The 95,661-nt window shown below is 28.7% G+C and carries 92 protein-coding genes and 3 tRNA genes; 64 read left to right on the plus strand and 31 right to left on the minus strand.

Going from position 1 to position 95,661, the window contains the following annotated elements:
* Nucleotides 1-59: 59 nt before the first annotated feature.
* The 4 genes from Q0617_RS07875 to Q0617_RS07890 form a co-directional block, all read right to left on the minus strand.
* The gene (locus Q0617_RS07875) at nucleotides 60-224 is read right to left on the minus strand and encodes a hypothetical protein (protein WP_298752203.1); all 165 of its coding nucleotides are present in this window, start codon (nucleotides 222-224) and stop codon (nucleotides 60-62) included.
* 134 nt (nucleotides 225-358) lie between these two features.
* Nucleotides 359-748 carry a biopolymer transporter ExbD gene (locus Q0617_RS07880; RefSeq protein ID WP_298752206.1) on the minus strand — a complete coding sequence of 130 codons (390 nt, stop codon included), beginning with the start codon at nucleotides 746-748 and terminating at the stop codon, nucleotides 359-361.
* Nucleotides 745-1,254 (minus strand): MotA/TolQ/ExbB proton channel family protein, encoded by a 510-nt coding sequence (locus tag Q0617_RS07885; protein WP_298752209.1) that lies wholly within the window; start codon nucleotides 1,252-1,254, stop codon nucleotides 745-747. Before Q0617_RS07885 ends, Q0617_RS07880 begins: the two co-directional genes overlap by 4 nt.
* Nucleotides 1,255-1,259: 5 nt before the next feature.
* Nucleotides 1,260-1,973 (minus strand): energy transducer TonB, encoded by a 714-nt coding sequence (locus Q0617_RS07890; protein WP_298752211.1) that lies wholly within the window; start codon nucleotides 1,971-1,973, stop codon nucleotides 1,260-1,262.
* A gap of 130 nt (nucleotides 1,974-2,103) precedes the next feature.
* Between Q0617_RS07890 and Q0617_RS07895 the strand changes: the two genes are divergently transcribed.
* Genes Q0617_RS07895 through Q0617_RS07905 form a run of 3 tightly spaced genes read left to right on the plus strand, consistent with a single transcriptional unit; the run spans nucleotide 2,104 to nucleotide 4,998 of the window.
* The gene (locus Q0617_RS07895; RefSeq protein WP_298752213.1) at nucleotides 2,104-2,238 is read left to right on the plus strand and encodes a hemin uptake protein HemP; all 135 of its coding nucleotides are present in this window, start codon (nucleotides 2,104-2,106) and stop codon (nucleotides 2,236-2,238) included.
* A 57-nt stretch (nucleotides 2,239-2,295) separates the two neighbouring features.
* Entirely contained in the window at nucleotides 2,296-4,389 is a 2,094-nt protein-coding gene (locus Q0617_RS07900; RefSeq protein ID WP_298752215.1) for a TonB-dependent siderophore receptor, read from the plus strand.
* A 3-nt stretch (nucleotides 4,390-4,392) separates the two neighbouring features.
* On the plus strand, nucleotides 4,393-4,998 hold the full coding sequence (locus Q0617_RS07905; RefSeq protein ID WP_298752217.1) for a PepSY-associated TM helix domain-containing protein: 606 nt from the start codon (nucleotides 4,393-4,395) through the stop codon (nucleotides 4,996-4,998).
* Between the two features lie 47 nt (nucleotides 4,999-5,045).
* Here Q0617_RS07905 and Q0617_RS07910 read toward each other — a convergent pair whose 3' ends face one another.
* Complete coding sequence (locus tag Q0617_RS07910) at nucleotides 5,046-6,878, minus strand: histidine kinase dimerization/phosphoacceptor domain -containing protein (protein WP_298752218.1); 1,833 nt, start codon at nucleotides 6,876-6,878, stop codon at nucleotides 5,046-5,048.
* A gap of 1 nt (nucleotide 6,879) precedes the next feature.
* Nucleotides 6,880-7,593 carry a DNA-binding response regulator gene (locus Q0617_RS07915; RefSeq protein ID WP_298752220.1) on the minus strand — a complete coding sequence of 238 codons (714 nt, stop codon included), beginning with the start codon at nucleotides 7,591-7,593 and terminating at the stop codon, nucleotides 6,880-6,882.
* A 74-nt stretch (nucleotides 7,594-7,667) separates the two neighbouring features.
* Here Q0617_RS07915 and Q0617_RS07920 point away from each other — a divergent pair, with 74 nt between their 5' ends.
* The 11 genes from Q0617_RS07920 to hemH all read left to right on the plus strand — a co-directional run bounded on the left by Q0617_RS07920 (nucleotide 7,668) and on the right by hemH (nucleotide 18,417).
* Nucleotides 7,668-9,659, plus strand: coding sequence for a TonB-dependent receptor (locus Q0617_RS07920; protein ID WP_298752221.1), 1,992 nt, complete (start codon nucleotides 7,668-7,670; stop codon nucleotides 9,657-9,659).
* A 9-nt stretch (nucleotides 9,660-9,668) separates the two neighbouring features.
* On the plus strand, nucleotides 9,669-9,971 hold the full coding sequence (locus Q0617_RS07925) for a hypothetical protein (RefSeq protein WP_298752222.1): 303 nt from the start codon (nucleotides 9,669-9,671) through the stop codon (nucleotides 9,969-9,971).
* Entirely contained in the window at nucleotides 9,971-11,524 is a 1,554-nt protein-coding gene (locus Q0617_RS07930) for a PepSY-associated TM helix domain-containing protein (protein WP_298752224.1), read from the plus strand. Before Q0617_RS07925 ends, Q0617_RS07930 begins: the two co-directional genes overlap by 1 nt.
* Nucleotides 11,518-11,964 (plus strand): hypothetical protein, encoded by a 447-nt coding sequence (locus Q0617_RS07935; RefSeq protein WP_298752226.1) that lies wholly within the window; start codon nucleotides 11,518-11,520, stop codon nucleotides 11,962-11,964. The genes Q0617_RS07930 and Q0617_RS07935 overlap by 7 nt, the downstream gene beginning before the upstream one ends.
* A 53-nt stretch (nucleotides 11,965-12,017) precedes the next feature.
* The gene (locus tag Q0617_RS07940) at nucleotides 12,018-13,349 is read left to right on the plus strand and encodes a deoxyribodipyrimidine photo-lyase (protein WP_298752228.1); all 1,332 of its coding nucleotides are present in this window, start codon (nucleotides 12,018-12,020) and stop codon (nucleotides 13,347-13,349) included.
* Nucleotides 13,336-14,754: an NAD(P)-binding protein gene (locus Q0617_RS07945; RefSeq protein WP_298752230.1), complete on the plus strand. Its 1,419-nt coding sequence runs from the start codon at nucleotides 13,336-13,338 to the stop codon at nucleotides 14,752-14,754. The genes Q0617_RS07940 and Q0617_RS07945 overlap by 14 nt, the downstream gene beginning before the upstream one ends.
* Nucleotides 14,741-15,730 carry a histidine kinase gene (locus tag Q0617_RS07950; protein WP_298752232.1) on the plus strand — a complete coding sequence of 330 codons (990 nt, stop codon included), beginning with the start codon at nucleotides 14,741-14,743 and terminating at the stop codon, nucleotides 15,728-15,730. Before Q0617_RS07945 ends, Q0617_RS07950 begins: the two co-directional genes overlap by 14 nt.
* Complete coding sequence (locus tag Q0617_RS07955) at nucleotides 15,727-16,437, plus strand: LytTR family DNA-binding domain-containing protein (RefSeq protein ID WP_298752235.1); 711 nt, start codon at nucleotides 15,727-15,729, stop codon at nucleotides 16,435-16,437. Before Q0617_RS07950 ends, Q0617_RS07955 begins: the two co-directional genes overlap by 4 nt.
* 65 nt (nucleotides 16,438-16,502) lie before the next feature.
* Nucleotides 16,503-17,036 carry a glutathione peroxidase gene (locus Q0617_RS07960; protein ID WP_298752237.1) on the plus strand — a complete coding sequence of 178 codons (534 nt, stop codon included), beginning with the start codon at nucleotides 16,503-16,505 and terminating at the stop codon, nucleotides 17,034-17,036.
* The gene (locus Q0617_RS07965) at nucleotides 17,033-17,488 is read left to right on the plus strand and encodes an SRPBCC family protein (protein WP_298752239.1); all 456 of its coding nucleotides are present in this window, start codon (nucleotides 17,033-17,035) and stop codon (nucleotides 17,486-17,488) included. Before Q0617_RS07960 ends, Q0617_RS07965 begins: the two co-directional genes overlap by 4 nt.
* Nucleotides 17,485-18,417 carry a ferrochelatase gene (hemH, locus tag Q0617_RS07970; RefSeq protein ID WP_298752240.1) on the plus strand — a complete coding sequence of 311 codons (933 nt, stop codon included), beginning with the start codon at nucleotides 17,485-17,487 and terminating at the stop codon, nucleotides 18,415-18,417. Before Q0617_RS07965 ends, hemH begins: the two co-directional genes overlap by 4 nt.
* A gap of 1 nt (nucleotide 18,418) precedes the next feature.
* Here hemH and Q0617_RS07975 read toward each other — a convergent pair whose 3' ends face one another.
* Nucleotides 18,419-19,954, minus strand: a complete 1,536-nt coding sequence (locus Q0617_RS07975; RefSeq protein WP_298752369.1) for an AarF/UbiB family protein — start codon at nucleotides 19,952-19,954, stop codon at nucleotides 18,419-18,421.
* Nucleotides 19,951-20,214, minus strand: coding sequence for a hypothetical protein (locus Q0617_RS07980; protein WP_298752242.1), 264 nt, complete (start codon nucleotides 20,212-20,214; stop codon nucleotides 19,951-19,953). Before Q0617_RS07980 ends, Q0617_RS07975 begins: the two co-directional genes overlap by 4 nt.
* Nucleotides 20,215-20,432: 218 nt before the next feature.
* Between Q0617_RS07980 and Q0617_RS07985 the strand changes: the two genes are divergently transcribed.
* Nucleotides 20,433-22,985, plus strand: a complete 2,553-nt coding sequence (locus Q0617_RS07985) for a cache domain-containing protein (protein WP_298752244.1) — start codon at nucleotides 20,433-20,435, stop codon at nucleotides 22,983-22,985.
* A gap of 34 nt (nucleotides 22,986-23,019) precedes the next feature.
* Here Q0617_RS07985 and Q0617_RS07990 read toward each other — a convergent pair whose 3' ends face one another.
* From Q0617_RS07990 to Q0617_RS08000, 3 genes are read right to left on the minus strand one after another with little or no spacing between them, the layout of a single operon-like run.
* On the minus strand, nucleotides 23,020-23,376 hold the full coding sequence (locus tag Q0617_RS07990) for a CbiX/SirB N-terminal domain-containing protein (protein WP_298752247.1): 357 nt from the start codon (nucleotides 23,374-23,376) through the stop codon (nucleotides 23,020-23,022).
* A 24-nt stretch (nucleotides 23,377-23,400) separates the two neighbouring features.
* Nucleotides 23,401-24,504 (minus strand): response regulator, encoded by a 1,104-nt coding sequence (locus tag Q0617_RS07995; protein ID WP_298752248.1) that lies wholly within the window; start codon nucleotides 24,502-24,504, stop codon nucleotides 23,401-23,403.
* Nucleotides 24,505-27,096 (minus strand): PAS domain-containing protein, encoded by a 2,592-nt coding sequence (locus tag Q0617_RS08000; RefSeq protein WP_298752250.1) that lies wholly within the window; start codon nucleotides 27,094-27,096, stop codon nucleotides 24,505-24,507.
* 106 nt (nucleotides 27,097-27,202) lie between these two features.
* Here Q0617_RS08000 and Q0617_RS08005 point away from each other — a divergent pair.
* A tRNA-Arg gene (locus Q0617_RS08005) sits at nucleotides 27,203-27,279 on the plus strand.
* A gap of 83 nt (nucleotides 27,280-27,362) precedes the next feature.
* On the opposite strand, the gene Q0617_RS08010 is transcribed toward Q0617_RS08005, so the two are convergent.
* The 4 genes from Q0617_RS08010 to Q0617_RS08025 all read right to left on the minus strand — a co-directional run bounded on the left by Q0617_RS08010 (nucleotide 27,363) and on the right by Q0617_RS08025 (nucleotide 29,194).
* Nucleotides 27,363-27,438: transfer RNA gene (locus Q0617_RS08010), tRNA-Phe, on the minus strand.
* Between the two features lie 5 nt (nucleotides 27,439-27,443).
* Nucleotides 27,444-27,528: transfer RNA gene (locus Q0617_RS08015), tRNA-Tyr, on the minus strand.
* Between the two features lie 65 nt (nucleotides 27,529-27,593).
* Nucleotides 27,594-28,226, minus strand: a complete 633-nt coding sequence (locus Q0617_RS08020; RefSeq protein ID WP_298752251.1) for a hypothetical protein — start codon at nucleotides 28,224-28,226, stop codon at nucleotides 27,594-27,596.
* 128 nt (nucleotides 28,227-28,354) lie between these two features.
* The gene (locus Q0617_RS08025) at nucleotides 28,355-29,194 is read right to left on the minus strand and encodes a flagellin (protein ID WP_298752253.1); all 840 of its coding nucleotides are present in this window, start codon (nucleotides 29,192-29,194) and stop codon (nucleotides 28,355-28,357) included.
* Nucleotides 29,195-29,470: 276 nt separating this feature from the next.
* Between Q0617_RS08025 and Q0617_RS08030 the strand changes: the two genes are divergently transcribed.
* Nucleotides 29,471-30,535, plus strand: a complete 1,065-nt coding sequence (locus tag Q0617_RS08030; RefSeq protein ID WP_298752254.1) for a tRNA pseudouridine(13) synthase TruD — start codon at nucleotides 29,471-29,473, stop codon at nucleotides 30,533-30,535.
* Here the strand turns inward: Q0617_RS08030 and Q0617_RS08035 are convergent.
* The 6 genes from Q0617_RS08035 to Q0617_RS08060 all read right to left on the minus strand — a co-directional run bounded on the left by Q0617_RS08035 (nucleotide 30,524) and on the right by Q0617_RS08060 (nucleotide 38,689).
* Nucleotides 30,524-32,623: an ATP-binding protein gene (locus Q0617_RS08035; RefSeq protein WP_298752255.1), complete on the minus strand. Its 2,100-nt coding sequence runs from the start codon at nucleotides 32,621-32,623 to the stop codon at nucleotides 30,524-30,526. The two genes, Q0617_RS08030 and Q0617_RS08035, sit on opposite strands and share 12 nt — an antisense overlap.
* 74 nt (nucleotides 32,624-32,697) lie before the next feature.
* Complete coding sequence (nirD, locus tag Q0617_RS08040; RefSeq protein ID WP_298752256.1) at nucleotides 32,698-33,006, minus strand: nitrite reductase small subunit NirD; 309 nt, start codon at nucleotides 33,004-33,006, stop codon at nucleotides 32,698-32,700.
* 1 nt (nucleotide 33,007) lies between these two features.
* Nucleotides 33,008-35,467 (minus strand): nitrite reductase large subunit NirB, encoded by a 2,460-nt coding sequence (nirB, locus tag Q0617_RS08045; RefSeq protein WP_298752257.1) that lies wholly within the window; start codon nucleotides 35,465-35,467, stop codon nucleotides 33,008-33,010.
* A 149-nt stretch (nucleotides 35,468-35,616) separates the two neighbouring features.
* A complete protein-coding gene (locus tag Q0617_RS08050; RefSeq protein ID WP_298752258.1) occupies nucleotides 35,617-37,338 on the minus strand; it encodes a bifunctional protein-serine/threonine kinase/phosphatase in 1,722 nt (573 codons plus the stop codon).
* A gap of 26 nt (nucleotides 37,339-37,364) precedes the next feature.
* Nucleotides 37,365-37,805: a cyanase gene (gene cynS, locus Q0617_RS08055; RefSeq protein ID WP_298752261.1), complete on the minus strand. Its 441-nt coding sequence runs from the start codon at nucleotides 37,803-37,805 to the stop codon at nucleotides 37,365-37,367.
* A 50-nt stretch (nucleotides 37,806-37,855) separates the two neighbouring features.
* Nucleotides 37,856-38,689 carry a formate/nitrite transporter family protein gene (locus Q0617_RS08060; RefSeq protein ID WP_298752264.1) on the minus strand — a complete coding sequence of 278 codons (834 nt, stop codon included), beginning with the start codon at nucleotides 38,687-38,689 and terminating at the stop codon, nucleotides 37,856-37,858.
* A gap of 195 nt (nucleotides 38,690-38,884) precedes the next feature.
* On the opposite strand from Q0617_RS08060, the gene Q0617_RS08065 reads away from it, so the two are divergent.
* Together Q0617_RS08065 and Q0617_RS08070 are read left to right on the plus strand one after the other, a co-directional pair.
* On the plus strand, nucleotides 38,885-40,372 hold the full coding sequence (locus Q0617_RS08065) for a DUF3365 domain-containing protein (RefSeq protein WP_298752265.1): 1,488 nt from the start codon (nucleotides 38,885-38,887) through the stop codon (nucleotides 40,370-40,372).
* Complete coding sequence (locus tag Q0617_RS08070; protein WP_298752267.1) at nucleotides 40,369-41,052, plus strand: response regulator transcription factor; 684 nt, start codon at nucleotides 40,369-40,371, stop codon at nucleotides 41,050-41,052. Before Q0617_RS08065 ends, Q0617_RS08070 begins: the two co-directional genes overlap by 4 nt.
* Nucleotides 41,053-41,066: 14 nt before the next feature.
* On the opposite strand, the gene Q0617_RS08075 is transcribed toward Q0617_RS08070, so the two are convergent.
* Nucleotides 41,067-43,061, minus strand: a complete 1,995-nt coding sequence (locus Q0617_RS08075) for a molybdopterin oxidoreductase family protein (RefSeq protein ID WP_298752269.1) — start codon at nucleotides 43,059-43,061, stop codon at nucleotides 41,067-41,069.
* Between the two features lie 161 nt (nucleotides 43,062-43,222).
* On the opposite strand from Q0617_RS08075, the gene Q0617_RS08080 reads away from it, so the two are divergent.
* The 3 genes from Q0617_RS08080 to Q0617_RS08090 all read left to right on the plus strand — a co-directional run bounded on the left by Q0617_RS08080 (nucleotide 43,223) and on the right by Q0617_RS08090 (nucleotide 46,324).
* Complete coding sequence (locus Q0617_RS08080) at nucleotides 43,223-44,602, plus strand: CmpA/NrtA family ABC transporter substrate-binding protein (protein ID WP_298752270.1); 1,380 nt, start codon at nucleotides 43,223-43,225, stop codon at nucleotides 44,600-44,602.
* A gap of 115 nt (nucleotides 44,603-44,717) precedes the next feature.
* Nucleotides 44,718-45,527, plus strand: coding sequence for a nitrate ABC transporter permease (gene ntrB / locus Q0617_RS08085; protein WP_298752271.1), 810 nt, complete (start codon nucleotides 44,718-44,720; stop codon nucleotides 45,525-45,527).
* Between the two features lie 2 nt (nucleotides 45,528-45,529).
* The gene (locus tag Q0617_RS08090; RefSeq protein ID WP_298752273.1) at nucleotides 45,530-46,324 is read left to right on the plus strand and encodes an ABC transporter ATP-binding protein; all 795 of its coding nucleotides are present in this window, start codon (nucleotides 45,530-45,532) and stop codon (nucleotides 46,322-46,324) included.
* Nucleotides 46,325-46,341: 17 nt separating this feature from the next.
* Here the strand turns inward: Q0617_RS08090 and Q0617_RS08095 are convergent, their stop codons facing one another.
* Nucleotides 46,342-47,313: a hypothetical protein gene (locus tag Q0617_RS08095; RefSeq protein WP_298752274.1), complete on the minus strand. Its 972-nt coding sequence runs from the start codon at nucleotides 47,311-47,313 to the stop codon at nucleotides 46,342-46,344.
* Nucleotides 47,314-47,322: 9 nt separating this feature from the next.
* Complete coding sequence (locus Q0617_RS08100; protein ID WP_298752276.1) at nucleotides 47,323-47,895, minus strand: hypothetical protein; 573 nt, start codon at nucleotides 47,893-47,895, stop codon at nucleotides 47,323-47,325.
* 108 nt (nucleotides 47,896-48,003) lie between these two features.
* Between Q0617_RS08100 and Q0617_RS08105 the strand changes: the two genes are divergently transcribed.
* The 9 genes from Q0617_RS08105 (at nucleotide 48,004) to argS (ending at nucleotide 55,541) form a co-directional block, all read left to right on the plus strand.
* Nucleotides 48,004-49,305: a S41 family peptidase gene (locus tag Q0617_RS08105; protein ID WP_298752278.1), complete on the plus strand. Its 1,302-nt coding sequence runs from the start codon at nucleotides 48,004-48,006 to the stop codon at nucleotides 49,303-49,305.
* A 51-nt stretch (nucleotides 49,306-49,356) separates the two neighbouring features.
* Nucleotides 49,357-50,310 carry a phosphoribosylaminoimidazolesuccinocarboxamide synthase gene (locus tag Q0617_RS08110; RefSeq protein WP_298752280.1) on the plus strand — a complete coding sequence of 318 codons (954 nt, stop codon included), beginning with the start codon at nucleotides 49,357-49,359 and terminating at the stop codon, nucleotides 50,308-50,310.
* Nucleotides 50,311-50,399: 89 nt separating this feature from the next.
* Complete coding sequence (purS, locus tag Q0617_RS08115; protein WP_298752282.1) at nucleotides 50,400-50,645, plus strand: phosphoribosylformylglycinamidine synthase subunit PurS; 246 nt, start codon at nucleotides 50,400-50,402, stop codon at nucleotides 50,643-50,645.
* 4 nt (nucleotides 50,646-50,649) lie between these two features.
* Nucleotides 50,650-51,321, plus strand: a complete 672-nt coding sequence (purQ, locus tag Q0617_RS08120; protein ID WP_298752284.1) for a phosphoribosylformylglycinamidine synthase I — start codon at nucleotides 50,650-50,652, stop codon at nucleotides 51,319-51,321.
* A 38-nt stretch (nucleotides 51,322-51,359) separates the two neighbouring features.
* Complete coding sequence (locus Q0617_RS08125; RefSeq protein ID WP_298752286.1) at nucleotides 51,360-52,565, plus strand: hypothetical protein; 1,206 nt, start codon at nucleotides 51,360-51,362, stop codon at nucleotides 52,563-52,565.
* Entirely contained in the window at nucleotides 52,546-53,235 is a 690-nt protein-coding gene (locus Q0617_RS08130) for a lysophospholipid acyltransferase family protein (protein WP_298752288.1), read from the plus strand. Before Q0617_RS08125 ends, Q0617_RS08130 begins: the two co-directional genes overlap by 20 nt.
* A complete protein-coding gene (gene crcB / locus Q0617_RS08135) occupies nucleotides 53,235-53,621 on the plus strand; it encodes a fluoride efflux transporter CrcB (protein WP_298752290.1) in 387 nt (128 codons plus the stop codon). Before Q0617_RS08130 ends, crcB begins: the two co-directional genes overlap by 1 nt.
* Nucleotides 53,622-53,698: 77 nt before the next feature.
* The gene (locus Q0617_RS08140) at nucleotides 53,699-53,938 is read left to right on the plus strand and encodes a twin-arginine translocase TatA/TatE family subunit (protein ID WP_298752292.1); all 240 of its coding nucleotides are present in this window, start codon (nucleotides 53,699-53,701) and stop codon (nucleotides 53,936-53,938) included.
* A 10-nt stretch (nucleotides 53,939-53,948) separates the two neighbouring features.
* Entirely contained in the window at nucleotides 53,949-55,541 is a 1,593-nt protein-coding gene (gene argS / locus Q0617_RS08145; RefSeq protein WP_298752294.1) for an arginine--tRNA ligase, read from the plus strand.
* Between the two features lie 117 nt (nucleotides 55,542-55,658).
* On the opposite strand, the gene rsfS is transcribed toward argS, so the two are convergent.
* Both rsfS and nadD read right to left on the minus strand, forming a co-directional pair.
* On the minus strand, nucleotides 55,659-55,988 hold the full coding sequence (rsfS, locus tag Q0617_RS08150) for a ribosome silencing factor (RefSeq protein WP_298752370.1): 330 nt from the start codon (nucleotides 55,986-55,988) through the stop codon (nucleotides 55,659-55,661).
* Between the two features lie 10 nt (nucleotides 55,989-55,998).
* A complete protein-coding gene (gene nadD, locus Q0617_RS08155) occupies nucleotides 55,999-56,535 on the minus strand; it encodes a nicotinate (nicotinamide) nucleotide adenylyltransferase (RefSeq protein ID WP_298752296.1) in 537 nt (178 codons plus the stop codon).
* Between the two features lie 88 nt (nucleotides 56,536-56,623).
* On the opposite strand from nadD, the gene gap reads away from it, so the two are divergent.
* The 10 genes from gap to Q0617_RS08205 all read left to right on the plus strand — a co-directional run bounded on the left by gap (nucleotide 56,624) and on the right by Q0617_RS08205 (nucleotide 67,377).
* Nucleotides 56,624-57,622 carry a type I glyceraldehyde-3-phosphate dehydrogenase gene (gene gap, locus Q0617_RS08160; RefSeq protein WP_298752298.1) on the plus strand — a complete coding sequence of 333 codons (999 nt, stop codon included), beginning with the start codon at nucleotides 56,624-56,626 and terminating at the stop codon, nucleotides 57,620-57,622.
* A gap of 8 nt (nucleotides 57,623-57,630) precedes the next feature.
* The gene (locus Q0617_RS08165) at nucleotides 57,631-58,827 is read left to right on the plus strand and encodes a phosphoglycerate kinase (RefSeq protein WP_298752300.1); all 1,197 of its coding nucleotides are present in this window, start codon (nucleotides 57,631-57,633) and stop codon (nucleotides 58,825-58,827) included.
* A 1-nt stretch (nucleotide 58,828) separates the two neighbouring features.
* Nucleotides 58,829-59,533 (plus strand): triose-phosphate isomerase, encoded by a 705-nt coding sequence (locus Q0617_RS08170; RefSeq protein WP_298752302.1) that lies wholly within the window; start codon nucleotides 58,829-58,831, stop codon nucleotides 59,531-59,533.
* Between the two features lies 1 nt (nucleotide 59,534).
* A complete protein-coding gene (gene fabI / locus Q0617_RS08175) occupies nucleotides 59,535-60,362 on the plus strand; it encodes an enoyl-ACP reductase FabI (RefSeq protein ID WP_298752304.1) in 828 nt (275 codons plus the stop codon).
* A 205-nt stretch (nucleotides 60,363-60,567) separates the two neighbouring features.
* Nucleotides 60,568-61,776 (plus strand): diaminopimelate decarboxylase, encoded by a 1,209-nt coding sequence (lysA, locus tag Q0617_RS08180; protein WP_298752306.1) that lies wholly within the window; start codon nucleotides 60,568-60,570, stop codon nucleotides 61,774-61,776.
* Nucleotides 61,777-62,556, plus strand: a complete 780-nt coding sequence (locus tag Q0617_RS08185; RefSeq protein ID WP_298752309.1) for an HAD-IIA family hydrolase — start codon at nucleotides 61,777-61,779, stop codon at nucleotides 62,554-62,556.
* Nucleotides 62,553-63,620, plus strand: coding sequence for a chorismate mutase (gene pheA / locus Q0617_RS08190; RefSeq protein WP_298752310.1), 1,068 nt, complete (start codon nucleotides 62,553-62,555; stop codon nucleotides 63,618-63,620). The genes Q0617_RS08185 and pheA overlap by 4 nt, the downstream gene beginning before the upstream one ends.
* A 14-nt stretch (nucleotides 63,621-63,634) precedes the next feature.
* Entirely contained in the window at nucleotides 63,635-64,741 is a 1,107-nt protein-coding gene (gene hisC / locus Q0617_RS08195; protein WP_298752312.1) for a histidinol-phosphate transaminase, read from the plus strand.
* A gap of 13 nt (nucleotides 64,742-64,754) precedes the next feature.
* On the plus strand, nucleotides 64,755-66,557 hold the full coding sequence (dxs, locus tag Q0617_RS08200) for a 1-deoxy-D-xylulose-5-phosphate synthase (RefSeq protein ID WP_298752315.1): 1,803 nt from the start codon (nucleotides 64,755-64,757) through the stop codon (nucleotides 66,555-66,557).
* A 166-nt stretch (nucleotides 66,558-66,723) separates the two neighbouring features.
* On the plus strand, nucleotides 66,724-67,377 hold the full coding sequence (locus Q0617_RS08205) for a hypothetical protein (protein ID WP_298752317.1): 654 nt from the start codon (nucleotides 66,724-66,726) through the stop codon (nucleotides 67,375-67,377).
* A 31-nt stretch (nucleotides 67,378-67,408) separates the two neighbouring features.
* Here the strand turns inward: Q0617_RS08205 and maf are convergent, their stop codons facing one another.
* Nucleotides 67,409-67,957 (minus strand): septum formation inhibitor Maf, encoded by a 549-nt coding sequence (gene maf / locus Q0617_RS08210; RefSeq protein ID WP_298752319.1) that lies wholly within the window; start codon nucleotides 67,955-67,957, stop codon nucleotides 67,409-67,411.
* Between the two features lie 39 nt (nucleotides 67,958-67,996).
* On the opposite strand from maf, the gene Q0617_RS08215 reads away from it, so the two are divergent.
* The 4 genes from Q0617_RS08215 (at nucleotide 67,997) to Q0617_RS08230 (ending at nucleotide 72,414) form a co-directional block, all read left to right on the plus strand.
* A complete protein-coding gene (locus tag Q0617_RS08215; protein WP_298752321.1) occupies nucleotides 67,997-69,169 on the plus strand; it encodes a multidrug effflux MFS transporter in 1,173 nt (390 codons plus the stop codon).
* A gap of 3 nt (nucleotides 69,170-69,172) precedes the next feature.
* A complete protein-coding gene (locus tag Q0617_RS08220) occupies nucleotides 69,173-70,069 on the plus strand; it encodes a DMT family transporter (RefSeq protein WP_298752323.1) in 897 nt (298 codons plus the stop codon).
* A complete protein-coding gene (locus Q0617_RS08225) occupies nucleotides 70,056-71,333 on the plus strand; it encodes a tellurium resistance protein TerC (RefSeq protein WP_298752325.1) in 1,278 nt (425 codons plus the stop codon). The genes Q0617_RS08220 and Q0617_RS08225 overlap by 14 nt, the downstream gene beginning before the upstream one ends.
* Before the next feature lie 151 nt (nucleotides 71,334-71,484).
* On the plus strand, nucleotides 71,485-72,414 hold the full coding sequence (locus tag Q0617_RS08230; protein ID WP_298752328.1) for an AEC family transporter: 930 nt from the start codon (nucleotides 71,485-71,487) through the stop codon (nucleotides 72,412-72,414).
* On the opposite strand, the gene Q0617_RS08235 is transcribed toward Q0617_RS08230, so the two are convergent.
* The 3 genes from Q0617_RS08235 to alaS are packed head-to-tail and all read right to left on the minus strand — an operon-like array spanning nucleotide 72,411 to nucleotide 76,014.
* Complete coding sequence (locus Q0617_RS08235) at nucleotides 72,411-72,914, minus strand: NlpC/P60 family protein (RefSeq protein ID WP_298752330.1); 504 nt, start codon at nucleotides 72,912-72,914, stop codon at nucleotides 72,411-72,413. The two genes, Q0617_RS08230 and Q0617_RS08235, sit on opposite strands and share 4 nt — an antisense overlap.
* A 58-nt stretch (nucleotides 72,915-72,972) precedes the next feature.
* Nucleotides 72,973-73,452, minus strand: a complete 480-nt coding sequence (locus Q0617_RS08240) for a hypothetical protein (RefSeq protein WP_298752332.1) — start codon at nucleotides 73,450-73,452, stop codon at nucleotides 72,973-72,975.
* A 9-nt stretch (nucleotides 73,453-73,461) separates the two neighbouring features.
* Nucleotides 73,462-76,014, minus strand: a complete 2,553-nt coding sequence (alaS, locus tag Q0617_RS08245; protein WP_298752335.1) for an alanine--tRNA ligase — start codon at nucleotides 76,012-76,014, stop codon at nucleotides 73,462-73,464.
* 139 nt (nucleotides 76,015-76,153) lie between these two features.
* On the opposite strand from alaS, the gene trxA (Q0617_RS08250) reads away from it, so the two are divergent.
* The 7 genes from trxA (Q0617_RS08250) to Q0617_RS08280 all read left to right on the plus strand — a co-directional run bounded on the left by trxA (Q0617_RS08250) (nucleotide 76,154) and on the right by Q0617_RS08280 (nucleotide 82,963).
* Entirely contained in the window at nucleotides 76,154-76,471 is a 318-nt protein-coding gene (gene trxA, locus Q0617_RS08250; protein ID WP_298752337.1) for a thioredoxin, read from the plus strand.
* A gap of 293 nt (nucleotides 76,472-76,764) precedes the next feature.
* Nucleotides 76,765-77,694, plus strand: coding sequence for a thioredoxin-disulfide reductase (gene trxB / locus Q0617_RS08255; protein ID WP_298752338.1), 930 nt, complete (start codon nucleotides 76,765-76,767; stop codon nucleotides 77,692-77,694).
* A gap of 11 nt (nucleotides 77,695-77,705) precedes the next feature.
* The gene (trxA, locus tag Q0617_RS08260; RefSeq protein WP_298752339.1) at nucleotides 77,706-78,023 is read left to right on the plus strand and encodes a thioredoxin; all 318 of its coding nucleotides are present in this window, start codon (nucleotides 77,706-77,708) and stop codon (nucleotides 78,021-78,023) included.
* A gap of 138 nt (nucleotides 78,024-78,161) precedes the next feature.
* Complete coding sequence (locus tag Q0617_RS08265) at nucleotides 78,162-79,568, plus strand: DASS family sodium-coupled anion symporter (RefSeq protein WP_298752342.1); 1,407 nt, start codon at nucleotides 78,162-78,164, stop codon at nucleotides 79,566-79,568.
* Nucleotides 79,569-79,854: 286 nt separating this feature from the next.
* Nucleotides 79,855-80,628 (plus strand): 4-hydroxy-tetrahydrodipicolinate reductase, encoded by a 774-nt coding sequence (dapB, locus tag Q0617_RS08270; RefSeq protein ID WP_298752344.1) that lies wholly within the window; start codon nucleotides 79,855-79,857, stop codon nucleotides 80,626-80,628.
* 9 nt (nucleotides 80,629-80,637) lie between these two features.
* Nucleotides 80,638-81,987 (plus strand): amidophosphoribosyltransferase, encoded by a 1,350-nt coding sequence (purF, locus tag Q0617_RS08275; RefSeq protein WP_298752346.1) that lies wholly within the window; start codon nucleotides 80,638-80,640, stop codon nucleotides 81,985-81,987.
* Nucleotides 81,965-82,963 (plus strand): TIGR01212 family radical SAM protein, encoded by a 999-nt coding sequence (locus tag Q0617_RS08280; RefSeq protein ID WP_298752348.1) that lies wholly within the window; start codon nucleotides 81,965-81,967, stop codon nucleotides 82,961-82,963. The genes purF and Q0617_RS08280 overlap by 23 nt, the downstream gene beginning before the upstream one ends.
* Before the next feature lie 22 nt (nucleotides 82,964-82,985).
* On the opposite strand, the gene Q0617_RS08285 is transcribed toward Q0617_RS08280, so the two are convergent.
* The gene (locus Q0617_RS08285; RefSeq protein WP_298752350.1) at nucleotides 82,986-83,885 is read right to left on the minus strand and encodes a LysR family transcriptional regulator; all 900 of its coding nucleotides are present in this window, start codon (nucleotides 83,883-83,885) and stop codon (nucleotides 82,986-82,988) included.
* Nucleotides 83,886-84,004: 119 nt separating this feature from the next.
* Between Q0617_RS08285 and Q0617_RS08290 the strand changes: the two genes are divergently transcribed.
* From Q0617_RS08290 to Q0617_RS08345, 12 genes are all read left to right on the plus strand, one after another.
* Nucleotides 84,005-86,059, plus strand: coding sequence for a UvrD-helicase domain-containing protein (locus tag Q0617_RS08290; RefSeq protein ID WP_298752352.1), 2,055 nt, complete (start codon nucleotides 84,005-84,007; stop codon nucleotides 86,057-86,059).
* A 7-nt stretch (nucleotides 86,060-86,066) separates the two neighbouring features.
* Nucleotides 86,067-86,915 carry a tRNA pseudouridine(55) synthase TruB gene (truB, locus tag Q0617_RS08295; protein WP_298752353.1) on the plus strand — a complete coding sequence of 283 codons (849 nt, stop codon included), beginning with the start codon at nucleotides 86,067-86,069 and terminating at the stop codon, nucleotides 86,913-86,915.
* The gene (locus tag Q0617_RS08300) at nucleotides 86,916-87,692 is read left to right on the plus strand and encodes a 4-(cytidine 5'-diphospho)-2-C-methyl-D-erythritol kinase (protein ID WP_298752355.1); all 777 of its coding nucleotides are present in this window, start codon (nucleotides 86,916-86,918) and stop codon (nucleotides 87,690-87,692) included. It begins immediately after the preceding gene.
* Complete coding sequence (gene smpB / locus Q0617_RS08305; RefSeq protein ID WP_298752357.1) at nucleotides 87,685-88,155, plus strand: SsrA-binding protein SmpB; 471 nt, start codon at nucleotides 87,685-87,687, stop codon at nucleotides 88,153-88,155. Before Q0617_RS08300 ends, smpB begins: the two co-directional genes overlap by 8 nt.
* A gap of 201 nt (nucleotides 88,156-88,356) precedes the next feature.
* On the plus strand, nucleotides 88,357-89,823 hold the full coding sequence (gene ccoN, locus Q0617_RS08310) for a cytochrome-c oxidase, cbb3-type subunit I (RefSeq protein WP_298752359.1): 1,467 nt from the start codon (nucleotides 88,357-88,359) through the stop codon (nucleotides 89,821-89,823).
* 15 nt (nucleotides 89,824-89,838) lie between these two features.
* Entirely contained in the window at nucleotides 89,839-90,522 is a 684-nt protein-coding gene (gene ccoO / locus Q0617_RS08315; protein WP_298752361.1) for a cytochrome-c oxidase, cbb3-type subunit II, read from the plus strand.
* Between the two features lie 10 nt (nucleotides 90,523-90,532).
* A complete protein-coding gene (locus Q0617_RS08320) occupies nucleotides 90,533-90,757 on the plus strand; it encodes a CcoQ/FixQ family Cbb3-type cytochrome c oxidase assembly chaperone (RefSeq protein WP_298752362.1) in 225 nt (74 codons plus the stop codon).
* A gap of 1 nt (nucleotide 90,758) precedes the next feature.
* A complete protein-coding gene (locus tag Q0617_RS08325) occupies nucleotides 90,759-91,652 on the plus strand; it encodes a cbb3-type cytochrome c oxidase N-terminal domain-containing protein (protein ID WP_298752363.1) in 894 nt (297 codons plus the stop codon).
* A gap of 1 nt (nucleotide 91,653) precedes the next feature.
* Nucleotides 91,654-91,893, plus strand: coding sequence for a DUF4006 family protein (locus Q0617_RS08330; RefSeq protein ID WP_298752364.1), 240 nt, complete (start codon nucleotides 91,654-91,656; stop codon nucleotides 91,891-91,893).
* A gap of 103 nt (nucleotides 91,894-91,996) precedes the next feature.
* Entirely contained in the window at nucleotides 91,997-92,632 is a 636-nt protein-coding gene (locus tag Q0617_RS08335; RefSeq protein WP_298752365.1) for a hypothetical protein, read from the plus strand.
* 7 nt (nucleotides 92,633-92,639) lie between these two features.
* Nucleotides 92,640-93,200 (plus strand): FixH family protein, encoded by a 561-nt coding sequence (locus Q0617_RS08340; protein WP_298752367.1) that lies wholly within the window; start codon nucleotides 92,640-92,642, stop codon nucleotides 93,198-93,200.
* Complete coding sequence (locus Q0617_RS08345) at nucleotides 93,184-95,544, plus strand: PD-(D/E)XK nuclease family protein (RefSeq protein ID WP_298752368.1); 2,361 nt, start codon at nucleotides 93,184-93,186, stop codon at nucleotides 95,542-95,544. Before Q0617_RS08340 ends, Q0617_RS08345 begins: the two co-directional genes overlap by 17 nt.
* The last annotated feature ends 117 nt before the right edge of the window (nucleotides 95,545-95,661 follow it).

Raw genomic sequence — 95,661 nt, forward strand, 5'->3', positions numbered from 1 at the left:
AATAGCAATAATGATGCTACCATACTTATTTTTTTCATTTATATTCTCCTAAATTTAGTTTACGCAAGTACTTCGCTTGCAATTTTATGTGCCTTGTTTGTATCTATATTTTTATGTTTCATGTTTAAAACTTTTAATATAGAACATACCATTTTTGAATTTTTCTCAAATCCAGACTCTCTAACCATTTTTCTAATTTCTCTTTTTAAAAGTAAATCAGACATAAATTAATCCTTTATGATAATAATTCTCAGAATCTTACAGGAAGAAAACTTAAATATTAATAAATATGATAATTATTATCATTAATATTGAAAAAATTAACTTATTTTTTTAATTTTAAAGGATATTAGATATTTTAATGCTCTTTTTTGTCTGTAACTAAAGAGATATTAAAAAGACTATTTTTTTGTAAAATATCTAAGATCTTTACTACTTTTTCATATTTTACATCTTTATCAATTCTAAAAATAATATTTCTTTTTTTATCAGTTACTTTACTTATCTCTTCTTCTAACTTCTCTAAAGTTGTCTCTTTCCCATATATTGCAAGTTTAGTATTATCTATTTCAATAATTATTTCTTTTTGTTTTAGCTCTATCTCTTTAGCACTAGATGTTGGCAGATTTAATGCTAAAGCTAATTCATCTTTTTTAAATACAGAAGATACAATGAAAAATATCAGAAGAATAAAAACAACATCAATAAGTGGTGTAATATCAGGAGTTAAAATCTCTCTTTTTTTCATATTCTTTTTAGAACCTCTTTTTGAATTTTCAGTTCAATATCATCTAAAATACCAACAATATAGTTGTATCCTATATAGTGTGGAATAGCTACAATAAGTCCAGCAACAGTTGTAATAAGAGCTATTGATATACCATTTGAAAAAATAGATGGGTCACCTAAACCACTTTTTGTAATAGAATCAAAAGAGTTTAATACCCCAATTACTGTTCCTAAAAGCCCTAAAAGTGGAGCAATGGAAGCTATTATTTTTACTGTATTTAATCCAAATTCTAGTTTTCGCACCTTTCTGTCAATTATATTTTGAACTGATTCTTTTTCAAATGTGTTATTTGTGGTTTTTACGAATGCCAATATATCCTGTACGACTTTTTCTTTTCCTGCTCTTGAAGAAAGAATAACAACCAATTTCCATAACATTATTGTAAATCCAATAACATTTAAAAAAATTAGAATATAAACTATAACTCCACCTCTGTTTATGTAACTCATTAAATCTATTTCCATCAACCTTAACTCCTTATAATTTGATATAAAATCGGAACCGTAATATTCCATGAATTTTTATGTAGTTCTTCTGGGATTGGTTCAAATTGTTTTATTTTATTTATAATTTCAACTGCTGCTTTATTTAGTCTTCTATATTTTGATTTTTCCATAATGATAATATTTTCTATGTAACCATTTTTTGCAATAGTAAAGTTTAAATATACTTTTCCTGTTTGATTTAGTTTTTTTGCACTATTAGGATAGACTTTATTTTTTTCAATTAATTTTTTCAATTTCAATAAATATTCATTTTCTATTGCTTCTAATTTAGTTAAGTCTATTTCTTTTGTTTTATTTTTTGTTTTTTGCTGAACTTTATGTTCAACAACTTTTTTCTCAAAAATTTTCTCAGGTTCTTTTTTATGAACTATTTTTTTTATGGTTTTTTCTTTTTTTATAAATTTCTTTTTCTTTGTGTGTTTAATAATATTTTTACTTTTGGTTTTATGAAGTTTTTTTCTTATAATCTCTTTTTTCTTAATTTCTTTCTTAACTTCAACTTTTTTGACTTCTTGTTTTTTTAGTATTACATTATTTAATTTTATTTGTATATTTGAATTTGTAGGTTTAGGGGCTATAATCCTTTTCTTCTCCTCAATATTTAGTTGTGCAAATAAGTAAATGTGAGTACAAATAACAAGTATAAAGATGATTAATAAACTTTTTTTCTTTTCCATAATGGAAGTTTAATAAAATATTTCTGATTATTAACTTAATATCAATACCGATTATCATTTTTATTTTAAATTAAGATTTTTTAAGTTAATATTCGACCGAAATTTAGTTAGAGATTAGAAGGTACAAATTATGAATGAAGAAGAGAATAATAAAATTGACTCAATAGTTCTTTTTAAAAATCAAAAAAGTATAAAAATTTTTCATAATGGACAGTTATATTATTTGAAAATAACAAAAGCGAATAAATTAATCCTAACAAAATAAATTAAATAAAGCCAGCAAAGTTTTTAACAAGTAGCCAGCGATAATTAAAGGAAACTTATGAAAATAAAGATTGCAAAATCTCTTGCACTTCTTTTGCTGGCAAATACACTTAATGCAGAAGAATTAAATACAGTAGTAGTACAAGGTGCTCAGGAATCATATTTTGAAGATACTTCATCTTCAAGTATGAAAGGTGAAACAAGTGATAAAAAAACACCATACACAGTTTCTGTTACAAAAGGGACATTAATTGAAGATTTACAAGCCCAAAGAATAGAAGATACTTTTGATTATACAACTGGAGTTACTAAAGTTGGTAAAAATGCAGATGCTATTATGATTCGTGGTTTTGAGCTAGATTTGGAAAATATCAAAGTAAATGGTATGTCTGGATTGATAAGTAGAATGGGCTCTCCTTCAACTGCAAATGTTGAAAGAATGGAAGTGGTAAAAGGTCCTACCTCTGTACTGTATGGGGTAATGGAGCCAGGAGGATTAGTAAATATTGTAACTAAACGTCCACAAGCCAAACAAAGAACAACTTTAGAAACCTCACTTCAAACATATATGTCTAATGGTGTTTCAGGATTTGGAGAAGATAATGGGATTACTACTACATTAGATACTACAGGACCAATTACAGAAAATCTATTTTATAGATTTATAGCAGTTGGTGAGAAGTTAAACTCATATAGAAAAAATGTAGATTTCGAAAATTTTTATATATATCCAAGCTTACTTTGGAATGCAAGTGATAATACATCTTTATTAGTTGCCATGGAATATGGTCATGAAGATGGTAGTGCTGATGATGGATTATTTGTTGCAAATCATGATATTTCTACAGTAGCTAGTCTCGATACTGTTTATCAAGAAGAGGGTGATTATGATAATGATGAGGGAACTGCATTTGATATTAATTTAGACCATTATATAAACGACAATCTTTCTTTAAATTTTGATTGGAGAAGTGTATTTCATACAGATGATAGAAAACTATTTGAAAGTAGAGGTGTTAATCAAGGGGCAAGCGTTTCAGATACAACACTTACAAGAAGAAATAGACATCAATATAATGAAAGAGATTGGCATAGCTTTGATACAAATCTAAACCTTGATACTATTATTGCAAATATGAAACATAGTTTGACATTTGGTTTGGCGGGGACTTACAGAAAAACTGATTTTGATAGAATTATTATGGGTGGCAATGTAACACCAAATATAAATATTTATAATCCAATTCATGGTGGAACTGCTGTTAGTACTCAATTAAATAGAAGAAAAACAGAGTATTTTAGTTCAGGAGTATATTTACAAGATAAGATAAGTATTACAGATAAACTTACATTTGTAGGTTCAACAAGAGTGGATAAAACAAAAATTGATTTTGAATGTTTGAGAGGTTCTTGTGTAGAAAATACAACAAAAAAATCAACAGACTTTGTTGGTTCACTTGGGGCAATTTATAATATAAATGATTTGGTTTCTATATATGGTAGTTTTGGGCAGAGTTATGACCCTAGTAGTGCTGAAAGAGTTGATGATTTAGGTAATCCTTTAGATACTGAAAAATCTAAACAATATGAAATAGGTACTAAAATTAATTTTAGTAAAGAGTTTAATACTGGATTGTCTTTTTATAAAATAAATAAAGAGAATGTAGCTGAAAGTACTAACTCAGGTAATTATGCACTTTCTGGAGAAGTTGAAAGTAAAGGTGTAGAATTAGAAGTTCAATGGCTACCTACAGCTAATTGGCAATTTAAATCAGGGTACGCCTATAACAAAGCAGAATATGTATCTGGGAAATCTGTGGGAAACACACAAGCTCTTACTCCTGAAGTTACTGCATATATTTTCACACGATATAATATTCCCCAAAAAATATATGATGGAAGATTTGGATTATCTACTGGATTAACATATAGAGATAAAATTTATACTAGCTCATCTAAATCAACTAGAGTAGAACTGCCATCATATGCAAGAGTTGATGTGGGTGCATATTATTCAATAAATGATTGGGATTTTTCATTGAATATCGAAAATATCACAGATAAAAAGTATTATGAATCTGGTACAAATGATTATAGAATTTATTCTGGTGAGCCTAGAAAATTTACTATTAATATAAAAAGAACATTTTAAAATATGTCAAAAAACAAATCCTTAAGTAATATATCAAGGTCTCTTCATAGAGATCTTGGTTATTTTTTTATAGGTATCACTCTTATATACGCAATTACAGGTTTTATATTATCTGCCCGTGGTTTGGGCTGGTTTAAATATGATTATAATTTTCAAACAAATATTTCAAAAAATATTTCAAGTGAACATTTTAAAGAAAATCTAATAAGTGAAGCAAAGAGTGGAAAACTTGATTATATTTACAAGCTTGGTACAAAAAGTGTTGTTGAGAAAAATATAAAAAGATTAACTTTTTCTAAAGAAGAAAATAACACTTTATATTTTGATTATAAATATATGCATGTAATTTACAATAAAAATTCAGGTGAAACAAATATAGATTATAAATCTTATCCTGCATTTTTACAGATATTTATTAGTTCTCACTTATCTACAAATAATAGAGCTTGGTACTATTTAGCTATGGTTTATAGTGTTGTTTTAGCTTTTTTTGCATTATCAGCTATGGTAATGATAAAAGGTAAGTATGGCTTTAAAAAAAGAGGGTTATCTATTATGTTAGCAGGAATTATTACTGTTATAATTTTCTTATTTTTCTCATTTTCTTAATATATTTTTTGATTGTATACTAGAAAAAATATTAAAACAAATTTTGATTATAAAGGAAACTTTATAATCAAATGGGTGCCTTTATTTTTTATAATTCCAAAATTTCCATTTAATTGAGTTTCTGAGATTGATTTAATTAAGTTTAATCCCAAACTTTCAGATTTATCTATATTAAAATCTTTTTTTAGACCTATCCCATTATCTATTATTTGTAATAGATATTCTTGATTGGTTTTTTTAAAATCAATTTTTAAATAATTCTCATCACTTTTTCCAATAAAAGCATATTTAAAAGCATTTACTATGGCTTCATTTATAATTAGTCCACAAGACATTGCTTGGTCTATATTTAAATAAATATTGTCAATATTTATAATTATAGAAACGTTAATATTTTCTTCAAATGTTGATTTTATATCTTCACTTAATTGGCTTGTATAAATTTTAAAATCAATAGAATCTAAATTTTTAGATTCATACATTTTTGTATGTAATAGTGCCATAGTATAGACTCTATTTTCTATACTTGTAAGTGCAGATTTTATCTTTTTATCATCAATTTTATATTTCTGAAGTTTTATAAAGTTTATTGTTAAAGAGAGATTATTTTTTACTCTATGGTGAATTTCTTTTAAAAGTAATTCTTTTATTTTCAAGGAATTGGTTAATTCTATGGTTCTATTTTCTACATCTTTATCTAAGGTTTTGATATTATTTTCAAGTTTATCTAGCATAGAATCAAATGCAACTCCAAGTATTCCAATATCATCATCTCCTTTTATGTAACTTCTAAAATTTAATTTTCCTGAACAAATTTGTCTAGCTGTAACTGAGAGCTTTTCAATATTATTAAACCATCTTCTAAACAAAAAATAACCAAATAATATTGACAAAATTAATGCAAAAATAGAGATATATAAAATCTTTATAATAGGATTATTTATATCATTTCTGAAATCACTTTCAAAAGCACTTAATACAAAAAGAAAGTTTGTGTCATCTTTTTCATATATTTTACTAACCCATGTGAGGGTGTTTTTTTCTTCTATTTTATGTTCAAATCTTTGTGTGCTTTTTACTTGTAGTAAGTCATGTATGGTAAGTTCACCAGTCTTTGGGAATCTATAGTTTGATATTTTACTTATACAATAGTTTTCATTGTTTCTATTTTCTATGGAATCTAGTGATTTAGAAAGATTTTTATCTTTTAATTTATTATTGAGCCATACAAGATAAATTTTACCTAAATGAATATTTTCACTTAATGTAAAACCTTTTTGAATAATCTCTTTTACATTACTTTCAAGATTATTATTAGTATTACTTTTTTTGAAATAGGAATTACAAGTAAGTTTTAGCTCATCATTTTTGATAAGTGTCTTATAAATTTGATAGTTTGGTTGTGGGCAAAAACTTTTTTTCTTAAATCTTTTTTCCCATTTATTATAGGAAATATATGAAAAATCAAATGTTTTATCTGTAAAGGTATTATTAAAAGAAAATGTATTATTTTGAGTTATAAATTCAACATTACAAATGTAGTTTTTCGTAATATTTCCTATATCATTGACTAAATCTTTATGGAGATAATTTTTATTTAGCTTAGATTTTAGTTTAATTTGTTCTATCATATTAACTATCTCAATTTTTGATTCATTCTGTTTTAAATTATTATATTCTTTAAAATAATCAACAACTAAATTTATTTGATATTTTGATAATAATACTTTTTTTTCAGTTTCAAGAAGAGCATTATCATACTGTTTTTTTTCAATTCTAGGTATTAATAATATAAAAAGTAATGATAATAAAATTAGTGCGAATAATAAAAAAAAGAATCCTAGTTTAAAACTAATAGGTATGTTTTTAATATTTGCCAAATTAATTCACTTTTAATTTATAGCCAGATTCAAAGACACTTTCAATTATATCAACACCAATTTTTAGTTTTAATCTATAAACTAATGTTCTTAATTTTCCTAAGTCATATATAGATTCTCTCCAAATATAATTACTTATTCTTTCAAAACTGACAGGTTCTTTTAAATAATCACTTAAGAGTTCAAGTAGCTTTGTTTCATTATTTGTAAGTTTTAATGGTTCATCATTTTTAAATAAAATTGATTTTCCTTTGTGGAATTTTAGGCTTTCTCCTAAGTCAATGTAATGTGTATTATCGTTTAACGCATCTTTATTTTTAAAAAAGTAGTTGTGTTTGTTGATAGCTGTTTGTATGGTCGTATGTAGCTCTTTATCTTTACAAGGTTTTATTAAATATCCATATGGTTCACAAGATAATGTTTTTTCAATTGTTTTTTCATCACAATACGAAGTTAAAAATATAATAGGTATTTTTTTTGTTTGCCATAAATATTTTGCAATAGTTATTCCATTATTTATTCCTTGAAGTTTTATATCAACAATTGCTAAAGTTGGGGTAAGGGTTGTTAAGTGTTTTATACTTCCCTCTAGGGTAGTTTCTATTCCAGAAATACTATATCCAAAACTTTTTAAAGTACTTTTCAATCCAAGCGATAATACAACTTCATCTTCAATAATTAATATAGAGATTTCATTTAAAGAATTTTTACACATTTCTAACCTTTGTGATTTAATTGTGATTTCAATTAGTTATGATACTCAATATCAATTTATAAAGAGGTTAAACAATGAATAAGAAAAAAATATTTTTAAGTGCAATAACAGCAATTGGCTTAATAAGTAGTAATTTAGTTGCGGAAGAAACTACTCAACTAGATAATGTAAATGTATGGGAAACAGAAGTTACAAGTTCTTCTCTTAATTTAGGTGAGAAAACAATTGAGACAAAACAAGCTGATCATTTAAGTGATTTATTAAGAGATTTACCGGGAGTTGATGTGGGAGGTACTCATTCAATTAATAATAGGATTAATATAAGAGGATTACAAGATGAAAATTTAGAAATTACCTTAGATGGTGCAAAAGTTCAAAATGCAAATATGTTTCATCATATAGGTAATTTACTCATAAATCCAGATATATTAAAAAAAGCAGATATTCAAGTTGGAACTAATTCAGTTGTGAATGGAAGTTTAGGAGGATCAGTCTCTTTTGAAACAAAAGATGGAAAAGATATGTTAGAAAAAGGAAAAGACTTTGGTGCAAGAATATCTACAACTTACAATTCTAATGATAGTATTGGTGGCTCAGTAGCTACATATGGAAAAATATTAGAGAATGCAGATTTTTTAATTTATCATAATTATTTAAATAAAAATAATTGGAAAGATGGAAATGGAGTTGAAACCTTTGGTTCTGATGGAAAAGTAAATAATACTTTGATAAAACTAGGTTATGATATTTCTGATTCACAAAAAATATCTCTATCTTATGATACTTTAAAAGATGAGGGAGACTATGCCCCTAGACCAGATTTCGGAAGAGCTTACAATGAAGCAAGAACAGGACTTTATACTTTTCCTACTGAATATACAAGGGAAACGATTACTTTAAAACATGAATTAGATTTAGGCGATAATTTATTATTAAATACATCAATTTATTCAAATGAAAATGAACTTGAAAGATATGAAAAACTAAATGGTGTTACAGCAGTAAGACCTGGCGGATTAACTCAAGGTTTATTAAATGGAAAAGTTACAACAGAAGGTATCAATAGTAAAGTACAAACAAATATTCAAACTGGGAATATTTTCCATACTTTTACTTATGGTGGATTGTATGATATTCAAACTAGTAAAGTAACTTGGGAAGGAGCAAAATATGGAGATGATGAAAAAGCCAAGTCATCTGCTTTATATATAGAAGATACGATAGATTTTGATAATGGTTTACTTTTAACACCTGGAATTAGATATAACAAATATGACTTAGATGGTTCATATGGGAAGATAAATGATAATAAATTTACATATGGTTTAGCAAGTGAATATTCTATAAATAAGAATCTTACATTGCTTGGAAGTGTAACTACTTTGTACAAAGGTGCTGAAATGGTTGATGTTTTGGCAACAAATAGAATCTATGCTCCGGATACTCCAAATCTAAAATCTGAGACAGGAATTAATAAAGAGATTGGATTTACATATAATCAAGAAAATGTACTAGGTGCTGATAATATTGGGTTTTCATTTAAATATTTTAATACTGATATTGATGATTACATTACAACAGTAAATAATTATACAATGACAAATTCTGGAACATTAAATTTAAAAGGATTTGAGACAAGTTTTATGTATAGATTGGATAACTTTAATGCCTTAGTTACTTATGCTCATTCTCAAACAAAATTTCAAGATACAGGTTTATCAGATCCAAAAGAACCAGGGGATAGCCTATCTGTAGGCTTAGATTATAAGTTATTACCTAATCTATCTCTTGAGTGGAGTTCATTATTTGGGTTTAAACAAAATGATGTTCCAGGAAGTGAATATAACATCAAAGATGCATACAATGTACATGATATAGCTGTAAATTGGAAACCAAGTAAAGTAAAAAACTTAACACTTATTGCAGGAATTGATAATATTTTTGATGAAAAATATGTTTCTCATATTTCTGAAAATAGAAGTTTTACAGTTAGTGGAAATCTTGTTAGTACAGCAGATTATGAACCAGGAAGAAATTTTAAGCTTACTTTATCATATAAGTTTTAAAGAGTATAAATGTTAAAAAAAATATATTTATATTTAGGTGAACCCAAGTCAAAAATTGGCTGGGTTCATGGTTTTATAGCCTGTATCGGGAGTTTTATAAGTAGTTTTGTAATAGTGTCTTCGTTTCCCATTATTACAAAAGGAGATTTTGCTTATAAAATAATTCCTTGGATGATAATAACTCCAATAATAATTGTAGTAATTGGAACATGGCTTTTGTTTAGTAAGTCATATCTTGAAATCACAAAAAAGTTTTTTTATTTAGTTTTTTTATATTTAATTTTTATGCTTATAAAAGAAGGAGTATTATAATGGAAAAGTTGAATATAAAATATCTTATCCGTGGACATACTATCATAGGTTTATTTTGTATTTCTTTATTTTATATCAGTGCTTATTTTGGAAGTTTGATATTTTTCTTACCTTATATTAGTTATTGGGAACTACCTTCAAAACATATCCAGAAATCAGTAGATTATGGATTTAATATTGATGATAAATTGGATGAAATTGTATCTAGCTATCACTTGAGTGATAAAAATATTGAGATTGTTCCTCCAAGTTTCAAAGATCCACGAATAAAGATTTCTACAAAAAATCAATCTTCTATTTATTTAAATCCAAATAATAATGAGGTATTAGATACCTTTTATGAAAGGGATAATGTAAGTGAATTTTTTAATGAACTTCATTTTGGAGAAAATATACCAAAAGTTGGACGATTTTTGATGGGAGTAGCTTCAATAGGAGTTTTATTTTTAATACTTAGTGCTATCTTGCTTTTTGTATTTAATAAAAAAAGAACAAAAAAAGAAAAAAAATCACATAGAAGATTTTGGATAAAGTGGCATAAGAATTTAGGTTTACTTATAATTCCTTTTTTATTTATATTTGTAATAACTGGGGCTTTTATTGGTGTTATGCTTTTTACTTCAAAACCATATGTTTTAAATGCAACACAGAACAAAGAGACAAACCTTCGAAAAGTTGTAGCTCCAATTATATTTAAACAAAAAGAGTTATTAAAAAACAGTGAAAATATAGTTGAACCTTTAAAGCTTTCCCAATTATATCGTTTGGCAAAAGTAAATTATGAAAATTTGGTAGTCAAAAATATAAATATCTATAACTATAAAAAAGATAATTCACAAGTTTTGTTTAGTGGATACTTAAGTGACAATCGAGCAATAACAGGAGAAGTCAATAGAATAAGTATTGTATTAAACAGTTATGATGGAACGGTATTTTCTAAAACAAATTTAGATGATACACATGGCATCAAAAAAAGTTTGTCTCTTTTTTATTTTTTACACTTTTTACCTGATGAAACAATATTGATTAGGATTATATTTTTTGTCTTTGGTATTGCTCTTTGCGTATCATTAGCATTTGGATACTTAATCTGGGCACAAAAAAAACTAAATGATAATAATAGTTTTATTTGGTCAAATTTTTTAAATAGAGTAGTTTTAACTATAATTATAGGCTCAATTACTTGTAGTAGTATATTATTTTTTACGCATTATTTAATTCCAAATGAATTTATCCATAAGGATTTATTTATGAAAGGAATTTTTTACATTATGTTTTTTTCTTTATTAATGTATAGTTTTTATGAAAATATGATTTCAAAAGTAATAAAAATAAATTTGTATATGAGTAGTTTGTTATTATTTACAGCAGTTTTTTTACATGGGATTAAAACGGACATATTTATTTGGGATAGTTTTATAAATAAGATGGATGTAGTTTTTTATGTGGATTTAATACTTCTTATAATCTCAGGAACAATTTTTTATTTTGCTAAAAAGATAAAACCAACTTTTTTATATAAGTTTGATTATGAAAAGGAGTTGAAATGTTGAAGAAAATATTTATAATAAATTTGTTTTTTTTAGTTAGTTTTTGTTTTGCACATGAAAAACAAAATGCAGACTTATATTTAAGTTTACAAGGTAATAATAAAATAAAAATAGAAATAAAAGAGTTTAGGACAAATAATGAAATATTTTTTAATCAAATTAAAATAATTTCAATGAAAAGTAATCAAATATTAGATGAATTTTTTTTAGATAAATCAAATCAAATTTTGGAAATACCAAATGAAGAGTATTATGTACTTGTACAAATAGGTAATAGTCTAGTTTCTAAACAAGGTATTTATTACAAAGAGAGTTTGAAAAATAGTGTTGATTATTTAAATTTTTTTATGCTAATTAATATATTATTGTTCTTTATTTCATTAGTCTTATTTAATTTTAGAATTAAGAAATATAAGATAAAAAGTATAAACCTACAAAATTAAACTATTAAAAGAGTATTTTTCCTAGTAAGATAAATAAAAAACTAGGAAAGATATTGAAACAAATACTTTGGTTTAGAAGAGATTTAAGAGTAAGAGATAACAAAATCTTAGAAAAAGCATCTAATGAAGTAATGCCTATATTTATTTTTGACAAAAATATTTTGGAAAAACTAGATAGGGATGATAAAAGGGTTACATTTATTTATGATGCAGTATTAGCATTAAAAAAATCTCTTGAAACTCTTGGTTTAGATTTGTACATATTTTATGATACACCTAAAAATGTCTTTATGAATCTTAAAAAAGATGGCTTTGATGAAGTTTTATGTTCAGGTGATTTTGACTCTTACTCACAAAAAAGAGATAAAGAGATAAATGAAATACTACCTTTAAAAAGATATCTAGACTCATTTTTAATCAATCCAAAAAGAAATCTAAAAAAAGATGAAACACCTTACAAAGTATTTACTCCTTTTTATAAGTCTCTGTCTTGGTTAAGTTCTTCAGATAAGATAGGTGAATCAAATGTAAATCCAGATTTAAAACTATATAAATATAAAAGTAAAAACCCCACTTTAGAAGAGATTGGATTTAAAAGAGTTGAGCTGCCAGGGTTTTTAAACCAAACACCACAAAATAGACTAGATAATTTTAAAGAAAAAGTTGAAGAGTATGAAAAAAATAGAGATATATTTTATAAAGATGGAACTTCTAACTTAGGAATTGACTTAAGATTTGGGACAATATCACCTAGAATGATTTTTAATGAAATTAAAAAACTAGATGGAAAGAATAGTGAAGTTTTTATAAGACAACTTTTTTGGAGAGAGTTTTACAACTATATTTTGTTTCATTTTCCAAAAAGTGAAAGTGAAAATTGGAATGGCATAGAGATAACTTGGCGTGAAAATGAAGAGGATTTTCAAAAGTGGTGTGAAGGTAAAACAGGAGTTCCAATAATAGATGCAGCTATGAGACACTTCAATAAAACTGGAATGATGCACAACAGACTCAGAATGATAGTATCATCTTTTTTATGCAAAAACTTACTTATCCATTGGAAAAAAGGTGAGCAATATTTTGCAAAAAAGTTACTTGATTATGATGCTTGTTCAAATATTGGTTCATGGCAATGGGCCGCTAGTACAGGGGCAGATAGCGTACCATATTTTAGGATTTTTAATCCATATTTACAATCAGGTAAATTTGATAAAGAGGCTATTTTTATAAAAAGTATAATACCAGAGTTAAAAGAAGTAGACTCAAAACTTATACATATAGAAGGTGCTTTAAAAGATAAATATATAAGTCCAATAGTAGATATAAAGTACTCAAGAGAGAAAGCTATAAGAGCTTTTAAAGAGGCAAAAAATGCAAAAGTATGATTTAGCAATAGTAGGTTCTGGAATTGGTGGGGCACTGATTGGAGCATTAAACAAAGATAAAAAGCATATTCTGTTTGAAAAAGATAGCAACCTTGGGGGATGTGCTAGTACTTTTAAAAGATATGGAAACTATTATAATACAGGAGCAACAACTTTTGTGGGCTATGAAGATAATCATATTATAAAAGATATATTTGATAAGATGGGGTACAGTCCAGATATAGAAGAATCAAAAGTAGCAATAAGAACAATACAAAATAAAAAAGTAGTAGATAGGGTAAGAGATTTTGAGCACTTTTTATCTCAAATGCAAGAGTACTATCCAAATAAAAATAATAGAATTTTTTGGGAAAAGATAAAAAATATTGATGAAAGATTTTGGCAGGTAAAGAATATACATTTTGCAAAATATAGTTTAAAATCTTATATAAAATCTTTGCTTACTTTTAAAGATATGATTAGAACTTTTGAGATGGATTTATTTAAAAGTGCAGATTCTTTTATCAAAGAGACTTTAGGAGATATTTCGCAAGAGTACAAAAACTTTATAGATGCACAACTTCTTATTACTGTTCAAAGTAGGTCAAAAGATGTTTCCTTATTATCTATGGCTTTAGGTTTATCTTATCCTTTTCATAAAGTATTTTATGTAAATAATGGAATGGGAACAATTATAGAAGATATACTAAAAGATGTAAATGTTCATAAAAATGAAGAGATATTTAAAATAAAAAGAAAGGAAGATTACTATTTGATTGATTCATCTAAAGGTGAATATCAAGCAAAAAATATTGTATTAAATACAACTATTTATGATAGTAAGAATCTTTTTGATGAAAAAATAAAATCTTATTATGAAAAGTTTGAGTTTAGTGATCAAAGTGCCTTTACACTTTATCTTAGCATTGATAGTAAAAAAGAGTTTTTAGAACACTATCAAATTATCTTAAAAGATGAAATTCCAAACTGTATTTCAAACTCTTTTTTTATCTCTTTTTCAAAACTAAGTGATGATAAGCTGAGTCAAAATGGATATAGTGTTACCATCTCAACTCACACCAAAGTGAGTACTTGGAAACTATTATCAAAAGATAGATATAAAAAACAAAAAGAGCTAACTGAAAACTTTATATTAGGCCATTTTTTAGATTATTTTGATAGTATAAACAAAGAGCAAATAACAAAAACATTTTCTGCCACAAGTGCAACTTTTCAAAGATTTATTGGAAGGCAAAATTGTGGTGGGAAAGCTATAAATATTAAATCAATTTTAAAAACTCCAACTTGTACAACACCCTTCAAAGGTCTATATAATGTGGGAGATACAATTTTTGCGGGTCAAGGTTGGCCAGGAGTTGCACTAGGTGCAAGTATATTAAATAAGGAACTAAATGAAGAGTTTTGAACTACAAATTTCCTATAAAGATTGGCTTTATATAGTCATAATAGGGATGTTTTTTGGTTTTTTGATTTCTTTGGTTTTTTATTATATAAATGAAGAAATTAGGTATATCTCAACTATAGTTTTTAGTACAGTTTGTGCTTTTTTTATCTCATTTTTTTCTTTTTTCTTTATTACTATTTCAAACTTTTATATTTTGCCAAATACCCAAAAAAAGTATTGGTATATTATTAGTTTTATTTTCTCTTTTTTAGCTGGCTGGTGTGGTTTTTCTTTGACTTATATTTTATTTGATGGTAGTTATCCAATCGTAAAACTATTATCTGTACATTGGCTAGCAATTGGCATTACAATTGGGCTTTTAACTTTTTTGATTGGTTTGATTTTACATCAATTTATATCTATGAAATATAAAAATGAGTTAGTACATAGCGAAGTTTTACAGACTAAACTGGAAGTTTTGGAGAGTGAGTTAAACCCACACTTTTTATTTAATGCATTAAATTCTATCTCAGAACTTATATATCAAGACCAAAAAAAAGCAGAAGAATCAGTTTTGAAATTATCAAAATTTTTACGAAATGCTATTACCAAAAAAGGTTTGATTGATTTAAAAAGTGAAATTGATATGTTAAATACTTATTTACATATAGAAAATATAAGATTTGATGAAAAAATAGTATTTAATCTTAAATGTGATGAAAAGTATTATGATATGCTTTTACCAAAATTTTCTATACAACTTTTAGTAGAAAATGCCATAAAGCATGGATTTACAGGAGAACTTTTAGTTATAGATGTAATTGTTGATGAAAAAAAGGTTGAAGTGATAAATAATGGAAAGATTACTTCAAAAGTAGTTTTTGGAGTAGGATTAAATAACTTACAAAAAAGGTTACATATACTTAAAATTGGCTATTTAAAAAGTACTATTGAAGATGATAAAATGAAGTTTATAATACATAGGAGTAATAGATGAAAGTGATGATAGTAGATGATGAAAAGCTTGCTCTTAGTAGACTTACAAGGCTTTTAAATGAAGAAGGAATAGAAGATATTAAAAGTTTTACTTCGCCAAGTCTTGCTTTAGTAGAAGCTACAAAAACAAAATTTGATGTGATATTTCTAGATATATCTATGCCAGAAATTACAGGCTTAGAACTTGCAAATACTATATTAAGTCTTGAGCCAAAGACTTTTATTGTCTTTCAAACAGCATATAGTGAACACGCCATAGAGGCATTTAAAATTGGTGGAATAGATTACTTGATGAAACCAATAGAGAGTGCTGACATAAAAAGAGTACTAGAAAAAATAAAAAGTTTCAAACAGTCAAGCCAAGTAAATGATGAAAAACTTTTAGGAAAAAGAGGAAACAAAATATATCTAATCAAGTTAGATGACATATATTTTATAAAAGCAGATCTTGATGAAGTGCTTGTTCGTATAAAAGATGCAGATGTGTATGTAAAAAGAAAAATTGGTGATTTGGAAAAACTTTTAGATAAAAAGAAGTTTTTTAGAATACACCGTTCAATCATAGTAAATGTGGACAAAATAAAGTCAATGGAGAGTGTTGAACAATCAAAATTAACCATAAGTTTTGAAGATATTGATTCTATTGTAACAAGCTCAAAAGATGGCGCTAAAGAGTTTAGAGAGTATTTGGATAGAAGAAGCCTCTAAACTTACAAAAAACTACTATTAAAACTTCTATTTTGATGATAAAATTTTCAAAATAGGAGGACTAAATGAATAAATTATTAACAATTTTACTTTTTTTTATTCCATTACTTGGAGTATCCCAAACATCAATTTATGATATTAAAGTTAAAACAATAGATAACGAAGAAATCTCTTTATCAAAGTACAAAAACAAAGTCATGCTAATAGTAAATGTAGCAAGTAAGTGTGGATTTACTTATCAGTATGAAGGTTTAGAAAAATTACATGAAAAATACTCTGCTAAAGGCTTGAGTGTTTTAGGTTTTCCCTGTAATCAGTTTTTAAATCAAGAACAAGGAACTAACAAAGATATAAAAGAGTTTTGCTCCTTAACTTATGACGTGAAGTTTGATATGTTCTCTAAAATAGATGTTAACGGCGATGATACACATCCTTTGTATACTTATCTAAAATCGTCTCAATCAGGTCTATTTGGAACAGAATCTATAAAATGGAATTTTACTAAGTTTTTAGTTGATAAAAAAGGTAGGGTAATTAAAAGATATGCTCCATCAACAAACCCTAGTGAAATCGAAAATGATATAAAAGAGTTATTATGAAAAAGTATGAAAAAACATCACTTGTTTCATGCAGTATTGAAGAGTTATTTGAGTTTCATTTAGATTCAAATAATATAAAAAAAATCACTCCAAAAGATACAAAAGTAGAACTATTAAGTAAAGATTTTGTGCCTGCAGAGGGTGAAATTTTAGAGATAAAAACAACAAAATTTTGTGTACCTACTTTTTGGGCTGTGGAGATAAGTTTGATAAAAAAACCAAATATGTTAGTTGATACGGCACTTAGCTCTCCTTTTGAATTTTGGAGACATTCGCATATATTTACAAAAAAAGGCAATGTTTGTGAACTAAAAGATGTAGTTGAATATGAGATACCTTTTGGTTTTATTGGCAATCTTTTTTCTAGTTTTGTGGAAAATCAACTTAATAATATGTTCTCATATAGACATAAACAAACAAAAATGATATTGGAAAAAAAGGATAAGGCTTGAAAAAAGCGGTAGTATTGATGAATATGGGTGGACCAAATAATTTAGATGAAGTAAAAGTTTTTTTAACAAATATGTTTAATGACAAATATATAATAGGTGCTCCCCAACCAATAAGAGCCATGATTGGATTTTTGATTACAAGCTTAAGAACAAAAGAGTCACAAAAAAACTATGCTTTACTTGGTGGTATATCTCCAATAGTTGGACATACAAAAAGACTTGTTAGAAGATTAAATGCTAGTATTGAAGATAGTGATGTTTTTTATTCTATGAGATACACTCCACCTTTTTCAAGCGAAGTTGTACAAGAACTAAAAAATTATGATGAGATAATTGCCTTTCCAATGTATCCACACTACTCTAGTACAACCACCAAGTCCTCAATTGAAGACTTTGAAAAAGCTATAAAAAAAGCAGGAATAAAAGCTAAAGTAAAAACAATACATAGCTACTATGACAATGAAAAATACAACAAAGCAATAGTTGAGCGAATAAAAGAGAGACTAAATGGTGATGCTTCAGAAGAGTTTGAATTAGTCTTTTCAGCCCATGGACTTACAAAAAAAGTTATTGACAAAGGGGATTTATATCAAAAGCATATTTTAGCAAATGTAGAGTGCGCAAAAAAAGAGTTAGAAAAACAAGGAATAAAATTCAAAGATATCCACGTGGCTTATCAATCAAGACTTGGACCTATGGAGTGGCTTAGACCTTATATGGATGACAAGTTAAGAGAGCTTGGTGATAAGGTGTTAGTTTATCCTATCTCTTTTACAGTTGATAACTCAGAAACAGAATTTGAACTTGTGATGGAGTATAAAGAAATAGCCAATGAGGTGGGAATAAAAGATTATAGAGTCGCACGTGCTCCAAATCACCATCCCTTATTTATGGAAGCATTAAGTGAGCTTTTTGAGCAGGCAGTATAAACTACTTATAAAAAAGTTTTATAATACCTGCTAGGAAAAGAACTAATGCAAAGCTTTTTAAGTCTTTATCATACAAAAGAATAAAAAAGCTAGATAGCACAAGGATTAAAGAGTTTGTGATAACTTTTAGATAACTTTTTAATTCTTTGGTTATATATTCCAATTGATTATTTGAAATTTCAATTTCAAGACTTCCTTCACTGGCTTTTTTGACTACATTTTTTAAATCCTTTACAAAAAATGGTAAATCTTTTACTTCCTCAATAATTGTCTCTGTAAGTGTATCTTTTGCTCCAAGGGCTTTGGGAAGATTTTTCTGAAGTACTGGCAAAATATCTTTTATACCATTGAAATTTTCTATATAAGTAGTTCCCAATCCTTCAATAATAGCACTAACTCTTAAGATATAAATAGCATCACTTGGAAGTTTAAAGGGCATATTTCTTGTAGTTTCTAAAACTTCAAAAGCAAGTTTTTGCATAGATTCACTACTTAAATTATCATTTGAAAATATATCAAACATATTTGAAGTAAACTCCGCAAGTTCAGAAGTAGGTGCCTCATAAGAGATAGTCCCTAACTTTTTGCTGGCAGTAATATAGAGTTCATAGTTTTGCTCATTGGCTGCTTTTATTAACTCAATTATTGCTACTCTTTTTTCATTTGGAACGGTTTTTACCATTCCAAAATCTAGTAAAATAAGCTCACCTTTTTTATTTACAAGTAGATTTCCAGGATGTGGATCTGCATGAAAATAGCCGTTTATAAGCATTTGAGTAGTATAAAAATCAACTAAATTTGTAATGATATTTTTAAAATCAATTTTATGTTTAAAGATATTTTCTTTATCATCAAATCTAAATCCCTCTTCATAACTCATAACAAGAGCATCATCACTACAATACTCTTCATAAGGTTTTGGAAATCTTATACCACTATTTTCATATACATGGGAAAACTTTTTAAGATTTGCCAATTCTTTGTTTAGTGAAACTTCTTCTTTAATCATTTTTGAAAACTCGACAATAACAGCTTCAATAGAGTTTTTTGTGTAGTGAGAAAATAGAGGTTTAAATAATAAGTTAAAAAAGCTGATGATTTTTATATCAGCTAAAATTTGATTTTTTATGCCATCTCTTCTTAATTTTACAGCTACTTTTTCGCCGCTATTTAAATATGCAAGATGAACTTGTCCAATAGAAGCTGAAGCTACAGCTTTTTTGTCAAATCTTTTGAAACTAAGATTTTTAAAAGCTCTATTATAAATTTTTTCATAACTTCTTTCATCCATTGCAGGGATTTGGTCATGAAGATTTTTTAACTCATCAAGATAATCTTGTGAAAAAAAATCAGATCTTGTAGCCAATACTTGAGTAAGCTTAATAAAACTAGCTCCCAAGTTAACAATACTATTTTTTAACCCTTTGGGTTTAAGTGGTTTTAGAAATAAAAAGCTATCTTTTCTTTTTATAACCAAATAAATAGTTAATAAAAAGAAAAATACACTTAATATTCTTTTTGGTGAATAATAGTTTATTTTAAATCCTCTTTTAGTTTTTCTAAGTCCTCTTTAGTAGCAAGTCCTAGTTCATTGATTACTTCTTTTAAAACTTTTTTAATCTCATCTTTTGCTTTTTGTTCTTCATCTTTACCTTTTTTTTCAAGGGATTCTAAAAAGCTTTTTGCATCATCTTTTTTTAACTTCCCTTTTTCTTCTAAGATTTTGATTTCTTCTTCAACTCTTTCTTTAATAATAGCAGCTGCCCCAAAACCTGTATTTAGTAACTCTTTTAGCATGTAAAATCCTTTTATATTATTATTTATTAGTTTAAACGAAAAGTACATACATTGGTAGTAAAAAAATGTTAATTGGTAAATTTTAAAAATAATTTTTTTATGCAGAGAAATGTAACAAGAACTCGTAGTATTGGTTATTTTTTATACAAAAATAAGAGGATCTAAATATTATTTATGCTATATTAATGCTACGAAGTAAACTAAAAAAAGAGGAATTTATGTTAAAGTCATTATCAATCAAAGCAAAACTGTTGCTTATAGTTATAAGTTCTATTATTGTGGTATCAGTTGCGATGCTTTTACAATCTGTAATTTCGTTGCAAGAAACATCTGCAACAGTAATTGAGAAATTTAAACAAAATGCATATGATACAAAAGAAGAAGAGTTAAAAAACTATGTATCTTTAGCTATGAAAACAATAGAGTCTTATCATGCAAGAACAGCACCTGAAAAGATAAAAGAAGAGGTTCAAAAGTACCTTAAAGACCAAACACAGTTTGTACTTTCAATCATGGAAGGTGAGTATAAAAAGTATAAGGGAAAAGTTTCTGATGCAGAACTAAAAGAGATAATTAAAACTGTAGTAGAGAGTTCTAAATATGGAGAAAGTGGCTATTTTTGGATAAATGATTTTGATGCGACTATTGTTATGCACCCAATAAAACCAGCTTTAAATGGGAAAAATATGTCAGACTATACTGATAAAAATGGGAAAAGAATTTTTGATGAATTTGCAAAAGTTGGAAAAAATTCTGGATCTGGATTTATTGATTATGTTTGGCCAAAGCCAGGTTTTGAAAAACCGCAAGCAAAAGTATCTTATGTAAAAGTTTTTGAACCATTTAATTGGGTTATTGGAACAGGTGAGTATGTTGATAATGTAACTGAAAAACTAAAAGAAGAAGCTTTACATGCTATTGGTGAGATGAAATATGGCAAAAATGGTTATTATTGGATAAACGATTCTAATGCAAAAATGATTATGCATCCAATAAATGCATCTTTAAATGGTAAAGATTTATCACAAACTAAAGATACAAATGGAAAGTTATTATTTTCAGAAATGGCAAAAGTTGCAAATGCAAAAGTTGAGGGTGGATTAGTTAAATATTCTTGGGCAAAACCTGGTAAGAAAACTCCTCAACCAAAGTTTTCTTATGTTCAAAAATTTGAAGCTTGGGATTGGATTGTAGGAACTGGTGTATATGTAGATGATATTGAAGATAAAATTATGCAAATGCATGATGAAACTGAAGCCCAAATTGAAAGTGTAATTATAAGAAATTGTATAATTATTTTTGTAATAATGGTTTTATTAGCACTACTTATGGGATATTTATCAAATAAGACTATATTTACTCCTTTAAATAAATTCCAAGATGGACTGCTTGGTTTCTTTAAATATTTAAATAAAGAACAAGCAGATGTAGATAACCTTGATGATTCAGCCAATGATGAAATAGGGACTATGGCTAAAATTATAAATCAAAATTTAGTCAAAACAAAATCTTTAATCAAACAAGATGATGAGTTAATTCAAGATGTTACCCGAGTTGTGGAAGAGATAGAAAAAGGGTATTTATATAATAGAGTTGAAAAAAGAACTGATAATGAATCTTTACAAAAACTTCAAAATAAACTTAATGAAATGCTAGATAATCTTGAAACAAATATTGGTAAAGATACAAATGTTATTCTTGATACATTAGCTAAATATGGTCAGTTAGACTTTAGAGATAATATAAAAGAAGCAAATGGAAAAGTAGAAATAGCTGTAAATGAGTTAGCAACAATTATCAATGATATGTTAAGAGACAATAAACAAAATGGTTTAACATTAGATGCAAGTTCTGATATTCTACTTAAAAACGTTGATATATTAAATAGAAACTCAACATCAACAGCAGCATCTTTAGAAGAGACGGCAGCAGCGTTGGAAGAGATAACATCAGCAATTGTTAACAATACTAATAGTATATCAACAATGGCTTCATATTCAGAAGAGTTAGTTCAATCAATTAGCGTGGGTAAATCACTTGCTGAATCAACTGTTACTGCAATGGATGAGATTAATGACCAAACTGAAGCAATTGCAGATGCTATAGTTTTAATTGACCAAATAGCTTTCCAAACAAATATTCTTTCACTTAATGCAGCTGTTGAAGCTGCAACTGCTGGAGAAGCTGGAAAAGGATTTGCTGTTGTTGCACAAGAGGTTAGAAATCTAGCTTCAAGATCTGCAGATGCTGCAAAAGAGATAAAAGCCTTAGTTGAAAATGCAACTCAAAAAACCAATGCTGGTAAAGAGGGTACTGACAAGATGATTAAAGGTTATGAAGCCTTAAATGAAAGTATCAATAAAACAACTGAAACTATTCAATCAATTGCAGAATCATCAAAAGAACAAAGAGCAGGAATTGAACAAATCAATGATGCTGTAAATAAACTAGACCAACAAACACAAGAGAATGTTGCTATTTCTAATACAACACATTCAATTGCAGTTGAAACAGATGAGTTAGCTAAACTTATAGTATCATCAGCAAACGAAAAAGAGTTTAGAGGTAAAGATAGTTTAACGGCAAAGATAACAGATTATGATGCAATGAGTAAGACAAAAGATACAGAAAAGTTTGAAGTTAAAAAATTAACAAAAAGAACAGGGAGTACTCCTGCAAAAAAAGAGGTAAGTGCTCCAAGTAAACCTTCTGCAAAAGTTCAAGAAATTAAAAGTAATTCTAAAAGTGATGATGAGTGGGAAAGCTTTTAATAGAGTTAAACTAGAAGAGATGTAAATTTAAAGTTTATATCTCTTCAGATATGATTGAAGCTATTCTTTTAGATAAGCCAAAATGTTGAAGTATTTTAAAATCTATATCAGGGTAAGTATTTTTTAGAGTAGTAACAATATTAGGTATATCGACACTTACATGTTTTCCTGAGTTTAAAAAATATGGATAAAAAGTTATACTTTTAATATTTTGAGTAGCTAAGTTTTTTACTATATCTTCTATTGAAGGTTCAACAAACTCTAAAAAAGAAGTCTCTATTTTTTCATATTTTTTTGAATTTAACTCTCTTATTTCATCAACCAAATCTCTAAACTCTTGATTTGATTTCTCTTTCTTACTACCATGTGCTATTAGAACTAACGCTTTCATTATTAACCTTAAAATAAATTTGTATTATGATTGAAGTGTTTTTCTTTTAAACTCTTTAATAATATCAACTTCTCTTTGATAAATATATTTTTCTAAAACTTTTTTATCTGCCAAACTTAAATCAAAGCTCATAACTATTTTAGTAAAGTCATCAGCTTTTTCTATTTTTAGAACACTTGCTTTTGTATCAATTCTCTCTTTATGGGTAACTGTATTGTGGTATGCAGTTGTATAAAAAGTATTAAATCCCAATGATAAGTTAACTTTATCTTCTAGTTTGATTTTTTCATCAAATTGCTTTATTTTAAAAGAGATAGCTTTTGTAGATAAAGAGCTTATATTAAAATTATATCTTTCATTATGATGAAAAATAGTTGCAACAAACTCTTTTTCTGGCACTATTCTTAAAGCTTCTCTATTTTTAGGAGAGCGGTCAAGCTTTTCTAAATCAGTAAAAATTAACTCATTTGTTGATTTGTCATAATCTTTTAATGTAACATTTATAATAGATTTATCAGTTTCAATTGTAGTACTTTTCTGTTCTAATATAGCTTTTGTTTGTACATTTTGTGTCTGTATTTTAATGCTATCATTTTCTATTGATGTGATAATTCCATCATGAACAAGAGGTAGACCCTTGTAGTGATTTATTAAGGTAATAGGTGCTTTACTATTTTTTATTATCTTCAAGTCTTTTAGTAGTTCATTTGTAAACTCTCCATTATCAGAATCTTTCATTAAAACTACTTTTAATAAAGTAGTTGTTAACTGTTGAAAATTAACAGGTTTTTGAATAAAGTCGCATACTCCCATTCTTAAGAATTTCATAACATTTTCAGAGTGTCCATATGCAGAAAAGACTATTATTTTAGATTTAGAATCAAGCTTATTAAGACTCTCTATTAGCTCACCACCATCCATATTTGGCATTTGTATATCAGTTAAGATAATATCTTGTTGGAACTCTTTATATACTTCTAAAGCTTCAAGCCCATCGTTTGCAATATATACTTTTTTAAATAGTTTTTCTAAAAATAGTTTCATCTGCTTTTGGATAGTTAAACTATCCTCGACAATAAGTACAGATAAATCTTTTGCAGACTCTTTTAATTGAATTAAATCTGACATCTACATATCCTTTATAGAAAATTGTATTTCAAAACACGCGCCATATTCTGTGTTTGATACAAGTAACTTTCCATTTAAATGTTTTTCTATAATTGTTTTTGACATATATAATCCCAATCCTGTTCCAACTTGTTCTTTTGTAGTAAAGTATGGATCAAAAATATTATCAATATTTTTAATATCAATACCTCCTGCATTATCACTTATCTGTATTATTACATGGTCATTTTTTATGAACTCATTGATTTTAATAACTCTATTACTCTCTCTTTTTTCAACTAAAATTTCTTTTGCATTTTTAATAATATTTATAAAAACTTGTAAAAGTTCTTGGGTATAAGTATAGACTTGTGTACCTGATTTATAGTTTTGAATAACTTTAATATCACTATTTTCTAACATCTTACCCATTACTTTAAATGTTTCAGCGAAGATAGATTCAACTGTTACTAAATCTTTTTGTTTATTTGGTTTAAAAAAGTTTTTAAAATCATCAATAGTTTGAGATAAATACTCTGTTTGGGAAATGATTTCATCTAGGTTTTCTTTTAAGGACTCACTATTGACCATGTCAAGCTCAATGTCAGCCATAATATTATTTGCACCCATAGCAACGATTGCAATTGGCTGTCTCCACTGATGAGCTATCATGCTAATCATCTCACCCATAGCAGCATGTCTTGATTGGGCAATCATAAGCTCTTCTTTATCTTGTAACTCTTGTTTTAAAAATAACTCTTTAGTTATCTCTTGCTTTATTGCAAGATAGTTAATTATTTCACCCTCTTTATTTGAAAAAATTGGTGAGATAAATGCAAGTTCCCAAAACTCTTCTCCATCTTTGTTTGTATCTTTTAAGGTTCCACTCCAAGTTTTACCACTTGAAATTGTTTCCCAAAGATTTTCATACTCTTCAATTTTTATAAAATCAGATTTGAAAATTCTTGATTTTTGTTTTAATGCTTCTTCTAAAGTATAACCTGTAGTTTTAGTAAAACATGGATTAACATACTCAATCATCCCATTTTTATCTGTTATTATAAATGATATTGGGGCATGCTCAATGGCAACTCTTAGTATATTTAATTCTTCTTGTATTAGATTAATACTAGTTACATCTTGTATGGTTCCTACTGTTTTAACAACTTTATCATCAATAACTTCATGTTCAATATTACAGTTTATGTATCTTATTTCATCCTCATTTAATCTTTTAAAACGATACTCTATATTGTATGGCTTTTTTTCACTTACATTTTGAGTGAGTTTATTAGATACCAAGTCTCTATCTTCTTCATAAACAAAGGTTTTAAATAACTCTTTCATGCCAAATGGGGCATCATTTTCAAGTCCAAATATTCTTCTAATATTATCTGATACTGTTAACTCCATACTTTTTATATCTAAACTCCAATGGGCAAGGTGAGCCATTTTCTCTGCATTTAATAAACTTTCTTGTGAATTATTTAATGATATTTCTAACTCTCTTTGTTCTGTAATATCTGTATGAAAACCTAACATTCTAATTGGGTTTCCACTTTTATCATAAAAAGTTTTACCCCTATCTAATATCCAAACCCAGTGCCCATCTTTATGTTTTAGTCTGTGGATATTGTTATACTGTTCAGTTATACCTTTATGATTATTTGTGATATCTAATTTAGCTTTTTCTAAATCTTCTGGATTAACTAACATTTCCCAAGTATCAAGTTCATTCTTTAGTTCATCAACTTCATATCCAAGCATCTCTTTCCATCGTTTTGAAAAATATACTTCATTTGTAACTAGATTCCAGTCCCATAAACCATCATTTGAGCCTTCAATTGCTAACTTATATCTTTCAGACAACTCTTTTTGTTTTTTTGCCATTTGATTAATAAGTTCTTGTCTACTATATATACTATTTATAAACCACATTAATATTAGTAGAAAAAAGATAGAGATTATTACTAAAATTAGTTTTGTTATATAGGTTTTATCTTGTAGAGACTCATAAAAGATTTTATAATCTTTTGTTGGAATTGTGACTCTAATCCCACCAATATAGTCCCCTACATTGTAATTTTGTATATAGTGACACTCCATACAACTTGATTTTACTTTTAGAGCACCTACATAATTAAATCTTTTTAAATTTTCACTAAATTCAAAATATTCTTGTGTGTTTTCATTCTCAAGTTTATTAAGGGCAAATTTTTCAAATTTATCAGGACTATTTTCTGGATTTATTGGTTTTAGGCTAGTTAATTTATAATAGTAATCTCCACTTTTATTTGATATTTCGGAGATTTGTTTAGTCATCCAGGCATGATTTATTTTTACAAGTTTCTTATTGTCTTTTGTAAAAATGTGATTATTGACTAAGTATTTATTTGGTTTTAATGTATCACTTTGGACATATACTCCATTAAATTGTGCATTCCATTCTCTTGTGTGAATGGTATCCTTAAATTGAGTTCTTGCTTCATTTAGAATCATTTTATTTGAAATATCTATTTGTGATTTTGTACTTATATCAATAAACCTAAAAGCTATTACATTTGCTAATATAACGGAAAAAATTGTAAGTAGTACTGCTTTTGTTTTGCTCATTTGTATTAACCTTATAATTTTGATATCTATTATAGTACATATTATATTTAAGTTATTTAAACCATTGAAATAGCAAGTATTATTTGTTATAATCTCACCTTTAAATGCTTCCTTAGCTCAGCTGGATAGAGCAACGCCCTTCTAAGGCGTAGGTCAATGGTTCGAATCCATTAGGGAGTACCACTTTATATAAAAATTCCCAAAATTTATAAAATATGTTGTTATTGATTTGATTAAAGATTGTATTTATTTGTAGGTTAAACTAGTGGTGGCGCGGGGCAGAATCGAACTGCCGACACAAGGATTTTCAGTCCTTTGCTCTACCGACTGAGCTACCGAGCCACTAGTGGTGGTGAGGGAAGGATTTGAACCTTCGAAGCCGTAGGCGGCGGATTTACAATCCGCAGGATTTGACCACTCTCCAACCTCACCGTTTGTTTGAAGAGTGCAATAATATTCAAACAAAGTTTAAAGTTGTATGAATTTATATAGAAAAGTTATAAAAATTTTGTATATTTTTGCCATTGTTCTAAAAAAGCATCTCTTTTTAAGATAATTGCACCTAAATCAAGTTTATATTGTAAACAGGCATGACCCAAATTCCAAAATCTATAATTGTTATTTTGAAGGTATTTACTTAAAAGTACTAACTGTAGTTTGCCATAATTGTTATACTCTTTTTCTCTATTTGAAAAACCTGTTAAACTTGTGTAAATACTACCTATTTTATATCCAATTTCTGCTGCAATTAAAGTTGAATAGTCTTTGCTATATAGTTCAAAACTTAATAATTCAAAATTATCTTGTTTATTTGAAAAGATATCTAAGAGCATATCTTTATACTCTTTATTTATCCAAGAATCTTTGTGAAAATCATTTATACTCTCAATGACAAGATTGAGATTTTTATTTTTTACAAAAACAAAATCATCTTTTTGCATAAGTTTTTTTACTTTTTTACTTATGTGAAGATCTTCAAAATACAAAACTGCATACTCAAACTGGATTTCAGGTAGTAAGTATGTTTTTTTGTTAGCAAGTGTTGCTGTTGTACTTATAAAACCAGCTTTTGCAAGTTTTATATACATGGTTGGAGAAAAATATTCATAGGCATAATAGTTCTCTTGCATATTTGGATATATATGCTCTTGTAATATTTTAGGATTAGATATTATCTCTTCATCTATTAAATAAATAATAAAATCCTATAGGAAAAAAAATGGTGTTTTTTGAATGTAGTAGCATTAGCTAAGACTTCTTATGTAAGAAGTCTTAGTACTGCTTGTTGATTTATATTATTAGCTTGTGCTTGTCCAAAAGAACCAATTTGAGCCAAAATATTTTGTTTTGAGAAACTAGATACTTCTTTTGCAAAATCAACATTTGAAATGCCTGAAAGTGCTGAACTAGTGTTTACAACTTGTGAAGATAAAGATGTATATGAAGATTCTAGTTGTTGTGCAGTAGAACCTATCTCACTTCTAATATCTTGTAATTGATTAGATGCATTATCAATTGTATCTAAAAATGCTCTTGCATCTTGTGCTGAAAAACTACCATTGTTTAAAAATTGATCTAAACCTAAGCCTTGAGTATTTGATTGTAGTGAATTCAGAGTTGTTGAGTCTCCTGAATCTGTCCCAATTTGTACATTAAAAGGGTTACTTCCACTTTGATCTTCACGACCATTTTGTAAAATAGATTCATTTCCATAACTTGTACTTGAAGCGATATTATCAAACTGTTCTAAAAGTTTATCTATTTCATTTTTAATAATATTTCTTTGATCATCACTTGTTGTATCAGTTGCGGCTTGTAAAGTTTTTTCTCTAATAGTGTTTAGAATATCTGATTGTTCTTTAAGGGCACCATCTCCTATTTGTAAATAAGATAAGGCACTATTTATATTTTCAACACCTTGAGTTAAACCACTTTGTTCATATTTTAGTGCTTCAGAAATAACCAAAAGTGCTGGATCTTCAGCAGCTTTTGTTATGTTCTCATTTTGTGCAATCCGATCTAGCGGACTGGTATTTCTAACTCCCTGAAGCTCTTCTGGTATATATAAATAATTGCTGTAATCATTACCTATAGTCATGAGAGGCTCCTTTCTTTGAGATTTTATTTTATTTTACAATTTATAATATTAAACTAACTTTAAGTAATGTTATTAGTTTTAGTGAGCTTTTATACATAGTGTTAACTTTTTGTTAACTATTCATTGTTTCATAGTTAACCCATACATAGTATAATTTTCTTATAAATAAATAGAATGCGAACTATTTAAGAATACATTTTTATTAAGATTAAAGTCTCCTAGAAAAAATTTAAATCAGAGAAAAAAGGCACTATCAAGGGTTAGGTGCCTTTTTTTATGTCTATACTTTTTTTAAATCAACTATTTTTGGGTATTATGTCAAAATTAATTAAAAGGTTAGAGATGAAAAGAGTATTTTTACAAAATTATAAACCACTAAAATTTAAGTTTTATCAAAATATAGATGATTTTATAGTTACAGAAGAGCCTATAAGATTTACCAATAAAGGTAATTTTATAATTTTAAAGATAGAAAAAGAGAGATTAGGGACTTGGGATTTAATAGACTCACTTGCAAGAAATCTAAATATATATGATAATGAGATAGGATATGCTGGTTTAAAAGATAAAAATGCAACTACCACACAATATATTTCAATCCCAAGAAAATATGCAAAAGATATAAAAAAATTTAGACATCCTAAAATAAAAATCTTAGATACTTTTTTACATAGTACGAAATTAAATATTGGAGATTTATTAGGGAACTCATTTGAAATAAATCTACACGAAGTTGAAGCCTGTGATGTTGGTGTTATTGAAAAAAGACTACGTGAATTTGGGAAAGTGGGAGTACCAAACTTTTTTGGCTATCAAAGATTTGGAAAAGATGTAAAAGAGAACCTTGAAAAAGCAAATAAGATTATTTATGGGGATTTGAAAATTAGAGATAGAAAGTTAGAAAAAATGTTAATCTCTATTTACCAAAGTGATTTATTTAATAAATGGCTTGCAAAAAGAGTAAAAATGTCTGAGGACAAATTTAAATTACTTGATGGTGAAGTGATGAAGTCACTTGATGACCTGAAGTTTTTTACACCAAATAAGATAAATGAAAAAATAATAAGAGATTTTGAAGATAAAAAAATAGTGCCAACAGGACTTTTATGTGGTAGAGAAGTTTATAGAGCTAGAAATGAAGCCCAAGTTATAGAACAAGAGTTTGACGATACATATATTCAAGAGAAGGGTTTACGAAGAGATGCTATTATTTTCCCAGAAAATATTTTTGTAAATTATGATGTAGAGAATAAAAAATGTAAATTAAAATTTAGACTTCCAAAAGCATCTTATGCAACAGTAGTTATTGAAAATATTGCAAATGAGAATTTAAGAGTTTAAGTTTCTTGGGATTTTTATTTGTATATTTACTCCAAAGTAATCTTTATCTTGTATTTTGAAGTTTACGTTTTGAGCACTTATCTCTCCACCAAAATGTTTATCTATAATTTGCTCACTCATATATAAGCCAATACCAGTACCTTGCGATTGATGTTTTGTAGTAAAATATGGTTCAAAAATCTTATCAATTTTTTCTTCATCTATTCCCCCACCATTATCTAAAATAGAAAAGATTACATTATCACCTATCTCTTTGACATCAATTTTTATTAACTTTTTTGGATCTTTTATATTAGTCAAGGCATCTTTTGAATTATTTAAGATATTTAGAAATACTTGTATTAGTTCATTTTTAAATCCAGTTATCTCTATATGCGCACAATCTATTATTAACTCTATACCTTTATTATTTACATTTGATAGTTTAAGTGCATTGTTTAATATGGTTAAGGCATTAAATTTTTCTTTTAATTTACTTTGTTTAAAAAAATCTCTAAAATCATCAATTGTATGAGAAAGATAATTTGCAGCTCTTACAATCAAATCAATAGAATCAAAAAAGAATTCATCATCAAGTTCTCCAAACTCTTTTTTAATCTTTGTACCACTTGCAGCTGTTGTAATTGTTGAAAGAGGTTGCCTCCATTGATGAGCAATATTTTCAATCATCTCTCCCATTGATGCCATTTTTGCTTGTTGGTAAAAAAGTTTTTGTTTTTTATCTAACTCTTCTTTTGCTTTTAGACTATCAGTGATATCTCTGATAATTGCATATATATAAGTTTTATTTGATATTTGAATAGCTGATGCATATATCTCTACATCTTTTATCTTTTCATTTGATAGTTTATGTTTTATTGTAAATATATTTTGTTTATTTTCTAATATTCTTTTTAGTATTAGTTTGAATTCTTTTTCTTCTTGATTATTTAAATCTTTTGCTTTAAGTTTTAAAAAGTACTCTCTTTTATATCCATAAAATTCAATGGCAGCATTATTTACATCAACGATATCTTGTGTTTTAGGGTCAAGAATTAGTTTTATAGCTTTAGAACCTTGAAAAATCTGATGATATCTTTTAGTTAAATCATTTAGCTCTTGGGTTCTTTCTTTTACATCTTTTTCTAAAATAACTGTATATTTTGATCTATTATAAAAATAAATAGTGGCAAAAATAGCTATTATAAAAAAAGCCAATAAGATACCAATTAATTTAATGAAATATTCAAACTCAAGAATATCTGTCAAGCTTATCTCTGTGATATTTTTAAAAATAATAAAATAGCCCATATCAGAATTAGTGATATCTTTTAAGGTATATGTTGTCACAAAATAATTATTTAATATTTTGTACTCTTTTATGTTTATAAACTCTTTAATATCTGTTTGTATAATCTCTTTTAACTCTTTTTTTGCATTTAAATTTGCAACATAATAGTTATCCAAAAAATCTTTTGTAAAAGGCTTTTTGATCTGTTCTTTATATTTTTCATCTACAAGGATTACTAAGTCTAATCCTCTTTTCTCAAAATCTTTTGCTATGGAATTTGTTTTTGTAATAATTTCAATTAAGCCTAAAAATTCATTTCCATTAAAGACAGGAACAATACTTTTGAAAGTCATATCAAAAATTCCTACACTTATAACAGATGATATTTTAGGGTTTTTTAGTAATAAGGGGATTTCTTTTCTAAAAGGTGTAATATCATCATCTTTTTTTGGTGACCAACTTCTATATCTGCTTATTCCATCTTTATCAACTAGATGAATCCATACATTTTTAAAGTTACTATTCTCTTTTATTTTTGAAGATACATTTTTTAAATCTATTTTTAAATCTTTTTTATTTTTTAAAAACTCTTTATATCCCATATTCTCAGATAATGATATGGCAATATTTAAAGTTGAGTTACTCTTGTTTTTAATGGCTCTACTTATTTGTTCTTTTAAGTTATTTGATGTTTGAATATATTTGTTCTGAGTCAATAAATTTATTTCATTTGATAAAAAATAGTCAACAATAATAAATGTAAAAAGTAAACCAAAACCTAAGATAAATAAATATATAGGTTTAAATGTTGAGTACATACAAGATCCTAACTTAAGACGAATGTATATATTATACTCTATATATACTAAAATATAAAATAAGTAAATTAATATTAAATTTTAATGTAAATTAAATTATCCTTTAATTTTGTTTCATAAGTTGTTGAACAATTACACTCTTCCCCCTTTGCCTCTCCACTTACTAAATCAATATCCCAATTATGTAAAGGGCAAGTCACCATAGTCTCATGAACTAACCCTTCACTTAATTTTCCTTTTTTATGTGGACAAAGATTATTTATAGCATGAACTTCACCATTTTTTGTTTTAAAAATTGCTATCTCTTCATCTTTGTAGTATAAAACTCTTGATCCCATACTTGGTATTTCATTTATATTTAATGCAGCTATCCATGTACTCATTTTAATTCTCCTTTGCTTCAAAGCTATGTGATTGTTCTGGGTCTAATACTATTGGTGAAAACTCTTTTGTAAATCCATCTTCAATTGCTTTTGCCCAAGGGTCAACTTGTGCATGTTTTTGTGACTCTTCAAATCTTCTTGCATAAAAATTTACTTTTTCTTTATCTAGCATCACATCTTTTACGTGTTGTAATCCCATTCTCTCAACCCAATGAGCAGTTCTCTCTAAATAATAAGCATCTTCTCTATAAAACTGCATAAAGGCTTTTACATATTCAAGTAGCTCTTCATCTGTTTCTACTTTACATAAAAGGTCTGTTACTCTAACTTTTATACCACCATTTCCAGCAATATGTATCTCCCAACCAGAATCAACTCCAATTACACCTAAATCTTTTATGGTAGCTTCTGCACAGTTTCTAGGACATCCTGAAACTGCTATTTTAAACTTATGTGGAGTCCATGAACCCCAAGTTAGTTTTTCAATTATTACACCCATGCCCATAGAGTCTTGTGTACCAAATCTACACCAAGTATTACCCACACATGTTTTAACAGTACGTAATCCCTTTGCATAAGCTTGACCAGATACAAAGCCACAGTCATTTAAATCTTTCCACATAGGCTCTAACTGCTCTTTTTTAATTCCAAGCATATCTAGACGTTGTCCACCTGTAAATTTTACAGTTGGAACATCATATTTAACAGCAATATCAGCTATATCTTTTAACTCTTGAGGTGAAGTTAATCCTCCCCAAATTCTAGGTACCACTGAATAAGTTCCATCTTTTTGAATATTTGCAAAAACTCTATCGTTTACTAAGGCACTTCGCTTGTCATTTTTGTATTTATCATCATTGTATTTTACAAGTAAATAGTAGTTGATAGCTGGTCTACATTTAACACATCCATCATCCGTTCTCCAATCTAGGGCTTTAAATACATCATAAACAGTTTTAAATTCACCATTATCAATAGCACTTTTTATCTCTTTGTGGCCCAATGTTGTACAAGCACAAATTCCCTCTTCAACGGCATCATATTCATCACCTAAGGTATTAACTAAAATTTGTTCAACTAAACCAATACAAGAACCACAAGATGCTCCCGCTTTTGTACATGATTTTACATCACTTAATGATTTTAAGTCTTTTTCTTTTATAGCAGATACTATATCACCTTTACAAACTCCATTACATCCACATACCTCTTCATCATCACTCATAGAGTTTACATCATTCCCACCATGTCCACTATCTCCAAGGGCTGATTTACCAAAAAGTATTTTTGTTCTTAAATCAGAGATATCAGTCTCTTCTTTTAAAAGTTTTAAATACCAAGAAGCATCGGCTGTCTCTCCATATAAAACCATTCCAATGATTTTATTATTATAAATTACAAGTTTTTTATAAATCCCAACTTTTTCATCAAGTAAGATTAGAGTTTCTGTTGTTTCATCTCCCAAATAATCTCCAGCACTAAATAGGTCAACACCAGAAATTTTTAGTCTTGTTGATAAAGTAGAACCAGCATAAGCATCTGTTTTTTTATCTGCTAAACTCTTTGCTAAAACTTTTGCTTGTTCATATAAAGGTGCTACTAATCCATAAGTATTCCCACTATGCTCAACGCACTCTCCAATTGCATAAATAGAATCATCACTTGTTTTTAAAAAATCATCTACAACAATTCCTTTATTACAATCAAGTCCTGCCTCTTTTGCTAAGGAAGTATTAGGCACTATTCCTGTTGCAAAAACCACAATATTAGAATCAACTAATGTACCATCAGAAAAATTTACTTTTTCAACTATACCATTTCCAAAGATTTCTGTAACAGTAGTATTAAGTTTAAACTCTATTCCATATTTTTCTAAGTTTTGTTGAAGAAGTTTTCCTCCTGTTGTGTCTAATTGTTGAGAAAGAATTGAACCACTTCTATGTACTAAAATAGTTTTAATGCCATGCATAGCAATACCGTAAGCTGCTTCAAGTCCAAGAAGTCCACCACCAACAACTACAGCTGTTTTTTCTTTATCTATTAGTTTTAAGATAGTATCACTATCTTCTTTTGTTCTAAAAGCAATTACATTTTTTAAATTACTTCCAAAGGTATCAGGAATAAAAGGTTTTGACCCAGTAGCAATAAGAAGTTTGTCGTATGATTCAGTGTTGCCATTTTGGCTAGTGATAGTTTTAGAATTTTTATCTATAGATATAACTTTATCACCTTTATGAAGAGATATATTATTTTCCTCATACCAAGTTTGATGGTTGATAATTGTATCTTCAAAACTTTTTTCACCACTAAGTAAATATGAAAGCATAATTCTATTGTAGTTTACATATGGTTCTTCTCCATAAACTGTAATATCATATCTCTCTTTTTCCAATTCTAGTAAATCTTCTATGGTTCTAAGACCACTCATTCCATTTCCAATTACTACTAATTTCTCTTTCACTTTCAGTCCTTTTATTCTTATTGTTTAATTATTACAAAAAATGTATCTTTTTTATTTTATTAGCTGTATATTTTTTATACATTTACCTTAAAATAACATTATATTTTCTAAAATATAGAAAATAAACATGTAAAAACTTCTAATTAAGCTTAAATTTTAATTAAATTTGCTAATAATAAGATTATTATTAACAATAGAATTAAACTTATACTCTGCCAAAAAACTACTGGATTTTTTTCTATAATAGGTGGTGTTTTATTACTTAAAAACTTTTTATTTGGAGTTTTTAAATCAAATAAAAACTCACTAAGTTCTGAATATCTTTCATTGGGATTTACATTTAGAGCTTTTTTTATTGCCCCATCAATCCATAAAGGAAATTCTGGATATAAAGTTGTATATTTCAGTTTGTTTTGTGCGCTTTTTGTTTTTGCCCTTGCAACTTGAACCCCATATGGAAGTTTGTTTGATAGCATCTGATATGCTATTGCGCCAAGAGAAAATATATCAGACTTTACGGTTCCTTCTTCTCCTAAAAAGTATTCAGGTGCAGAATATAAAGCAGTCCCAAGTAAGTTTTCTTGTTCCATAAAAGTATTTATTTCTAAAATACCTTCAATTTTAGTAGAACCAAAATCTATGATTTTTAATGAGCCTGTTTTATCTATTAGTATATTTTCTGGGCGTATATCTTGGTGAATCATCTCTAATCTATGAAATGCCATAAGTCCTTTTGCTATTTGTTCAAGTATATTTCTAACAGTTTCAATTTTTGGTTTAGGATTATCAATCATCCATTGTGTAAGTGTAGTAGAATCAATATATTCAAAAATAGTATATATATAGTTTTGTTTTCTATTTGCAATATAAGCTTTTGCCACATGGGGGTTATTAACTCTTTTTGCAATCCACTCTTCTAGTAAAAAACGCTCTAAATAAGCTTTGTCATTTTGTAAGTCTATTGAGGGAGTTTTTATTACAACTGTTTTATCGTTATCATTATCTTTTGCTAGATAGACATGACTTCTGCTTGTAGCACTTAATTCTCTTATAATAGTATAACCATCAAACTCTTCTCGTGATTCTAAAAGTGGAGGTATTGGTTTAGTTGAAATTTGTCGTTGAATTTCATTAGAATCCTTATCTGGTAAAGAGTTTATTTTTACTATTTGAAGTGTTAAATTATCATCACTATTATTTTCTATAGCTTTTTGAATAATATCTTTTGCAGTTTGATTATAATCTTCACAATTTTCTAAACTTTTATTAATAAATTCTGCATCAACAAACTCATAAACACCATCTGTCATAAGTAAAAAAATATCATCTTTTTCAACCGATACAGTTTCATAATCAATGGCAACTTGAGAATCAATACCTAACGCTCGGCTAAGATAACTTTTCTCATTTGAAATCCATGTTCGATGGTCAGTTGTAAGTTGTTCTAGATTATTGTTTTTTAGCCTATATACTCTTGTATCTCCCACATGGAAGATATGTGCTGTATTTGATTTGATAATTAAAGTACTAAAGGTACATACAAATCCCTTATCTTTATCAAGATGATATTGACTTTGTCTATTTTGAGAATAAAGCCATGAGTTTGTGGCTTTTAATACTTTGTTTGCAGAGTTTTTTACACTCCACGCTTCAGATGTAGAGTAATAATCTTGTAAAAAAGTTACAACTGATAGTTTACTGGCTTCTTGGCTTACCTTACTACTGCTTATTCCATCAGCAATAGCAACAGCTATACCCTTACTTGTAAGATGAGGTTCATTAGGAATATGAACATCATGAAAGTCTTGATTGATTTGTTTAATACCTTTTGTTGAGTATTGACCAATAGATACTTTTAATTGATTATTCATATTATTCCTAATAAATATTTAGAGTTTTACCAAGATTTATAAGGTAAGAACTTACCATTCATCGTGATTTTTACTCTATCTCCTGCTGGATTTTCTTCTTTATCTATATCCATTGAAAAATCAATGGCACTCATAATTCCATCACCAAATTTTTCACCAATAAGCTCTTTGATAGTTTCTCCATAAACACCAACTATCTCATATAGTCTATAAACTACTGGATCTTGAGGTATTGTAAAATCCCAAGTTTTATTTGGAAACTCTTGTAGTACTATAGATACTTCATCACTTAAACCTAATACTTCACAAAGTTTTTTTACATACTCTTCTTTTAAACTGTTCATTCCAAAACAAGCAGATGTAAGAAAAACAGGGGCCAAACCAACTTTTGAAGCAATCTCTTCCCATGATAAGTTAGAACTTTTCTTAGCTAAAATTATCTCTTCAGTCATTTCTAATTTGTTCATTATATATTCCTTTTAAAAGAACTTTATAGGCTTTATGCCTATAAAGTTAATTATGCAGCTTTATTTGTAGATCTATCTAAAGTTCTTTTGGCACCTGTTTTTACATGTGTTGCATAAAGAGTAAGTCCTGTAAATGCTAAACCACCAACTAAGTTACCTAAAGCAACTGGTAATTCATTCCATAATAAATAATCAGCAATAGTAAAGTTACCACCCATGATTAAAGAGAATGGGAATAAAAACATATTAACAATAGAGTGCTCAAATCCCATAAAGAAGAAAAGCATAATTGGCATCCACATAGCTAAAGCTTTACCTGTAACTGAAGTTGAAACCATAGCTCCAACAACACCCATAGATACCATCCAGTTACATAACATACCTCTAATAAATACAGTAAGCCACCCATCTAATCCATAAGCAGAATAACCAACTGTTCTAGCTTCTCCAATACCTGCAACTTTTGCAGCTATTGCTCCACCATCAGTATTAAAGCCATATGTAAAAATAAAAGCCATCATAAATGCAACAGTTAAAGCACCTAAAAGGTTACCCAATGCAACTAGTCCCCAGTTTCTTAGAACCTGATTTACAGTTACTCCTGGTCTTTTGTCTAAAAGTGCTAAAGGCACAAGCATAAATACACCAGTTAAAAGGTCAAACTTCATTAAATAAAGCATAATAAATCCAACAGGGAATAAACAAGCTCCTAAAATAGGAGAACCAGATTTCATAGCAACTGTGATTGCAAATACTGCAGCAAGTGCAAGTATTGCTCCTGCCATATATGCTCTAATTAATGTGTCTTTTGTAGACATATATACTTTTGACTCACCAGAGTCAACCATTTTCGTAACAAATTCAGAGGGGTCTAAATAAGCCATAATGTTCCTTTTTTTTAATTGATTTTTTAAGATAAAGAATTAAAACAAAGAAAGTGAGGAAAAAAATGTGAAAATGATTTTTTTTTGTATATTTTTTATACATTTAAATAAAAGTAGATCAAAATATAATGTTTATAATAATAAAAAGGATTGTTTATCAAAAAATCTATTATTTATCTATTTATATTTTTTCTATTGTCACTATTTTTTATAATTGGTATTACAATTAAAAACTCCTATCAAATTCAAGAGAACTTATTAACAGAGAGTCTAAAAAATAAAGCACTTGCAATATTTAATTTAATTGTTGATATGAGACATTGGAATGCTCAGTATGATGGAGTATATGTAAAATCAGAAAAATTACAACCAAACCCATATTTAGATCCAAACTTTATAAAATCAGAACATGGGGAAACTTTAGTTTGGGTAAATCCAGCTTTTATGACAAGACAAATATCTGATATAGCAAGCAAAAGAGATGGATTTAAACTAAAAATTACAAGTAATAAACTTATAAATAAAAATAATGCACCCGATGAAGATGAGAAAAAAATACTTGATTATTTTGATAAAAATCCAGAAACCCCTTACTCATGGGAGATAAAAGATAATCAATTTAAGTTCATGGGAGCACTTAAAACTGAAAAAGCATGTCTGACATGTCATTCTAAACAAGGTTATAAAGTAGGAGACATTAGAGGTGGAATAAGTGTCACTTTTGATGTTGCAAATGAGTTTGAGCAATTAAGTGAGATAAATAAAGAAAAAACACAAACTATTATTTTCTTAATTATTGCAGCAATTGGAGCTTTAATTACTTTACTTATACATGAAAGTATGAAAAGAAAAGATGAGATTAAAATATCAAAGTTAAATGAATCCCTGGAAGTAAAAGTAAATGAGCTAGATGAGTTTAATAAAACCTTACATAAAAAAGTACAAGAAGAGGTGAAAAAACAAAGGGAAAAAGAGAATTTATTAATACAACAATCAAAAATGGCAGCACTTGGTGAAATGATAGGAAATATTGCACACCAATGGAGACAACCAATAAGTGCAGTAAGTGCCATAATGATGAATATAAAATGGACAGCAATTTCAGAAGGCATGAATAAAGAGTTTATAGATGAGAGAATGAAAGAGGCAAATGAACAGTTAAGTTATATGTCTCAAACAATAGATGATTTTAGAAACTTTTTCAAACCAAACAAAGAAAAAGAGTTTTTTGATTTGGATTTAGAAGTTAGAAAAACCTATAAAATACTAAAAGATACCTTGCAACACAACAACATAAATTTTCAGATTTTTTCAAATAAGGAGATTATGGTTTATGGATATCCAAGTGAGTTTTCTCAAGTGATATTAAATATCATCTCAAATGCAAAAGATGTTTTAATAGAACGAAATACAGATAAACCCAAAATAGAAGTACATATCTTAAAAGATGAAGAAAATATATATTGTAAGATTTGTGATAATGGTGGGGGAATAGAAGAAAAAAATATAAATAAAATCTTTGAACCATACTTTACAACTAAAGAGTTGAGAGGAACAGGCATAGGACTATATATTTCAAAAGAGATAATAGAAAAACATATGCAAGGTTTATTGGTAGTGAAAAATAATGAGCTTGGGGCAGAGTTTATAATCTCAATACCCATAAAAGAGGAAGAAGCATGATGGATATAATACCAAGATTAAAAAGTAAAACAATTCTTTTAGTAGAAGATGAAAAAGTTATAAGAGAAAATATCGCTTCAATGTTAAAATTCTTTTTTAAAGAAGTTTACATCGCAATTGATGGCTATGATGGTATTGATAAATATGAAAACAATCTTCCAGATATAGTAATGACTGATTTAAAGATGCCAAATATGGGTGGTTTTGAATTAATCTCTGAACTTAAAAATCGTAAATCAACTGCCTTTACTATTATAGTGTCTGCTCACACAGATACTGATTTACTTATAAATGCCATACACAATGGAGTAGATAGATATATAGTCAAACCAGTATTAGAAGATGATTTATTTGATACCTTTAAAGCCTTTTTAGAAAAACTTGATAATGTTATGCCCCAAGTTATAAAGTTGAGTGACAACTTATCAATAGATATTGATAAAAGAGAAGTAATCTCAAATGGAGAGTCTATTCACTTAAATAAAAAAGAGAATATGCTTTTAAAACTTTTATGTAAAGATTTTAATAAAACTATTTCCTATGAAGAAATAGAGTATCAAGTTTGGGGAAGTGAGTCTATGAGCCTATCTGCAATAAGAAGTGTTGTTAGAGATTTGAGAAAGAAGACAGGGCAAAATTATATTATAAATGTTTCGGGGGTTGGATATAGATTGAAATAATTTTCAATCTATATTTATATTCTAGTAATACTCTTAACTCTAACTGCACTATGATTATAATCTGGTTCAAATGATTCTTTATCTACCAAGTCAAGTGTAAGATAGTTGATTTTTTTTACACTTACTGGGATAAAGATAGTTTTTTCTCTTACATCAGGTGTTACTTTTGCTTCTAAAGTAATTTCCCCTCTTGCAGAAGTTACATCTACCATATCTCCATTTTTTATCTCTAAGTCTTTTGCATCATTTGGATTTATTTCTACATATTCTAGAGGTTTATATTTTTTCAGCTTATCTACATGTGCTGTTTTTGTACCACTATGCCATTGATCTCTTGTTCTTCCTGTTAGAAGAATAAAAGGAAACTCTTTTGATGTTTTCTCCGATAAGTTTTCATTTTTTACGAAATGTATATTTGCTTTTTGATTTGTAGTTAAGTATTTATTATCTTTAAATAGATTTTTTCCCCATATAAAAGTATCCTCTTTCATTTTATGTATATCTAGATGTTGATTTGTACTTATTTTTGTCATCTCTTGAAATTCTTGGAAAATTTCTTCTACATTTTCATAATTAAATGAGTCCTTTAATCCAAGCTCCCAAGCTATGAGTTTGAAAACCTCCCAGTCAGGTTTACAATCGATTGATGTTCTTGTTACTTTCTTTTGTTTGGTTATTGTTCTATCCATATTTGTTTGTGTTCCATCTTTTTCTCCCCAAGGAGCAGCTGGAAGTTTTATGTGTGCAAAGGGTGAAGTTTCTGAATTCTCATAAGCATTTACTTCAACTATTAATGGAATATTTTTAAAGGCTTCTTCTACTTTAGTTCTATTTGGAAGATGGTATATTGGATCTGTATGTGAAATTATGAGGATTTCAATATTTCCTTTTAAAGCTTCATCAACAATCTCACATGAAGTTAGCCCTCTTTGATTTTTTATTCCTGATGTTTTCCAAAACTCTTCAACCTTTTTTATTGACTCTGGTTCAAAATCCAAATGAACGGCAAGTGTTGTAGACAAACCTCCTACTTCTCTTCCACCCATAGCATTTGGCTGACCTGTTAGTGAAAAAGGTCCATTTCCTGCTTTGTTTATTTTTCCAGTGATTAGATGCATATTTATAAGACTTAAGTTTTTATCCACACCTTGAACACTTTGATTTAGTCCCATTGTCCATGCACTTATTATGTTTTCATTTTCATAAAATAGTTGTATAAACTCTTCAAACTGCTCTTTTGACAAACCAGTTCTTTTTAGCATTTTTGTTTTTGCTTCCCTTGAGAGTTTATTTTTATATATATCAAAGTTGTTCGTATACTTTTCTATATAATCCATATTGATTTTTTCATCATTAATCAATCTTTGGCAAACAAGATTAAAAAAGTCTATATCACTTCCCACTTTTATTTGTAAGTGCAAATGGGCAGCATTTGTAGTTAGAGTAACTCTAGGATCTATTACTACAAGTTTTAATCCTCTTTTTAACTCTTTTTTGATTTTATTAAAAAATACAACATGTGCTTCTGCAGCATTTGAACCTACAAGAATTAGTAAGTTTGCTTTTTTAATATCTTTCATAGAGACTGGTACATAATCAACGCCAAATGCTTTTTTATGAGCTACTACTGCACTTGCCATACATGTTCTACTATTGGTATCAACATTATTTGTATTTATAAAACCTTTTGCCAATTTATTAGCAATATAGTAATCTTCTGTTAAAAGTTGTCCAGAAAGATAGAATGCTATTTTTTCAGGATTGGTTTTTTTTATTTTTGATGCTATATATTTAATTGATGTATCCCAATCTATTGTTGTAAATTTACCATCTTGTTTTATTTGAGGTCTTAATAACCTCGATGATGTTTGTATCGTGTGAAGTTCAGAAACTCCTTTTGCACATAATAACCCTTCATTAGTAGGATATGATATGTCGCCAACAAGTTTAGATGTATCAAACTCTATTCCACAACCAACACCACAATAACCACATACAGACTTAATCATTTTAAACCTTTTTATTATATATGATGTAATTATACAATAAAATTCATTAAAAATTAAGAATAACTGTATATAAAATATACAAATAAGTTGAAATTTACATTAATAAATAGTATATAATTTCTCCATCGATTATTTAAAATGAATAAATTCAAGGAGAAAAGATGTTAAAACAAGTGTTAAAAATAGGTCTTGGGATTTCAGTTGTAGCTTCTACATTGATGGCAACTCCCGAAAAAACTAAATTAAAAATAGGTTTTATTGCATTGACTGATTGTGCTCCATTAGTAATAGCAAAAGAAAAAGGTTTTTTTAAAGAAGAAGGCTTAGATGTACATGTTTCAAAAGAAGGTGGTGGTTGGCCTGGAATTCAACAAAAAGTTATAAGTGGAGAGTATGATTTTTCACATGCACTTGCTGGTATGCCTATTGCTGCAACTTTAGGAATAAATGGAAATGCACACTTACAAGCACTTTTATCACTTGATTTAAATGGTAATGCAATTACTTATGGTAATAACATTATAAAAGAGATGGAAAAATACGGATTAGATAAAACAAAAAGACCAGTAAGTGCTGAGAGTTTAAAAAAGTATATTGATGCAAAACATAAAGCAGAAGGTTCAAACTATTCTCCACTAAACTTTGGAATGGTACATCCAGTTTCAACACATAATTATGAGTTAAGATATTGGATGGCATCTAGTGGAATTAAGCCTGATGAAGATTGTACAATCAAACCTTTCCCACCACCTACTATGCCATCAAACCTAATTGCTGGAAATATAGAAGGATATTGTGTTGGTGAGCCTTGGAATTCTCGAATTGTTCTTAAAGGAGCAGGAAGTGCGTTAGTTACAAATTATGATATTTGGAACAATAATCCAGAAAAAGTTTTACAAGCAAGAGCAGATTTTGTTAAGAAAAATCCAGAAACTACAAAAGCAGTTATGAGAGCAGTTATAAAAGCTCAAATGTGGTTAGATGCTTCTTGGGAAAATAGAGAAGAGGCTATTAAGTACTTGGCTAAAAACAATTATGTAAAGGCACCAGTTAATGTTTTAAGAAAATCAATGAGTGGAACTTTCCTTTATAACAAAGGTGTAGATTCTGCAAATCCTATGTTTAATGTATTTGCAAATGATTATGCTGCATATCCCTTTTATTCACATGGTATGTGGTTTATCACTCAAATGTATAGATGGGGACAACTTGACCATGCAGTTAATATGAAAGAAGTTATAGAAAAAGTTTATAGACCTGACTTATTTGCAGTTGTAGCAAAAGAGGTTGGATACTCTTTACCAGAATCTCCTTGGAAAAAAGATGGTGTTGATGAATATAACAAATTCTTAGATGGAAAAGTATGGGATCCAAATAAAGCAGTTGATTATATTTATGACTTTAAAGTTCAAAACTCTTTAGTATCAAAAGAAGAGTTAGCTAAAGCAAACAAATGGATAGTTGAAACAAAACAACCAGCATATGTTTGTCCTTATGGACCAGCAGGATGTGCAGATCCGAAGTTTGTAACAAAAAAATAACTAAAAGAGGAAATTTTCCTCTTTTATGATTACTGATATTAATGCTTGATTTACTCTCCTTTTTTCAAGCATTAATATGAGTAATTACTTTTAAAGTAAGAACGAAAGGTAAAAAATGAATAAAAATAGGTTAAAAAATATTGTGCTTCCAGCTATTGTTTTTTTTATAATAGTAGCTATATGGTCAACGATTGCACAAAATGTCCACAATTTTCCAACACCAGCTGATACTTTTGTACATGCATTTGGTGGAACAGATAGTAATGGCGATGAGGTAATCGGAGTTTTGTCTGATCCCTTTTATGTGGAAAATCAAGATGACAAAGGTATTTTTTGGCAAGTAGTAAGTTCACTTGAGAGAGTTTTTGCTGGATTTATTTTGGCAATTATTATAGGTGTTCCTGTGGGATTATCAATTGGAATGAGCAAAAATTTTCAAATTGCGTTAGAACCATATATTCAGATTTTTAAACCGGTATCTCCATTGGCTTGGTTACCTCTTTTACTTTTCGTATTTCAAGATATAAATGCGACAGCTATTTCAACAATTTTTGTTACCTCAATATGGCCAATTATTATAAATACTTCACTTGGAGTTAAAAGTGTAAGTGAAGATTATATGAATGTGGCAAAGGTTTTACAATTTACTCCACTAGAAAAAATTAGAAAGATAATTTTACCAGTTGCCGTTCCATATATTTTTACGGGTATGCGATTAAGTCTTGGTATTGCATGGCTTGTAATTGTAGCAGCTGAGATGTTAACGGGTGGTATTGGTATTGGATTTTGGATTTGGGATGAATATAACAATCTTAACTACTATAATATCATTATTGGTATCATCATTGTTGGGTTGGTTGGATTTTTATTGGACATTATTATGGGAAAAATTGCAGATTTTTTTGATTATAGAAAGAGAGTTTAAAGATGGAAAAGAAATTTTTGAGTTTAGAGTTTGTAGATAAAGTTTTCCCTTTACCAAATGGAAAAGAGTATGTGGCAGTTAAAGATGTAAATTTACAAATCAAAAAAGATGAAATAGTATCAATAATTGGACATAGTGGTTGTGGTAAAAGTACTTTATTAAATATGATTGCTGGACTTGATACAGTAAGTTCTGGAGGAATATTTTTAAATAATAAAGAAGTAAATGGACCAGGACCAGATAGAGCAGTTGTTTTTCAAAACCATTCATTATTACCTTGGCTAACAGTTTTTCAAAATATTGAATTAGCAGTTAAAAAAGTAATGCCAGAATTAAGTAAAAGTGATCTTGAAGAGAGAGTTGATAAATTTGTTGACATGGTTAATTTAACACATGCTAGAGATAAGTTTCCAGGAGAGATATCTGGTGGTATGAAACAAAGAGTTGGAATAGCAAGAGCTTTATCTATAAGACCAGAAGTTTTACTTATGGATGAGCCTTTTGGAGCACTAGATTCTTTAACAAGAGCAAATCTACAAGAGCACTTAATGAGAATACAACAAAGTGTAAAAAATACAGTTATTATTATCACACATGATATTGATGAAGCTGTTTTATTAAGTGATAGAGTTGTAATGATGACAAATGGTCCAAGCGCAACTATTGGTGAAGTTTTAGAAGTAAACTTACCACATCCAAGAAACAGAGTTGAGCTTCAAAAAGATTCAGAATATATTAGATGTAGAGAAGCAATTTTGAGCTTTCTTTATGAAAAATTTGCAAAAGAAGATGAGTAAAATTAAAGTAAGTAAACTTACTTTAATTTTATATATTCATCGTGGATATAAATTGTATCATCAAAAACTATAACTTTATCCTCTTCATCAAAAGAGTAATCATAAATTTTATCAGTTTTAAAATCTTCAGAGATATTTACTATATAACCTTGTGATTCTAAAGCATATATTGAACTTCCAAAAGCTAATGCATAAAATTTAGCAAATTTATATTTTTTTCTATTCATTATATTTAATGAAATATCTGTTTTAATTATTTGACCATCAATTGTTGCTAAATATATATCAGTTCCATGAGAGATGATATCTCTTAAGTCATACTCTTTTATATTTAAAACGCCATCCCCTACAGAGATGATTTTTTTTGAACTTGCTGCTATTAAAGTATTATTTACCACAGTTAAATAGATGATATTGTTAAACTTATTATCTGCATCAACAATGATATTTCTAACTACTTTATAGTTTTGAGCAGATACAACTAATATTTTTCCATCAAGTGTTGGAAATAGTATTAAGTTTGACATGAAAAATGGAGCTGCAATTCTATTATCATTTGCTAGGGATTTTGTTAGGTACTCTTTAAATAAAATTTTACCATCTCTTAAATCATAAGCCATAATTGAATTATCACTATTAACTAAAGCTAAAATATCATCTTTCATACTTGCTGCAACAACTGCAGTATTTGTTACTATTTCTTTATCTGCAACAAAAATCTTATCTTTTATATTTGTAGAGATAACTTTTCCCTCATTTAAGTTTAAAAACTCAAAGCCTTCAGGAAGTTTTATATTTGAAACACCCCTAGAACTAATAAATTGTCCATTATCTAACGTTGCACCATCTCTATTAAATGATTTTATACTAGAGCTTATAGACTTACTATCTTGATTAAAAGATGAAGTATCTTCAGGTTCAAAATACTGTTTTTTAGAACAAGCAGTAAATAGTACGATTGCTGAAATTAAAATTAGTAAATGTTTCATTATATACCTTTATTTTGTTATTAAATAGTGCTCTAAAAGTGCAACTAAATCTGTAACTTGTGATGTCTCAGGAATCATTTTAAGAGCATCTCTTGCCTCTTGATATTTTCCTGTTTGAGCTAAAATAAGTGCTCTATTAAATATTGCAAACTCTTTTAATAAAAAGTTCTTTTCCATAGAAACATCATTTAGTTTTTTTACATTTTGCTCTTTTATAGCTTTTTCATATGCTAAGAGTTCTTTAAAAAATTCTGTATTTATTGAAATATCTTTTTTCTGTGAGTTAAATAATACTATTTCATATAGTCTAGTATTTAAGCCTTTTAAAGTCTCTAAAGCTTTTTCATCATTAGGATTTTTTAATAACTCTTGAAAAACTATATTTGCTTTTATTTTGTTTTGTTCTTTTAGATATGAAGTTACATTTATAGCTATTACTGCTACAACAATTATTACAACAGCAGATATAATTAATAGCTTGTATTTTTTGAAAAATCTTTCTAGTCTTACAAAGCCTTCTAAAAATTTTTCTTCACTATTAAGCTCTTCTTTTACGAAATCCATATTCTCTTTTAAACTCATTGATTAACCTTCTAAAAAATTAGCTATAAGTGTACAAAAATTTTCATAAAATCTTACTTTTATAAAAAATTATATATAATACAAACCTATTAAAGTATTGGGGTTAAGATGAATAAAATTATATTATCAATTATTGTTTTAGTATTTTCATTAAATTTTTTATATGCAGAAGATAATACGGATAAGAAAGATGCACAAAGCAGATTTGAATCTTTATCAAAATTAACAAATGTAATTGGAACTGTTGAAAAATATTATGTAGATGAATTAAAGTTACAAGAGATAGTGGATAAAGCCTTAAAAGGTTTGATGCAAGAGTTAGATGCACATTCAACTTTTATGGATAAAAAATATTTCAAAGAGATGCAAATTCAGACAAATGGTGAATTTGGAGGATTGGGTATAACTGTTGGTATGAGAGATGGCGCTTTAACTGTTATTTCACCAATTGATGGTACTCCTGCATATGAAGCTGGTGTTAAATCAGAAGATATTATTTTAAAAATTGATGATAAGTCAACTTTAAATATGACTTTAGATGAAGCTGTTGGACTTATGCGTGGAAAACCAAAAACACCTATTTCCTTAACAGTTGTTAGAAAACTTGAATCAAAACCTATAACTATAGAGATTATTAGAGATATTATTAAAATTGAATCTGTAAAATCAAAAACAATAGGAAAAGATATTTTATACCTAAGAGTTACAAGTTTTGATAAAAATGTTACAGATAGCTTAACAGAAATAATTAAAAAAAGTAAAGATACAAAAGGTATTGTTTTAGACTTAAGAAATAATCCAGGTGGACTATTAACACAAGCAATTGGAGTAGTTGACCTGTTTGTTGATAAGGGAATTATAGTTTCTCAAAAGGGTAGAGATAGTGAAAATGAAGAGGTATTTAATGCAAGTTACTCAAATACACTTTCAAGAATGCCTTTAGTTGTATTGGTAAATGGTGGTAGTGCTTCAGCTTCAGAAATTGTAAGTGGAGCATTGCAAGACCATAAAAGAGCAATTTTAGTTGGACAAAAAACATTTGGAAAAGGTTCAGTTCAAGTTGTATTACCAATTACTTCTGACAAAAGTGAAGGTATAAAATTAACTATTGCTAAATATTACTTACCAAGTGGAAGAACTATTCAAGCAACCGGTATTAGTCCTGATATCATTTCATACCCAGGGGCTGCTGTTCAAGCTCCAGATATGGATTTTGCTATAAAAGAAGCGGATTTGAAAAAACACTTAGAGAGTGAATTAGAAAAAGTTGATGGTAAGGTAAAAAAAGTAGAAAAAGTTAAAGATAAAAAAGGTGATGATAAGGTTATCACAGAAGCTGATGCTTTAAAAGATAATCAATTAAAAACTGGGATTGATATATTAAAAAGTTTAATAATTACAAATAAATAAAACGATGACAATCTATAAATTAGATGTAAAAGAATAATCGGAGGAAAATAAATGAAAATAAGTGATATTGTAGCACTTGGTCTTTGGCCTCAATCAAAGAAAACTACAACGCAAAAAGGTATTTCACAATTAGAAGAGTTAGGATATAACTTATTTTATATTGGTAAAAATGCAGATCTTTATACATGTCCAGGAGAAGAACAGAAGGTACTTTTAGTTAGAAGCGACAGATGTTCAGTTTTTGATATTCCTTTAAATCTAGAAATTGAGGGAAAAGGTATTTGGCAAACTGCTATATCAAATAGCGGAGCAAGATTTGCAGAAGAATCAGGTATCAAAACAGCAATTTTATCTGAAACTGTTGACCAATCTTTAAGTGTTGCTCCAAGATGTCAGCTTATGGAACTATGCAAAGCATTAGAAGCAGAGATTGATGGAGAAGTTGTACAGTTTGAATTTATTTTTAGAAACTATTTAACAGGTTCATTATTTGATGCAACTCAAAAAGGCAATGACCCTTATGGTTTACAGTTAGATTCAACTTTACAAGAGTGGTATAAATTTGATACTCCAATCTTTACTCCAACTACAAAAGGTGTTAAAGATATTCCATTAAATTCTGCAAAGGTGCGAGAAAAATTTCCTGAAATTATTTCAAGTTTAGAAAAACTTTTTAAAGATTTTACACAGTATGCATATGAGAATGGTATTATTGTTGTAGATACCAAACTAGAAGTATTTGTAAATGCAAAAGGGGAATGGATTTTAGGTGATGAGATTTTAACACCTGAGAGTTCAAGATTTATTTCAAAAGAAAAATTTGATGCTAAAAACTATATTTCAATGGATAAACAAATCCTTCGAAACTTTGCAAAAGAAAATTCTTGGAAAGAGAAAGCAAAAAGTTTAAAAGCTGGCGAAAAATTAGATGTTGAAGTTCCAGCTTCTATAAAAAATGAGGTTTTAAGTGGATATAAAACTATCCATGAAAGATTAAGTAAATAGTTTTAAATGAAGTACTAGGTACTTTACAAATCTAAATTGCTAAAGGTATGTTTAGATATAATCGCAAAAATATAAATTGAAGGTAATAAATGAAAGCAATCGTAAATGTAGCATTGAAACAAGGTGTATTAGATGACCAAGGAAAAGCAACGCATCATGCATTGGATACTTTAGGATTTAAAGAAGTTGTAAAAGATGTAAGAATTGGGAAACAAATTATTTTAGAATTAAACTCTTCAACAAAAGAAGAAGCCCAAACAGAAGTTACAAAAATGTGTGAAAAATTACTTGCAAATACTGTAATTGAAGATTACAATATTCAAATTATAGAGTAGAATTATGAATGTAGCAGTATTACAATTTCCAGGTACAAATTGTGAGTATGACACGAAATATGCATTTGAAAAATTAGGTGCAAATGTTCAAATCATATGGCACAAAGATACAAAACTACCTGAAAACATAGATTTAATCGTTATTCCAGGTGGATTTTCATATGGAGATTATTTAAGAAGTGGAGCAATTGCAAGATTTGCAAATATTATGGAATCAGTAAAAGAGTTTGCCTCAAAAGGTGGAAAAGTTTTAGGGATTTGTAATGGATTTCAAATCTTACTTGAAGCTGGTCTTCTTCCTGGTGCGATGAAGAGAAATGATTCATTGCATTTTATTTCAAAATATAATCATTTAAAAGTTATAGAAAATGAAAATAGTTTTTTAAATAAACTTAAAAAAGATGATGTAGTAAATATTCCAATTGCACATCATGATGGAAACTACTTCATTGATGCGGAAGGTTTAAAAGAGCTTGAATCAAATGAACAAATACTTTTAAAGTATTGTGATGAAAAAGGAAATCTTTTAAATATAAATGGTTCTGTTTCAAATATCGCAGGTATTTGTAATAAAGAAAAAAATGTTTATGGACTTATGCCTCACCCTGAACGTGCAATAGAAACACTTCTTGGATGTGATGACGGTGTTAAGATGCTAGAAGGTTTCTTCAAATAATAAGAGGTAGTTTTACTACTTCTTAAAATAGGAAAAATATGAAAAGTATTTTTTATTTACTGCTTATTTCAGTTTTATTATTTGCTAATGAAAGTGAACCTCAAAACTCTTCTGAATTTATAAAAAAAGAGAGTTCAGTTTTTGATACTAGCAATAGTATACAAGCTGAAGAATTAAAAACAAGCTATTTTGAAGAGATTATTAATTATGAGTCAAAAAATGATTTAAAAGAAAAAAATATATACCTAAGCTACAAATCATTTCCCCAAAATATCTTTAAAAATCAAAGATTTGAAATTATTTTAAAAGCCATAATTACAGCAGATGATTATGACAAAATTGAGACAAGATTTATCAATTCAAAAAATATGAATGTCTTAAATCCCGAATCTTCTTGGGAAGAGATAGAAGATAAAACCTTTGAAAATAAGTTTTATTTTAAAGCATATGAAGATAGTTTTGTAATGCCAACATTTCAAGTTGCTATTTATAAAAACTTAGAATTAATTGAAGTTCAAAATATAGCACCTCAAGAGGTTGCTTTTAGTGAGATAGGTAAAAATATCAATAACTTTTCATCTGTAATTGCAAAAGATTTGGTAATTAATGCCCATAAAACAAAACAGTATAATAATGATGAACTAATAACAATTATGGATATTAATGCCGTAGAATCAAACTTAGAAGATTTTGCAATAAAAGGGGTAGAAGAGCAGGGAATCTCAAAAATTGATGATAACTATCCTGAACAAAATTTATTATACTATTTAGTCTTACCAGTTCACACTAAAAAACTTGATTTCTCTTATTATAATAGTTTTGAAAAGAAATTTATAACAATCAAAATCCCAATAGTATTGGAAAATGAATTAGTTAGTACTCAAACAGATTTAAATCCAAATAAAAGTAATATTTTATTGTATAAAAGAGTTGCACTAGGTGGATTATTTGCACTATTTTTAATAATTTATATTTGGAAAAGAAAAAAGATTTATCTTATATTAACACTTATAGCCTGTGTTGGATTATTGATTTATTCAATACCTAATAAAACTAGTACCTTAAAAAAAGATAGTTATATCTATATCCTTCCAACAAAAAAGTCAACAATATTTCAAAAAACAAATAAAGATTATCTAGTTGAAGTATCGATAAAAAGAGGTGATTTTGTTAAAATTATTGTAGAACAAGGTGATAAAAGTATGATTGGATGGGTTAAAGAAGATGATCTTAACAAGAATTAGAGGAATAATAGTATTAATACAGTTTACTATAACTGTAGCAATTGTTGTAGTCTCTATGTATACTTTTAAAAATCATGTGCATAAGATTATAAAATTATGGATGAAATTACAAATTTTCTTTTTAGGTATTAAGATTGAAGAAGTTGGTAAAATGGATGAATCATGTGATATGGTTATTATGAATCATCAAAGTCTTCTTGATATTATAGTAATAGAACATATTCACAACAGACATTTAGCATGGGTTGGAAAAAAAGAGATTACTGATCTGTTTTTCTTTGGGCATATTATGAAAGCTCCCCAAATGATTACAATTGATAGAGAGAATAAAACAGGTTTAATAAAGCTTATCAAAGAAGCAAAAGATAGATTATCTAAAAATAGACCAATAGCAATATTTCCAGAAGGTACTAGAAGTCAGGGCGACAATATGCTAAGTTTTAAAGCAGGTGCTGCAATGGTAGCAAATAAATTGAACTTAAAAGTACAACCATTAATTATCATAAATACAAAAAAAATATTAGATTCTCAAAAACTTCAAGCAAATCCAGGAGTTGTGAAGGTTATTTATTTAGATCCTGTTCAAGCTAATAAAGATACAAATTGGTACAAAGAAACTGAAGAGAAAATGAAAGAAGTACTAGCCACTCATATGCGAAAAGAGCTGTGATGACACTCTCTTGGCAGACAATTTTAGCAGTAGGTTGTGGGGGATTTTTAGGGGCAGTTGCAAGGGTATATGTAACTCACAGCATGAATTTATCTATGAAATCAGATTTTCCCTGGGGAGTTTTAACTGTAAATATTATTGGAAGTTTTTTAATAGGAATTCTATTTGCAATATTTGTACACTATACCGTTTCTGATACTTTAAAAGCTTTTTTAACAAGTGGGTTTTTAGGAGCATTGACTACATATTCAACATTTGCAATGGAGAGCTTCTTTTTACTTAATAGTTCACTTATTTTAGGTGCTACAAATATGTTTTTAAATCTTTTTGGAACAATCGTTGCTGCAGGTAGTGGATACAAACTTTTAAGCTTTTTACTTAAGTGAAATAATCCAATTTATTTAAGGATTAAGAAGATATAATATTCCTTAAATTTAGAAAAAAGTCAATATAGGAGAATAATATGGGTATGCCAGGTGGTATGGAATGGATTTTAATTGCGTTGGTAGTGTTATTACTTTTTGGTGGTAAGAAAATCCCTGAGTTAGCAAAAGGTTTAGGTTCTGGAATTAAGAACTTTAAAAATGCTGTTAAAGAAGATGAAAAAGAAGAAGAAGTTGCAAAAGCAGATAAAGCTGATGAAATAGAAGATAAGAAAACAAAAACTGCTTCAGTAGATACAGAAGATAGTAAAAAAGCTTAGGAATTAATAGTTGCAAATTCAAGTAAAAGAATATATAGAAAAGATATTAGAAACACAAAATTTAGTTTTAGAAAAACCTAAAGATATCTCTTTAGGTCATTATGCAACACCAGTTGCTTTTTCATTGGCTAAAGAGTTAAGAAAAAATCCAATGCTAATTGCACAAGAATTAGCCGATAAGTTTAAAGATTCGCAAATCTTTGATAGTGTAACAGCTGTAAAAGGTTTTGTGAATTTTAAACTTTCAAACAGTTTTTTAGAAGAGCTTACTTCAAAACTTTTTGAAGATGAAGAAGCTTTTGCAAAGGGTGAAAATAAAAATCAAACAGTTCTTTTGGAGTATGTTAGTGCAAATCCAACAGGACCACTACATATTGGACATGCAAGAGGTGCGATTTTTGGTGATACTTTAGCTCGTGTTGGTAAACACTTAGGTTATGATATTACTACAGAGTATTATATAAATGATGCTGGTGCACAAATGGATATGTTAGGACTTTCTGTATCTTTAGCTGGAAGAGAGTTTTTGCTAAATGAAACAGTTGACTACCCTGAATCATATTATAGAGGCGAATATTTAATAGATATTGCAAAAGAGATTCAAAAAAACTTTGGTGATGATATTTTTAATGATGAAACAAGATTTAGAGAGATGGCTTTATTTGCAAAAGATGAAGTTCTTAAAATCATAGAAAAAGATTTAAAAGATATTGGAATTAGTTTTGATAATTATATTTCAGAAAATTCACTATACTCTTCATGGGAAGATACAAAAACTGTTTTAGAAAAAAATGGTTCTTTATATGAAAAAGATGAAAAAGTATTTTTAAAATCAACTGCCCATGGGGATGATAGTGATAGAGTTGTTGTAAGAGATAATGGTATTCCAACATATTTAGCAGGGGATATTATCTATCATAAACATAAATATGATAGAAACTTTGATAGATATATAAATATCTGGGGTGCTGATCATCATGGGTATATTACAAGGGTAAAAGCTGCAATTGAATTTTTAGGAAATGACTCTTCTAAATTAGAGATTATACTTTCTCAAATGGTACAACTTTTAAAAGGTGGTGAGCCTTATAAAATGAGTAAGAGAAAAGGTAACTTTATTCTTATGAGTGATATTTCAGAAGAGATTGGAGCAGATGCACTTAGATTTGTATTTTTAACTAGAAAAAGTGATACTCACTTGGAGTTTGATTTGGAAATGTTAAAAAATCAAGACTCATCAAATCCAGTGTTTTATATAAATTATGCCCATGCAAGAATTAATCAAGTATTTAAAAAAGCAAATTTAACAACAAATGATGTAAAAGATGAGAAGTTTGAAAATTTAAATGAAGATGCTATAAATTTAGTGTATGAATCACTACTTTTACCAGCAATTATAAATGAAGCTTTTGAAAAAAGAGATATGCAAAAAATCACTGATTATTTATACTCTCTTGCATCTTCAGTTCATAAGTTCTATAATGAACATAAAGTATTAGATTCAGATGAGCAAAATAGTTATTTGAAAGTTTTAAGTGTAGTCTCTTTATCAATAAGAACTGGTTTAAAATTATTAGGAATAAAAGCTAAGGAGGTAATGTAATGAAATGGATTATTATTATTTTTGCAGCAGTAATTGCTATTGCCGTTATCACTGGATATACAGGTGGGGCAAAGGATGCTACAAGTAATTATGGTAAGGTTATGAGAGGAGGGTGAATCAACCCTCTTTGTTAGTTTCTAGTTCACTTAAGAACTCTTCTATTGAGTATTTGTCTCTTGTTTTTTCATTCATTAGGTGTATAAAAGCATCACCTAAATCAATTACTGTCCAATCCTCATTTTCATCAACTCTTAAAAACTCTTCACCTGAAGGTTTTAATTCATCTTTTAGATGGTTTAATAAAGCAAAACCATGTTTAGCATTTAATGTTGTTGCAATAACAACAAAATCTACAATATAATCTTTATTTTGAAGATCAATTACTTCAACATTTACTGCTTTTTTATCTTCTAATACTTTTACAATTGTTTCTTCTCTAGTCAATATGTGTACCTTTTTAGTGCCAAAACTTTTTGACATCATCTTTTATTTTATCTGGAACAAAATTTAAGTCCAAATTATCTCTTAACTGTGTAGAACTTATATTTATATCTACGTTTAAAGTTTGTATATTATCATAAATATCATTACAAAAGCCATTTCTTGTTACAACCACCAATTCTACCTCTTTTAAAATATCTTCAACATGATACCAAGTATCTAATTTTTCATAATTATCAGCACCAATTATAAAATATATTTTTTCTGGTCTGTAATACTCTTTTAAATAATTGATTGTTTCAATAGAGTAAACAGGTCTATTTTGTTTAATCTCATAATCGCTAATCAAAATTTTTTCATCATCTTGAAAGTTTTCACTTAGTAAAAAAAGTCTCTCATTGGGTGTTAGATGTGATTTTATCTTTTGTGGATTTAAAAAAGTAGGAACTAAAATAATAAGGTCTAAATCTAAGGTTTTGAGCGCCTCATTTACGATAGTTTCATGGGCAATGTGTATTGGGTCAAAACTACCACCAAAAATTGCAATTTGCACTTAATATAATCCTTTATATTATACTTAAATTATATTATAGCAACTTTTAGATAAAATGCCTTAAATATATAAAAACAAGAGGGACAAAATGGCTATAAAAGTTGCTATAAATGGTTTTGGAAGAATTGGTAGATGTGTTGCTAGAATTATTGAACAAAGAGATGATGTAGAATTAGTTGCGATTAATGATACGGCTTCTATTGAAATGCTAGAGTATATCACGAAATATGACACTGTTCATGGAACTTTTGATGGTGATGTAAAAGTTGAAAATGGTTTTTTAAAGATGGGAAAAGTTAATGCAAAACTTTATTCAACAAGAGATGCAAAAGAGTTAACTTTTACTAAAGAGTGTGGGGCTGAAGTAATTTTAGAGTGTACAGGGGCCTACTTAACACAAGAAAAATGTCAAGTACATATTGATAATGGTGCAAAAAAAGTAGTTATGTCAGCACCTGCAAAAGATAATACACCAACTTTTGTATTGGGTGTAAATGAAAAAGAATACAAAGGTCAAACAATAGTTTCAAATGCTTCTTGTACAACAAACTGTTTAGGACCAATTGCAAAAATTATTGATGATGCTTATGGGATTGAAAAAGGTTTAATGACAACTATTCACTCATATACAAATGACCAAAATATCTTAGATGTAAAACACAAATCAGATAAAAGAAGAGCAAGAGCAGGGGCACAGAATATGATTCCTACATCAACTGGTGCTGCAAAAGCCATGAGATTAATTATGCCTCAACTTGATGGAAAATTACATGGTCAAAGTGTAAGAGTTCCTACACCAAATGTTTCTATGGTAGATGTAAACTTTATGATTAGTAAAGATACAACAAAAGAAGAGATAAATGCTCTATTTGAAGCCAAATCAAAAGAACTTGCTGGAATAGTTGCAGTTGATAATGAAATGATGGTTTCAAGTGATTTAATAGGAAATACAAACTCGACAATTATAGCTTCAGATTTAACACAAGTAATTGGTGGAAATATGATAAAAGTTATGAGTTGGTATGATAATGAGTGGGGATACTCTTCAAGACTAATTGATATGGCTGTTTACGTAGCTAAGAACTAAGGATATAGATGAAACTACAAGAGATTAAGAATATAGATATAGCTGGTAAAAAGATATTTATAAGATGTGATTTTAATGTTCCAATGGATGAGTATCATAATATTACTGATGATAGAAGAATTAGAAGTGCCCTTAATACAATTAGATATTGTATAGATAATGATTGTTCTGTTATTTTAGCATCTCATTTTGGAAGACCAAAAGAGGCTTTTGAAGAGAAATACTCTTTAAAACCTATTGCAAAAAGATTACATACTCTTTTAAAGCAAGAGATAAAAATGGCTAAAAATATTGTTGAACCAGATACTTTAGAAATAGCAAAAAATCTGCAAGCTGGAGAAATTTTACTTTTAGAAAACCTAAGATATAACGAAGGTGAAACTAAAAATGATGAAGAGTTTGCATCAAAATTAGCATCTATGGCTGATGTTTATATCAATGATGCTTTTGGTGTTTCACATAGAGCTCATGCTTCTGTTGAAGGTATTACAAAATATTTTGATATGAAACATAAAGCGGCTGGATTTTTACTTGCAAAAGAGATTAAATTTTTCCATCATATTGTTCATAATCCTAAAAGACCTTTTGTATCTATAGTTGGAGGTTCAAAAGTTTCTGGAAAACTAGAAGCTTTACACAATCTTGTACCAAAAGTTGACAAAATACTTATTGGTGGAGGTATGGCATTTACATTTTTAAAAGCTTTAGGATTAGAAGTTGGAAAATCTTTAGTTGAAGAACACTTGATTCCAGAAGCTACAAAAATCATGGAAGAAGCAAAAGCTTTAGGTGTAAAACTATATTTACCAGTTGATGTTGTTGCTGCTGAAGCTTTTGATGCAGAAGCAATAGCAAAACTTGTAACTACCCAAGAGATTCCAAAAAACTGGATGGGACTAGACATAGGACCTGCAACGGCACAAATGTTTAAACTAGCACTAAATGATGCAAATACGATTCTTTGGAATGGACCAATGGGCGTTTATGAAATGGATAAATTCGCAAAAGGAAGTACAAGAGTTTCTCACGCAGTTGCACAATCATTTGCTACAACTGTTGTTGGTGGTGGAGATACTGCTGACTTAGTTAGAATTACTGGTGATGAAGATGAAATGACATTTATCTCAACTGGTGGTGGAGCTTCTTTAGAGTTAATTGAAGGGAAAGTACTGCCAGGTGTAAAAGCTTTAGTATTAGAGGATTAATATGATTATTGCCTCTAATTTTAAAACAAACCACACAAGAGCTAGTTCAAAAGAGTATATTTCCTTTGTAAATGAGTATTTAAATGGTGATAAAGATGTTGAAGTGATAGTTTTTCCAACAGCTACCTCTTTAGATAATTATGAAACAAACTCTAATTTAACTATAGGTGCACAAAATGCATATGGTGTAAATTCAGGCTCTTTTACAGGGGAAATTGGAACTCAACAACTTGATGAGTTTGCAATTAAAACTATTTTAATAGGTCATAGTGAAAGAAGACATGTTTTAGGTGAATCTCAAGAAGAGATTGCTAAAAAGTATGCTTTTTATAAAGAGTTAGGATACAAGATAGTTTATTGTATCGGTGAGCCTTTAGAAGTAAAAGAGCAAGGATTAGAAAAAACATTAGAGTATATTTATGAACAATTTGTAGGAATAGATACAAATTATGAAAATCTTATTTTAGCGTATGAACCAGTTTGGGCAATAGGTACAGGAGTTACTGCTACAAATGAAGATATAAAGTCAGTTCATAGTGTGATAAAAAGTAAAATAGATAAACCATTACTTTATGGGGGAAGTGTAAAAGTAGAAAACGTTGCACAAATTTGTTCTCTTGATGGAGTTGATGGAGCATTAATAGGAACAGCTTCTTGGATAAAAGAGGATTTTGTTCAAATTCTAAAAAATATAAAAGGATTATAATATGATAATGAATGGTAAAAAAGGTGTAATTTTAGGCGTTGCAAATAACAAGTCTATAGCTTATGGTATCGCAAAAGCGTGTGCTGCACAAGGGGCACAAATTGCTTTTACCTATTTAAATGATTCTTTGAAAAAAAGAGTTGAGCCAATAGCTGCTGAATTTGGAAGCGAAAATTTAGTTTACCCTTGTGATGTTTCAAATCCTGATGAAATCAAAGCACTAAAAGTTGCTTTAGAAAAAGATTTAGGTCAAATCGATTTTATCGTTCACTCTATTGCTTTTGCTCCAAAAGAGGGATTATCAGGAAGATTTTATGATATCTCTAAAGAGGCATTTGATATTGCTATGGATGTATCTGTTTATTCATTGATTGAAATTACAAGAGAGTTAAAACCACTATTAAGTGAGAACTCTTCTATTCTTACTCTTTCATATTATGGTGGGGCAAAATATATTCCTAATTATAATCTTATGGGTATAGCAAAAGCAGCCTTAGAGATGACTACAAAATATCTTGCAGAAGATTTAGGAAAAGATGGTTGTAGAGTAAATGCAATCTCAGCAGGACCTATTAAAACTTTAGCAGCAGCAGGTATAAGTGACTTTAGATTTATGCTTAAATGGAATGAAGCTCACTCTCCTCTTAAAAAGAATGTAACAACTGATGAAGTTGGAAACTCAGGAATGTATCTATTATCTGATTTATCTAGTGCAGTTACTGGGGAGATTCATTATGTGGATTGTGGATATAACATTATGGGGATGCCTGCGGTTGAGTTCAATGAAGAAGGACGTCCAACGATAGCTTGGAACGGTACAGATAAATAGGTTATAAGCGTCAGCTTTTAACCGATACCTGCGTTGTCAAGTAAATTTTAGATACTCACTTACACTAGTAAGCTCCTATCTAAAATTTACTTTCCGCCTTGGTCTAGGATAAAATCTAACACTTCTAGCCAATTTAGTAAGAATAAAAGTTTTAAATTTAAATTCTTGGAATTTAAATTTAAGATTTTAGGAAAATAGGAAAGAGATGAATATTAATTTTAAAGAATTAGCAAATAAATATAAAACACCATATTATGTATACGATTTTGATCATATTACAGAACAATATACTCAATTAAAAGAGTCATTTAAAGCAAGAAAATCACTTGTGGCATATGCTGTAAAAGCAAACTCAAATTTGAGTGTAGTTCAACACTTAGGAAACTTAGGAGCTGGGGCTGATTGTGTTTCTATTGGGGAAGTAAAACGTGCTTTAAAAGTAGGGATTAAACCATATAAGATTATCTTTTCTGGTGTGGGAAAAATTGATGATGAGATTAGAGAAGCTTTAGAGTTAAATATTTTGATGATAAATGTTGAGAGTGAAGCAGAGCTTCATAGAGTTGAGATTATAGCAAAAGAGTTAAATAAAGAGGCTAGAATTTCTGTAAGAGTTAATCCAAATATTGACCCACAAACACACCCTTATATTTCAACTGGACTTCATGAAAACAAATTTGGTGTAGATATCGATACAGCAAAAAGAATGTATATCAAATGTAAAAACTCTGAGCATCTTGATGCTGTGGGGATTCACTGTCATATAGGTTCTCAACTTACACAATTAGAGCCAATAAAAGAGTCTATTAAAATAGTTGCTGATTTAGTAAGAAACTTAAAAGCTATCAATATGGAGATATCATTTTTTGATATTGGTGGAGGTCTTGGTATTGTTTATGACAATGAAATACTTATTGATACTAAAGAGTATGCTCAATCTGTTTTAGAGAACTTGTTTGGATTAGACATAACTGTTGTTTGTGAACCAGGAAGATTTTTAGTAGGAAACTGTGGAACTTTTGTAACAAAAGTTTTATATGAAAAAATCAACGGAAGCAAAAGATTTGTAATCGTTGATGGGGCTATGAATGATTTAATTAGACCATCTTTATATGATGCTTACCATAAAATTGAAGTTTTAGGAAAAAGTGAAAATCCAAGCGAATGTAATATAGTAGGTCCTGTTTGTGAAAGTGGAGACTTTTTTGCAAAAAATAGAGAACTTCCAGCCACTGAACATAATGATTTAATTGCAATTTATAGTGCTGGTGCTTATGGATTTACAATGGCATCAAACTATAATACAAGAGGAAAAGTTGCTGAAATTGCTTTTGAAAACGGACAAGATAGATTGATAAGAAAAAGAGAAGTATTTGAAGACTTGATTGCCCTTGAAGAGGAATTTATAAAATAGATGAGTAGGGCTTATTTCATAGATGTACAAGGTACATTAATTGATGATGTTAATAAAGAGCCAATAAATGGGGCAATAGAGTTTATTGATACCCTAAATGAAAAAAACATACCATATGTAGTAATTACAAACAATACAAAATTTAAAAGTGAAGATTTTAAAAAGTTTTTAAATGATAAGGGATTTAATATAAAAAACTATATTGACCCTTTTTATATTTTAAATAGTGTTGCTACAGAAAAAAGAGTTGCTGCTTTTGGAGCAGATGAGTTTTTAAAAACTATGAAAGAGCTTGGCTTTGAATTAGATTTTGAAAATCCTAAGGGCTTGATAGTATCTATAAAAAAAGAGTATACAAATGAAGACTATGCTTCTATGATAGAAATAGCTTTAAAGGTTGATAGCATAATTGGTATGCATGATACTTCAATTTACTCAAAAGATGGAAGAAGATATCCAGGAGTTGGTGCTATTATGAACATGATAAAATTTGCTACAAACAAAGATTATAAAGTAGTAGGAAAACCCTCTCTTGGCTTTTTTGAAAGTGCAAAAAATATTATAAATATAGATTTTAAAGATATAATGATTATCTCAGATGATATGATAGGTGATTTAATAGGGGCTCAAAAACTTGGCATGAGTTCATGTTTAGTTTTAAGTGGTAAAATAAAAAGTAAAGAGGAAATATTCTCTACTTTAGATGATAATGAAAAACCAAACTTCGTGTGTAAAGATATGAGTGAAGTTTTGAATCTTTTAAATAAAGGTGAAATATGAGTGAAGCTGGGTTACAAGAAATAAGAGATAAGTTAGACGCTATTGATAATGAACTTCTAAAACTTATCAATGATAGAATGGAGTTAGTTCATCAAGTGGGTGCTCTAAAGGCAAAAAGCGGTGGAGCAATTTATAGACCAGAGCGTGAAAAAGCTATCATAGATAGACTTGAAAAACAAAATAACGGAAAACTAAATCGTGCTGCAATTGAAGCGTTATTTTTAGAGATATTTGCCATAAGTAGAAACCTTGAACTACCTGAAAATATAGCATACTTAGGACCTGAAGGAAGCTTTACACACCAAGCAGCAGAAGTTAGATTTGGAGCTATGAGCTCATATATTTCTATAGGCTCAATTAAAGGTGTATTTAGAGAAGTAAGTACAAAAAAAGCAAAATATGGAGTTATTCCTATTGAGAACTCATCAAATGGAATAGTATCAGATACAATAAACTGTTTAAGTAATTACAATCTAAAAATTATTGCAGAAGTTGTTTTAGATATTCACCATACACTTGCAAGTAATTGTGATAAAGTAAGTGAGATAAAAAAGATATATTCAAAAGATATAGCCTTTGAACAGTGTAGAAAATTTTTAGAAAATTTTGGTCTTGATGAGGTTGAGTTAATTCCAGTAGAATCAACAACAAAAGCTGCAAAATTAGCTTTAAATGAGCCAAATTCAGCTGCTATTTGCCCACATGTTGGAGCAAAACTACATAATTTGCCAATACTCTTTGAAAATATTGAAGATAAAGACAACAATAAAACTAGATTTTTTATTGTAAGTGATTTTGACAATGCTCAAAGTGGAAATGATAAAACATCGATTTTAGCAAAACTGCCAAATACTCCTGGTGCTTTGGTTGAGTTTTTAACTGATTTTGATAAGGCTAAAATCAATTTAACTAAGATAAAATCGCATATTGTAGAAGGTGTTTCTATATTTTTTATAGATTTTAGTGGTCATAGAGATGATGAAAATGTAAAAGAGATATTTAAAAAGCATAGTGAGTCTATTAAATTTTTAGGTTCATATGTTAAAGAAATAGATGATATTTAGTTTTAGGAAAATTAATGAAATTTAATGAAGTTTTAGAAAATGTTACAACTTATGAAGCTGGTAAGCCTATTGAATTAGTTGTAAGAGAGTATGGTGTTGATCCTAAAGATGTTATTAAATTAGCTTCAAATGAGAATCCATATGGGACTAGTCCAAAAGTTACTGCAAAGATTCAAGAGTTAGCAAAAAATATGTTTGTCTATCCAGATGACTCTATGTATGAATTAAAAGAGGCTTTAGCAAATAAATTTGATGTAGAATCAACAAATGTAATTATAGGTTCTGGAAGTGATCAGATCTTAGAGTTTTGTGTACATGCCAAATGTGATAAAAACTCAAAAATACTTATGTCAAAAACAACTTTTGCTATGTATGAGATATATGGAAAACAAACAGGTTCTCAGATAATAAAAACCCAGTCTCACACTCACAATTTAGCACAATTTTCTGCTTTATATAAAGAGCATGGGGCTGATGTTATATTTTTATGTTTACCAAACAATCCATTAGGTGAATGTTTAGATAAAGATGAAGTTTATAAGTTTTTAGAAGAGATAGACAAAGAGACTTTAGTAGTAGTTGATGGTGCTTATCAAGAGTATGCTTCTTTTAAAGATGAAAAGAAAAGAATTGTACCAAAAGATTTAATTACAAAATTTCCAAATGCTATTTATCTTGGAACTTTTTCAAAAGCTTATGCCTTAGGTGGGATGAGAGTTGGATATGGCATTGGAAATCCTGATATTATAAAAACTCTTTATAAACTAAGAGCTCCTTTTAATATCACAACTTTAACTTTAGCTGCTGCAATTGAAGCACTAAAAGATGAAGAGTTTGTAAACTCTTGTATAGCTAAAAACTTTGAAGAGATGAAAAGATATGAAGAGTATGTTGATGCAAAAGGTTTTAAATATATTCCTTCATACACAAACTTTATCACTATTTTATTTGCAGATAAATTTGTATCAAAAGAGGTTGCTCAGAGACTTCTAGAAGTAGGAGTGATAGTAAGAGATTTGACAGGATACGGTCAAAATGCTATAAGAATAACTATAGGTACAAAAGAACAAAATACAAAAGTATTTAAAATGTTGGATGAAGTGTTAGAAAAATTAAAATAGATTAAGAAGAGATATGAAAATAAAAAACAAATCGCCAAAAGAGTTAAAAGAAGTAAGTCAAAATATTAGAGATAGAATAATAGATGTTGTATCTAGAAAAGGTGGACATTTTTCTTCAACTCTTGGTGCAGTTGAACTTACTGTTGGTATGCATTATGTTTTTGATTCCCAAAAAGATCCTTTTATTTTTGATGTATCTCATCAGTGTTATCCCCATAAATTAATAACTGGAAGATGGGAAAAGTTTGAAACTATTAGACAGTTTGATGGTCTTAGTGGTTTTACAAAACCAAATGAGAGTGACTGTGATTATTTTATAGCTGGACACAGTTCTACTTCTCTTTCACTTGCTGTTGGTGCGGCAAAGGCAATCAAACTTAAAAATGAAGATAGAATACCAGTTGTTATGATTGGTGATGGTTCTATGACAGCTGGGATGGTTTATGAGGCCTTAAATGAGATTGGTGATTTAAAACTTCCTATGGTAATAATCTTAAATGACAATGAGATGTCAATTGCAAAGCCAATAGGGGCTATTTCAAAATATCTTTCAAAACTTCTTGCTGGAAAATATTATCAAGGTTTTAAAACTAAAGTTGATAAGTTTATTAAAAATAATATGCCAGAAGGAACTACATACATAGCTAAAAGAATGGAAGAAGCCTTGAAGTTAATCACTCCTGGAATCTTATTTGAAGAGATGGGTGTTGATTATATAGGTCCAATTGATGGGCATGATATTGAAGAGATTATAGAGACTTTAGATATAGCAAAAGCTATGAAAAAGCCAGTTATTGTACATGCAAGAACTGTAAAAGGAAAAGGTTATAAAATAGCTGAAGGTCAACATGAGTGTTGGCATGGAGTAGGACCTTTTAATGTTGATGATGGAAAGTTTGTAAAAAAAACAGCACCTAAATCAGCAACTGCAGTTTTTGCAGATGCATTACTTGAATTAGCCGAAACTCATGACAATGTAGTGGGCGTAACTGCGGCAATGCCAAGTGGTACTGGAATAGATAAACTTATGGATAAGTTCCCTGATAGATTTTGGGATGTAGCAATTGCTGAACAGCATGCCATAACTTCAATGGCAGCTATGGCAAAAGAGGGATTTAAACCCTTTATTACTATTTATTCTACTTTTTTACAAAGGGGATTTGACCAAATTATACATGATGTTTGTTTGATGAATCTTCCTGTTGTATTTGCAATAGATAGAGCTGGAATAGTTGGAAATGACGGAGAGACACATCAAGGGGCATTTGATATCTCATTTTTAAGATTTATTCCAAATATGATTTTGTTTGCCCCAAGATGTGATGAAACATTAAAACTTGGACTTGACTTTGCCTATACTTTAAGTAGCCCAAGTGCTATAAGATATCCTAGAGGTGCCTTTAAAGATGTTTGTGCAGAAGCTTCACCATTTGTATTAGGTAAAGCAGAACTTCTAAAAGAGGGAACTTCAAATAAACTTTTTGTTGCTTATGGAGCAGGAGTTGGAAGAGCTTGTGAAACAGAAGAACTTCATAGTGAAGATATTGCAATCTTGGATTTAAGATTTGTAAAACCATTAGATAAAAAGATTTTAAAAGAGTTAGCAAAAAAATATGATGACTGGTATATTTTCTCAGACTCACAAAAACAAGGTGGAGTGGGAAGTGCTATTTTAGAGTTTTTAAATGAAGAGAAAATTAGTGTAAATGTGACGAGTTTTGAGTATGAAGATGATTTTATACCACATGGGGATACGAAAGTAGTGGAAGAGTCGTTAGGATTACTACCACAACAATTAGCTGATAAGGTAAAATAAAACAGCATATTTTACCTCTCTCTGCGTTGTCGAAATTTTTTACTCAGTCACTTACTTTGATGTAAGCTCCTTCCCAAAAAACTTCTCCGCCTTGATATAGAAAAAATCTACTATTTTCTTTTACCCTATCTTTGATATAATTTAATAAATATTTTTGAGGTGAAAAATGGATGAAAATATTCCAAGACATTTACAAGAAATAGGAGATGGGAAATATCAATATTTAAAATGGTGTGAATTGCCTTTTGATTACTTAATAAAATATTATGAAGAAGATGAAGACCAATTAGCTTATTTAGAAATTAAAAGACGTAAATATGCAACAATTGATGAACAATATTTAGATTTTGGAGAGCATAAAGGTAAAAAATGGATTGAGGTAGATAGTAGCTATTTGAATTGGATAGCTAAAAATATTGAAGATAAAAAAGAACTTGTGCAAAAAGCTATAAAGTACAAAGAAAATAAATATAAAACAACGGATATTCAAGAGAGGCTAATTTCATTCGGAAAATTTAAAGATAAAAAGTGGATAGAACTTAAAGATAGTTATTTAAAATGGCTCATGTTAGAGTATCCATTAGATAGTGCTAAGTACAAAATGGCAAAAGAAGTTTATGAATATAAAAAAAATAATCTTAAAACTTATAATTTTGATATAGAAATATTTGATGAAAAAATAGGTTTTGGACAATATAAAAATAAAAAATGGATGGAACTTGAAGAAAGTTATTTAAAATGGATTGTATCAGAATTCGGTTCTGAACAGATAGAGTATGTTTATGCCAAGAAAGTATTAGAATGTAAAATTAGAAAATAAAAAAGTAATATATTCTATAATTAAATCAATTTCAAACCAAAAACACCTTCAATTTCTCCACACATAAACCCATAGCCGTACTCTCATATCCTATCACTTCTTTAATATATGGTTTACAAAATCCTTCTACCATAATCGCACCTGCTTTTCCCATCCACTCATTTGAGTCTAGGTAGTTTATCATATCTTTTTCATCGAACTTTTCGAAGATGTAGGTTGTGATGGATATGTCTATTAGTTCTAGGGTTTTGCTTTTGTATTTCATACAGCTTATTACTGAGGTTTGATTTCCACTTTGTAGTTCTAACATTCTTTTGGCATCGTCTTTATCTTTTGCTTTTCGTAGCAACAAGTTATTTGCTGTAACTACTGAATCAGATACTAAGAGGGGGTATTCTTCTACTCCATATTTTTTATATAGTTCATCAAACTTTCCTAAGGTTGCTTGGTAGGCAAAGCTTTTTGGATTTGTGGTACTTATTGTATCTTCATCAAACTCTCCTCCACTTTGTATAAACTCTATATTATGAGCTTTAAGTATCTTAGCTCTTGTGGGTGATTTTGAACCTAATCTTATCAATAAATTTCCTTTTTATTTCAATTATGATATTTTACGCAAATGAATCAAAAAACAAAATATAATCTTCCTAAAGGTTTTATATTTATACTTGCAATGTTAGGTTCAATTACCCCACTTGCAGTTGATGTATATCTTCCTGCTTTTAAAAATATAGCAAACTATTTTTATACTTCTATTGATGAAGTTGAAATAACACTTAGCCTTTATCTTTTAGGTTTTTCTGTAGGACAATTAGTTGGAGGTCCCTTATCTGATAGGTATGGAAGAAAGATTTTTATATTTTTAGGTTTATGTATATATATTGTTTTTTCATTTCTTATCTCACAAGCATCTTCTATAGAACAAGTTTGGCTATTTCGTTTCTTTCAAGCTATAGGTGGTGGATTTGCAGTAGTTAATACAAATGCAATAGTAAGAGATGTTTACCATGGAAAAGAGGCTGCAAGAGTATTTTCTATAATATCAATGATTATGATGGTAGCTCCTATGATAGCTCCTGCAATTGGAGCTACAATTCTAAATTTCTACTCTTGGGAGTATATATTTATATTTTTAGCTATTTATACAATTTGTATAATTTATTTTATTAAAAAGTTACCTGAAACTTCACCAAAAAGTAAAAATACAAATGTTTTACATAACTATAAAAGAATCTTTTTAAATAAAAAAGCGATACTTCTTATACTTTCGGGAGGGTTTGGGTTTTCTGGAATGTTTATCTTTATCACAAAATCTTCATATATATACATGGACTTTTTTGCAGTTGAGGCAAAATATTTTACAATATTATTTGGCTTGAATGTTTTGACTTTAATCTCTTTTAGTAGATTAAATATACTCTTTTTAAAAACCCGCACAACCTTTTCTTTACTTCGTTTAGGAGTAACTATACAACTACTTAGTGCAATATGTTTGTATTTGCTTAGTGATTATCACACTGTATATTCTGTGGCTTTTTTTGTAATGTTATATGTTGGAGCTTTGGGATTTATTTTTGCAAATGCTATAGCTTTGGTTTTGGAAGACTTTGGAGATATTAGTGCTACAACAAATTCACTTTATGGAGTGATTGGTTTTATTATTGCATCCTTTGTTGGATTTTTAGCAAGCTATTTTCATAACAATACTTTAGAGCCAATTTTTATTTTGATGATGTGTACTTCTTCTTTATCATTTATGATATTACTTTACATAAAAATAGCAAAAGTTTAAGCTATGAAATACTACTTTTATCTAGTTTTAGCCGTACTTTTTTGGTCTGGAAATTTTGTATTAGGTAGATTTGTTTCTGCAGATATTTCAGCTATGGAGTTATCCTTTTTTAGATGGTTTTTTGTACTTATGATTTTGTCTCCATATATATTTTTAAATAGAAAAAATCTAATATTTATTTTTAAACAAAGACCACTTTTGTATATTTTATTTGGAACCTTGGGTATTAGTGCATATAATACCTTTATATATTTTGGACTAGATTATATAAGTGCTACAAATGCTCTTTTGATAAACTCTTCAACACCTATTTTTATTATCATACTATCTTCATTTATTTTAAAAACTAAAATTACGAAAATACAGATTTTAGGAGTACTTTTATCAACCATTGGAGTTGTTTATTTGATTATAAAAGGTGATTTTGAAAGCTTGTTAAATCTTGAGTTTTCACGATATGATTTATGGATAATTTTAGCTTGTATTTCCTGGGCTTTATACTCTATAAATTTAAAATTTAAACCAATAGAAATAAGACCTTTAGACTTTTTATCTATCATTGTTTTTATTGGGGTGATTATACTGTTTTTGGTGCATATACTTTTTGATTTTAGATTTGAGTATATCTTTTTAAATGATGAAAAAATCTTTTACACCTTAACTTATATGGCAGTTTTTCCCTCTATACTCTCCTTTTATTTTTGGAATTTGGCAACTGTAGAAGTGGGAGCAAATAAGGCTGGTCAATTTGCACATCTTATGCCTGTATTTGGCTCAATACTTGCCTATATATTTTTAAATGAGTCTTTAGAACCATATCATACAGTTGGTATTATATTTATAGCTTTGGGCATATATTTATCAATATTTTTAAAAAGAGTATCCCATGATAATAAATAGTATTTCTGGAGTTTTAATATTTTTATCTTTTTTATTTACAAATATAGCATACTTTTTTGATGACAAAATTTTAATTTTCGCAGCTATTTTTGCTTGGATTTCTTTTTTATTACTTTTTATAAGTTTGGGTAAAAAGAAGATAATAGTTTTGCTTTTAGTTTTATCAATTTTGAATTTCTTATTTTCATATATAAAAGGTTTTGATATAGATTTTACAAAAGCTTTAATCATAAACCAATATCTTCTAACCTTACTTATAGGGGTTACATTTTTAAAGCTTATAGCCACTCCAAAATTTGAAAAAGAGGCAAAAAAAGAGTCAGGTAAAAGCTCTTTTTTTAAAACCTATTTTGGTGTGCATCTTTTTGGTTCAGTTATAAATCTCTCTTCTTTGATTTTAATAGCAGACAAAATGTATAAAAAAGGTCCTTTGACAAAGTTACAGTTAGTTGTACTTACTAGAGCTTTCTCTTCAGATGCTTACTGGTCTCCATTTTTTGTGGCTTTTGCTGCTGCTTTGACATATTTGCCAGGTTTTCATAAGCCTACAATTTTCTTTTGTGGAGTTATACTTGCTCTTATTACTCTTTTAATAACTTATCTTGAAGTTGGCAAGAAGTTTGAATTGGAAGGCTTCAAAGGCTATCCTATCTCTTTAGAAACACTTTATATTCCTGTGTTATTAGTAATATTTATTTTGATAACAAAATATTATGAGGAGAATCTTAAGGTTATTATTTTAGTAAGTATTTATTCTTTATTGTTGACTATTTTTATTTCAATTATAAAAGTAAATTTTACAAAAACATTTTCTTTATTGAAAGAGCATATTACAAATGACTTACCAAAAATGAAAATGGAGATATCACTATTTTTAGTTGCAGGTTTGTTCGGAGTATCAATTAGTACAATTTTAAATGGATATCACCTTACTGTACCTTTTAGTGAGTTTACTTATATGGAAGCTTCAATTACTCTATTTGGGTTTATATTTTTAGCTTTCATAGGAATTCATCCTATTATTACTATTGCAGTAATTGCTGATTTCTTACTTGAGTTCAACCATACTTTACTTGCGATTACTTTTTTAATGGCTTGGGCAATTACAGTTTCAACCTCTCCTTTTAGTGGCTTAAACTTGACTATGCAAGCTAGATATAATATTGAGGCAAAAGAGATATTTACATTAAACATATTTTTTGCTATAAAGATGTATATAGTTTGTGCTACATTACTTTATCTTTTAGATACTTTTATTGTATGATTAAAATATCATAAAAATTTCATATCAAGAAATTATACTTACAAATAAGGAATAACATTGAAAACATCAACTTTCCCCTTTACATTAAAACTCTTTGACCCCTTAAAGAAGTTTAATATTAAAATGATTATTCCTTGTTGGTACTAAAAATATGAGCCTATTTTTTATTATATTATTAAAAGTATTTCCAATATATATCAATGTTGTTCTTGGCTATTTATCATCTAAGCTTCTTAATGTTCAAAGAGAATCAATCGCTACCTTGCTTATTTATATCTTAGGTCCAATTGTTGTATTTTCTGCAACATTGAGTGTAAAAATTGATTTTGCAGTTGCTTTTTTACCTATATTCTTATTTGTTTTTTGTTCGATTTTAGCTTTTGGAACATTGGCTTTATTTAAAAACTCTTGGAGTGATCCCACAGGAAATATACTAGCCTTTTCAGCAGGAACAGGAAATACAGGATATTTTGGTATTCCACTAGCTATTATATTTTTCCCTCCCAATTTAGCTGATATTTATATTTTTACTGTTTTAGCTTCACTATTATATGAGAGTACTTCTGGATTTTATGTTACAGCAAAGGGTAACTTTACAGTTGGACAATCCCTAAAAAAAATGGCAAGACTTCCAATTCTTTATGCTTTTATATTAGGAATTATTTTAAATATTGCAGGCTTTGAAATACCAGAAGTTATTAGTTCATATACTGCACAGTTTAAAGGTGCATATGGAATCTTAGGTATGATGATGCTTGGGATGGGATTAATTGGTTTAAAAAATAGTGAAGGTAATTTTGATATGAAATTTATCTCAATAGCCTATTTTATGAAGTTTATTTTTTGGCCTTTAGCAATATTAGGATTTATATATTTGGATAAAACAGTTTTTATGTTTTTAAATGAAGATTTATATAAAGTACTATTTTTATTTGCCATAGTTCCACTTGCAGGAAATACAGTAACTCTTGCCGTATTATTAAATGCAAAACCAGAGAAAGCTAGTTTAGCTGTATTTTTAAGTACAGTTGTTTCGGTTTTAACTATACCACTTTATATATTTTTATATGGGGGATTTTAATTAGAACTTAGAATTCTTCTTGCTTTCCAATAATGAGTTCTCCAATAAGGGTTTGATAGACTAGATATCATCACTCCCCTTGAAGTTGATACATGCATAAAGTCTCCATCTTTTAAATAGATTCCCACATGACGTGAGCCTTTTTTGCTTGTAATAAAAAATACTAAATCACCAGTTGTTAAATCTTTTTTTTGAATACTTTGCCCAGTTTTTGACTGATAAAGAGTAGTTCTTGGTATTTGTTTTGTTAAAGTCTTTCTAAAAGCATCATAAACAAAATAAGAACAATCTATGCCATCTCTATTTTCTCCACCATATTTATAACCAACACCTTGCCATTGTTTATAGTGAAAAAGTAGGGCATCTGAGATGTTTATATTTTTATAAGTGTCATTTGTTTTATATGAAGATAGAGGTTTAGTAGGTGTATATGGATTTCTTGTTGAACAACCTGTTAATAAAAGTATAATAAAAAGAGTGAAAAAAATAGTTGTTTTCATGATATATCCTAAAAGCTTCTTTGTAATATATCAAAAAAACAATAAAGAGTAAAGAGGATTAAAATCCTCTAAGTGTTACTCCAAGAAAAATTGCAATAATACCTAATACAATATTTGTAGGTATAAATATTTTTGCTATTGGCTCTAAAGTTGCTTTTGCAAGCGGTAATTCACCATTATCAAAATATTTTTGCGCCTTTGCTCTTCTTATATAAATATATATAAAAATTAGAGTCATAACAGTCCAAATAATCTCTTTGATTAAAGCAATTTTATATAAAGGAGTTGCTTTTAATTCTAAACCTAAAATCATCATTATCGCAGTTATTAATAAAAGCAAAATAGCAGGAATAACCAGATTAAAAAATCTTTTTAGATTTTCTAAAGTTCTTGCTAGTTTTATTTTAGGCTCTTCAATATTTTGCATAGAGTAGTGGACTGCAAATCTAATTGCTATCATTCCACCTACCCATAAAACAGCTGAGATTACATGTAAAAATATAATAATGCTAGGTATTGATAAGAATAACTCTTTCATACTTTAACCTTATAAATTATCTTTTGCATAAGATAGGGCTTTTGCTTTTGCTTCATCTATTTTTGATGCATCTTTTCCACCAGCTTGTGCGAAGTCAGGTCTTCCCCCACCTCCTCCACCTACGATTGGAGCAATCTCTTTTATCCAGTTACCAGCTTTGATATTTGTATTTTTACTTCCAGCTACTAACATAACTTTGTCATCTTTTGCTTGGATTAAAAGTATTGCTACTTTTTCATTTCCATTTTTAGCATCATCAACTATTTTTTTGATATCACCATTTTTAACAATATCAACGATTACTTTTGTATCGCCAATCATCTCTTCAGCTATTGGAGCAGTTGAGGCACTTTGAGCTTCTGCAACTTCTTGTTTTAAAGTTTTTATTTGCTCTTTTAGTTTTTTAATACCAGAAATTACATCTGCATTTTTGATTTCATTTTCTATCTCATTCATTTTTGAAATGATAGAGTTCGTATATTTTATAGCAGCAGCTCCACAAACAGCTTCTATTCTTCGCACACCTGCACTAACACCTGATTCTTTTACTATATAAAAGCTTCCAATATCTAAGGCATTTCTTACATGTGTTCCACCACAAAACTCTACAGAGATATCTCCAAAGTTTACAACTCTAACAGTATCCCCATATTTTTCACCAAACATAGCAATAGCACCTCTTTGTTTAGCCTCTTCAATTGGTAACTCTTCAACACTACCTTTTAAAGCTCTTGTAATCATAGAGTTTACTAAATCTTGTACTTCTTCTATTTGTTCGTTTGTCATAGCTTTTGGATAAGTAAAGTCAAATCTTAATCTTGAAGAATCATTTAGTGAACCAGCTTGTGAAACTGTATCACCAAGTACCATTTTAAGTGCACTTTGTAAAAGGTGCGTAGCACTGTGATGTTTAGCAATCTCATATCTGTTTACTACAACAGCATTTACAGTTTCGCCTTTTTTTAGGTTTGAAGTTTCAACTTTTATTTTAGATAGGTTGATTCCATGAAACTTTGAAGTCTCTTCAATAATTGCAACATGCTCTTTATCTTCTAGCGCACCAATATCTCCAGTTTGTCCACCACTTGTTGCATAAAATGGAGTTTTATCAAGCATTATCCAGCCAGTTTGCCCTTTTTCTAAAGCATCAACTTCATTGAATTTTTCATCAAGGAGTGTAACTATTTTACTTTTATATGAAATATTGTCATAGCCAACAAATTCATTTACTCCATATTTTTCAAGTAGAACTTTAAAGTCACCCTCACTAGCTTCATCTCCACTACCTTTCCAAGCAGCTTTAGCTTTAGCTTTTTGTTCATCCATTAATTTATCAAATGTATCAATATCTACTTTTAAATCTTTTTCTCTCAACATATCTTCTGTTAAGTCTAATGGAAAACCATATGTATCATATAGTTTAAATGCAATTTCACCTGAAAAAGACTTTTTTGTATTTGCTAGTTCATCATTAAATAGTGTCATTCCTGAAGCGATAGTTTTAAAGAATCTCTCTTCTTCTAAACTTATTTGCTCTTTTATAAATGAAGCTTGCTCTTTTAAGTCACTATAATGTCCACCCATGATATTTATTAAAACATCAACAAGTTTTGACATAAATGCTTCTCTTAGACCCAGTAAGTAACCATGTCTAACTGCACGTCTTAAGATTCTTCTATTTACATAAGGTCGTCCTTCATTGCCAAAAAGAATTCCTTGAGAAAGCATAAAAGACACAGCTCTTAAGTGGTCAGCAATAACTCTGTATGAACCAATAGTCTCTTTCGTTGGCTGTTTTTTTGCTAATTGCGCTACTTTATTTACTAGTGGTTGGAAGTTTGAAGAATCAAAGTTATTTAAAACACCTTCTTTTATAGCAATAACTCTTTCAAGTCCCATACCTGTATCTATTGAAGGTTTAGGAAGTGGAGTTTTTACACCATTTTTTTGCTCATATTGCATAAATACAAGATTCCAGATTTCTAAAAATCTATCTCCATCTCCACCTAAATAATCCTCATCGCTTCCAAAGTTTTCGGCACCTTGGTCATAAAAGATTTCACTACATGGACCACATGGACCTGTATCACCCATAGCCCAAAAATTATCTTTATCGCCAAATCTTTTGATTCTAGAAGGGTCAATATATTTTTTCCAAATATCAAAGGCTTCATCATCTGTGTCATGGATTGTTACCCATAGTTTATCAATTGGTAAAGCTAAATTAACAGTAATAAACTCCCAAGCATAAGCTATGGCATCTTCTTTAAAATAATCACCAAATGAAAAATTACCTAACATCTCAAATAGTGTATGATGACGTGCTGTATATCCTACATTTTCAAGGTCATTATGTTTTCCACCCGCTCTTATACATAACTGACATGATGTTGCCGTTTTGTTTTGAGGAGCTGGAATAGCACCTGTGAATATATCTTTAAACTGAACCATACCTGCATTTGTAAAAAGTAGGGTTGGATCATCTGGGACTAGTGGCATAGATGATATAACATCATGCCCCTTACTTTTAAAAAACTCTAAATACTCTTTTCTAATATCCATATAAAATTCCAATTATAATTTAAGAACAAATATTTTACCTAAAATATAATTTATTAAAGATTATGTATACAAAATCACAAGTTTATTTAAAGTTTAAGTCTGTATAATTTTTTAAACAATACATATAAAAGGAAACTTGATGGGTAAGTATATAGAATTAACACAAGACAATTTTGATGCAACAGTTAAAGCTGGAATTTCAATGGTAGATTTCTGGGCACCATGGTGTGGGCCTTGTAGAATGTTAGCTCCAGTAATTGATGAATTAGCTGAAGAGTTCGAAGGTAAAGCAAACATTTGTAAAGTAAATACAGATGAAGAGCAAGATTTAGCAGTTAAATTTGGAGTAAGATCTATTCCAACAATTGTTTTTGTAAAAGATGGAGAAGTTGTTGACCAAATGGTTGGTGCTGCTTCAAAACAAGCTTTCGCTGATAAAATTAATTCTTTATTATAATAATAAATAATAAGTTTTGTAAAAAAGGTAAGAGATTTTTCTCTTGCCTTTTTTTATTTCTAAAATTAAAATATCTTTAAAAATAAATTATAGAAAATTATTCATTCATTAGTTTTATGAATATTACTGTTTAATACGATAAATAATATCAAAGGATAAAAATTATCCAATATGATATGCTACTTAATTAACCTTGTACTTAATGTTTTTTAAGTAGCATATTGTATTAATTAAATTTTTAACTTGTATTAGCAAATTACTTTGATAGAAAAAATAAAAAGAGGAATATATTTATGTTAGATTTAGCAATTATTGGTGGAGGACCAGCTGGACTTACGGCAGGTTTGTATGCAACTCGTGGTGGACTTAAAAATGTAACTATGTTTGAAATGGGTATGCCTGGTGGTCAAATCACAGGAAGTAGTGAAATAGAAAACTACCCAGGACAAGTTGAAATAGTAAGTGGAATGGATTTAATGGAATCTTGGCCAAAACAAGCTATGAGATTTGGATTAAAACATGAGATGAATCAAGTATCAAAAGTAACAAAATCTGGGGATATTTTTACAGTGGAACTAGTAGATGGTACAAAACAAGAAGCAAAATCAGTACTTTTAGCAACTGGTTCTGTTCCTAAAAAAGGTGGATTTAAAGGTGAGGAAGAACTTTTTGGAAAAGGAGTATCTACTTGTGCCACTTGTGATGGATTCTTTTATAAAAATAAAGAAGTAGCAGTTATTGGTGGAGGAGATACAGCTTTAGAAGAAGCAGTATACCTTGCTAAAATGTGTTCAAAAGTATATTTAGTGCACAGAAGAGATACTTATAGAGCAGCACCAAGTACAATCGAGCATATGAAAGCTTGTGAAAATATTGAAGAAGTTACAAATGTAACAGTTGAAGAAGTTTATGGTGATAATACTGGTGTTTTAGGCTTAAAAGTAAAAAGTAAAGAATCAGGTGAAATTAGAGATTTACCAGTTCCAGGTGTATTTACTTTTGTAGGAAGAGATGTATTAAGTGATAGCTTAAAACAAGAAGATGGAACATATCTTTGTGAAGTAAATGAAGCAACAGAAGTTGTTGTTGACCTTAAAATGAGAACAAATGTTCCTGGGCTTTATGCAGCAGGTGATGTTAGAATTGATGCAGCTAAACAAGTAGTTTGTGCAGCAGGTGATGGCGCAACAGCAGCTGTTAACATAATAGAATATTTAGGATAAAAGGATAAATAATGGGAAAATATATAGAATTGACACAAGATAACTTTGAAGCAACAGTTAAAGAGGGAATTTCAATGGTAGATTTCTGGGCACCATGGTGTGGACCTTGTAGAATGTTAGCTCCAGTTATAGATGAATTAGCTGAAGAGTTTGAAGGAAAAGCAAATATTTGTAAAGTAAACTCTGATGAAGAGCAAGACTTAGCAGTTAAATTTGGAGTAAGATCAATTCCAACAATACTTTTTATGAAAGATGGAGAAGTTGTTGACCAAATGGTTGGTGCAGCTTCTAAACAAGCTTTTGCAGATAAAATTAATAATCTACTTTAAAAACTCACTTTAAAAAATAAAAAAGATAGGGATTCTTCTCTATCTTTTTTTTTACTTAAAAAATTAATCTACATTAAATGACATACTTATGCCATACCAAACTTATATAATTAGATAAATAAAAATGAAAGGTTTATTATGAGCAATAATATGAAAATGGCACTTCCAATTTTGGTAGCGATTATTATAGCACTTCTTCCAACCCCTGAAGGGTTAGCAGTAAATGCACAGTATTTCTTTGCTGTATTTTTAGGAGTAATAGTAGGTTTAATCTTAGAACCAATTCCACCTGCGCTAATTGGTCTAATAGGTGTTGCTTTTTCTGCAACTTTTGGATTAGTTGGAGAGAGTGCTAAAGCTTCAGCTAAATGGGCTTTAAGTGGTTTCTCTAATGGAGTTATTTGGTTGATTTTTGCAGCATTTATGTTTGCTCTTGGTTATAAAAAATCAGGTTTGGGTAAACGTATTGCACTATTGTTGGTGAAAAAACTTGGTAAAACAACACTTGGTTTAGGGTATGCTGTAGCATTTGCTGACGGTATTCTTGCTCCTTTTATGCCATCAAACACTGCAAGAAGTGCAGGAACTATTTTCCCAATTGCGATTAATATTCCTCAAATGTTTAACTCAACTCCAGATAATGACCCTAGAAAAATAGGTTCATATATCTCTTGGGTTGCTATTGCTGCAACTTGTGTGACAAGTTCTATGTTTTTAACAGCACTTGCACCAAATTTACTTGCAGTTTCACTTGTTGAAAAAAATATAGGTGTAGTTATTGATTGGGGTACTTGGTTTAGTACATTGGCAATTATAATGGTACCACTATTTTTAATGGTTCCATACCTTGCATATATTGTATATCCACCAGAACAAAAAGTTTCTCCTGAAGCACCAGCTTGGGCAGCAAAACAACTTGTTGAAATGGGTTCTATTACAAAAAAAGAGATTACAATGTTATGTTTGGGGCTATTAGCACTTGCAATGTGGATTTTTGGAAAACAAATTGGTGTAAATAGTACAGTTGCTGCTATCTCGGTTCTTTGTTTGCTAGTCTTATTTGATGTAATTAATTGGGATGATGTAATTAGTAATAAAGCAGCAATCAATGTATTTATTTGGTTTGCAACACTTGTAGCTATGGCATCTGGACTAAAAGAAGTTGGATATTTAGAATGGGCATCTGGATTGATATCTAGTTGGTTAGTAGGAATGGATGCTGTTATGATAGGAATAGTTCTTCTTGTACTGTTCTTCTTATTCCACTACTTATTTGCAAGTGTAACTGCACATACAGTTGCTTTATTACCACTATTTTTAGGAATAGCTGCAAATTTAGTTTCACCAGATATGCTTCAACCAATAGCTATGCTTCTTGTTGGATCATTAGGTCTTATGGGTATTATAACTCCGTATGCTACTGGACCATCACCAATTTGGTATGGAGCTGGATATATTTCTCAAGCTACTTGGTGGAAACTAGGGTTAGTTTTTGGAGCTATATATTTAGGTGCTCTTGTTGCACTAGGTTTTGTAATTCTATAAATAGTAATTAAAAAATGGTGTCAAATTTTTTGGCACCATTCTTCTTTGAAAATTTAACTCAAATTTTTCTTATAAAAAAACTCCTAATTTTTTAAACTTATAAAAGTAATGGTGAACTTGTTTTGATTAACCTTATACTTAATATTTTTTAAGTAATATAACGACTTTACATAACTCTTTTGGCATACATTACTATTTCTTTATCTTGGAGAAATTATAATGTAATACTAAAGAAATTTATGACAACAAAATTATTGATATTAAAGAACATTTAGGATAATAAAATATGATTAATGTAGGTGTAGTAGGTAGTACAGGTAGAGTTGGGTCATTGTTGATTGATGATTTACAAAATGATGAACAAGCCAAACTAGGTGCTTGTCATGTTTTTGATGAATTAAAAAAGAGTGTGCCAGAAGGTACGGTTGTAACAAATGATATGAAAATACTTTTAGAAAGTGTTGATGTTGTTGTAGATTTTTCTGCACCAGTTGCAACTGAGAGTCTTCTTACAGAAGTTATTGAAGGTAAAAATAAAAAACCTTTAGTAATTGCAACTACTGGATTTAATAAACATCAACAAAACTTACTTGTAGAAGCTAGTAAATTAGTTCCTATTCTTTATTCTACAAATATGAGTTTAGGTGTTGCAGTTTTAAATAAACTTGTAGCCCTTGCTTCAAAAACGTTAAGAGATTTTGATATAGAGATTGTTGAACAACATCACAAACACAAAGTTGACTCTCCTTCTGGAACAGCTTTAACACTTGCAGAACATGCTGCAAATGCTAGAGATTTAAACTTAGATGACGTTAGAGTTTCTGGAAGAGATGGACTTATTGGTGCAAGAACAAAAGATGAAATTGCAGTTATGAGTTTAAGAGGTGGAGATATTGTAGGTCGTCACACAGTTGGATTGTATAATGATGGTGAATTTATTGAATTAAATCACACAGCAACAGCTAGAAATACTTTTTCAAAAGGTGCAATTAAAGCTGCAAAATGGCTTGTAAATAAAGAACCAGGCCTATATTCAATAAATGACTGTTTAGGTTTATAAGGAAATAATATGTGTGCAATAGTTGGAATATTTGGTAATGAAAAGGCTTCAAGACTAGCATCTTTGGCTTTGTTTTCTATGCAACATAGAGGACAAGAAGCAACAGGAATATCTTCATCATGTGATGGTAAAATTCATACTATTAAGAATAGAGGATTAGTTTCAGATGTTTTTACAAATGAAGCATTGGATTATCTAAAAGGTAATATGGCTATTGGACATAATAGATATTCAACAGCAGGTGGAGACTCTATTCTGGATGCTCAACCTGTATTTGCAAAATATAAACTTGGTGAAATCTCTATTGTACACAATGGTAATTTAATTAATAAAGATGAAATAAGAGAAGAGTTAATAGACAAAGGTGCAATTTTCCAAACGGGAATGGATACTGAAAACTTAATTCATCTAATTGCCAAAAATTCAAAAAATAGATTAAGAGATAGAATAAAAGAAGCCTTAGATAAAACTATTGGAGCATATTGTTTTATTATTCAATCACGTTCTAAACAGTTTGTTATTAGAGATAGATATGGTATTAGACCTCTATCATTGGGAAAAATAAAATCTGGTGGATATATAGTTGCTAGTGAAACTTGTGCTTTTGATTTAGTTGATGCTGAATATATTAGAGATGTTAAACCTGGTGAAATGTTGGTTTTTGATGAAAAAAATGAAGAACCAGAATCAATCCAGTTATATGAACCAGAATTTAGACCATGTGCTTTTGAATATGTATATTTTGCAAGACCAGATTCAGTAATAGATGGTAAAAATGTATATAGAACAAGAGAAAATATGGGAAGAGCTTTAGCAAAAAATGATAAAGGTAGCACTATTAGTTATGATATGGTAGTTCCAGTTCCTGATTCAGGAGTTCCTGCAGCACTTGGATATGCAGCAGAAAGTGGAATACCTTTTGAGTATGGAATTATCAGAAATCATTATGTAGGAAGAACGTTTATTGAACCTACACAAGAGATGAGAAACTTAAAAGTAAGAATGAAACTTTCACCTATGAAATCATTAATTGCTGGAAAATCATTACTTGTAATTGATGACTCAATTGTAAGAGGAACAACATCTAAAAGAATTGTAAAGATGTTAAAAGAAGCAGGTGCTAAAGAAGTTCACTTTAGAGTGGCAAGCCCAGAGATAAAGTTTCCATGTTTTTATGGGATAGATACTCCTACAAAAGAAGAATTAATCTCTCATAGAATGACTAAAGAAGAGATTGAAAAGTATATAGAAGCTGATTCCTTAGAGTATTTATCAATTGAAGATTTAACAGACTCTATTGGAAACGATAGAGATTATGCATTAGAGAGTTTCAACGGTGACTATTTCGTTAAAAAATAGTAAAATCACAAAAAAAAACAGCTTAGAAAACCTACTTACTATAGGAAGATATTTCCGAAGTAAGTTTGGTGAAACCATCTATAAAGTTCCTGTATCTATTTCTGGATTTACTTGTCCAAATATTGATGGTACAGTAGCAAAGGGTGGTTGTAGTTTTTGTGAAAATGACTCTTTTTCTCCTAATTTACAAGAAAAAAAGCCTAAATTTAAACTTCACCCTTCAAATCCTTTAAACCCTTATTTACAAGAGCAATTAAAGCAGCTTGAATTGCAGTTTAATGCTACAAGACAAAGACTTGAAAATAAGTTTGGAACTAAAAAATATATAGTCTATTTTCAATCATTTACAAATACATATGCTCCAATTGAAACACTAAAAGCACTTTACACAAAAGCTTTATCTTTTGAAAATGTCATAGGCTTAAGTATTGGGACAAGAACTGATTGTATGAGTGATGAGATTTTAGATTTTATAGAAAGCTTATCAAAAGACAAAGAGATTTGGGTTGAGTATGGAATACAGAGTTTTTATGATGAAACACTTGAAGAGATAAATAGAGGTGATAGTGCTTCTAATATGAGAGAGTGGATTAGTAAAACTAAACAAAGAGGTCTAAATGTTTGTGGACATTTAATCTATGGACTTCCAAATGAAACTCAAGAAATGATGTTAGAAACACTAAAGCAGACAATTGAATTAAATGTGGATTCAATCAAATTTCATCCTTTGTATGTGGTAAAAAATACACTTTTAACAGCAAAATATTTAAATGGAAAGTTTGAGCCTATAAGTGAAGAGCTGTATATTGATACAGTTGTAAAATCTATAAAAATACTTCCAAGAAATATCTCAATTCAGAGAATAACAGCTGGAATAGATGACAATACACTTCTTGCACCCCTATGGTGTAAAAATAAACATCAACAAATACAAAAAATAAAAAAAGCTTTAGTAAAAGAGGGATTAAGATATTAATTTGTATCTAAAAAGATACAAATTAAGTTTTGATTTTTAGAAGATAATCAACTACATTTTCAATAAATGCATCATGTTTTCTATCTTTTCTATAAGCAATATATAGTTTTCTAGTCATTCTATTATTACCTATTCTTGATTCAAATAATGCATTTGATTTAAGAAGTGAATCAATGGCATTTCTTGATACAATTGAAACAGTTGGAGCAGTAGTTGTATCTGAGTGAAGAACTGTTTGTACAATAGTTGTAGCACTTGTAACTTCACTTGTAACATCAAACTGATCACAGTCTGGGAAATTTGCTTTGTCAAGGTTTTCTTTAAATATCATTCTTGTATTTGAATCTGGATTTCTACAAACCCATTTATAAGATAATAAATCTTCAGGTTTTGCCCTTGCTGGAAGTTTTTGATTAGAGAATATTACAATCTCATCTTCCATCCACTCTCTATATATGATATTTTCTTCAGGAATATAGTTTTCAACTAAAGCAATATCAATCTTTTTGTCAAGTAAGTCTTCTATTGTTTTGTGAGAAACAGAGACATTTATTGATACATCATTATGAATATTCTCTTTTAGATGATTTAAAAATCTTGGTAAAATATAGTTACCTATGATAAATGAAGCACCAAACATGAAAGTAACATTTTTATTCATAATCTTTAGTAACTCTTTTTCTCCATTACTAACACATCTCTCAATTTTTTGGGCGATGTTATAAAGCATCTGTCCTTCTTTTGTGAGTCTAATACCATTTTTCTTTCTGTCCACAACTTGAACTTCTAGATACTCTTCTATAAATTTCATTTGTTGGGTAACAGCAGGTTGAGAAATACCAAGTTTAGCGGAAGCCTTTGAAAAAGATTTTTCTCTAACTACTGTTAAAAAAGTATTTACTTTTGCAAAATCATTAAGCATTTATTCAAAACCTTTTATTCTTTAGTTATGAGAATGATAACATTTATTTATATATAAAAATATTAATTTAAATAGTTTTATTTTATTTTTGATATAATAGTTAATTAATTGGAGTTAAAATGTCAGAAAATTTTTTATCAAGTTTGAATGAATCTCAACAAAAAGCTGCAAAACATATTGATGGCTCACTATTGATTTTAGCAGGTGCAGGTTCAGGTAAAACTAAAACTATTACCACAAGATTAGCATACCTTATATCAATAGGAATTGACCCTACCTCAATTTTAACGCTTACATTTACAAATAAAGCAGCAACTGAAATGAGAGAAAGAGCTTATACAATGATTGGTTCTAATATGACTACTCCTCCAATCCTTTGTACTTTCCATAAATTTGGTTTGCTTTTTTTGAAGTTTTATATGAGTGAATTAAATAGAAAAAACAATTTTATAATCATAGACACAGATGACAAAAAAAGAATACTAAGAAGTATAGAAAAAGATATCCCTGTTGCAATGTTAGTATCAGAAATATCAAAATACAAAAATACCTTATTGACTCCTTTAGAGGTAAAAACAGGAGCTGAACTTAAGATTTATCAACAAGTTGCAAATGTATATGAAAAATATGAGAACTATCTGTTAAAAAATAATTTAGTTGATTTTGATGATTTACTACTACTTCCTTACAGAATAATGTCAAATAACGCTAGCCTTGCAAAAGAGACAAGTAGTAAGTATCAATATATCATGGTAGATGAGTATCAAGATACAAATGAATTACAATATAAGTTATTAAGACTATTATGTACAACACACAATAACTTATGTGTTGTTGGTGATGATGACCAGTCTATTTATGGCTGGAGAGGTGCTACTATTAAAAATATTTTAAATTTTTCTGAGCATTTTGAAAATACATTAGTAGTAAAACTTGAAGAAAACTATAGATCAACAGATACTATTCTTGACCATGCAAACCAATTAATAGAGCACAATAGGGATAGATTGGGTAAAAAATTAATTGGAACAAGAGCAAAAGGTGATAGCATAAAAGTTTATGAATCACATGATGAAAATGAAGAGACAAGAAAATTAATTGAAGATATTAATAAGTTACTTGATAGTGGTGTAAGAGGTCGTGATATAGCGATATTATTTAGAGTAAATGCACTTTCAAGGTCTTTAGAAGAAGGTTTTAATAAGGCCGGACTTAACTATAAACTCGTTGGTGGAATGAAGTTTTATGAAAGAGCTGAAATAAAAGATTTGATTGCTTTTTTTAGAGTTATTACAAACTCATATGATAACTTCTCATTTAAAAGAATTGTAAATAAGCCAAAAAGAGGTATTGGTAAAACTACAATAGACAAACTTGAAGCAAAATCTATTGAGATGAAAAAGCCTATTTTTGAAATAGTTGATGAATTTTCACCAGATGAATTAAGTGCAATAGTAGGAAAGAAAAATTCAAGAACCCTAAAAGTATTTTTAGCCTCAATTTGGGACTTAAAAGATACTTTACAAGAGTCAAAGATGAGATTTCTAGATACTTTTGAAGATACTTTTGATTTTAGAGCTTCATTTGAAAATATACCAGATGGTTTTGAAAGACAAGCAAATATTGATGAGTTTTATGGGTATGTTAGGGACTATTTTATTCAAAATCCTCTTTTAGAACTAGATAACTTTTTAAATGAAATAGCTTTAGGAAGTGAAGATACTGAGTTAGAAAATGAAGCAATCTCAATGATGAGTATTCACGCTTCAAAAGGTTTGGAGTATAAGCATCTATTTATTATAGGTATGGAAGAGGGATTTTTCCCTATAATTGGCGATGGAAGTGATTCTGAAGAAGAGAGACGATTGGGTTATGTTGCCTTTACAAGAGCTATGGATAATTTAACTTGTAGTTTTGTTCACTCTAGATTTTATAAAGGCAAAAGAACAACTCTGTTAAAAAGTAGATTTTTAACTGAATCAGGACTAATAAAAGGGTGTTTAACAATCCAACAACAATCATCATCATTTAAAAAAGGTGATTTAGTAAAACACAAAATTTTTGGTATGGGAAGAGTTCAAAAAGCTGCAAAAGCTGGAAAAGACTTCAAACTTACAATCAATTTTGGTGGTACAAAAAGAGATATACTTTCATCATTTGTAGAAAAAGCTTAAGAGTTTTATGCAAAAAAGAATTTATAATAAAGAACCATTAAATAAGTTAATTGTTGTAAATAAACCAATGTTTATGAGTTCAAACTCTTATTTAAACAGAATAAAAAGAAAATATAAAAATAAAAAAGCTGGATTTTCAGGTACCTTAGACCCTTTTGCGAAAGGGTGTTTGATAGTTGCTTTTGGACAGTATTCTAAACTTTTTCAGTTTTTTCAAAAAACTCCAAAGACTTATAGGGCTGTTATTTGGTTGGGTGTAGTTTCTGATTCCCTTGATATTGAAAATGTAGTTTCTGTAAATGAAGAAAATAGATTAAATATAGAAGATATAAAAAAAGAGTTAAAAAGTTTAGAAAAAGAAATAGAGTATTATCCTCCAAAGTTTTCTGCCAAAAAAATTGATGGAGAGCGAGCATATAATTTAGCCCGTGAAGGCAAAGATGTTGAGATGAAAAAAAGTGTTATGAAAATTTTTGATACAAATTTTATCTCTTATAATCATCCCTTTATAACATTTGAGGCAAGTGTTAGTGAAGGAAGCTATATAAGAAGTTTGGCTCAAATTTTACTTGAAAGATTAAATAGAGTTGGTACTTTATCTTATCTAAACCGGTTAAATGAAGGAAAGTTTTTTTATGAAAATGAAAAAGATTTAAACCCCTTAGATTATTTAGATATGGAAGAGATAAGCTATAGTGGCGATAAGTCCTATTTTGAACAAGGTAAAAAAATCTTAATTGAATATTTAGATAAAAATGAAGATGGTAAATATTTGGTAAAATTTGATGATTTTTTTTCTATAATTGAAATAGAAAAAAAAGAAGTGAAATATATATTAAACAGGATAATGATATAAATGAATATAAGTGCTAAATCATATGCAAAAGTTAATATCTTTTTAAAAATTGCGGGTAAAAGAGATAATTATCATGAATTAGTTTCTAGGTTTGTAAGGGTTAAAAATCTATATGATACAATAACTTTTATTCCTGAAAATCCAAATAATGAGTTTAATCTTATTGGAGATTTTGGCTGTGATACAAAAAAGAATACAATATATAAAGCCTTTTTGGCATTAAGAGATAATTGTCCTAAAATAGATGCTTATTTTAGAATATATAGTATAAAAGTAGATAAAAAAATCCCTGAGTTTGCAGGACTTGGTGGTGGAAGTTCAAATGCTGCAACATTTTTAATTATGGCAAATAAGTTATTTGATTTATACTACTCAAAAGAGAAGTTAGCAAAAATAGGTGCAAAAATAGGTGCCGATGTTCCTTTTTTTATATATGAATATGATAGTGCAAATGTAACTGGCATTGGTGAGATTGTAGAAAAGTATGAGGAAGATATATTAGATATAGAAGTAATGACACCTAAAATTGAGTGTGATACAGGTAAAATATTTACATCTTTTAGAAATAAGTTTTATAAAGAGGTTTCTCAAGAAGAAAGAGACCTTCTTTTAAGTCTGAGTTCAAAAGATATATTAAATAAACTTGATATATCAAATGCAAATGATTTGTATAAACCTGCTCTTGATACCTATCCACAGTTAAAAGAGTATGAAAAGAAAGATTGGTTTTTTAGTGGAAGTGGAAGTAGTTTTTTTAAGGTAAATAATAATGGCTAAGAAAGAAAAAAATATTAATTTAACATTTAAGAATAAAAAGGCATTTCATGACTATTTTATACTTGAAAGTTTTGAAGCAGGTATAGAACTGCTTGGAAGTGAAGTAAAATCTATAAGAGAAGGAAGAGTAAATCTCAAAGACTCTTATGTAAGAATTATAAAAAATGAGGTCTTTATATTAAACCTTCATATCTCATATTTAGAGACTACAAATGCTGTTTTTAGACCTGAAGAAACAAGACCTAGAAAGTTACTTCTTCATAGGAAACAAATCAATAAATTATTTGAAAAAGTAACTAAAGATGGTATGACAATTGTTCCCTTAAAACTGTACTTCAATGCTAAAAATTTTGCAAAATTACAAATTGCAACTGCACAAGGTAAAAAGCTTTATGACAAAAGAGCAGACTTAAAAGAGAAGAGTTTAAAAAGAGAATCTGAACAAGCAATAAAAAATTGGTAAAAAAAGTCAATTTTTTATTATATATAGTCATAAAAAATAGAATAATTTAATTTGTTACTTATTGTAGTTTTAAATTAAACTTAAAAAAAAATACTAAAAAAAAAACTAATAATTAAGCTTATATTTATTCCTAATTCGTTAACATCTTTTCATAAGTGACAAATCTGTGACTTGTATAAAAAAATTAGTAGGAGGAGATTGATGCAAAACGGTGCACAAATCGAGTATGATTACTCAATTGCAAAAGCCTTTACATTTGCAACAATTCTGTTTGGTATCATTGGTATGTTAGTTGGTGTTATTCTAGCATTTCAAATGGCATTTCCTGAGTTAAATAATTTAGCTGGGGAATATGGTACTTTTAGTAGATTAAGACCTTTACACACAAATGGTGTTGCGTTTGGTTTTACTCTTAGTGGTATTTTTGCTTCATGGTATTACATCTCTCAAAGAGTATTAAAAGTCTCTTTGAAAGAATCACCATTTTTAATGGCCATTGGTAAATTACATTTTTTACTTTATTTCATCACTATTCTTTTAGCAGTTGTTACACTATTAGCTGGTATTACAACTTCAAAAGAGTATGCTGAATTAGAGTGGCCTTTAGATATTCTTATCACATTGTGGTGGGTTTTATGGGGTATAAGTATTTTTGGATTGATAGGTATTAGAAGAGAGAGAACATTATATATCTCTATTTGGTACTTTATTGCATCTTTCTTAGCAGTTGCTATGTTACACCTTTTTAACTCTATGGAAGTTCCAACAGCGTTAGTTTCAGGTTATGGTAACTGGTATCACTCTGTTTCTATGTATTCAGGTTCAAATGATGCTCTAGTACAATGGTGGTATGGACACAATGCAGTTGGTTTTGTATTTACAGTTCCAATTATTGCGATGATCTATTACTTTTTACCAAAAGAGTCTGGACAAAATGTTTACTCATATAAGTTATCTATTTTAGCTTTCTGGGGATTAATGTTTGTTTATCTTTGGGCTGGAGGACATCACCTAATTTATTCAACTGTTCCAGATTGGATGCAAACTATGGGTTCTGTTATGTCAGTTGTTTTAATTTTACCATCATGGGGATCAGCAATTAATATGCTTTTAACAATGAAGGGTGAGTGGCAACAGTTACAATCTAATACTTTAATTAAATTTATGGTTTTAGCTTCAACTTTCTATATGTTATCAACAATTGAAGGTCCAATTCAATCAATTAAATCAGTTAATGCAATTGCGCACTTTACTGACTGGATTCCAGGACACGTACATGATGGTACATTAGGTTGGTTAGTATTTATGATTATGGCTGCTTTATATCATATGGCACCTAGAATGTATGGAAGAGAAATATATTCTAAATCATTAATGGATACACAATTTTGGTTACAAACTACAGGTATCGTTTTATACTTTACATCTATGTGGATTGCAGGAATTACTCAAGGTATGATGTGGAGAGCATATGATGAATATGGTTCATTAGTTTACTCTTTTATTGATACAGTAACTGTATTACAACCATACTATACAATTAGAGCAGTTGGTGGATTAATGTACTTAATTGGTTTCTTTATGTTTGCATATAATATGTATAAAACGGCAACTGCAGGTAGAGTTCTTGATAAAGAACCAACTAACGCAACGCCAGTAGCTGCATAAGAAGGAGGGATTATTATGTTTCATTGGTTCGAACAAAGACCGTTTTTCTTTGCGGTATTAGTATTTATATTTATTGCATTTGCAGGTATTATTGAAATTATTCCTGATTTTGCAAAACAATCAAGACCTACAGTAGGTACAAAACCTTACAGTGTGTTAGAGTTAACAGGAAGACATGTATATATTAAAGATTCATGTAATGCTTGTCACTCTCAATTAGTTAGACCATTTAAATCAGAAACTGATAGATATGGTATGTATTCATTATCTGGTGAATATGCTTATGATAGACCATTTTTATGGGGATCAAAAAGAACAGGTCCAGATTTAATGAGAGTTGGAAATTATAGAACTACAGATTGGCATGAAACTCATATGATGGATGCTGCTTCTGTTGTTCCAGGTTCAATTATGCCTTCTTATGCACATCAATTTTTAAATATTGCTGATGTAGAGACTGCATATGGAGAAGCTGTTACAGTTAAAAAGGTATTTAATACTCCATATGATGTAGATTTAAATGGAGATGGAAAGATAGATGTTCCATTAGGAACATTTGAAGAAGCAAAAGCTGAAGCTTTAAAAGAAGCAGAAGCAATTGCTGCAAATATGAAAAGTAAAGCTGTAAAAGATGCCGTAGCGAACGGTCAGATTCCTGAGATTGTTGCGATTATCGCGTACATGAATTCTTTAAAATAAGAGGTTAGATATGAGTCATCAAGAGATAGTTGATTTGCAAGGATATTTGAAGTTTTTTCTTATTCTTGCTGTATTTGTCATTTTTTATGCTTACGCTTACTCAATATACAAAAGAGATAAAAAGGGTGAGAGAGATTTTGAAAAATATTCAGACTTGGTACATGATGACTCAGTAGAGTCTAAACCTCTTGAAGATAGAAATAACAATTTAGACGAAAATAAGAAGGAGAAATAGTATGAAATCTATGGTAATAGGTGGAATTATTCTTATCGTCGCTTTATTAGCAGGAACTTACTTCGTTGCAGGTGATGCTTTTAATAGTGATGATTATATTAATAGTTTAACAATGCTTGGAGCAGTTGCAATTATTACAATTACAGTATTTGTTACTCTTAAGTATATTAATCAAATGAAAAATGATACTGCTGGTGGTGAATTAGCAGATGAAAAATGGGATGGTATTGGTGAATATAAAAATCCAATTCCTACAGGTTGGGGATTAGCATTTATTGGAACTATTGTTTGGTTATTTTGGTACTGGACAGTTGGTTATCCAACAAATGGGTTCTCTCAAATTGGTCAATGGAATGAAGAGACTATTGAATTCAATAAAAAATTTGAGTCAAAATGGCAAAATCCATCACAAGAAACTTTAACTGCAATGGGTGAATCTATATTTTTAGTACAATGTTCACCTTGTCATGGTGTTGACGCAGAAGGTATCAATGGTAAATCACAAAATTTAACATTAAGAATTACAAAAGATCATGTTGAACATGCCATTAAGACAGGTTTAAATAACTTAAAAACTTCATATCCAAGTGGAATGCCTCCTATGATGTTAACAGATGAAGGTGACATTGATGCAGTTTCAACTTATGTTGCAGGTGGATTCAAAGGTGAACAACCTGATGCATATGGTGTTTGTGCTGGTTGTCATGGTCCTGATGGTACAGGTATTGAAGCAGTTGGTCCAAATATTAAAACATATGACGATGCTCTAGTTTCTGCTGTATTAGAGAATGGTAAAACACATGGAATAATTGGTACAATGCCAAGTTTCAAAGGTAGATTAAACCCTACTCAAGAAAAAGCAGTTGCTGCTTATATTCAAAGTTTAGGAGAGTAAAATGGCTGGAAATTCTCAAATGAATGAAAGTGAAAGAGGTATATTTGCTCTTAGTGGTATCACTGGGATGTTAATTGCTACTGTATTATTACTATCAATACTTGGTGGTTTAACATATTTTGGTATTATGACACAGGCAAATGAAGCTCAAAATTTTTATAAAATCAATCAAGATCTAAATGGTCTTGAAGCTAACAGTTCAGATAATGCTAGTCATTACGAACTTGTTGGTAAAAAGTAAGGAGTAGACTATGGATAAAATTATTTGGCTACTATTATTGGCATCAGCTGTATTATCAGTTTACTTAGCATTCTTTGATTCTTCAAGAGTATTTGTAGGATAAATGAAAGCTTTTGCAATCTTAAAAATAGCAGTGTTTTCACTGCTATTTTTTTTAATCCCCTTAAATGCAAGTATAAATAAATTTGTCATATCAGATGACGTTGTTATTGATGCAAGAACTGCAGCAAAAATATTGGAAATAGGCTCTGAAGTAAAGAGTAAAACAAATGTAAATATATATGTCTATGCTAGAACAAATCTTGGACTAGGTAAAGATATCCCCACAAAAGAAAAAATAGAATTTATTAAAAAACATGAACATAAAATAAGTTCACAATTAGAAAAACCTTATGTTTTAATGAGTATTGCTTTAGAGCAAACACATGTAAATATACTTATGTCTGAAAAATTAGAAAAAATAATAGATAAAAATGATATTTTAAATGGTTATGTAGTACCATTACTTGCTTCAAAAGATAAGAATACATTATTCACAAAAGTTAGTGCTGCTGTATTAAATGGTTATGATGAAATAGCTGATCAAATAGCCCATGCAAATGGCATAGAAAAACTTGAAACAGGTATTCCAGATTCTGGTAAAACAGCTGGAACTATATGGAAAGTTTTTATGTATACAATAGTTTTAGGTGGTATTCTTCTTTATACTTTTGCAGTATTAAGATCAAAAAAGAAATAGGTAATAAATGAAAAAAAGAAATTATTGGCCACTGCTTTTTATTGGTATATTCTCATTTACATTTGCAATGATAGTTTGGACTATCGTATCAGCTGTAAATACACCAGTACATGAAGATAAATCATTTTTAAGTACATATCATAATGTTGATGGCGATTATAACGATATTGTTGCTTCAAATGAAAAGTTTAGTAAAAAATATAATGTTAAAATTAAAATCAATGAAAAAGAGTTTGATAAATTGGATATAAGTGACGTCTTTTTATCTCAACGAGTAATTGATAATAAATCAATGCACAAAGATATTTTTAATAAAGGTTCAAACAATATCACTTTTGAATTAAGTGATAAGACTGGATTAAAAATAGATAATGCAAAAATTAATTTTAAAGTTACACGAGCAACAAATAGTTATTCCGATATAGATATTTCAAACAATGAAGATAATAACTACTCTTTTTCTTTTGAATTAGCAAAAGAGGGTAACTGGAATATTACAGGAACAATTGATACAACTGATGGAGAAAAAGGCTACTTTTACATAAAGTCAAATGCTATTAATAGATAATAAGCTTATAGTCTATCCCACCTCAAGAGCTATAAGAGAAGCCACAAAAAAAAGAAGCAGTGAGAATTTATTGCTTCCTTCTTGTATAACTATTGACGAACTATTTAAAAAATCAATCTCAATTTCAAACAAAAAATATATAGACGAAGAACAAAGATTTTTATATCTTAAATCTGCATCTAATGTAAAAAGATTAGAAAAATTAGGTATTTCAAATAATTTCACTTCTTTTTTAAAACAATCAGATTATCTGTTTAGATTTTTTGGTGAATTATCTGCAGAAAAGGTATCAATTGATAGCTTAGAATTAGTAGACACTTATGAGTATTACAAAGAACATATTGAGATATTAAAAGAGATTTATAATAACTATACAAATATATTAAATGAAAACAATGCTATAGATAAAATTAATTTACCCACCAATTATGAGATTAATAGCAACTTCTTAGATAGATATGAAAGTATAGAGATATATTTTGAAGGGTATTTTACTAACTTTGAATTAGAAATAATATTAAAAATATCAAAACAAATCAAAACAATAATAAATTTGTCATTCAATAAATATAATGAAAAATCAATACAAAGTTTTATTGAACTTGGTTTTGATTTAAAGTGTGGTTTTAATTACAAAATTGATTTGACAAATAAAGAGATATTGGAAAAAGAAGAGGAAATAAGTTATTTAGAAAATATAAAAACCTCTGCATTTACAAGTAGAATAAATCAAATTGCTTTTATAAAAGAATCAATAACAAATGCAGTTAATTCTGGAATTGAAGCACAAAATATAGTCTTAGTAGTTCCCGATGAAAAGTTTATAAGTATAATAGAGCAGTTTGATGATGAGGGTTATTTTAACTATGCCATGGGGAAAAGTATAAATAATAGCAAAATTTATAAATCTCTTACTTCCATATATAACTATCTTAACGAAGATGAAAGAAAAACAAAAGAGACAGTAGAGTTTTATAAGATAGATATTGCTTTATTAGAGAGTTTAAAAACTGTTTGGAATAAGAGCCTACAAAAAGATGATTTTAATTTAGTTGTTGAATATATAACATCAATTGAACACAATAAAGAGTTAATAGAAAAGTTTGATGAATTAATATATAAACTAAATCATCTATTTTTTAATAGTATTCAAAAAATAGTTTTTAAAGAGGCTATTAAAATACTTATTCAAAAAATATCAAAAATATCTTTAGATGATATAAATTCTGGCATGATAACAGTAATGGGTCTTCTAGAAACCAGAGCTGTAGATTATGAAGCTGTGATAATTTGTGATTTTAATGAAAACTTTATTCCCAAATCTAGCATAAAAGACAAATTCTTATCTTCTATTATTAAAAAAAGAGCAAAATTACCAACTCAAAAAGATAGAGAAAATCTACAAAAGTATTATTACTACAAGCTAATAAATAGTGCAAAAAATCTATATATCTCATACACACAAAATGAAACAATGCAAATAAGTAGGTTTGCAGATGAACTTTTTAAAGATAAAATGGATACTCAAACAAAAGATAAAGAGTATAAAGAGATACTGTATAAAAATAAAAACATAAATCATTTTGATGAAGAGATTATTTTTGATATAGATTTATCAAAGCAAGAGTGGTCAGCAACATCACTTAAAAAGTATTTAGAGTGTAAAAGAAAATATTACTTAGAGTATATCCATAAAATAAAAGAGCATAGCACTAGTTTAAAGCCAAAAGGATATGAATTAGGAAGTATGGTTCATAAAACACTAGAAAGCGCTTATAGAAGCTTTGATGTTGATAATATAAATTTTGAACTTATCAAATCACTTTTTGAAAAGCAGGTTAATCATAATCCATTTTTATTACTTGATAAAGAGGTATTTTTAAAAAAATTAAATACCTTTGTAGAGTTTGAAAATAAAAGATTTGAAAATAGAGATTTAAAAGTTCTTGATATAGAAAAAGATTTTAAATTTAATTTTAATGGAATAGTTTTAAAAGGTAGCATTGATAGAATTGATAAGTTAAATGATGAGTACTTGCTAATTGACTATAAAACTTCTTCAAGTCTAAAAGTTGATAGTTTAAAAACATATGATAGTAGTGTTGATTTTCAATTAGAATTCTATTATTTAGCCTGTAGAGAGCTTTTTGGATATGAGAATATAAAAGCTTATTATTATGATTTAAATAGTTCTAGACTCTTAGAAGAGACTGTATTATTAGAAAAGCTAGAACTATTAAAAGATATATTTATAGAACTAGAAACAAAAAAAGTAAATTTTGAGAAGTGTGATAAAACAACTATATGTCAGTACTGTGAGTTTAAAACTATTTGTGATAGATAATAAAGAGCCAAGCAATAAGCTTGGCTCTTCCGCGCGCTTTTAATTTAAATAACCCTTATAAATATTAAAATGCGTAAGTAACACTAGCAAATAGTTTGTCATAATCATTAGCAGTAG

It is taken from the genome of uncultured Arcobacter sp. (assembly GCF_937982575.1).
GTDB lineage: Bacteria > Campylobacterota > Campylobacteria > Campylobacterales > Arcobacteraceae > Arcobacter.

Bases quoted from the DNA above. Each gene is read 5' to 3' on its own strand.
- Q0617_RS07875 (WP_298752203.1), bottom strand. From the start codon at position 224: ATGTCTGATTTACTTTTAAAAAGAGAAATTAGAAAAATGGTTAGAGAG.
- Q0617_RS07880 (WP_298752206.1), bottom strand. From the start codon at position 748: ATGAAAAAAAGAGAGATTTTAACTCCTGATATTACACCACTTATTGAT.
- Q0617_RS07885 (WP_298752209.1), bottom strand. From the start codon at position 1,254: ATGGAAATAGATTTAATGAGTTACATAAACAGAGGTGGAGTTATAGTT.
- Q0617_RS07890 (WP_298752211.1), bottom strand. From the start codon at position 1,973: ATGGAAAAGAAAAAAAGTTTATTAATCATCTTTATACTTGTTATTTGT.
- Q0617_RS07895 (WP_298752213.1), top strand. From the start codon at position 2,104: ATGAATGAAGAAGAGAATAATAAAATTGACTCAATAGTTCTTTTTAAA.
- Q0617_RS07900 (WP_298752215.1), top strand. From the start codon at position 2,296: ATGAAAATAAAGATTGCAAAATCTCTTGCACTTCTTTTGCTGGCAAAT.
- Q0617_RS07905 (WP_298752217.1), top strand. From the start codon at position 4,393: ATGTCAAAAAACAAATCCTTAAGTAATATATCAAGGTCTCTTCATAGA.
- Q0617_RS07915 (WP_298752220.1), bottom strand. From the start codon at position 7,593: ATGTGTAAAAATTCTTTAAATGAAATCTCTATATTAATTATTGAAGAT.
- Q0617_RS07920 (WP_298752221.1), top strand. From the start codon at position 7,668: ATGAATAAGAAAAAAATATTTTTAAGTGCAATAACAGCAATTGGCTTA.
- Q0617_RS07925 (WP_298752222.1), top strand. From the start codon at position 9,669: ATGTTAAAAAAAATATATTTATATTTAGGTGAACCCAAGTCAAAAATT.
- Q0617_RS07930 (WP_298752224.1), top strand. From the start codon at position 9,971: ATGGAAAAGTTGAATATAAAATATCTTATCCGTGGACATACTATCATA.
- Q0617_RS07935 (WP_298752226.1), top strand. From the start codon at position 11,518: ATGTTGAAGAAAATATTTATAATAAATTTGTTTTTTTTAGTTAGTTTT.
- Q0617_RS07945 (WP_298752230.1), top strand. From the start codon at position 13,336: ATGCAAAAGTATGATTTAGCAATAGTAGGTTCTGGAATTGGTGGGGCA.
- Q0617_RS07950 (WP_298752232.1), top strand. From the start codon at position 14,741: ATGAAGAGTTTTGAACTACAAATTTCCTATAAAGATTGGCTTTATATA.
- Q0617_RS07955 (WP_298752235.1), top strand. From the start codon at position 15,727: ATGAAAGTGATGATAGTAGATGATGAAAAGCTTGCTCTTAGTAGACTT.
- Q0617_RS07960 (WP_298752237.1), top strand. From the start codon at position 16,503: ATGAATAAATTATTAACAATTTTACTTTTTTTTATTCCATTACTTGGA.
- Q0617_RS07965 (WP_298752239.1), top strand. From the start codon at position 17,033: ATGAAAAAGTATGAAAAAACATCACTTGTTTCATGCAGTATTGAAGAG.
- Q0617_RS07980 (WP_298752242.1), bottom strand. From the start codon at position 20,214: ATGCTAAAAGAGTTACTAAATACAGGTTTTGGGGCAGCTGCTATTATT.
- Q0617_RS07985 (WP_298752244.1), top strand. From the start codon at position 20,433: ATGTTAAAGTCATTATCAATCAAAGCAAAACTGTTGCTTATAGTTATA.
- Q0617_RS07990 (WP_298752247.1), bottom strand. From the start codon at position 23,376: ATGAAAGCGTTAGTTCTAATAGCACATGGTAGTAAGAAAGAGAAATCA.
- Q0617_RS07995 (WP_298752248.1), bottom strand. From the start codon at position 24,504: ATGTCAGATTTAATTCAATTAAAAGAGTCTGCAAAAGATTTATCTGTA.
- Q0617_RS08000 (WP_298752250.1), bottom strand. From the start codon at position 27,096: ATGAGCAAAACAAAAGCAGTACTACTTACAATTTTTTCCGTTATATTA.
- Q0617_RS08020 (WP_298752251.1), bottom strand. From the start codon at position 28,226: ATGCAAGAGAACTATTATGCCTATGAATATTTTTCTCCAACCATGTAT.
- Q0617_RS08025 (WP_298752253.1), bottom strand. From the start codon at position 29,194: ATGACTATAGGTAATGATTACAGCAATTATTTATATATACCAGAAGAG.
- Q0617_RS08030 (WP_298752254.1), top strand. From the start codon at position 29,471: ATGTCTATACTTTTTTTAAATCAACTATTTTTGGGTATTATGTCAAAA.
- Q0617_RS08035 (WP_298752255.1), bottom strand. From the start codon at position 32,623: ATGTACTCAACATTTAAACCTATATATTTATTTATCTTAGGTTTTGGT.
- nirD (WP_298752256.1), bottom strand. From the start codon at position 33,006: ATGAGTACATGGATAGCTGCATTAAATATAAATGAAATACCAAGTATG.
- Q0617_RS08050 (WP_298752258.1), bottom strand. From the start codon at position 37,338: ATGAATAATCAATTAAAAGTATCTATTGGTCAATACTCAACAAAAGGT.
- cynS (WP_298752261.1), bottom strand. From the start codon at position 37,805: ATGAACAAATTAGAAATGACTGAAGAGATAATTTTAGCTAAGAAAAGT.
- Q0617_RS08060 (WP_298752264.1), bottom strand. From the start codon at position 38,689: ATGGCTTATTTAGACCCCTCTGAATTTGTTACGAAAATGGTTGACTCT.
- Q0617_RS08070 (WP_298752267.1), top strand. From the start codon at position 40,369: ATGATGGATATAATACCAAGATTAAAAAGTAAAACAATTCTTTTAGTA.
- Q0617_RS08075 (WP_298752269.1), bottom strand. From the start codon at position 43,061: ATGATTAAGTCTGTATGTGGTTATTGTGGTGTTGGTTGTGGAATAGAG.
- Q0617_RS08080 (WP_298752270.1), top strand. From the start codon at position 43,223: ATGTTAAAACAAGTGTTAAAAATAGGTCTTGGGATTTCAGTTGTAGCT.
- ntrB (WP_298752271.1), top strand. From the start codon at position 44,718: ATGAATAAAAATAGGTTAAAAAATATTGTGCTTCCAGCTATTGTTTTT.
- Q0617_RS08090 (WP_298752273.1), top strand. From the start codon at position 45,530: ATGGAAAAGAAATTTTTGAGTTTAGAGTTTGTAGATAAAGTTTTCCCT.
- Q0617_RS08095 (WP_298752274.1), bottom strand. From the start codon at position 47,313: ATGAAACATTTACTAATTTTAATTTCAGCAATCGTACTATTTACTGCT.
- Q0617_RS08100 (WP_298752276.1), bottom strand. From the start codon at position 47,895: ATGAGTTTAAAAGAGAATATGGATTTCGTAAAAGAAGAGCTTAATAGT.
- Q0617_RS08105 (WP_298752278.1), top strand. From the start codon at position 48,004: ATGAATAAAATTATATTATCAATTATTGTTTTAGTATTTTCATTAAAT.
- Q0617_RS08110 (WP_298752280.1), top strand. From the start codon at position 49,357: ATGAAAATAAGTGATATTGTAGCACTTGGTCTTTGGCCTCAATCAAAG.
- purS (WP_298752282.1), top strand. From the start codon at position 50,400: ATGAAAGCAATCGTAAATGTAGCATTGAAACAAGGTGTATTAGATGAC.
- purQ (WP_298752284.1), top strand. From the start codon at position 50,650: ATGAATGTAGCAGTATTACAATTTCCAGGTACAAATTGTGAGTATGAC.
- Q0617_RS08125 (WP_298752286.1), top strand. From the start codon at position 51,360: ATGAAAAGTATTTTTTATTTACTGCTTATTTCAGTTTTATTATTTGCT.
- Q0617_RS08130 (WP_298752288.1), top strand. From the start codon at position 52,546: ATGATCTTAACAAGAATTAGAGGAATAATAGTATTAATACAGTTTACT.
- crcB (WP_298752290.1), top strand. From the start codon at position 53,235: ATGACACTCTCTTGGCAGACAATTTTAGCAGTAGGTTGTGGGGGATTT.
- Q0617_RS08140 (WP_298752292.1), top strand. From the start codon at position 53,699: ATGGGTATGCCAGGTGGTATGGAATGGATTTTAATTGCGTTGGTAGTG.
- gap (WP_298752298.1), top strand. From the start codon at position 56,624: ATGGCTATAAAAGTTGCTATAAATGGTTTTGGAAGAATTGGTAGATGT.
- Q0617_RS08165 (WP_298752300.1), top strand. From the start codon at position 57,631: ATGAAACTACAAGAGATTAAGAATATAGATATAGCTGGTAAAAAGATA.
- Q0617_RS08170 (WP_298752302.1), top strand. From the start codon at position 58,829: ATGATTATTGCCTCTAATTTTAAAACAAACCACACAAGAGCTAGTTCA.
- fabI (WP_298752304.1), top strand. From the start codon at position 59,535: ATGATAATGAATGGTAAAAAAGGTGTAATTTTAGGCGTTGCAAATAAC.
- lysA (WP_298752306.1), top strand. From the start codon at position 60,568: ATGAATATTAATTTTAAAGAATTAGCAAATAAATATAAAACACCATAT.
- Q0617_RS08185 (WP_298752309.1), top strand. From the start codon at position 61,777: ATGAGTAGGGCTTATTTCATAGATGTACAAGGTACATTAATTGATGAT.
- pheA (WP_298752310.1), top strand. From the start codon at position 62,553: ATGAGTGAAGCTGGGTTACAAGAAATAAGAGATAAGTTAGACGCTATT.
- hisC (WP_298752312.1), top strand. From the start codon at position 63,635: ATGAAATTTAATGAAGTTTTAGAAAATGTTACAACTTATGAAGCTGGT.
- dxs (WP_298752315.1), top strand. From the start codon at position 64,755: ATGAAAATAAAAAACAAATCGCCAAAAGAGTTAAAAGAAGTAAGTCAA.
- Q0617_RS08205 (WP_298752317.1), top strand. From the start codon at position 66,724: ATGGATGAAAATATTCCAAGACATTTACAAGAAATAGGAGATGGGAAA.
- Q0617_RS08215 (WP_298752321.1), top strand. From the start codon at position 67,997: ATGAATCAAAAAACAAAATATAATCTTCCTAAAGGTTTTATATTTATA.
- Q0617_RS08220 (WP_298752323.1), top strand. From the start codon at position 69,173: ATGAAATACTACTTTTATCTAGTTTTAGCCGTACTTTTTTGGTCTGGA.
- Q0617_RS08225 (WP_298752325.1), top strand. From the start codon at position 70,056: ATGATAATAAATAGTATTTCTGGAGTTTTAATATTTTTATCTTTTTTA.
- Q0617_RS08230 (WP_298752328.1), top strand. From the start codon at position 71,485: ATGAGCCTATTTTTTATTATATTATTAAAAGTATTTCCAATATATATC.
- Q0617_RS08235 (WP_298752330.1), bottom strand. From the start codon at position 72,914: ATGAAAACAACTATTTTTTTCACTCTTTTTATTATACTTTTATTAACA.
- Q0617_RS08240 (WP_298752332.1), bottom strand. From the start codon at position 73,452: ATGAAAGAGTTATTCTTATCAATACCTAGCATTATTATATTTTTACAT.
- alaS (WP_298752335.1), bottom strand. From the start codon at position 76,014: ATGGATATTAGAAAAGAGTATTTAGAGTTTTTTAAAAGTAAGGGGCAT.
- trxA (WP_298752337.1), top strand. From the start codon at position 76,154: ATGGGTAAGTATATAGAATTAACACAAGACAATTTTGATGCAACAGTT.
- trxB (WP_298752338.1), top strand. From the start codon at position 76,765: ATGTTAGATTTAGCAATTATTGGTGGAGGACCAGCTGGACTTACGGCA.
- trxA (WP_298752339.1), top strand. From the start codon at position 77,706: ATGGGAAAATATATAGAATTGACACAAGATAACTTTGAAGCAACAGTT.
- Q0617_RS08265 (WP_298752342.1), top strand. From the start codon at position 78,162: ATGAGCAATAATATGAAAATGGCACTTCCAATTTTGGTAGCGATTATT.
- dapB (WP_298752344.1), top strand. From the start codon at position 79,855: ATGATTAATGTAGGTGTAGTAGGTAGTACAGGTAGAGTTGGGTCATTG.
- purF (WP_298752346.1), top strand. From the start codon at position 80,638: ATGTGTGCAATAGTTGGAATATTTGGTAATGAAAAGGCTTCAAGACTA.
- Q0617_RS08285 (WP_298752350.1), bottom strand. From the start codon at position 83,885: ATGCTTAATGATTTTGCAAAAGTAAATACTTTTTTAACAGTAGTTAGA.
- Q0617_RS08290 (WP_298752352.1), top strand. From the start codon at position 84,005: ATGTCAGAAAATTTTTTATCAAGTTTGAATGAATCTCAACAAAAAGCT.
- truB (WP_298752353.1), top strand. From the start codon at position 86,067: ATGCAAAAAAGAATTTATAATAAAGAACCATTAAATAAGTTAATTGTT.
- Q0617_RS08300 (WP_298752355.1), top strand. From the start codon at position 86,916: ATGAATATAAGTGCTAAATCATATGCAAAAGTTAATATCTTTTTAAAA.
- smpB (WP_298752357.1), top strand. From the start codon at position 87,685: ATGGCTAAGAAAGAAAAAAATATTAATTTAACATTTAAGAATAAAAAG.
- ccoN (WP_298752359.1), top strand. From the start codon at position 88,357: ATGCAAAACGGTGCACAAATCGAGTATGATTACTCAATTGCAAAAGCC.
- ccoO (WP_298752361.1), top strand. From the start codon at position 89,839: ATGTTTCATTGGTTCGAACAAAGACCGTTTTTCTTTGCGGTATTAGTA.
- Q0617_RS08320 (WP_298752362.1), top strand. From the start codon at position 90,533: ATGAGTCATCAAGAGATAGTTGATTTGCAAGGATATTTGAAGTTTTTT.
- Q0617_RS08325 (WP_298752363.1), top strand. From the start codon at position 90,759: ATGAAATCTATGGTAATAGGTGGAATTATTCTTATCGTCGCTTTATTA.
- Q0617_RS08330 (WP_298752364.1), top strand. From the start codon at position 91,654: ATGGCTGGAAATTCTCAAATGAATGAAAGTGAAAGAGGTATATTTGCT.
- Q0617_RS08335 (WP_298752365.1), top strand. From the start codon at position 91,997: ATGAAAGCTTTTGCAATCTTAAAAATAGCAGTGTTTTCACTGCTATTT.
- Q0617_RS08340 (WP_298752367.1), top strand. From the start codon at position 92,640: ATGAAAAAAAGAAATTATTGGCCACTGCTTTTTATTGGTATATTCTCA.
- Q0617_RS08345 (WP_298752368.1), top strand. From the start codon at position 93,184: ATGCTATTAATAGATAATAAGCTTATAGTCTATCCCACCTCAAGAGCT.